This window comes from Maricaulis sp. ABE4_448, from assembly GCF_056160825.1.
On sequence record NZ_JBSWXX010000001.1, the window covers coordinates 497,119 to 612,461 of the forward strand.

Annotated in this window: 87 protein-coding genes (2 of these 87 only partly in view); 38 read left to right on the forward strand and 49 right to left on the reverse strand. The window is 65.3% G+C overall.

The window, feature by feature from the left end:
* From ACXAJV_RS02485 to ACXAJV_RS02505, 5 genes are all read left to right on the forward strand, one after another.
* Window positions 1-266, forward strand: the final stretch of a protein-coding gene (locus ACXAJV_RS02485; protein ID WP_475081533.1) for a PP2C family protein-serine/threonine phosphatase. Its footprint begins 919 nt before the window's first position; only the last 266 of its 1,185 coding nucleotides appear in the window; the start codon falls outside the window, past its left edge; the stop codon is at window positions 264-266.
* A complete protein-coding gene (locus ACXAJV_RS02490) occupies window positions 263-1,111 on the forward strand; it encodes an ATP-binding protein (RefSeq protein ID WP_475081535.1) in 849 nt (282 codons plus the stop codon). The genes ACXAJV_RS02485 and ACXAJV_RS02490 overlap by 4 nt, the downstream gene beginning before the upstream one ends.
* Before the next feature lie 188 nt (window positions 1,112-1,299).
* Entirely contained in the window at window positions 1,300-2,796 is a 1,497-nt protein-coding gene (locus tag ACXAJV_RS02495; protein WP_475081537.1) for an alkaline phosphatase, read from the forward strand.
* A 109-nt stretch (window positions 2,797-2,905) separates the two neighbouring features.
* The gene (locus tag ACXAJV_RS02500; protein ID WP_475081538.1) at window positions 2,906-3,817 is read left to right on the forward strand and encodes a cupin domain-containing protein; all 912 of its coding nucleotides are present in this window, start codon (window positions 2,906-2,908) and stop codon (window positions 3,815-3,817) included.
* Between the two features lie 133 nt (window positions 3,818-3,950).
* The gene (locus ACXAJV_RS02505; RefSeq protein ID WP_475081541.1) at window positions 3,951-5,114 is read left to right on the forward strand and encodes a dipeptidase; all 1,164 of its coding nucleotides are present in this window, start codon (window positions 3,951-3,953) and stop codon (window positions 5,112-5,114) included.
* 172 nt (window positions 5,115-5,286) lie between these two features.
* Here the strand turns inward: ACXAJV_RS02505 and leuB are convergent, their stop codons facing one another.
* Genes leuB through ilvD form a run of 9 tightly spaced genes read right to left on the reverse strand, consistent with a single transcriptional unit; the run spans window position 5,287 to window position 15,667 of the window.
* Complete coding sequence (leuB, locus tag ACXAJV_RS02510; RefSeq protein ID WP_475081543.1) at window positions 5,287-6,345, reverse strand: 3-isopropylmalate dehydrogenase; 1,059 nt, start codon at window positions 6,343-6,345, stop codon at window positions 5,287-5,289.
* On the reverse strand, window positions 6,342-6,920 hold the full coding sequence (leuD, locus tag ACXAJV_RS02515) for a 3-isopropylmalate dehydratase small subunit (protein ID WP_475081546.1): 579 nt from the start codon (window positions 6,918-6,920) through the stop codon (window positions 6,342-6,344). Before leuD ends, leuB begins: the two co-directional genes overlap by 4 nt.
* Complete coding sequence (leuC, locus tag ACXAJV_RS02520) at window positions 6,913-8,343, reverse strand: 3-isopropylmalate dehydratase large subunit (protein ID WP_475081549.1); 1,431 nt, start codon at window positions 8,341-8,343, stop codon at window positions 6,913-6,915. Before leuC ends, leuD begins: the two co-directional genes overlap by 8 nt.
* Window positions 8,333-9,289 carry a branched-chain amino acid transaminase gene (locus ACXAJV_RS02525; RefSeq protein WP_475081551.1) on the reverse strand — a complete coding sequence of 319 codons (957 nt, stop codon included), beginning with the start codon at window positions 9,287-9,289 and terminating at the stop codon, window positions 8,333-8,335. Before ACXAJV_RS02525 ends, leuC begins: the two co-directional genes overlap by 11 nt.
* Before the next feature lie 16 nt (window positions 9,290-9,305).
* The gene (locus tag ACXAJV_RS02530; RefSeq protein WP_475081553.1) at window positions 9,306-10,895 is read right to left on the reverse strand and encodes a 2-isopropylmalate synthase; all 1,590 of its coding nucleotides are present in this window, start codon (window positions 10,893-10,895) and stop codon (window positions 9,306-9,308) included.
* Window positions 10,877-11,176, reverse strand: coding sequence for an ACT domain-containing protein (locus ACXAJV_RS02535; RefSeq protein ID WP_475081556.1), 300 nt, complete (start codon window positions 11,174-11,176; stop codon window positions 10,877-10,879). The genes ACXAJV_RS02530 and ACXAJV_RS02535 overlap by 19 nt, the downstream gene beginning before the upstream one ends.
* 2 nt (window positions 11,177-11,178) lie before the next feature.
* Window positions 11,179-12,897, reverse strand: coding sequence for an acetolactate synthase 2 catalytic subunit (ilvG, locus tag ACXAJV_RS02540; protein ID WP_475081558.1), 1,719 nt, complete (start codon window positions 12,895-12,897; stop codon window positions 11,179-11,181).
* An 11-nt stretch (window positions 12,898-12,908) separates the two neighbouring features.
* Window positions 12,909-13,937 (reverse strand): ketol-acid reductoisomerase, encoded by a 1,029-nt coding sequence (ilvC, locus tag ACXAJV_RS02545; RefSeq protein WP_475081560.1) that lies wholly within the window; start codon window positions 13,935-13,937, stop codon window positions 12,909-12,911.
* Window positions 13,934-15,667, reverse strand: a complete 1,734-nt coding sequence (gene ilvD, locus ACXAJV_RS02550) for a dihydroxy-acid dehydratase (RefSeq protein ID WP_475081563.1) — start codon at window positions 15,665-15,667, stop codon at window positions 13,934-13,936. The genes ilvC and ilvD overlap by 4 nt, the downstream gene beginning before the upstream one ends.
* Window positions 15,668-16,096: 429 nt before the next feature.
* Between ilvD and ACXAJV_RS02555 the strand changes: the two genes are divergently transcribed.
* The 3 genes from ACXAJV_RS02555 (at window position 16,097) to ACXAJV_RS02565 (ending at window position 19,285) form a co-directional block, all read left to right on the forward strand.
* On the forward strand, window positions 16,097-16,471 hold the full coding sequence (locus ACXAJV_RS02555; RefSeq protein WP_475081566.1) for a YbaN family protein: 375 nt from the start codon (window positions 16,097-16,099) through the stop codon (window positions 16,469-16,471).
* A gap of 562 nt (window positions 16,472-17,033) precedes the next feature.
* Window positions 17,034-18,386 carry an ammonium transporter family protein gene (locus ACXAJV_RS02560; protein WP_475081568.1) on the forward strand — a complete coding sequence of 451 codons (1,353 nt, stop codon included), beginning with the start codon at window positions 17,034-17,036 and terminating at the stop codon, window positions 18,384-18,386.
* 233 nt (window positions 18,387-18,619) lie between these two features.
* Window positions 18,620-19,285: a TorF family putative porin gene (locus ACXAJV_RS02565; protein WP_475081571.1), complete on the forward strand. Its 666-nt coding sequence runs from the start codon at window positions 18,620-18,622 to the stop codon at window positions 19,283-19,285.
* Between the two features lie 48 nt (window positions 19,286-19,333).
* Here the strand turns inward: ACXAJV_RS02565 and ACXAJV_RS02570 are convergent, their stop codons facing one another.
* The 6 genes from ACXAJV_RS02570 to moaA all read right to left on the reverse strand — a co-directional run bounded on the left by ACXAJV_RS02570 (window position 19,334) and on the right by moaA (window position 25,243).
* Window positions 19,334-20,398: a WD40/YVTN/BNR-like repeat-containing protein gene (locus tag ACXAJV_RS02570; protein WP_475081573.1), complete on the reverse strand. Its 1,065-nt coding sequence runs from the start codon at window positions 20,396-20,398 to the stop codon at window positions 19,334-19,336.
* Window positions 20,395-22,884 carry a zinc-dependent metalloprotease gene (locus tag ACXAJV_RS02575; RefSeq protein ID WP_475081575.1) on the reverse strand — a complete coding sequence of 830 codons (2,490 nt, stop codon included), beginning with the start codon at window positions 22,882-22,884 and terminating at the stop codon, window positions 20,395-20,397. Before ACXAJV_RS02575 ends, ACXAJV_RS02570 begins: the two co-directional genes overlap by 4 nt.
* Window positions 22,885-22,976: 92 nt before the next feature.
* Window positions 22,977-23,462: a cyclic pyranopterin monophosphate synthase MoaC gene (gene moaC / locus ACXAJV_RS02580; RefSeq protein WP_475081578.1), complete on the reverse strand. Its 486-nt coding sequence runs from the start codon at window positions 23,460-23,462 to the stop codon at window positions 22,977-22,979.
* A gap of 13 nt (window positions 23,463-23,475) precedes the next feature.
* Window positions 23,476-23,964: a molybdenum cofactor biosynthesis protein MoaE gene (locus ACXAJV_RS02585; RefSeq protein WP_475081580.1), complete on the reverse strand. Its 489-nt coding sequence runs from the start codon at window positions 23,962-23,964 to the stop codon at window positions 23,476-23,478.
* A 1-nt stretch (window position 23,965) separates the two neighbouring features.
* Window positions 23,966-24,217, reverse strand: a complete 252-nt coding sequence (locus tag ACXAJV_RS02590; RefSeq protein ID WP_475081583.1) for a MoaD/ThiS family protein — start codon at window positions 24,215-24,217, stop codon at window positions 23,966-23,968.
* A 6-nt stretch (window positions 24,218-24,223) separates the two neighbouring features.
* Window positions 24,224-25,243 (reverse strand): GTP 3',8-cyclase MoaA, encoded by a 1,020-nt coding sequence (gene moaA / locus ACXAJV_RS02595; protein WP_475081586.1) that lies wholly within the window; start codon window positions 25,241-25,243, stop codon window positions 24,224-24,226.
* A 408-nt stretch (window positions 25,244-25,651) separates the two neighbouring features.
* On the opposite strand from moaA, the gene ACXAJV_RS02600 reads away from it, so the two are divergent.
* The 3 genes from ACXAJV_RS02600 to ppa all read left to right on the forward strand — a co-directional run bounded on the left by ACXAJV_RS02600 (window position 25,652) and on the right by ppa (window position 32,278).
* Complete coding sequence (locus ACXAJV_RS02600) at window positions 25,652-27,073, forward strand: NAD(P)-dependent oxidoreductase (protein WP_475081588.1); 1,422 nt, start codon at window positions 25,652-25,654, stop codon at window positions 27,071-27,073.
* Window positions 27,070-31,599, forward strand: a complete 4,530-nt coding sequence (gene gltB / locus ACXAJV_RS02605; RefSeq protein WP_475081591.1) for a glutamate synthase large subunit — start codon at window positions 27,070-27,072, stop codon at window positions 31,597-31,599. The genes ACXAJV_RS02600 and gltB overlap by 4 nt, the downstream gene beginning before the upstream one ends.
* 145 nt (window positions 31,600-31,744) lie before the next feature.
* On the forward strand, window positions 31,745-32,278 hold the full coding sequence (gene ppa / locus ACXAJV_RS02610; protein ID WP_475081594.1) for an inorganic diphosphatase: 534 nt from the start codon (window positions 31,745-31,747) through the stop codon (window positions 32,276-32,278).
* Window positions 32,279-32,515: 237 nt separating this feature from the next.
* Here the strand turns inward: ppa and ACXAJV_RS02615 are convergent, their stop codons facing one another.
* From ACXAJV_RS02615 to ACXAJV_RS02640, 6 genes are read right to left on the reverse strand one after another with little or no spacing between them, the layout of a single operon-like run.
* Window positions 32,516-34,147, reverse strand: a complete 1,632-nt coding sequence (locus ACXAJV_RS02615; protein ID WP_475081597.1) for a phytoene desaturase family protein — start codon at window positions 34,145-34,147, stop codon at window positions 32,516-32,518.
* Between the two features lie 57 nt (window positions 34,148-34,204).
* Window positions 34,205-34,579 (reverse strand): hotdog family protein, encoded by a 375-nt coding sequence (locus tag ACXAJV_RS02620; protein ID WP_475081600.1) that lies wholly within the window; start codon window positions 34,577-34,579, stop codon window positions 34,205-34,207.
* On the reverse strand, window positions 34,570-34,947 hold the full coding sequence (locus tag ACXAJV_RS02625) for a MaoC/PaaZ C-terminal domain-containing protein (RefSeq protein ID WP_475081603.1): 378 nt from the start codon (window positions 34,945-34,947) through the stop codon (window positions 34,570-34,572). Before ACXAJV_RS02625 ends, ACXAJV_RS02620 begins: the two co-directional genes overlap by 10 nt.
* Window positions 34,944-36,446, reverse strand: a complete 1,503-nt coding sequence (locus ACXAJV_RS02630) for an AMP-binding protein (RefSeq protein WP_475081605.1) — start codon at window positions 36,444-36,446, stop codon at window positions 34,944-34,946. Before ACXAJV_RS02630 ends, ACXAJV_RS02625 begins: the two co-directional genes overlap by 4 nt.
* Before the next feature lie 23 nt (window positions 36,447-36,469).
* Window positions 36,470-37,261, reverse strand: coding sequence for an enoyl-CoA hydratase/isomerase family protein (locus tag ACXAJV_RS02635; RefSeq protein ID WP_475081606.1), 792 nt, complete (start codon window positions 37,259-37,261; stop codon window positions 36,470-36,472).
* Window positions 37,258-37,866 carry a TetR/AcrR family transcriptional regulator gene (locus ACXAJV_RS02640; protein ID WP_475081609.1) on the reverse strand — a complete coding sequence of 203 codons (609 nt, stop codon included), beginning with the start codon at window positions 37,864-37,866 and terminating at the stop codon, window positions 37,258-37,260. The genes ACXAJV_RS02635 and ACXAJV_RS02640 overlap by 4 nt, the downstream gene beginning before the upstream one ends.
* An 83-nt stretch (window positions 37,867-37,949) precedes the next feature.
* On the opposite strand from ACXAJV_RS02640, the gene ACXAJV_RS02645 reads away from it, so the two are divergent.
* From ACXAJV_RS02645 to ACXAJV_RS02655, 3 genes are all read left to right on the forward strand, one after another.
* Window positions 37,950-38,864: an alpha/beta fold hydrolase gene (locus ACXAJV_RS02645; RefSeq protein WP_475081611.1), complete on the forward strand. Its 915-nt coding sequence runs from the start codon at window positions 37,950-37,952 to the stop codon at window positions 38,862-38,864.
* Window positions 38,861-41,164 (forward strand): TonB-dependent receptor, encoded by a 2,304-nt coding sequence (locus ACXAJV_RS02650; RefSeq protein ID WP_475081614.1) that lies wholly within the window; start codon window positions 38,861-38,863, stop codon window positions 41,162-41,164. The genes ACXAJV_RS02645 and ACXAJV_RS02650 overlap by 4 nt, the downstream gene beginning before the upstream one ends.
* Before the next feature lie 113 nt (window positions 41,165-41,277).
* Window positions 41,278-42,213: an alpha/beta fold hydrolase gene (locus ACXAJV_RS02655; RefSeq protein ID WP_475081617.1), complete on the forward strand. Its 936-nt coding sequence runs from the start codon at window positions 41,278-41,280 to the stop codon at window positions 42,211-42,213.
* Between the two features lie 96 nt (window positions 42,214-42,309).
* On the opposite strand, the gene ACXAJV_RS02660 is transcribed toward ACXAJV_RS02655, so the two are convergent.
* Entirely contained in the window at window positions 42,310-42,681 is a 372-nt protein-coding gene (locus tag ACXAJV_RS02660; RefSeq protein WP_475081620.1) for a BlaI/MecI/CopY family transcriptional regulator, read from the reverse strand.
* 152 nt (window positions 42,682-42,833) lie between these two features.
* On the opposite strand from ACXAJV_RS02660, the gene ACXAJV_RS02665 reads away from it, so the two are divergent.
* On the forward strand, window positions 42,834-43,178 hold the full coding sequence (locus tag ACXAJV_RS02665; protein WP_475081621.1) for an ArsR/SmtB family transcription factor: 345 nt from the start codon (window positions 42,834-42,836) through the stop codon (window positions 43,176-43,178).
* Between the two features lie 25 nt (window positions 43,179-43,203).
* Entirely contained in the window at window positions 43,204-43,707 is a 504-nt protein-coding gene (locus ACXAJV_RS02670; protein WP_475081624.1) for an SRPBCC domain-containing protein, read from the forward strand.
* Here ACXAJV_RS02670 and ACXAJV_RS02675 read toward each other — a convergent pair.
* A complete protein-coding gene (locus ACXAJV_RS02675; RefSeq protein WP_475081627.1) occupies window positions 43,704-45,668 on the reverse strand; it encodes a methyl-accepting chemotaxis protein in 1,965 nt (654 codons plus the stop codon). The genes ACXAJV_RS02670 and ACXAJV_RS02675 overlap by 4 nt on opposite strands.
* A 214-nt stretch (window positions 45,669-45,882) precedes the next feature.
* Entirely contained in the window at window positions 45,883-46,311 is a 429-nt protein-coding gene (locus ACXAJV_RS02680) for a hypothetical protein (RefSeq protein ID WP_475081628.1), read from the reverse strand.
* A gap of 157 nt (window positions 46,312-46,468) precedes the next feature.
* Between ACXAJV_RS02680 and ACXAJV_RS02685 the strand changes: the two genes are divergently transcribed.
* Window positions 46,469-47,692 (forward strand): DUF2254 domain-containing protein, encoded by a 1,224-nt coding sequence (locus ACXAJV_RS02685; protein ID WP_475081631.1) that lies wholly within the window; start codon window positions 46,469-46,471, stop codon window positions 47,690-47,692.
* A gap of 66 nt (window positions 47,693-47,758) precedes the next feature.
* On the opposite strand, the gene ACXAJV_RS02690 is transcribed toward ACXAJV_RS02685, so the two are convergent.
* Together ACXAJV_RS02690 and hppD are read right to left on the reverse strand one after the other, a co-directional pair.
* Entirely contained in the window at window positions 47,759-48,292 is a 534-nt protein-coding gene (locus ACXAJV_RS02690; protein WP_475081633.1) for a VOC family protein, read from the reverse strand.
* 125 nt (window positions 48,293-48,417) lie between these two features.
* Window positions 48,418-49,509, reverse strand: a complete 1,092-nt coding sequence (hppD, locus tag ACXAJV_RS02695) for a 4-hydroxyphenylpyruvate dioxygenase (protein WP_475081635.1) — start codon at window positions 49,507-49,509, stop codon at window positions 48,418-48,420.
* 125 nt (window positions 49,510-49,634) lie between these two features.
* Here hppD and ACXAJV_RS02700 point away from each other — a divergent pair, with 125 nt between their 5' ends.
* The 3 genes from ACXAJV_RS02700 (at window position 49,635) to typA (ending at window position 53,298) form a co-directional block, all read left to right on the forward strand.
* A complete protein-coding gene (locus ACXAJV_RS02700) occupies window positions 49,635-50,120 on the forward strand; it encodes a MarR family winged helix-turn-helix transcriptional regulator (RefSeq protein WP_475081638.1) in 486 nt (161 codons plus the stop codon).
* Between the two features lie 69 nt (window positions 50,121-50,189).
* Entirely contained in the window at window positions 50,190-51,407 is a 1,218-nt protein-coding gene (locus tag ACXAJV_RS02705) for a hypothetical protein (RefSeq protein ID WP_475081640.1), read from the forward strand.
* Window positions 51,408-51,474: 67 nt separating this feature from the next.
* Window positions 51,475-53,298, forward strand: a complete 1,824-nt coding sequence (typA, locus tag ACXAJV_RS02710) for a translational GTPase TypA (RefSeq protein ID WP_475081642.1) — start codon at window positions 51,475-51,477, stop codon at window positions 53,296-53,298.
* Between the two features lie 78 nt (window positions 53,299-53,376).
* Here the strand turns inward: typA and ACXAJV_RS02715 are convergent, their stop codons facing one another.
* The gene (locus tag ACXAJV_RS02715) at window positions 53,377-54,549 is read right to left on the reverse strand and encodes an acetyl-CoA C-acyltransferase (protein ID WP_475081643.1); all 1,173 of its coding nucleotides are present in this window, start codon (window positions 54,547-54,549) and stop codon (window positions 53,377-53,379) included.
* 228 nt (window positions 54,550-54,777) lie between these two features.
* Window positions 54,778-56,031, reverse strand: coding sequence for a TetR/AcrR family transcriptional regulator (locus tag ACXAJV_RS02720; protein WP_475081646.1), 1,254 nt, complete (start codon window positions 56,029-56,031; stop codon window positions 54,778-54,780).
* A 270-nt stretch (window positions 56,032-56,301) separates the two neighbouring features.
* Here ACXAJV_RS02720 and ACXAJV_RS02725 point away from each other — a divergent pair, with 270 nt between their 5' ends.
* The 3 genes from ACXAJV_RS02725 to ACXAJV_RS02735 all read left to right on the forward strand — a co-directional run bounded on the left by ACXAJV_RS02725 (window position 56,302) and on the right by ACXAJV_RS02735 (window position 59,644).
* Window positions 56,302-57,078, forward strand: a complete 777-nt coding sequence (locus ACXAJV_RS02725) for a thioesterase family protein (RefSeq protein WP_475081647.1) — start codon at window positions 56,302-56,304, stop codon at window positions 57,076-57,078.
* 176 nt (window positions 57,079-57,254) lie between these two features.
* The gene (locus tag ACXAJV_RS02730) at window positions 57,255-59,312 is read left to right on the forward strand and encodes a 3-hydroxyacyl-CoA dehydrogenase NAD-binding domain-containing protein (protein WP_475081649.1); all 2,058 of its coding nucleotides are present in this window, start codon (window positions 57,255-57,257) and stop codon (window positions 59,310-59,312) included.
* A gap of 134 nt (window positions 59,313-59,446) precedes the next feature.
* Complete coding sequence (locus tag ACXAJV_RS02735; RefSeq protein ID WP_475081652.1) at window positions 59,447-59,644, forward strand: CsbD family protein; 198 nt, start codon at window positions 59,447-59,449, stop codon at window positions 59,642-59,644.
* Window positions 59,645-59,718: 74 nt separating this feature from the next.
* Here ACXAJV_RS02735 and ACXAJV_RS02740 read toward each other — a convergent pair whose 3' ends face one another.
* On the reverse strand, window positions 59,719-60,882 hold the full coding sequence (locus ACXAJV_RS02740; RefSeq protein WP_475081655.1) for a CaiB/BaiF CoA transferase family protein: 1,164 nt from the start codon (window positions 60,880-60,882) through the stop codon (window positions 59,719-59,721).
* Window positions 60,879-61,349, reverse strand: a complete 471-nt coding sequence (locus tag ACXAJV_RS02745; RefSeq protein ID WP_475081658.1) for a MarR family winged helix-turn-helix transcriptional regulator — start codon at window positions 61,347-61,349, stop codon at window positions 60,879-60,881. The genes ACXAJV_RS02740 and ACXAJV_RS02745 overlap by 4 nt, the downstream gene beginning before the upstream one ends.
* A gap of 347 nt (window positions 61,350-61,696) precedes the next feature.
* Between ACXAJV_RS02745 and ACXAJV_RS02750 the strand changes: the two genes are divergently transcribed.
* From ACXAJV_RS02750 to ACXAJV_RS02760, 3 genes are all read left to right on the forward strand, one after another.
* The gene (locus ACXAJV_RS02750) at window positions 61,697-64,228 is read left to right on the forward strand and encodes a TonB-dependent receptor (protein ID WP_475081661.1); all 2,532 of its coding nucleotides are present in this window, start codon (window positions 61,697-61,699) and stop codon (window positions 64,226-64,228) included.
* Window positions 64,229-64,315: 87 nt separating this feature from the next.
* Window positions 64,316-66,319: a tetratricopeptide repeat-containing sulfotransferase family protein gene (locus ACXAJV_RS02755; protein ID WP_475081664.1), complete on the forward strand. Its 2,004-nt coding sequence runs from the start codon at window positions 64,316-64,318 to the stop codon at window positions 66,317-66,319.
* Between the two features lie 29 nt (window positions 66,320-66,348).
* Window positions 66,349-68,331 (forward strand): BCCT family transporter, encoded by a 1,983-nt coding sequence (locus ACXAJV_RS02760; protein ID WP_475081666.1) that lies wholly within the window; start codon window positions 66,349-66,351, stop codon window positions 68,329-68,331.
* Between the two features lie 9 nt (window positions 68,332-68,340).
* Here ACXAJV_RS02760 and ACXAJV_RS02765 read toward each other — a convergent pair whose 3' ends face one another.
* From ACXAJV_RS02765 to hemN, 5 genes are all read right to left on the reverse strand, one after another.
* Complete coding sequence (locus ACXAJV_RS02765; protein ID WP_475081669.1) at window positions 68,341-69,318, reverse strand: zinc transporter ZntB; 978 nt, start codon at window positions 69,316-69,318, stop codon at window positions 68,341-68,343.
* Window positions 69,311-70,333, reverse strand: a complete 1,023-nt coding sequence (locus ACXAJV_RS02770; RefSeq protein ID WP_475081671.1) for a mechanosensitive ion channel family protein — start codon at window positions 70,331-70,333, stop codon at window positions 69,311-69,313. Before ACXAJV_RS02770 ends, ACXAJV_RS02765 begins: the two co-directional genes overlap by 8 nt.
* Before the next feature lie 102 nt (window positions 70,334-70,435).
* Window positions 70,436-74,497, reverse strand: coding sequence for a translocation/assembly module TamB domain-containing protein (locus ACXAJV_RS02775; protein WP_475081673.1), 4,062 nt, complete (start codon window positions 74,495-74,497; stop codon window positions 70,436-70,438).
* A gap of 3 nt (window positions 74,498-74,500) precedes the next feature.
* Window positions 74,501-76,210 (reverse strand): autotransporter assembly complex protein TamA, encoded by a 1,710-nt coding sequence (locus ACXAJV_RS02780; RefSeq protein WP_475081675.1) that lies wholly within the window; start codon window positions 76,208-76,210, stop codon window positions 74,501-74,503.
* An 82-nt stretch (window positions 76,211-76,292) separates the two neighbouring features.
* A complete protein-coding gene (gene hemN, locus ACXAJV_RS02785) occupies window positions 76,293-77,621 on the reverse strand; it encodes an oxygen-independent coproporphyrinogen III oxidase (RefSeq protein WP_475081677.1) in 1,329 nt (442 codons plus the stop codon).
* Between the two features lie 179 nt (window positions 77,622-77,800).
* On the opposite strand from hemN, the gene zwf reads away from it, so the two are divergent.
* The 6 genes from zwf to ACXAJV_RS02815 all read left to right on the forward strand — a co-directional run bounded on the left by zwf (window position 77,801) and on the right by ACXAJV_RS02815 (window position 86,843).
* Window positions 77,801-79,276 (forward strand): glucose-6-phosphate dehydrogenase, encoded by a 1,476-nt coding sequence (gene zwf, locus ACXAJV_RS02790; protein WP_475081680.1) that lies wholly within the window; start codon window positions 77,801-77,803, stop codon window positions 79,274-79,276.
* A complete protein-coding gene (gene pgl / locus ACXAJV_RS02795; protein WP_475081683.1) occupies window positions 79,260-79,988 on the forward strand; it encodes a 6-phosphogluconolactonase in 729 nt (242 codons plus the stop codon). Before zwf ends, pgl begins: the two co-directional genes overlap by 17 nt.
* A 29-nt stretch (window positions 79,989-80,017) precedes the next feature.
* Window positions 80,018-81,871 (forward strand): phosphogluconate dehydratase, encoded by a 1,854-nt coding sequence (edd, locus tag ACXAJV_RS02800; protein WP_475081686.1) that lies wholly within the window; start codon window positions 80,018-80,020, stop codon window positions 81,869-81,871.
* Between the two features lie 343 nt (window positions 81,872-82,214).
* Window positions 82,215-84,257 (forward strand): TIR domain-containing protein, encoded by a 2,043-nt coding sequence (locus ACXAJV_RS02805; RefSeq protein WP_475081688.1) that lies wholly within the window; start codon window positions 82,215-82,217, stop codon window positions 84,255-84,257.
* Window positions 84,258-84,333: 76 nt separating this feature from the next.
* On the forward strand, window positions 84,334-84,936 hold the full coding sequence (locus ACXAJV_RS02810) for a hypothetical protein (RefSeq protein ID WP_475081691.1): 603 nt from the start codon (window positions 84,334-84,336) through the stop codon (window positions 84,934-84,936).
* 41 nt (window positions 84,937-84,977) lie between these two features.
* Complete coding sequence (locus tag ACXAJV_RS02815; protein ID WP_475081694.1) at window positions 84,978-86,843, forward strand: adenylate/guanylate cyclase domain-containing protein; 1,866 nt, start codon at window positions 84,978-84,980, stop codon at window positions 86,841-86,843.
* Here ACXAJV_RS02815 and ACXAJV_RS02820 read toward each other — a convergent pair.
* Window positions 86,790-87,476, reverse strand: coding sequence for a Crp/Fnr family transcriptional regulator (locus tag ACXAJV_RS02820; RefSeq protein ID WP_475081697.1), 687 nt, complete (start codon window positions 87,474-87,476; stop codon window positions 86,790-86,792). The two genes, ACXAJV_RS02815 and ACXAJV_RS02820, sit on opposite strands and share 54 nt — an antisense overlap.
* A 165-nt stretch (window positions 87,477-87,641) precedes the next feature.
* Between ACXAJV_RS02820 and ACXAJV_RS02825 the strand changes: the two genes are divergently transcribed.
* A complete protein-coding gene (locus tag ACXAJV_RS02825) occupies window positions 87,642-89,657 on the forward strand; it encodes an alkyl/aryl-sulfatase (protein WP_475081698.1) in 2,016 nt (671 codons plus the stop codon).
* Window positions 89,658-89,714: 57 nt separating this feature from the next.
* The gene (locus ACXAJV_RS02830; protein ID WP_475081701.1) at window positions 89,715-92,378 is read left to right on the forward strand and encodes a M14 family metallopeptidase; all 2,664 of its coding nucleotides are present in this window, start codon (window positions 89,715-89,717) and stop codon (window positions 92,376-92,378) included.
* A gap of 54 nt (window positions 92,379-92,432) precedes the next feature.
* Here the strand turns inward: ACXAJV_RS02830 and ACXAJV_RS02835 are convergent, their stop codons facing one another.
* Window positions 92,433-94,259: an ABC-F family ATP-binding cassette domain-containing protein gene (locus tag ACXAJV_RS02835; RefSeq protein WP_475081704.1), complete on the reverse strand. Its 1,827-nt coding sequence runs from the start codon at window positions 94,257-94,259 to the stop codon at window positions 92,433-92,435.
* A gap of 199 nt (window positions 94,260-94,458) precedes the next feature.
* Between ACXAJV_RS02835 and ACXAJV_RS02840 the strand changes: the two genes are divergently transcribed.
* Window positions 94,459-95,346 carry an ABC transporter ATP-binding protein gene (locus ACXAJV_RS02840; RefSeq protein ID WP_475081705.1) on the forward strand — a complete coding sequence of 296 codons (888 nt, stop codon included), beginning with the start codon at window positions 94,459-94,461 and terminating at the stop codon, window positions 95,344-95,346.
* Window positions 95,347-95,368: 22 nt separating this feature from the next.
* Complete coding sequence (locus tag ACXAJV_RS02845) at window positions 95,369-98,959, forward strand: ABC transporter permease/M1 family aminopeptidase (RefSeq protein WP_475081708.1); 3,591 nt, start codon at window positions 95,369-95,371, stop codon at window positions 98,957-98,959.
* Between the two features lie 73 nt (window positions 98,960-99,032).
* Here ACXAJV_RS02845 and ACXAJV_RS02850 read toward each other — a convergent pair whose 3' ends face one another.
* From ACXAJV_RS02850 to ACXAJV_RS02860, 3 genes are all read right to left on the reverse strand, one after another.
* Window positions 99,033-100,178, reverse strand: coding sequence for a hypothetical protein (locus tag ACXAJV_RS02850; protein ID WP_475081711.1), 1,146 nt, complete (start codon window positions 100,176-100,178; stop codon window positions 99,033-99,035).
* A gap of 143 nt (window positions 100,179-100,321) precedes the next feature.
* On the reverse strand, window positions 100,322-101,524 hold the full coding sequence (locus ACXAJV_RS02855) for a hypothetical protein (protein WP_475081713.1): 1,203 nt from the start codon (window positions 101,522-101,524) through the stop codon (window positions 100,322-100,324).
* An 85-nt stretch (window positions 101,525-101,609) separates the two neighbouring features.
* The gene (locus tag ACXAJV_RS02860; protein ID WP_475081716.1) at window positions 101,610-102,083 is read right to left on the reverse strand and encodes a hypothetical protein; all 474 of its coding nucleotides are present in this window, start codon (window positions 102,081-102,083) and stop codon (window positions 101,610-101,612) included.
* An 82-nt stretch (window positions 102,084-102,165) separates the two neighbouring features.
* Between ACXAJV_RS02860 and ACXAJV_RS02865 the strand changes: the two genes are divergently transcribed.
* Window positions 102,166-103,266 (forward strand): PQQ-dependent sugar dehydrogenase, encoded by a 1,101-nt coding sequence (locus tag ACXAJV_RS02865; RefSeq protein WP_475081718.1) that lies wholly within the window; start codon window positions 102,166-102,168, stop codon window positions 103,264-103,266.
* 6 nt (window positions 103,267-103,272) lie between these two features.
* Here the strand turns inward: ACXAJV_RS02865 and ACXAJV_RS02870 are convergent, their stop codons facing one another.
* Genes ACXAJV_RS02870 through ACXAJV_RS02890 form a run of 5 tightly spaced genes read right to left on the reverse strand, consistent with a single transcriptional unit; the run spans window position 103,273 to window position 109,810 of the window.
* Window positions 103,273-106,476, reverse strand: coding sequence for an efflux RND transporter permease subunit (locus ACXAJV_RS02870; RefSeq protein WP_475081720.1), 3,204 nt, complete (start codon window positions 106,474-106,476; stop codon window positions 103,273-103,275).
* Complete coding sequence (locus tag ACXAJV_RS02875; RefSeq protein ID WP_475081722.1) at window positions 106,473-107,540, reverse strand: efflux RND transporter periplasmic adaptor subunit; 1,068 nt, start codon at window positions 107,538-107,540, stop codon at window positions 106,473-106,475. Before ACXAJV_RS02875 ends, ACXAJV_RS02870 begins: the two co-directional genes overlap by 4 nt.
* Entirely contained in the window at window positions 107,537-107,680 is a 144-nt protein-coding gene (locus ACXAJV_RS02880) for a hypothetical protein (protein ID WP_475081723.1), read from the reverse strand. The genes ACXAJV_RS02875 and ACXAJV_RS02880 overlap by 4 nt, the downstream gene beginning before the upstream one ends.
* Window positions 107,681-108,862, reverse strand: coding sequence for a BaiN/RdsA family NAD(P)/FAD-dependent oxidoreductase (locus tag ACXAJV_RS02885; protein WP_475081726.1), 1,182 nt, complete (start codon window positions 108,860-108,862; stop codon window positions 107,681-107,683).
* A gap of 3 nt (window positions 108,863-108,865) precedes the next feature.
* A complete protein-coding gene (locus tag ACXAJV_RS02890; RefSeq protein WP_475081728.1) occupies window positions 108,866-109,810 on the reverse strand; it encodes an alpha/beta fold hydrolase in 945 nt (314 codons plus the stop codon).
* Window positions 109,811-109,901: 91 nt separating this feature from the next.
* On the opposite strand from ACXAJV_RS02890, the gene glpK reads away from it, so the two are divergent.
* Window positions 109,902-111,392, forward strand: a complete 1,491-nt coding sequence (gene glpK / locus ACXAJV_RS02895; RefSeq protein WP_475081731.1) for a glycerol kinase GlpK — start codon at window positions 109,902-109,904, stop codon at window positions 111,390-111,392.
* Window positions 111,393-111,550: 158 nt separating this feature from the next.
* On the opposite strand, the gene ACXAJV_RS02900 is transcribed toward glpK, so the two are convergent.
* From ACXAJV_RS02900 to ACXAJV_RS02915, 4 genes are all read right to left on the reverse strand, one after another.
* Window positions 111,551-112,693 (reverse strand): trans-sulfuration enzyme family protein, encoded by a 1,143-nt coding sequence (locus ACXAJV_RS02900; protein ID WP_475081733.1) that lies wholly within the window; start codon window positions 112,691-112,693, stop codon window positions 111,551-111,553.
* A gap of 1 nt (window position 112,694) precedes the next feature.
* Window positions 112,695-113,633: a homoserine O-succinyltransferase MetX gene (gene metX / locus ACXAJV_RS02905; protein ID WP_475081736.1), complete on the reverse strand. Its 939-nt coding sequence runs from the start codon at window positions 113,631-113,633 to the stop codon at window positions 112,695-112,697.
* Entirely contained in the window at window positions 113,633-114,625 is a 993-nt protein-coding gene (locus ACXAJV_RS02910) for a homoserine dehydrogenase (RefSeq protein WP_475081738.1), read from the reverse strand. Before ACXAJV_RS02910 ends, metX begins: the two co-directional genes overlap by 1 nt.
* A gap of 413 nt (window positions 114,626-115,038) precedes the next feature.
* A protein-coding gene (locus ACXAJV_RS02915) for a DUF72 domain-containing protein (RefSeq protein ID WP_475081741.1) crosses the window boundary here: on the reverse strand, window positions 115,039-115,343 show its end. It continues 448 nt past the right edge of the window; only the last 305 of its 753 coding nucleotides appear in the window; its start codon lies off the right edge, out of view; the stop codon is at window positions 115,039-115,041.

Sequence of the window (115,343 nt, forward strand, 5' to 3'; positions counted from 1 at the left end):
GTCTGGCGGATGCGGAATATGCGTGCTTTTCCGCGCAGCTGGGACCGCAAGACCGCCTGTTCGCCTATAGCGACGCACTGTACGAGAACTTCGAGAATCCCGAAGCCAGTCTCGGGGCCGGGGATATCGCCAATGCCGTGCGGGCCGAGGCAGCTGCCGGCAGCGATGCCTTCGCGGCCCGGCTGCTGACGCGTCTTTTCGGCCGGCCCGATGCCGAATTCCGCGATGACCTGACCTTCCTGCTGATCGGACCGAATGCCCCATGAAACACCGCGAAGACCTGATCTGGATGATGGTGTCCGACAGCCCGCTGGCGCGCCATCTGGGTGACTATCTTCAAGGCGAGCCGCGCGGTGTACTGGTCAGTGACACCGCGCTTCCGTCGGCGGGCGAGATCGGTGTGGTGATCGCCGACGATGCGCATTTGGGGGCCTTGAAGGCCGCCCGGCTGCGGGCCGGCGAGGCGATGCAGTCCATCTTCCTGACAGAACGCACAGACAGCCCGGTCCAGGCCGATTTCGTGCTGTCGCGCGATACCGATTTCGGGTCCGTGAAATCGGTCTTCGAGGCCGCCTGCGACTATCGCGATCAGGTGCTGGAATTGCAGGCCGATGTGGCGCGCCGCAAGTCGGCCATCGGTACGATTATGAGCGGCCAATTTGTCTTCCGCACGCTCGACGAGGCCCGCAACCTGTCGACCATGCTGGCGCTGGCCTGTCCCAATTCCGACGCCGTTGTGGTCGGTCTCCAGGAATTGCTGGTCAACGCGGTCGAGCACGGCAATCTGGAAATCAGCGGCGCACAGAAGCGCGACCTGCTGATCGCCGGGACCTGGCGCGAGGAAGTCGAGCGGAGGCTGGCAGATCCGGCCTATGCCCAGCGGAGCGTGATCGTCACCTTCCAGCGTGGCGCGCGGATGATCGCCTTCACCATCCAGGACGAGGGCGAGGGGTTCGATCACGAGGCATTCCTGGCGGGGCCGCCGGCCGGTGCAGGCTATCGCGGGCGGGGGATCACGCTGGCGCGCACGCTCTCCTTCTCCTCGGTGACCTATATGGGCTCGGGCAGTGTGGTCGAGGCGGTGATCCTGCTGGACAGGCAGGCGGGCTGAGCGCCGCTGCACCGACTTGAAACTTTCATTGGTCATTCCCCGTCCCGTTCGATAGGCCTGCGCGACTTGGAGCGGGGCCGTTACCTGCAGAAGCGGTTCTGCTCCGGAATCTTGAGTGGTCGCGTGATCGAACCGGTGAACCGGTTGCCATCTCGCGAGATCACGCTCCAGCGGAACGAGGTCACGACGTGCGTATCAAATCCTTCGGCCCGGCGGTTGTCCTGGGCGTCTTCCTGGCCGGTGCCGCGAGCGCCGCAACCCTTCAGGACACCGGCACCGAAAGCGATAACTGGCAGCGCGCCCGCGCCGAGATGGACCGCCGCATGGCGATCGAAGTCCGCCCGCAACAGGCCCGCAATGTGATCCTCTTTATCGCCGACGGGATGAGTATTCCCACCATTGCTGCTGCACGGATCTATAGCGGCGAGCAGGCCGGCGACGGCGAGACGCACACGCTCTCCTTTGACAGTTTCCCGCACGCTGCCCTGGTGCGGACCTACAACACCGATGCCCAGGTGCCCGATTCCGCCAGTACCGCGACGGCGCTGGTGACCGGTCTGAAAACGCGCTCCGGCGCCATCAGCGTGCGCGCCGACCAGTATCTCGATGCCTGTGCCGCCGATGCCGACCTTCCCGTGACCCTGGCCGAGCACGCCGAACGCCGGGGCCTGTCCACAGGTATCGTCACCACGACCCGGCTGACCCACGCTACACCGGCAACGCTCTACGCCCACAGCCTGATCCGCGCCTGGGAAGCGGATAGCGACATCACGCCGAACGGGTTGGAAGCGGGTTGTCAGGACATTGCCGCCCAGCTGCTTTCCTTCAGCGCGGGCGACGGGATCGATATCGCCATGGGCGGCGGCCGCGAGCGCTTCCTGCCGGAAGCCGAGGGCGGGCTGCGTGCCGACGGCCGCAATCTCATCGCCGAATGGGAAGCCGGTCATGGCGTCGCGGTCGGCGATGCTGCGGGCTTCCGCGATCTCGACCCGGCCGATGAGGCGCGCGTGCTGGGCCTGTTCACCGACAGCCACATGGCCTATGAGGCCGATCGCGACGCGGCCGAGGAGCCGTCGCTCGCCGAGATGACGGCCTTTACCATCGACCGCCTGTCGCGCAATGAAAACGGCTATATCCTGATGGTCGAGGCGGGCCGGGTCGACCATGCCCACCACGCCACCAATGCCTATCGCGCGCTGACCGACATGCAGGCCTTCGACGACGCGATTACGGCGGCGCTCGAACGCGTCGATCTGGACGAGACGCTGATCCTGGTCACGGCCGATCACGGCCACACCATGACCTTTGCGGGCTACCCCTCCCTGGGCAATCCCATCCTCGGCCTGGTGCGCCGCGCCAACCCGTACGAGCCGGGCTCGCAGCCGGAGCTGACCCTGGATGAAACCGGCCGCCCCTACACCACGCTGGGCTATCGCAATGGTCCGAATGTGCGCCAGCCCGATGGCGCGGCGCTGGACGACGCAGAAGTGCTGGCGCCGGACTATCAGCAGGAAAGCGCCTTGCCGCTCGGCAGCGAGACCCATTCCGGGGACGATGTTGCGCTCTATGCCACCGGGCCGCGGGCACACTGGTTCGGTGGCTCGATCGAGCAGAACACGGTCTTCCACCTGATCTCGGCCGCACTTGGCTGGGAGCAGGAGGAAGACGAAGCGGCGGGCGAATAAAATTACGCGTTCAGCTGTGGTTCAGTGGCAGGATCGTCTAAACTGGGTCACGCTACCGGATGGGACGGCACGCGGGTGGCCGGGCCGGGGCGTAAAAAGGGGATCCGTCATGCAGTTTCGTTCTCTCGCCGCGGCCGCGGCCATCATGGTCTGCGCCGCGCCGGCCATCGCCCAGGATTTTTCCGCGCCGCCGACCTATGGCAGCACCAATCTGAATGCCGGTTTCACGCCGGACCCCTATACCGTACGGATCACCTCCGGCGGTGCGCGCTCGGCCGCCAATGTGTCCTCCTCCTGCCGCGGCTGGATCGCCAATGCGCCGGACTATTCGGTCTACTACACTGCCGGCAGCGTGTTTGACCTGACCATCGGCGCCACCTCCAGCTCCGACACGACGCTCGTTGTCAACGGGCCCAGCGGCAACTGGTATTGCGACGATGACAGCGGCGAAGGGCTCAATCCGAGCATGACCTTCTCCAACCCGCAGTCCGGCCGCTACGACATCTGGGTCGGCTCCTACAGGGAGGGCGATTATGCCGACGCCGTCCTCGCCATCTCCGAACTCGGCGGTTCCGGCGGCAGCTATAATGGCGGCGGCAACAGCTATGGCGGGATCGACTGGTCCCTGGCGGCCAATTTCGGCAGCGCCAATCTGCGCGCCGGCTTCACGCCCGACCCCTATCGCGTCGACATCGTCTCCGGTGGCGCCTACCGCGCCTCGGACGTGCGCAGCGGCTGTGCCGGCTGGGTCTCCGCCGCGCCGGACTTCGAGCTGCGCTATACGGCGGGCTCCTCCCTGCCGCTGATCCTGTCGGCTGCGTCCAATTCCGACACGACCATCCTGGTCAATGATCCCAGCGGCAACTGGCACTGCAATGATGATGGCGGCAACAGCGGTCTCAACCCGGCCCTGACTTTCCACAATCCGGCCTCCGGCACCTATGACATCTGGATCGGCTCCTACCGCCAGGGCGAGAATGCCAACGCCTCGTTGTCGATCTCGGAACTCTACAGCGAATAGGCCGTCCCGGCTGACACCAGAGCATGAAGGGCCGTCCGGATAATCCGGGCGGCCCTTTTTCTGTCTGCTTCCTTGTCTGGCGCCGGGCTTTCACGCTACAGCTTGTGAACACTGTTCATGGGAGGGACGGGGCATGACACGGATCATTCTGGGCGTGATCGCCATCTTGCTGGCGGTGGCTGCCGGCCTCTTCTTCTACGTCATCCCCGTGCGCATCGATGCCGGACGCAATCTCGTCCTGCCGCACGAACCCTATGCCATCTCAGCCGAGGCGCAGGCCTTGCACGCGACGCTCGATGTCGCCGATCTGCACTCCGACATGCTCCTGTGGATGCGCGATCCGGCACAGCGGCATGATCGCGGCCATACCGACCTGCCGCGCCTGCGCGAGGGGCGGGTGGCCCTGCAGGTCTTCGCCAGCGTCACCAAGACGCCCGCCTCGATGAATTACGAGGAAAACTCGGCCGACAGCGACAATATCACCCCGCTCGCCATCGCCCAGCGCTGGCCGGTGGACACCTGGGGCTCGATCCGCAATCGCGCGCTCTACCATGCCGAACGCCTCAACCGCCTGGCCGAGACTGACGGCGCTTTCACCGTCATCCGCACGCGCGGCGATCTCGACGCCGTCCTCGCCGCCCGGCAGGACGACCCGATGGCGATGGGCGGCCTGCTTGCCACCGAAGGCGCACACCCGCTGGAAGGCGAACTCGCAAACATCGAACCGCTCTGGGAGGCCGGTTACCGGCTGATCGGCCTGCAGCATTTCTTCGACAACGAGCTGGGCGGATCGCTGCACGGCCTCTCCGGCGCCGGCCTCACCGATTTCGGCCGCGAGGCTGTCGCCGCCCTGCTCGCGCGCGGCATGATCATCGATGTTGCTCATTCCTCGCCCGCCGTGGTGGCCGAGGTTCTGGCGATGACCGACCGGCCGCTCGTGGTCTCCCACACCGGCATTCACGGCCATTGCCCGGTCACACGCAACATTCCCGACGGGCTGATGCGCGCCATCGCCGCGGAAGGCGGGCTGATCGGCATCGGTTTCTGGGAGGACGTGACCTGCGACGACAGCCCGTCCGGCGTCGCCGACACCATAATCGCCGCCATAGACCTGGTCGGCCTCGACCATGTCGCCCTCGGCTCCGACTATGACGGCACAGTCACCACCACATTCGACGCCTCCGAATACGCCGTCCTCACCGACCGCCTGCTCGCAGCCGGCCTCAGCGAGGATGAGGTGCGCCAGGTGATGGGCGGCAATGCGATCCGGTTTTTCCGGGAGCAGCTGCCGGAATAGATACTGCGCGCTGACGCGCTCCGCGGCGCTTTGCGCCGCCCCCCTCAGTCCGCTGACGCGGACAGCTCCCCCGCAAGCGGGGCGAGCCCTTTTTCAGGCTTCCCCTGCGTCAGCGGGGGAAGTGGCCGAGCCCGACCTTGCGCCGGGTGAGGTCGAAGGGGGCCGGTAAGCCCTAAGCCGCCACAGCCTCAGCCTCGAGCCGCTCCACCAGCTTCACCCCGGCGCCTGAACACGTCAGGTCTCCGCCGAGATCGCCGGTCCATTCGCCGGCTTCGTGCATGGCGTTGACTGCCTTGCGGATGCGGGCGGTGGCGCCGGTTTCGCCCAAGGATTCCAGGAGCTGGGCGGCCGCTTCGATGGCGCCGAACGGGTTGGCCTTGTCCTGGCCGGCAATGTCGGGGGCCGAGCCGTGGATGGGTTCGAAAATGCCGGGACGGGCCTCGCCCAGCGAGGCGGAGCCCAAAAGGCCGATCGAGCCGGGCAGCATGGAGGCCTCGTCGGACAGGATGTCGCCGAACATGTTCTCGGTGACGATGACGTCGAAACTGGCCGGCGCGCGCAAGAGGTGCATCGCCGCGGCGTCGACATACATGTGGTCGAGCTGGATATCGGGATAGTCGCGCGCGCCCATTTCCGAGACGGTCTCGCGCCACAGGCGGCTGGTTTCCAGTACATTGGCCTTGTCCACCGAGGTGAGACGGCCGCGGCGCAGGCGGGCCTGTTCGAAGGCGACGCGGGCGACGCGGGCGATTTCCGCGCGGCTGTAGGTGCAGGTGTCGGAGGCCTGGCTGTCCGTGCGCTCGCGCCGGCCGAAATAGATGCCGCCGGTCAGCTCGCGCACGATCAAGAGGTCCGTCCCCGCCACGAGGTCGGCTCGCAGCGGGGACTTGTCCGCCAGCGCGGGGTGCACGCTGGCAGGTCTCAGATTGGCGTAGACGCCGAGCGCCTTGCGCAGGGCCAGAAGGCCAGCTTCGGGACGCGAGGGGGCCTGGTCCCATTTGGGTCCGCCCACGGCGCCGAGGAAGACCGCGTCGGCGGCCTGGCAGGCGGCCAGGGTCTCGCCGGTCAGGGGTTCGCCATAGCGGTCGATCGAGGCGCCGCCGAAAGCGTGCTCCTCGAACCGGATCGAGAATCCGGACAGGGCGGCAGCCCGTTCGATGACGGCGCGGGCGACGCGGGTGATTTCCGGGCCGATCCCGTCACCGGGCAGAAGGACGATGCGATAGGTCATGCGGTCTGTGTCTCGTAAGCGGTGATGGCGTCTTCATTGGCGGTGAGGAAGCCGAGCGGGTCGGTGCCTTCCATCAGGCAGTGCCGGGCGAAAGGCTCGATGGTGAAGTCGAAACCGGGCCCGTTGCCCATCTCGACGCGCTGGGCGCCGAGGTCGATGGTGATCTCGACATCGGGATGGGCCAGCAGCCAGTCATGCGCCTCTTTCGGGGCGAGGATGGGCAGGAGGCCGTTCTTGGCCGCATTGGAGCGGAAGATGTCGGCGATCTCCGAGGAGATGACGGCGCGGAAGCCGAAATCGTGCAGCGCCCAGGGCGCATGCTCGCGCGAGGAGCCGCAGCCGAAATTGCGCCCCGCCACGAGGATGCGGTGGGTTTCCGTGTCCAGCGCGTTGAGGGCGACGGTCTCCAGCGGCTTGCCGTCACTGTCATAGCGCCAGTCGTGGAAGGCCTTGTCGCCCAGCCCGTCGCGCGAGGTCGTGGTGAGAAAGCGCGCGGGAATGATCTGGTCGGTGTCGATGTCTTCCTGGTCGATCACGAAGGTGCGGCTGGTCAGCGTGGTGAAGCGTTCAGGCATGGGCGGGCTCCATCAGCGTGGCCGGGTCGATGATATGGCCGGCGATCGCGGCCGCGGCGGCCGTGGCCGGGCTGGCCAGAACGGTGCGCGCGCCGGGACCCTGGCGGCCCTCGAAATTGCGGTTCGAGGTGGAGACGATCAGCTGGCCCGGCTCGCCCCTGTCGCCATTCATGGCGATGCACATGGAACAGCCCGGCTGGCGCCATTCCGCGCCGGCCTCGATGAAGATCCGGTCCAGCCCTTCCGCCTCGGCCTGTTTGCGCACGGCGACCGAGCCGGGCACGACGAGGGCGCGCACGCCCGGCGCCACCCGGCGTCCGCTCATGATCGCAGCGGCGGCGCGCAGATCGGTGATGCGTGAGTTCGTGCAGGAGCCGATAAAGACTTGGTCGACCTTCGCGCCGGAAACCGGCTTGCCCGCCTCGAACTGCATATAGCCCAGCGCGCGGGCATGGGAGGCCGACCGCGCGGCCGGAACCGCCGCGTCGACGGCGATGCCGGTATCCGGTGCCGTGCCCCAGGTGACCATCGGCCGGATCTGTGTCGCGTCGATCACGACCTCATGATCGAAGCGCGCGCCCGGATCGGAGCGGAAATGTGACCAGCGTGTCACCGCCATGTCCCACTTACGGGGGTCTGATGGCACATGTTCGCGACCCTTGAGCCACGCAAATGTCGTCTCGTCGGCGGCAATCATGCCGGCCCGCGCGCCCGCCTCGATCGACATGTTGCAGACCGTCATCCGGCCCTCCATGTCGAGCGCCTCGATCGCTTCGCCGGCATACTCGATCACGCATCCCGTACCACCATCCACACCGATCTCGGCGATCACGGCGAGGATGATATCCTTCGCCGAAACGCCCGGCGCCGTGGGGCCCGCCAGCGTGATCCGCATGGATTTCGGCTTGCGCTGCAACAGGCATTGCGTCGCCAGAACATGGCCGACTTCCGTCGTGCCGATCCCGAAGGCCAGTGCCCCGAACGCACCATGGGTGGCGGTATGGCTGTCACCGCACACAATCGTCATGCCCGGCTGGGTCGCCCCCAGTTCCGGCCCGATCACGTGCACCACACCGCGATGCTCGCTGTCCCAGCCATGCAGGGTAATCCCGTGCGCGGACGCATTCGCCTGCAGGGTCTCGACCTGCTTGCGGGCAGCTTCGGTGGCATAGGGCGGGGTCTCGCCGGGGGCGAAATCCAGCGTCGGCGTCGCGTGGTCGATCGTTGCCAGCGTGCGGTCGGGCCGGCGCACCTTCAGGTCGCGCTCAGCCAAGACCGCAAAGGCCTGGGGCGAGGTGACCTCGTGCACCAGGTGCAGGTCGACATAGAGCATGGCCGGCGTGTCGGCCGTCTCCGCCTTGACCAGGTGGGCGTCCCAGACCTTCTCGAACAGGGACCGCGGACGCCCGCTATCAGGCGACATGCTGGACCTCCATCTGATTGTCCTGCACCGGCTGCAGCCAGCCGTGATGATCCGGGGTCTCGCCGGTGAACAGGCCGAAGAAGCGCTCCTGCATCTTTTCCGCGACCGGGCCACGGCCGCCGCAGCGCACGATATGGCCGTCGACCGAGCGCACGGGCGTGATCTCGGCCGCGGTGCCGGTAAAGAAGATCTCGTCGGCGACATAGAGGCTTTCGCGCGACAGGGTCTGCTCGCGCACGTCATAGCCTTCCGCCTCGGCCAGCTTGATCACGCTGTCGCGGGTCAGGCCGGACAGGATGGAGGCCGAGGTCGGCGGTGTGCGGATGATGCCGTCGGAGACGACGAAGATGTTCTCGCCGGCGCCTTCGGACACCAGGCCGTTGACGTCCAGGCCGATGCCTTCGTCGAAGCCGCGCGAGTGGGCTTCATGGCTGATCAGCACCGAAGACAGGTAATTGCCGCCAGCCTTGGCGCCGGTCGGGATGGTGTTGGGAGCGGCCCGGTTCCAGCTGGAGATGCAGCAATTCACGCCCTTGGACAGGGCTTCCTCGCCCAGATAGGCGCCCCAGGGGAAGGCCGCGATACAGACATCGATACTGGCGTCCTGGCCGGGCAGGACACCGATCCCGCCATAGCCGAAATAGGCGATGGGCCGGATATAGGCGTTCTTGAGATGGTTGGCGCGCACCGCCATGCGGCAGGCCGCCTCGATCTCTTCCTGCATGTAGGGGATCGGCATGTGATAGATGCGCGCGGAATCGAACAGGCGCCGGATGTGGTCGGTGAGCCGGAAGATCACCGGGCCGGACGGCGTGTCGTAACAGCGGATGCCCTCGAACACCGAGGTGCCGTAATGCAGGGCGTGGCTCAGCACATGGGTCTGGGCTTCGTGCCAGTCGATGAGTTCGCCATTGCGCCAGATGAAGTCGGTTTCGGAAATAGCCATGGTCTTGGTGTCCTGATCAGACGGCGTGCGCCGGTGTGGGTTGGTTGGCCTCGGCCCGGTCGTAGGCTTCGCCGCGATCGAGGGTGAACAGAAGAGAATCGATGGCCGCGGTTACGATGTCGGGCCCGCGGGCCCGGCCGGAGAAACGGCGGCCGTCGATTTCGACTTCGATATCGGCCACGAACTCTCGATGCGTACCGTGGGCGCGCATGCGTGTTTCCAGGCTGATAACATCGACATCGGTGCCGGTGATCCGCTGGACGGCCGCGAAGGCAGCCGCGACGGGGCCGTCGCCGGAGGCAATGTCGGAGATGCGGCCCCGCACGGGATGTTCCAGCTCGATACGGGCAAACTGCTTGGGCTTACGGCCGGCCGTGGTGCGCAGCTCGGTGCGCAGAACCGTCCATTGCGAACCGGAGGCTGAGTACCCCTCCATCATCGCGACCAGGTCGGCATCATTGATTTCGCCATATTCATCGGCCGCGGCCTTGAATTGAGCGAAGATGTCGTTCAGGCGCGCTGGATCGGGCTGGTAGCCCAGCTTGGCCAGGCGCTGCGACAGGGCGTGCTTGCCCGAATGCTTGCCCAGCACCAGCGAGGATCCGGGAACACCGACGCTTTCCGGGGTCATGATTTCGTAGGTGCGCCGGTCGGCAATCATGCCGTGCTGGTGAATGCCGGCCTCGTGCGCGAAGGCATTCTTGCCGACAATGGCCTTGTTCGGAGCCACGACTGTTCCGGTCATTCGGGACAGGCGCTGGCTGGCGGCCCAGATCTGCGTCGCATCGGTATGGCTGACGGCAGGGAAGATGTCGGCCCGCACCTGCAGCGCCATGACAATCTCTTCCAGCGAGCAGTTACCCGCGCGCTCGCCGATGCCGTTGATGGCACACTCGACCTGGCGTGCGCCGGCTTTCACGGCAGCCAGCGAGTTGGCGACGGCGAGGCCCAGATCATTGTGGCAGTGGGCCGAGAAGAACACATGGTCCGGCCGTTCCACCTTCGCCACCAGGTCGGCGAAGACGCGATAGATTTCGTCCGGTTCGGAGTACCCCACCGTGTCGGGAACGTTCAGCACGTCCGCGCCATTACTGGCGGCACAGCTGAGCGCTTCGATCAGGAATTCCGGTTCCGTGCGCAGGGCGTCCTCGGCCGAGAACTCGATCTCGTCGAACCGGCCAGCTGCGTGTTTCAGACAGCGCTCGATGGTATGGATCACCTCGCGGCGCGACAGGCGCAACTTGGCTTCGCGGTGGATCGGGCTGGTGGCGATGAAGACGTGCAGGCGGCTGCGCTGCGCTGGTTCCAGCGCATAGGCCGCGGCGTCGATATCCTTCTCCGTTGCCCGGGCCAGCGAGCAGATCGTCGGACCGCGGACCTCGCTGGCGATCAGACGGATCGCCTCGGCATCGCCCGGCGAGGCTGCGGCAAAGCCGGCCTCCATCGTGTCGACCCGCAGGTTGGCCAGGAGATGTGCCATCTCCAGCTTCTCAGGCGCGGTCATGGAGAAACCGGGCGCCTGTTCGCCGTCGCGCAGCGTCGTGTCGAAAATGTGCAGCCGTTCCGGTTGGCTGCTGGGTACGGGGCTCAGTTTCGGGGCGGACATGCCTGTCTCCAGTGATATGAGGCGTGAGCCGCTTCGGCGGCCGCAATTTCAGGGGTGAAGACGGCGCGTACATCCATCAGGCGTCCGATCTGGCGGATCAGCACATCCAGCTGACGCGCCGCATCGCGCGGTGTCACCTGCAGGGTGATGGTGGACTGGCCTTCACGCGCTTCGCGCTTGTCCAGCGTGCCGATCGTGTAGCCACGGCGCTCGACAAGTCCGATGAGACGCATCAGGGCGCCTTCGGCTTCGGCAAGTTCGATGATGAGCGTGTTGAGCATGATCAGTCCTCCATCATGTCGGCATTGGATGCGCCTGGCGGCACCAGCGGCCAGACGTTTTCACGCGGGTCGATCAGCACATGGGCCAGGATCGGGCCGCGCGCGTTCAGCAAACGGTCGATTGCGCCGGGAACCTCGTCCCGGCTGTGAACGGTGAAGGCTTCGATGCCGAAGGCGTGTGCCACCTCGGCGAAATCCGGATTATCGTAGAGATCGATCTCGGAGAAATTCTCGTCGAAGAAGTATTCCTGCCACTGGCGCACCAGGCCCAGCGAGGCATTGTCCAGCAACAGGATGCGGATCGGCACGCTGTAGCGGCGCGCGGTCGCCAGTTCCTGGATATTCATCATGATCGAACCGTCGCCCGAGATCGTGACGACCTTGGCGTCGGGACGCTCCATTGCGGCACCGATACCGGCCGGCAGCCCGTAGCCCATCGCGCCCAGCCCGGCAGAGGTCAGGTGGGATTCCGGACGCGAGAAGCGGCAATGCTGGGCCACCCACATCTGGTGCTGGCCGACATCGCAGGCGGCGATGAAGTCGTCGCCGGCGGCCTCTGACAATTCCTTCAGCATGGCGGGGGCGAAGACGCCATTGCCCGGCGCGTCATAGCGGAAGGCATGGCGCGCCTTGCGTTCGCGGCAGGTCTCGCGCCAGGGGTCGATATCGAGATAGCCCGGATCCATGCGCGCCAGCGCGTCGCCGATATCGCCAGCGATCGCCGCATCGGCGGCGCGCAGCTTGCCGATCTCGGCGATGTCTGCATCCATGTGAATGATGCGGGCGCCCTTGGCGAAACTGTCCAGTCGGCCGGTGGCCCGGTCGTCGAACCGCGCACCGCAGCACACCAGCAGGTCGCATTCATCCACGGCGACATTGGCCGCGCGTCCGCCATGCATGCCCAGCATGCCCAGGAAATTCTCGGCATGGGGATGCGGGCAGCCCAGGCCTTTCAGGGTCGCCACGGCGGGAATGCCGGTGCGGCCCATAAAGTCCCGGACCGCGTCGACGGCGCGGCCCAGGGCGACACCGCCGCCGATATAGAGAACGGGGCGTTTTGATTGAGTCAGCAGGGCCGTCGCCGCAGCCACATCGGCGTCACTGGCACGGGACGGCCCTGCTGCAGGCCGAGGCTCTGGGGGTAAGGTGGGGTACGCCTCGGCTTGTAGGACATCCTTCGGCAGATCGATCAGGACGGGGCCGGGACGCCCGCCTTCCGCGATCTCGAAGGCTTCGGCGATCATCTCCGGTATCCGCATGGGATCGCGGATGATGATCGAGTGTTTCACGACCGGCATCGACATGCCGAACACATCGACTTCCTGGAAAGCATCCGTGCCCATCAGCCCGGACGGGACCTGGCCTGTCAGGATGATCATGGGGACAGAGTCCATGTAGGCATTGGCGATGCCGGTCAGCAGGTTGGTCGCGCCGGGGCCGGACGTGGCCAGGCACACACCGGCCTTGCCGGTGATGCGCGCCTGGGCGTCGGCGGCAAAGGCGGCGGCCTGTTCATGGCGGACCAGGATGTGCTGCAGGCTCGAGCCGGTCAGGGCGTCGTAGACCGGCATGATCGCCCCGCCCGGATAGCCGAATACGCGCTCGACACCCAGGGCTTCCAGCGTGCGTACGACGGCATGCGCGCCGGTCTGCTTGGCTGTTTTGGGTGCCGGAGCGGTTTCTGCTTCGGTCAGGCTGTCATTGGCGGGCAGGGCGGTCATCGGTCTCGCCTTTACTGGGTGTTGGCGCCGGGCTGCAGCCACGGCATGTCGGCGCGCAATTCCGCACCGGTTTTCTCGATCGGGTGTTCCAGATCCTTGCGCAGCAGGGCCTGGTATTGCGGCTTTCCGGCTTGGTTCTCGGTGATCCAGTCCCGGGCGAAGGTGCCGTCCTGGATGTCGCGCAGCACTTCGCGCATGCGGGCCTTGGTCTCGTCATTGATGACGCGCGGGCCGGAGCGCAGATCGCCATAGATGGCGGTTTCCGAGATGAATTCGTGCATCTTCGCCATGCCACCCTCGTAGAGCAGGTCGACGATCAGCTTGAGCTCGTGCAGGCACTCGAAGTATGCGACTTCCGGCTGGTAGCCAGCCTCGACCAGGGTTTCGTAGCCGGCCATGACCAGCTCGGTCGTGCCGCCGCACAGGACGGCCTGTTCACCGAACAGGTCGGTCTCGGTCTCTTCGGCAAAAGTCGTTTCGATCACACCGGCCGTCGCGCCGCCGATGCAGGCGGTGTAGCTTAGTGCGCGGTTGCGGGCTTTGCCGGTGGCGTCCTGGTTGACCGCGAACAGGCAGGGCACGCCGCGGCCGATTTCGAACTCGCGGCGCACCAGATCGCCTGGGCCTTTCGGGGCGACCAGGATGATGTCGGTATCCGGATCCGGATGAACCCGGCCGAAATGCACCGAGAAACCGTGGGCGAACAGGACGGCATCGCCCTTGTCCAGGTTCGGCGCGACCATCTCGCGGTAGACGGCTTCATGCGTCATGTCCGGGGTCAGAATGGCGATGACATGGGCGGCCCTGGTGGCCTCTTCCGGCGTTGCCGTTTTCAGCCCGTCAGCCTTGGCCTTCTTCTCGCCGGCCCCGCCGGGACGCACGCCGACGATCACGTCGCAGCCGGAATCCTTCAGGTTCATGGCGTGAGCGCGTCCCTGGCTGCCATAGCCGATGACCGCGATCGGCCTGGACTTGAACTCGGTGGTGTCGACTTCGAAGGCGGCGCGCCGGGAAGTCGATTTGGAAGCGGACGCGGTCATGCGGTGATCTCCTGCTTGGATGTCGCGTTGTCGGTGGATTGCGGGGCGGCCGGAGCGTCGGGCCCGGCCGGAATGGTGACGGCGCCGCGCGAGGCCGAAGAGACCAGCGCGGCATATTTGGCGAACACGCCGCCGACGGATTTCGGTTGGGGCCGGACCCAGTCCTTGCGGCGCGCGGCCAGATCGGCGTCGATATCGATCCGGCGGGCGCCGACATCGATGCGCACGACGTCGCCATTCTCGATCAGGCCGATCGGGCCACCGGCAGCGGCTTCCGGGCTGACATGGCCGATCACGAAACCTTTCGAGGCGCCGGAGAAACGGCCATCGGTGATCAGGGCGACGTCCTCGGACAGGCCCTGACCCACCAGGGCCGCCGTGACGCCCAGCATTTCACGCATGCCGGGCCCCCCCTTGGGGCCTTCATTGCGGATGATGATGATGTCGCCGGCCTTGACATTGTTGTTCTCGATTTCGGCGAAAGCGGCTTCCTCGCTCTCGAACACGCGCGCCGGGCCTTCCATGGCGGTGCGCGAATGGCCGGAGGTTTTCAGCACGGCACCCTCCGGGGCCAGCTCGCCATAGAGGATGCGGAAACCGCCATCGGGCTTCACAGGGTCCGCGACGGTCTTGATGACGCGCTGGTTTTTCGACTCAACCGCTTCGGCGGCTTCCGTGTGCAGGCTGCGGCCGGTCACCGTCGGCGTGTCGGCCAGCAGACCGGCCTCGGCCAGGCGCTGGGCGAACAGGCGTGTGCCGCCGGCCAGGAACATGTGGTGGGCCAGGAAGCGGCCGCCGGGTTTCAGATCGGTGATCACCGGCGCGATAGCGGAAACCTCGTCGAAAATGTCGATCGAGAAGGGTTCGCCGGCCTCGGCCGCAATCGCGGCCAGGTGCAAAATGGCATTGGTCGAGCCGCCGCTGGCGGAGGCCGCGATGGCGGCATTGCGCAGCGAGGCCTGGCTGAAAAACTGGCGCGGCCGGGTGCCCGATTTGGCCAACTCGACCGCCAGCTTGCCGCAGCGCGCGGCGGCAGCGGGCTTGTCGGGATGCGGCGCCGGGATGTCGTTGACGCCCATCGGCGACAGCCCCATCACCGACAGGATGGTCGCCATCGTGTTGGCCGTGAACTGGCCGCCACAGGCACCGGCACCCGGGCAGGCTGCTTTCTCGACGGATTTCAGGCCCTCATCGTCCAGCGTTCCGGCCGCGTGTGCGCCGATTGCCTCGAACACGTCCTGGACGGACAGGTCCTTCTCGCCCAGCCGGCCCGGCATGATCGTGCCGCCATAGAGGATGCAGCCGGGCACATCCATGCGCGCCAGCGCCATTGCCGCCGCCGGGATCGTCTTGTCGCAGCCGACCAGGATCACCACACCGTCCAGGCAATGCCCGCGCACGGCCAGTTCGATCGAGTCGGCGATGGTCTCACGCGAGATCAGCGAGGCCCGCATGCCTTCCGACCCCATGGAGATGCCGTCGGAGACGACGACCGTGTTGAAGTCGACGGGGTGGCCGCCGGCTTCGCTCACGGCCTCGCGCACCGGAACAGCCAGGTCCGCCAGGTGCATATTGCAGGGCGTCACCGTGGTCCACGTGTTCACGACACCGATCATCGGCTTGTCGAAATCAGCGTCCTGCATGCCGGTCGCGCGCAACATGGCGCGGGCGGCGGCTCGGGCCGGTCCCTTCGTGATCGCGTCTGACGTTTTATTCGAACTCTGTGTCATCGAAGCTTTCCGTGCGGCGAAACACGAAAAACCCCGCTTCCGGGTTCCGGGAGCGGGGTTTTTCGTGTCTGCCTTTGCTCTGGTTTTTACCTAGCTGGCAGGCGCGAACGCCACTCCCGTTATGGGGGTGATAATAAGTACAAGTACGAGAAGGAGGAGGCCGAGCGAACCTGCCCGCGCGCCTTCTAGGGCGGCGGCCGGAAGAACCGGCTGGGCAATGGCGTTCATCGACATGACAGGGGTGTTCCCGTTTCCTATTGCGCTGCAGCGTGACCGCACTCGATAATGATTGCAACCCCTCGATTGGAAAATTTCTGCGTCAAATCGCATATCGGGGTTAGTGTGAGCAAAAAACAGCGAAGGCGAGAGCTCCTGCGCAATGGAATTTCAAGACGCAGAATCGTGCGTTTCGCGGTAGGCTGACGCATTATGGTTCGCTTGTTGTGGCTGGCATTCGGAGGTGTGTGCGTCGGACTGGCAATTGCCGGTGCCGCGCTCCCCCTTTTGCCGACGACACCCTTCCTCCTTCTGGCGGTCTTCGCCTTCGCGCGGAGCTCGCAGCGGCTACATGACTGGCTGGTCGATCACAGGCATTTCGGCCCGATGATCCGGAACTGGCGGGAGCATGGCGGAATTGACCGCCGCTCCAAACTGCTCGCCGTCGCCGCCATGCTGGTGGCCCTTCTGGTCAGCTGGGCTGTTGGTGTCGGCCCCCGCCTGCTGATGATCCAGGCGCTGGTTCTGGGCGCATCCGCGACCTTCATTCTCACCCGTCCGGACGGTCCGCGGCGTCCGGAAAGCTGATACCTTGTTCATTTTGCTCGAAATCCGGGCAGCCTGTCTCAATTCCGGGCAATGGCGGTGGTGCGGTAAAAAATTGCTTGAATCTGGTTGACCGCTGTTGGTGCGGGGGCCGCTGATTTCCCTGCGGCATCCGATCATGTCGCGACTCTGTGGATTGAACTGCTGGCGGCTGCGGCCGCCAGCCCTTTTCCCCGGAACGGGAAAATTTCCCGGAAATACAGAGAAAACACCGGTATTCCCCAAAAATATTTCACTTTCTGGTCGCAGAAGAAAAATGTTGCAGTGCAGCATTCGGTGTCATAGGGTTGTCAAATAAGGAGCCGCCGAAGCGCGGCCGCATCACAGAGCGCGTAGATGGGGTCCGTCACTGCCCGAGGGTGGTGGGGATCAACTTGCCCGGCGAGGCACAGGTTTCGTCATTGCGCGCAATATTCGTGCACAAGTCAGATCCGAGTCGAACAAGCGGACTGTTCAATCAAGAACGGTTTCACCGCATGCGACCGGTGCGCGAGGCTCACCCGCAGGCGGTTCAAGGGATGGTTGCCAGAGCGGGGGGATCCCAATGATTGGCACAACAAAGACACACAAGACATTTCTAGGCGGCGCGCTTGTCGCGCTGGCGGCTGGTGCCCTGGTCTCCGGACCTGCCCAGGCTGAGGTGTCCGAAGAAACCGCATTCGTTTTCAATACGCTGCTTTTCCTGATCGGCGGCTTCCTGGTCATGCTTATGGCGGCAGGGTTCGCGATGCTGGAAGTCGGCTTCGTGCGCACCAAGCACGCCGCCGCGATCTGTCTGAAGAATATCGCGCTCTACTCGATTGCGGGCCTCATGTTCTATCTGGTCGGCTATCAGGTGATGTATGGCGGGGAGACGCCCTGGTTCGGAATGCCGGCGATCTGGGGGCCGTCCGAAATTGCCAGCGATGCCGAGATCTCGCTCGAGACCGGCTATGCTGCAGCGTCTGACTGGTTCTTCCAGATGGTGTTTGTCGCGACCGCGGCCTCGATCGTGTCCGGCACGATCGCGGAACGGGTCAAGCTGGGTCCTTTCTTCATCTTCGTCGTGGTGCTGACCGGCGTGATCTACCCGATCCAGGGCTCCTGGGAATGGGGTGCTGGCTGGCTCGACAGCGACTTCGGCTTCTCCGACTTCGCCGGATCGACGCTGGTTCACTCCACCGGCGGCTGGGCTGCACTCGCGGGCGCGATCCTGCTGGGTGCCCGGACTGGCCGGTTTGGTCCGAATGCGACGCCGATGGTGCCATCCTCCCTGCCGCTTGCCACGCTGGGGACGTTTATCCTCTGGTTCGGCTGGTTCGGCTTCAACGGAGCCTCCCAGCTTGCGATGGGTTCGGCGGTCGACGCGGTCGCGATATCCCAGATCTTTGCCAATACGAATATGGCGGCCGCGGCCGGTGTGGTGACGGCTTATCTCCTCTCCATGCTGCTCGGCGGTGGCAAGGCGAATCTCGCCTACTGCCTCAACGGCGCCCTGGCGGGCCTGGTCTCGATCACGGCGGAACCCCTGACGCCGACCATCCTCGAAGCGATTGCCATCGGCGCGGTGGGTTCTGTGATCGCGACCTTCGGTGCCAAATTCCTGGAGGCCGTGCGCATTGACGACGTGGTGGGCGCCATTCCGGTCCACCTCTTCGCCGGCATCTGGGGAACGATGGCGGTTCCGCTGACCAACCCGGATGCGTCCTTCTTCGGGCAGGCGGTCGGCGTCGGTGCCATCGGTGCCTTCGTCTTCCTGTCCAGCTTCGTGGTCTGGCTGATCCTGAAGATCACGGTAGGCATCCGCCTGTCGCCGGACGCCGAGAATGTCGGCGGCGATCTGTCCGAGCTGGGCCATCCGGCGGGATCGATCTTCGCCGCGATCGACCCGGGAAAGCCGCCGGCCCCGGCCGAGTAGCGGGGATGCCGGCTGGTGAGGTGGCCCTCGCGGTCGCCGAACCGGCCGGTCTGCCCGGGGCCGACCCGACCGAACCCCAAACCCGAAATCCCGCGGACACCTTCCGGTCCCGACCCGGACCGCCGCGGCCCCTGAAATCCGCGCCAGTCCAGCTGCGCGCACCCGCAATGCTGCGCTCGCGTCCGGCCATCGGCCCGCCGAGCAAGGCTTGAACATCAACGAGGAGAAACGAGATGAAAACGAAATTCCTGACGCCCGCCCTGGCCTTGACAGTGCTGACGGGGCCTGTGGTGGCCCAGACCATCGAGGGTAATGTCGCCCTTACCACCAACTATGTTTTCCGCGGTATCTCCCAGACCGACAACGGTCCGGCAATCTCCGGCGGGTTTGACGTGTCAGACGAAAGCGGTCTGTACGCCGGTGTCTGGGGTTCGAGTGTCGACTTCTCCGACGATACGACCATGGAACTGGATCTCTACATCGGACAGAGCTGGGAGGCCGCAGGCTTCGGCTTTGACGTTGGTGGCATCTATTATCTCTATCCTGACAGCCCCGATGGTCAGAACTTTCTCGAGATCTACGGTGGACTGAGCCACGCGCTCGGTCCCCTCGAATGGGATGCCAGCCTGGCGTATTCGCCCGAATTCTACGGTGAGATCGGTCCCGGCTGGTACGTGTCGACTGGTGTCGCTCTGCCGATCAATGACACTGTTTCGATCGATGCGCGCATTGGTGCAAGCCGGTTCGACGACCTGTCCTCGGCGGATTACGAGGACTACCAGCTCGGGATCTCCGGTACGGTGTTCGAGAATATCGGCTGGGATCTGCGCTATTTCAGCGCTTCCGATGGCGGAGATGACGGTATTTTCGCGACCATCTCTCAATCCTTCGGCGGATGAGGCGGATGGCGGGCAGGCCTGTCCTGCCCGCAACCCTCTATAATCGGCTCAGCCAGGATCGGATCCCAATTCGATCCGCGTGATCCGCCCTTCGGGGCCAATCGCCCAGCCGGCCGTGCCGTCTGCCGCAAAGGCAATCGCGTGATGGCCTTCCAGCGCCTCCCAGGACACCCAGATCTCGCCGCTATTGCGGGAAACATCCGTGCCATTGGGGCCGGTCGCGATCAGAACATCGGGATGCCCCGGCACATGCGTGACAGCAGAGCGATAGCCAAGCGGCGCTTCCAGGGCGCCGTCCCAGCTGTTTCCGCCATCGTCGGACCAGGCGAAATTGCCGGTCCGGTCGGCCTCAGCGGAGAAATCTCCGCCGACAATGACGATGCGCTCGCCGGTGGCGTCGATGGAGAAGACGCCGGCACTGGGCTGCCCTGCAGCCAGCGGCGTATCGGTGACACCCCAGCTTTCTCCGAAGTCACAACTGCGCAGCATGCGTGCTGTGGCGCCACCGCCGGTGCCGATAAAGGCGCAGCCGGACGGCGTCAGGGTCATGGCGCTGTCGGATGCGGCAAAGCCGGCTTCGCCGTCCAGGGCTTCCGGCGCGTTCTCGACGGCCCGCCAGGTCTCGCCGCCATCGCCGGTCAACAGGATCAGGAAACGTCCATCGACCGGGTCGGAAAAGGCAATCCCGTAAAGATCGTTCCAGAAGTCCAGCCCGTCGAAAAAGGCTTCACCGGTCGGGTCCTCCCAGACCGTCTCGAAACTCGTGGCGCCGTCTTCGGTCAGATAGAGGCGCGCGGGTTGTCCGGCCGTGAAGAACAGGGCCCGGTCAGCGCTGAAAGCGTGAACCGAGCGCAGGTCCAGCCCTTCGGCACCCGGAATACGGGCCAGCGTCCAGTTCGTACCGCCATCGGTCGTGCGCAGGACCTGCCCGTCGGGGGCGCCGATCCAGGCCGTCTGTGCGTCGACCACTGAAAGGCCGCGCAAGCTGGCGCTGGTCCCGCTGTTCTGGGCAATCACCTGCGCATCCAGACGGGCCGGCGGCGGGCCGCCGGGTGAGCAGCCGCCCGCCGATAAGAGCGCAGTCGCTGCCAGGAATGGGCCGAGCGGTTTCACTCGCTGAGCCCCAGCAGCGTGGCGCTGTCACAATGCCAGCACGTGTCGGCACCGATCGGGCTGCCCGGCGGGATATCGGTGCTGGTCAGGCTGGGCGTTTCACCACGGTCGAACCGGTCAAGGCCGGCCTCGATCGCTCGGGCGAGCCAGAGACGATGTGCCGCGTCGGCGCCGCTATCGCGCCGGCCGGGGGCTTCGGCGGTCAGGGCTTCCAGACGCTGGCGGGCCAGTGCGGCAACGGCCGGCGAGCCCTGGGCGACCAGGTCGAGCAGCTGGTCGGCATACTCGGTCTGGATCGCGAAACGGACCGGCTGCAGGCGGCCGGCTTCCCCGCGCGGGGTCTGCATGAGCTGGGCTTCGATCCGGTCGAACAGGTCTGCCGGCGACATCTGACCGCTGTCGCGCGCGTGTTGATCGGCGAGGCGGGCCATGCGTCCCGGTGCCAGCATGGCGTCGAGGCTGATCCGCGCAGCGGCGCCGGCGGCGGCCGTGCGGCTGAAGGCCGGATATGCCGGGCTGTCGAACAGTTCGCGTGTTGCGGCCGCGTCATAGTCGGAGAAGGGGGACGGGGCCATCAGCGCCAGGGTGCGGTCGGATATGTCCAGCGTTTGCGGGTCGAGCGTCGCCAGAAGTGCATCCACTGCGCGGCGCTGGTCTGCGGCTGCGACCGGGCGCAGCCCGTTCTGGCTACCGCTGTTGAGTTCATAGTCGAACACCACGCCGCCGATTGCCTTTGCGGCCGCTTCGACCTGGTAGCGATGGTAGAGATAGATCGGCGAGAACACGTCGCGCAGCGAGCTGGCGGGCAGGCCTTCGGCGAGCACTTGCGGCCCGAAAGCCTCGAGCGCGGCCGCGCGGACGGCGAGGGTTTCCGTCAGGCTCTCCGCTGCATCGGCGCCATTGTCCCAGAGATTGGCCTGGGGGTGGGCGCTGTCATTGCCGCGGGCATGGCGGTCGGTGATGTAGAGCAGACCGTCGGCGCGGGCCTCGGTGAGGATGCGATCCAGCGCGGCGGCTTCGGTGGCGCCATCGCCGAATTCGCCATAGAGCCAGGTGATCGCCACCTTGTCCCATTCGCCGATGCCGGTGTCGTAAGCGTGTGAGGTGTCGATCTCGCCGGCATTGTCCAGCGTCACGAGCGGGGCCGGGTAATCCATCACCGAGGCCCGGTCCGAAACCGAGGCCGCGAAGTTGTGGGCAAGGCCGATCGTGTGGCCGACCTCGTGGGCGGAGAGCTGGCGGATGCGGGCCAGGGCGAGTTCGAGCGGATCGTCTGCAGCCCCGGAGCCGGTGCCGTCGGCGCCGAGCAGGCCTTCGAAGATCATCCGGTCCTGCCGCACGCGCTGGCTGCCCAGGATGACATGCCCCTTGATGATTTCGCCGGTCCGCGGATCGACGACCGATGCCCCATAGGACCAGCCGCGGGTCTGGCGGTGCACCCACTGGATGATGTTGTAGCGGATATCCAGCGGGTGGGCGCCTTCGGGCAGGAGCTCGACCCGGAAAGCGTCTTCATAGCCGGCAGCCTCGAAGGCCTCGGCCCACCAGGACGCGCCTTCGATGAGGGCGTCGCGGATCAGGGGCGGTGTGCCGCGGTCGAGATAGTAGACGATGGGTTCGACCACAGGGCCGCTTTCGGCGGTCGGGTCGACACGCTCCAGCCGGTGCCGGATCGCGTAGGACCGGCGGACCGGTTCGTCGAGCGGTGCGGCCATGTCGTAGAAGTCGAGCGTGATCGCGCCGGAGCGGTCATCCGCCACGCGGATTTCCTGGCCGGCCTCGGGCAGGGCCGAGAAGGAGTGGTGCACGGTCAGCGTCACCGATCGCGGATCGGGTGTGACGGCGCGGACTTCCGATCCCGGATCGCCGCCGGAGAGGGTCAGGAGGGCGTCGATCTCGACATTCAGCGGAAAGGCCAGCGCCTGGTCGGTCAGCGGCGCGCTGCGGTCATGGTCGATGGAGAAATTGCCCTGGCCGGTATCGGACAGCTGACCGGCCGTGCCGACCGGGTCGCGGGTCAGGAAGCCGGAGAGGTCGATCAGCACGCGCTCGCCATCCTCGGCGACGATATCGGTGCTCCAGATGACCGATCGCGCGAAGGATTGGCGGGTCGCGCGGGCTTCGTCGGGGCCGGCGCCGAGCGTGCGGTAGCCGGTGTTTTCGAACTCGGCGAAGACGCGGTCATTGACGCGGAAGAAGCGCAGGATCTCGGACGAGGTGCCCAGACCGCGGTCGAGACCGACCGGGTTGGAGCCGAGGCCGGATGTCAGGCGGGCGGTGTAGATCATGCGGCCCAGCGAGCCGTCTTCCTGTTCGGAGAACTCCGCCAGGATGCGGCCGTCAGCGGTATCGACATGCAGCGGGAAGAAGCCGTCGCGGCGCTCGAGGCCATCGGTCTCATCCGACCAGTCCTGGGCGAGGGCGGCCGGGGCCATGGCGAAGGCGAGCGCGCATCCGGCGGCGCGCCAAAGGCTAACGGTTTTCATGATCTTGAAGTCTCCTGATCCCCTGTTTGCCGCTCACGCTAGCGACTGGCCGGACACCTGTCACCATGACCGCACGCCGGGTCCGGCACGGATCAGTCTGCGGTGCCGCGGACATAGTCGCCGGACTTGCCGCCGCGCTTTTCCTCGAGCTGGAGGTCGGTGATGCGGATCGCCTTGTCGAGCGCCTTGGCCATGTCATAGAGCGTCAGCGCCGCCACAGAGGCGGCTGTCAGCGCCTCCATCTCGACACCGGTCTTACCGTCGGTCGCGACTTCGGCCCGGACCAGAAAGGCCTGCGCGTCATTGTCCGGTTCGATGGCGACGCGGGCGCGGGTGAGGGGCAGGGGATGGCAGAGCGGGATCAGGTCGGCGGTGCGCTTGGATGCCATGATGCCGGCCAGTTCGGCTGTCCGGATCGCGTCGCCCTTGGGGCCGGCCCCGTCGCGGATCGCCGTGAAGGCTGCCTGGTTCATGAGGACACGGGCCGAGGCGATGGCGAGACGTGCCGAGACGGGCTTGTTGCCGACATCGACCATGCGCACACGTCCGTCCTTGTCCTGATGGGTCAGTCCGCTCATCGCGCCCGTGCTCCTATGCGTCTTCGCTGGCCATCTGGTCGAGCCAGAAATCGGTGGCCCGGCGATCGGTATCTGCCGCATCGATCCAGTGGCTGCCGCTGTCTGTGTGCACGCGTTTCCAGAACGGCGCCTCGGTCTTGAGAAGGTCGATCATATAGCCGACCGCGTCGAGTGCGGCCAGGCGATGGGGGGCGGTGGCGCCGACGAAGACGATCGGCTCGCCCGGTATCATGCGGCCGACACGGTGGTGGATCACGGCCCGGTCCAGCTGCCAGCGCTCTGCGGCGGTCTGCGCGATCCGAGCGAGGGCCTGATCTGTGACGCCGGGATAGTGTTCCAGTTCAAGCGCGGTTAGCCCGTCTTCCTGGCGTACCTGGCCGAGAAAGCTGGCGACACCGCCGGCAGACAAATCCGCACCGGCCAGGCGCGCCAGCTCGGCAGCCGGATCGAGTGCGGTGTCCAATATGCCCGTGTCGATGATGCCTTCGTCGATGCGCGCCATCTCAGCCTCCCGTGAAGGGCGGGCAGAAGGCCAGTACATCACCGTCGGCCAGTGCGGCCGGGCGTGGCACGATGGCGTCGTTCAGGATCAGCCGGACTGAGGGGTGCGCCAGCGCTTCGGCGGCGGTATCGGTTTCGCGCAGGCGGGCGATCACGGCCTCGCTGTCGGCGGCGCCCTCCGGCAGGTCGAGCGTCTCGCCGGGGCGGCCCATCCGGTCGCGCAGGGCGGCGACATATCTGACGGTGATCTGCATGCGCGGTCAGCCTCCTGTGCGGGCCATGTTGCGGGCAACGGCCGGTGTTTTGCCGCGTGCAATCGAGAAATCATGAGCTTCCGGCTTGATCGCCATCGCGGTGTCGATCAGCCGGTCGACCGCATCGGGGCCGCCGGTGCGCAGGGCGCCGCGCAGGTCGAGATCGTCATCATGGCCCAGGCAGGTGTGCAGCGTGCCGGTGCAGGTCATGCGGATCCGGTTGCAGCCGGCACAGAAATTCGAAGTCAGGGGCGTGATGAAGCCGACCCGCCCGCCGGTCTCGGCAACGCGCACATAGCGGGCCGGACCGCCTGTGCTGTCGGGCAGATCGGTCAGCGTCCAGCGGGCTTCCAGACGGTCGCGGATCGCGGTGAGCGGCAGGAATTGGTCGGCGCGGTCCGATCCCACATCCCCGACCGGCATGACCTCGATCAGGGTGAGGTCGAAGCCCTGGTCATGGGCCCATTCGATCATCGCCGGAATTTCGTCCTCGTTTTCGCCCTTGAGGGCGACCGTGTTGATCTTGATGCCGATTCCGGCGCGTCGTGCGGCCTCGATCCCCCTGAGTGTACAGGCGATGTCGCCGCCCCGGGTGAGGCGCGCAAACCTGTCACGATCGCGTGTATCAAGTGATACATTGATGCGACACAGGTGCGACATAGCGAGCGCATTGGCGTGACGTTCCAGCTGCGTTGCGTTCGTTGTCAGGGTGAGTTCGTCGAGCCCGCCGCCGACGTGCTCGCCGAGATTCTCGATCAGCCGGACGACATCGCGCCGGACCAGCGGCTCGCCGCCGGTGATGCGGATTTTCCGGATGCCGCGGCGGATGAAGGTTTCCGCGACAATGGTGAGCTCTTCCAGCGTCAGAAGTTGGGATTTGGGCAGAAAGTCCGGCCGTTCCGCCATGCAGTAGACGCAGCGCAGGTCGCAGCGGTCGGTCACCGACAGACGCAGATACTCGATCCGGCGGCCGAAACGGTCGGTCAGCGTCTCGCTGGCGGGGATAAAGGCGGGGGTGCGGTCCAAATCCTGTGTCTTTCGCTCTGGCTTGAGTGTCCGGTCATGACCCTATCGGGTGCGCCGGCGATTGACGACCGGCCTCATGCCGTCCTCCGGCAAGTGTGATCGCGCCGAAGGATTTTCCGGCGCGCACCGCCATTCTCGCATGATCTGGTGTGACCGGGGATAAGTTTCAACGATTGTTCTTTGTGATCGCGGATTTGCCCAACCCTGTTGTGTTGCGCCGCAGCGTCGCCCGCCGGAGCGGGGAATAAATTTGCAGTTGATGTGCTGTTGCGTTTCTGACAAGGCATAAGCATCCCTTCAAATCGGGATATCGGGCAAAAAGTGCTAAAGGGTCGCGTGGTCGCCATCTTGTGCGGCGGCGGGGTCTGTGCTGCACTAGCGAATTCGTGACCAGATGAGGGGCATCGCTTGCTGAGATTTGTAGACATCGACCAGGCCTATCCGGAGAAGCGTTCCGAGGCGGAAAGACGGCATGATTTCGACGAGATCTACCGTCCGTTCGACCCTGTGAAGGCAAAGGACCAGGCGTCGCGGTGTTCGCAATGCGGCATTCCCTTCTGCCAGTCCGGCTGCCCGCTTCACAACAACATTCCCGACTGGCTGATGCTGGCGGGCGAGGGGCGGCTGGAAGAAGCCTACGAGATCTCCTCGGCGACCTCGACCATGCCGGAGATCTGCGGCCGCATCTGTCCCCAGGACCGCCTGTGCGAAGGCTCCTGCGTGGTGGAGAAGTCCGGCCATGGTGCCGTGACCATCGGCGCGGTCGAGCAATACATCACCGACACGGCCTGGAAAGAAGGCTGGGTGAAGCCGATCCGCCCCGGCGCGCCGCGGGGCGCGAGCGTCGGCATTGTCGGCTCCGGCCCGGCCGGGCTGGCCGCCGCGGAGAAGCTGCGCGAATGCGGCTATGAGGTCACGGTCTACGAACGCTCCGACCGCGCCGGCGGGCTTTTGATGTACGGCATTCCCGGCTTCAAACTGGACAAGGCCGTCGTGCAGCGCCGGCTCGACCGGCTGGCTGAAGCCGGCGTGGATATCCGTACCGGTTTCGAGGTCGGCCGCGATGCGACGCTGGCCGATCTGCGCAATGAGCATCACGCCGTCCTGCTGGCCACCGGCGTCTATGCCGCGCGGCAGCTGACCTGTCCGGGGGCGGGCGATGGTGTCATCGCGGCGCTGGATTATCTCACCCGCTCCAATCGCAATGATCTGGGCGATGCGCCGGACAGCGGCGACCAGCTGTCGGCAAAGGGCAAGCGCGTCGTGGTGATCGGCGGCGGTGACACGGCGATGGACTGCGTGCGCACAGCCGTGCGCCAGGGGGCCGCCTCCGTGACCTGTCTTTACCGCCGCGACCGCGAGAACATGCCGGGCTCGGCCCGCGAGGTGAAACATGCCGAGGAAGAGGGTGTCGTGTTCGAATGGCTGTCCTCGCCGCTGGCCGTGCTGACCAAGGGCGAGGCCATCACCGCGGTGCGCGTACAGGGCATGCGCCTGGGCGCGCCGGACGTGTCCGGCCGCCGTGCACCGGAGCCGGAACCGGGCCGCACCTTCGATGTCGGCGCCGACATGGTGATCTCGGCCCTGGGCTTTTCGCCGGAAGACATTCCGGCGCTGTTCGAGGCGCCGGATCTGGAAACGCACCGGGATGGCCGGATCGATGGCGATATGGCCACCAAGATGACCAGCCTGGACGGTGTTTTCGTCGCCGGCGACCTGCATCGCGGCGCCTCACTGGTCGTCTGGGCGATCCGCGACGGCATGGATGCCGCCCGCTCGATCGAGAGCTATCTGTCGAACCGCCTTCAGGTTCTGGGAGCTGCCGAATGACACACCAAAGCTGGAATGAGGCCCGCACGCGGGCCGGCTTGTCCCTGCTTGAAAGCACGGGTCTGTGGCGTCCGGAAGACGAGCGCGATGCCTGCGGCGTCGGCCTGATCGCCGACATGCAGGGCCGTGCCCGCCGCGACATTGTGGAACTGGCCATCGACGCCCTCAAAGCGGTCTGGCACCGCGGCGCGGTCGATGCCGACGGTCTGACCGGCGACGGGGCCGGTCTGCGTGTCGGCGTGCCCCAGGACTTCTTCAAGGCAGCCGTCGCCCGTACCGGTCACGAGCCGGAGCGCGGCGATGTCATCGTCGGCATGGTCTTCCTGCCGCGCACCGATTTTGCCGCCCGCGAACGCGCCCGCGCGATCATCGAGGCGGAAATCCTGCGCGAGGGGTTTGCCTTCTATGGCTGGCGCCAGCCGCCGGTCGACACCTCCGTGCTGGGCGACAAGGCGCGCGCCACCCTGCCGGAAATCGAACAGGTCCTGTTCCGCGATCCGCGGGGCCGCGACATCGATACGGTCGAGCGCATGCTCTACATCGTGCGCCGGCGCATCGAGCGGCGCGCGCGCGAGGAGAATCTGCGCGACCTCTATGTCTGCTCCCTGTCCTCGCGCGACGTAATCTACAAGGGCCTGTTCCGCGCCCAGGACATTGACGGTTTCTTCCACGATCTGCGGCACCGCGACTTCATCTCGCCCTTCGCCATTTTCCACCAGCGCTATTCCACCAACACCTTCCCGGAATGGCGCCTGGCCCAGCCCTTCCGCATGCTGGCGCACAATGGCGAGATCAACACGATCCGCGGCAATACCAACTGGATGAAGAGCCACGAGATCCACATCGCCGAGACCGCCTTCCCGGGCGAGGAGCGCGATGTGCGGCCGGTGATCCAGCCGGGCGCGTCGGACAGCGCCGCGCTCGACCAGGCCTTCGAGATCCTGGTGCGGGCCGGACGCTCGGCGCCGATGACCAAGACCATCCTCATCCCCGAGGCCTGGTCCAAGCGGGCCGATGTGATGCCGGAAGGCTGGGCGCGCATGTATGAATACTGCAATGCCGTGATGGAGCCCTGGGACGGGCCGGCAGCGATCGCGGCCTTTGACGGGCGCTGGGCCATCGCCGGCATGGACCGCAACGGGCTGCGTCCGATGCGTTATGCGACGACCGAGGACGGTGTGCTGGTGGCCGGGTCGGAGACCGGCATGGCGCCGATCGACCAGTCGAAAGTTGTCGAGCGCGGCTCGATCACGCCGGGCCGGCTGATCGCGCTGGATATCGAGAACGGCCGCTTCTATCGCGAGCAGGAAATCCTCGACGAGCTGAGCGAACAGCATCCCTATTCGCGCTGGCTGGGCGAGATGGAAGACATCGAACCGGTGGTCGGCCCGGGTGCCGAAACACAGGCCTATAGCGATGACGAGCGCACGCGGCGCCAGGCGGCTGCCGGCTTCTCCTTCGAGGGGATCGAGCTGGTGCTGAACGCCATGGCCGAGGACGGCAAGGAAGCCGTTGGCTCGATGGGCGATGATGCGCCGCTGGCCGTGCTGTCGGAAAACTACCGGCCGCTCTCGCATTTCTTCCGGCAGAATTTCTCCCAGGTCACCAACCCGCCGATCGACCCGCTGCGAGAAGGCCGGGTGATGGGGCTGAAGACCCGCTTCCGCAATCTCGGCAATATCCTCGCCCAGGGCGAGGCGCGCGCCAGCGTGCTGGTGCTCGACAGTCCGATCCTGACCAATGGCGCCTATGAGCGTTGGCGCGAGCATATGGGCGGGGCGGTCAAGGAGATCGACTGCCTGCTGCCGGTCGAGGGGGCGACGGGCAATGGCCAGACGCTGCGCAAGGCGCTGGACGGTGTGATCGCCGAAGCGGTCGCCGCTGTGCGCGATGGCGCGGCGCATCTGGTGCTGACCGATCACCGCCAGGACGACAAACGCGCGGCGCTGCCGATGATCCTGGTGGCCGGCGCGGTGCATTCCACGCTGACCCGCGAGGGGCTGCGCAATTTCTGTTCGATCAATGTGCGCTCGGCGGAGTGTTTCGACTCCCATTATGCCGCCGTTCTGGTCGGCCTCGGTGCAACGACGGTGAACCCCTATCTCGCCTTCGACACGGTTACCGCGGGACGTGAGACCGTGGGCGGCGACCCCTGGGCCCAGGGCCGGGCGCGCCGGCTGAAGGATGCGCTGGATGGCGGCCTTCTGAAAATCCTGTCCAAGATGGGTATCTCGATCATCTCCTCTTATCGCGGGGGCTGTAATTTCGAGGTGCTGGGCCTGTCGCGCGCCCTGGTGGAAGCCTATCTGCCGGGCGTGGTCAGCCGGATTTCCGGCATCGGCCTGCCGGGTCTGGAAGTGCGCACGGTCGACCTGCACCGCAAGGCCTGGGCGGGCGCGGCGCGCCTGCCGATCGGCGGCTTCTACCGCCAGCGGGCCTCCGGCGACCGGCACGCCCTGTCGGCGCGCGTGATCACCGAGCTGCAGACCGCCGTGAAGGAAAACGACGTCTCGGCCTGGGGCCGTTATCGCGAAGCGGTTACCGCCCAGGGGCCGATCCATCTGCGCGATCTGATCGACATGCGTCCGCTGGGGCCGGGCATCGGGCTCGACCGGGTGGAATCGATCAATGGCATCCGCCGGCGTTTCGTAACGCCGGGCATGTCGCTGGGCGCCCTTTCGCCGGAAGCGCATGGCGCGCTGAACGTCGCCATGAACCGGATCGGCGCCAAGTCGGTGTCCGGCGAGGGCGGCGAGGACCCGGTCCGCTACAAGCCGATGCCCAATGGCGACAACATGAATTCGGCGGTCAAGCAGATTGCTTCGGGCCGTTTCGGTGTGACCGCGGAATATCTCAACCAGTGCCGCGAGTTCGAGATCAAGGTCGCCCAGGGCGCCAAGCCCGGCGAGGGCGGGCAATTGCCCGGCTTCAAGGTGACCGAATTTATCGCCCGTATGCGGCACGCGACGCCGGGCGTCAGCCTGATCTCGCCGCCGCCGCACCATGATATCTATTCCATCGAGGACCTGGCGCAGCTGATCTATGATCTCAAGCAGATCAATCCGAAGGCGCGCGTCGGTGTGAAACTGGTGGCGGCCGCCGGTGTCGGCGCCGTCGCGGCGGGTGTCGCCAAGGCGAATGCCGATATCATCAACATCTCCGGCTCGGTCGGCGGGACCGGCGCTGCAGCGCTGACCTCGATCAAGTTTGCCGGCGGACCGCTGGAACTGGGTCTCGCCGAGGCCCACCAGATGCTGTCGCTGAACGGGCTGCGCGAACGCGTCACCCTGCGCGCCGATGGCGGGATCCGCACCGGCCGCGATGTGGTGATCGCTGCCATGCTCGGCGCCGAGGAATTCGGCATCGGCACGGCCTCGCTGCTGGCGCTGGGCTGTCTGATGGTGCGCCAGTGCCATTCCAATACCTGCCCGGTCGGGGTGTGCACCCAGGACGAGGATCTGCGCGCCCGCTTCGGCGGCTTCCCGGATCATGTGGTCAATCTGATGACCTTCCTGGCGCAGGATGTGCGCGAGACCCTGTCGGGTCTCGGCGCGGCCTCGCTGGAAGACGTGATCGGACGCTCGGACCTGCTCGCCCAGGTCTCGCGCGGCTCGGAATCGCTGGACGATCTCGACCTGTCGCTGATCATGTCGCGCGCCGACGCGGTGGAGCGGCCTGCCCGCTCGACCCGCAGCCAGCGCAATGAAGTCACGCCCAGCCTGGACGAGCAGATCATCACCGATGCCGCCCCGGCCTTCGACCGCGGCGAGAAGATGCAGCTGGATTACGGGGTGAAAAACACCGACCGCACGGTGGGTACGCGCACCTCCTCGGAGATTGTCACGCGCTTCGGTCCGGACGGGCTGGGCGAGGACCATCTCACCCTGCGCCTGCGCGGTTCGGCCGGCCAGTCGCTGGGGGCGTTCGCAGCCCGCGGCTTGCGCATCGAGCTCGACGGCGATGCCAATGACTATGTCGGCAAGGGCCTGTCCGGCGCGACCCTGATCGTGCGGCCCTATGGCGGATCCAGCCCGGCCAACGAGGCCCACGCCATCATCGGCAATACCTGTCTTTACGGTGCCACCTCCGGCCGCCTGTTCGCGGCGGGCCGGGCCGGTCAGCGCTTTGCCGTGCGCAATTCCGGCGCCGAGACTGTGGTCGAGGGCTGCGGCACAAACGGCTGCGAATACATGACCGGCGGCACGGCTGTGATCCTCGGTCCGGTGGGCGATAATTTCGCGGCCGGCATGACCGGCGGCGATGCTTTCGTCTATGATCCCGACCGGCGGCTCGATGCCCGGCTCAACCCGGAAACCGTGCTGGCCTTCGATCTGGAGGGCGAGGCCGAGCAGCGCTGCCTTGCGCTGATCGAGACCCATGCCAAGGCCACCGGATCGGTCGTGGCGGCGCGTCTGCTGGCCGCCTGGCAGGCCGAGCGCGGCTATTTCGTGCACCTGCGCGGCGAGGAAGTGGTCAAGCGGGAACGTGTCCGCCTGACCCCGGCCAATGAGAGCCGCTCGGCCTGACGAAAAACCTGTATTGCGGTGCAGCGAAGGCATTGGTTCCCGCCCGGGAACAGCGTAAGAGGTCGCCAGTTTTTCTCGTGGCCTCGCGCTCCGGCTTGCCGGCGTGCCCGTCTGGCCCCGATCGACCGGCCGTAAGGAGCATGCGATGCGGATCGACAAAATCTCTGCAGGTGAAAACCCGCCCGAGGACATCAACGTCATCATCGAAGTCCCGGTGGGCGGCCAGCCCGTCAAATACGAGATGGACAAGGACGCCGGTACGCTCTTCGTCGACCGCTACCTGCACACGCCGATGAGCTATCCGTGCAATTATGGCTTCATGCCGCACACCCTGTCCGAAGACGGCGACCCGATCGACGTGATGATCATCGGTCACACCACGCTGGTGCCGGGCTGCGTCGTGCGCGCCCGTCCGATCGGCGTCCTGATGATGGAAGACGAGAGCGGTCTGGACGAGAAGATCCTGTGCGTGCCGCACCACAAGCTGTCGCCGCTCTATGACGACATCAAGGAATACGGTGATGTCGCCCAGCCGCAGTTGATGCGCATCAAGCACTTCTTCGAGCACTACAAGGATCTCGAGCCCAACAAGTGGGTGAAGGTCACCGGCTGGGGCGACGCCGCCAAGGCCCGCCAGCTGATCCTCGAGTCGATCGAACGCGCCGGTCCGGACGCCTAGGTAAAACTCGATACTGACAGTCAAAAGCCCCGGTCGATTGGCCGGGGCTTTTTTGTTTCCTCCCCATTTCATGGGGAGGGGGACCCGCGAAGCGGGGGAGGGGCCGCCGCGGTACGCGGCGGAATGTTCGTTCGCGCCAGGCGCCTCTATTTTCCGGCGCTTCGCGCCGCCCCTTCGACCCCTCCTTCGCCAAGGCTACGGAGGGCCCACTTCCCCACTGACGTGGGGAAGAAAACCTCACAGCCGCCGCCGGAAATCCCGCAAAACCTCCCGCGCGGCGTTGTGGCCGGGGGCGCCGGTGACGCCGCCGCCGGGGTGGGTGCCGGAGCCGCACTGGTAGAGGCCCTTCACCGGGCTGCGATGGTCGGCATGACCCAGCACGGGACGGGCGGAGAAGAGCTGGTCGAGGCTCAGCGCGCCGTGGAAGATGTCGCCGCCGACCAGGCCGAATGTGCGCTCCAGATCCTTCGGTGACAGGACTTGCCGGCCTATGACGAGATCGGAAAAGCCCGGCGCCCAGCGCTCGACCGTGGCGATCATGTGATCGGCGACCGCGTCGCGGCAATCGTCCCAGTCGCGCCCGCCGGGCAGGACGGGGGCGACGTGTTGGCAGAACAGGCTGGCGACATGCTGTCCCGGCGGGGCGAGCGTGTCGTCGAGCGTCGAGGGGATCAGCATCTCGATCACCGGTTCGCGCGACCAGCCCTCGCGCCGGGCATCGCTCCAGGCGCGGTCCATATAGTCCAGGCTGGGGGCGATGATGATGCCGGCGGTGAGATGATCGCCCGGTTCGGGCCGGGCGGTGAAACGCGGCAGGTCCTTCAGCGCGAGATTCATCCGGAAGGTGCCGGACCCGCAGCGATAATGGGCGATGCGCTCGCGGAAATCGGCGGGCAGCTGGGCCGCGTCGACCATGGTGCCGCCGAACAGGAGTTTCGGGTTGAGATTGGAAACGACGGCGCGGGCGCGGATCGTCTCGCCGCTGTCCAGCACCACGCCTTGCGCCCGGCCCTTTTCGGCGATCACTTCGCGCACGGCGGCGCCGGTGCGCAGTACGACACCGCACTCGCGGCAGCAGGCGGCCATGGCCTGGGTGATGGCGCCCATACCGCCGATCGCATGGCCCCAGGCGCCCTTCTTGCCATTCACCTCGCCGAACAGATGATGCAGCAGCACATAGGCGCTGCCCGGCGTGTAGGGGCTGGCGAAATTGCCGACAATGCCGTCAAAGCCGAACAATGCCTTGATCGGTGCGCTCTCGAACCAGCCGTCCAGCCAGTCGCCGGCGGATTTGGAAAAAAGGTCCAGCAGGTCGCGCTTGGCGGTCATCGACAGCCCGCCCAGCCGGCCGCCCAGTCCCAGCGCCTTGAACAGGTCGGGCAGGGCGCCGGTCAGGCTGCCCTCGCGCAGATTGGGCGGGGTTTCCAGCACGAGCTGGCGCAGCGTGTCGGCGATGGTCTCCAGACGCGCTTCATATTCGCCAAGGCGGGCCGCGTCGCGGGCGGAGAATTTGGCGACCTCGTCATGCGTCAGGCCCGGCCCGGCGAGGAGATAGCCGTCTTCCAGCGGCAGGAAATTGCCGACCTTGCGCTCGACGATCCTGAGGCCGTGCCGGTGCAGGTCGAGATCGGCGATCACTTTCGGATTGAGCAGGGAGACGGTGTAGGCGGCGACGGAATTGCGGAAACCGGGATGGAATTCCTCGGTGACCGCAGCCCCGCCCAGCACGTCGCGCCGTTCCAGCACTGTCACTTTCAGACCGGCCGCAGCCAGATAGGCGGCGCAGACGAGGCCGTTATGGCCGCCGCCGATCATCACGATATCGGTGTCCGGCGTGGTCCGGGCGGCGGGCTTTGGCTGGGTATTCATGGGCGGCGAGTTTCCACGCTGCCGCGAAAAGCGCAATCCCGCGCGAAGGTTGTGGCGTCAGGCAAAGGCGCCGGCGACATCGCGCGCCAGCACGAGGGCGCGGCCGCGGGCGACCAGAGTGCCGTCCTGCGTGCGGCAGGTGGTTGCGAGGTCGACGAGGTGCTTGTCCGGCCGCAGGCGGGTGATCTCGATCATTGCGGTCACGGGCGCGTCCAGCGGCGCATCGGCAAGGAATTCGGTTTCCTGCTTGAGATAGTTCGTGCCCTGGCCGGGCAGGTCGACGCCCAGCAGATAGGAGAACATCCCGTTGATCAGCGCTTCGGGCACGCTCTCACCGCTGTCGGGCGCGCCCGTGAGACGCTGCAGGGCATCGATATCGGCGCGGGTGAAGAAGCGGGTGGTCTGTGCGCTCTGGCCTTCGCTCAGCGGCATGGGGCCACCTCCGTTTCGCCGCGGCAGGTCACTTCGCCATCGGCCAGCCGGGTCACGGTGAGGGCGAGCGTGATCCGGTCCGCGGTCTCGGCTGTCGTCTCGGCTTCAAAGCGCAGGGCTTCACCGGCGGGCGAGGGGGAGGGATACATGGTCGCCTGGCGGATCTGCCGCCCGCCCGGCACGATCTCCTCGACCAGGCCGCGCAGCACCGAACACAGGAGCGCGCCATGCGCGACGGTGCGGCCGAACCGGGTGCGGGCGGAGAAGTCCGGGTCGACATGGATCGGATTATCGTCGCCGGAGAGGGCGGCGAAAGCGTCGAAATCGGCCTGGGTGAAGGTCTTCTCAAGCGTCGCGCGGCAGCTCATGTGAGGGCCTCGGGCACGGGCAGGAGATGTTTCTGGACCTTGCCGGCAGCGGTGCGGGGCAGATCGTCGGTGAAGCGGAAATGACGCGGCACCTTGTAGGCGGCCAGCCGTTCGCGGCACCAGTCCGACAGGGCTTTGGCGTCGGCGCTCTGGCCTTGGCGCAGGATGATATGGGCACAGCCGACCTCGCCCCACTTCTCGTCCGGCGCGCCGGCGACGGCGGCTTCCTGGACGGCCGGGTGGAGGCAGAGCACGTTCTCGACCTCGGCCGGATACACATTCTCGCCGCCGGAGATGTACATCTCCTTGATCCGGCCGGCGACATAGCAATAGCCCTCATCGTCGAAACGGCCGAGATCGCCGCTCTTCAGCCAGCCATCGGGCGTGAACAGGGCGGCGGTTTCCTCCGGGCGCTGCCAGTAGCCCGGGGTGAGGCCGGGGCCGAAGAACTGGATCTCGCCGGTCTCGCCGGGCGGCAGGGCGCGGCCGTCCGGTCCGGCGATGCGGGCCTCGACCAGCACCTGGGCCTTGCCGACCGAGCCGATCTTGCGCAGGGCGTTGGCCTCGTCGGAGAGAAAGGCGGTGGGCCCGGTCTCGGTCATGCCGAACCCGTTGCACACCAGCGCCCCCTTGCGCGCCATCGTCTCGACCAGCACGTCCGGTAAAGGCGCGCCGCCGCAGGACCAGTGGCGCAGCCGCGTCAGCTCGGTGGTCTCGAAGTCGGGATGCAGGGTCAGTTCGCGATAGACCGCCGGCACACCGATGAAGACATCCAGCTCGCCGGCATCGATCAGGGTCAGCGTTGCGGCCGGGTCGAAGCCGGGCAGGATGTGCACCTTGCCGCCGTTTATCAGCACCGGGAGGGTGTGAAGATTGATGCCGGCGGTGTGAAAGAGCGGCAGGAAGTTCAGTGTTGCATCGCCCGGACGCAGGCCGATCGCCTGGCCGATATTGATCGCGTTCACCAGGGCCATGCGATAGGTCTGGATCACGCCCTTGGGCCGGCCCGTCGTGCCGGACGTGTAGATCAGATACCAAGGCTGCTCGCCCGGCCAGGCCGTGCGGCCGGCATGGGGCTCCAGCGCATCGCGGCGCCCGGCATAAGCGGTTTCCAGATCGAGGCTGGCGAGGCTGTGCGTGCGGGCCAGGGCGGCGGCGGTCTCGCGATCCTCGGCGCCGGTGATGATGAGTTTGGGCGTGCAATCCTCGACCAGCCCGTCCAGCTCGCTGGCCGGCATGCGCCAGTTCAGCGGCACCAGGATGGCACCCAGCTTGGCGCAGGCGAACAGCAACTCGAAAAACTCGACCCGGTTGCGGCACAGGATGGCGACCCGGTCGCCCGCATCGATCCCTTCTGCGGCCAGCAGGCTGGCGGCACAGGCGCTGCGCCGCTCCAGGTCCGCATAGCTGAGCGTCTCGCCGGTTTCCACGATGTGGAAGGCGGTCGCGTCAGGGGCCAGCGCGGCGCGGCGCGCCGTGATATCGGTCAGTATGTCCATGCCAGTCCTCCCGAATGGGCATGTTATTTCGCGCCGGCGAGGAAAGCGTTCATGCGCGCTCTTGTGTCCTCGCGGGCAATGCGGTCTAGAAATTCGTGCTTTTCGTGGTCGAGACGTCCGGCCAGGTCCGGTCCGGCGATCTGCGCGTCGAGCAGGCGCCGGGATGTCAGGGCCAGGCCAGGATCCAGCGGTTCGAGTGTAGCGAGCAGCCGGTCGGTCTCCGCATCCATGCCGCCCGTTTCCACCACCCGGTCGACAAGACCGATCGCCAGCGCTTCGCGGGCACTCAGCCGTTCGTCGAAGGCGAGCCAGCGTGCGGTGCGGGCGCAGCCGATACGCTCCGGCATCAGGGCCGTCCAGCCGCCATCCGGTGCAAACCCCATGCGGGCATAATAGGGCTGGATGAAAGCGGACGCGTCCATGAGGACCATGTCGGCGGCGAGCATCAGGCCCACCGATCCGCCTGTCACCGGTCCGTTGACGGCGGCGATGACCGGGCAGGGCATGGCACGCAGGCGCAGGATCACCCGGTTCAGCGTGCCGACCACGCGCTCCGAATAGGCCAGCAGCGCCTCGCGGTCGTCCGCGCGCGCACGGAACTCCCCGACATCGCCGCCGGAGGAGAAGGCGCGCCCGGCGCCCGTCAGCACGACAGCGCGGACATCGCCGGCGGTGTCCAGCGCTTCGAGACAGGCGTCCAGCAGGTCCGGGACGAGCGCATTGCCCCGGTGCGGCCGGTCGAGGACCAGCCGCAGAACGCCACCGCGCACCTCTGTCCGGACCGTGCCGGTCGATGTCGCGGCGGCCGCGCTCACGCTTCCAGACCCCGGCGGATCAGGTCGGCGGCCTTCCGCGCGACGTCCTCGGCGCTGCTGTCTGTGTCCCAGATGCCATAGCGCAGGCCGAGAAACACGCTCATCCCGATCAGCGCCCAGGCGCGCACCGTCTCGTCGCCCTCGCGGATCTCGCCGCGCTCGGCGGCCTCGGACAGATTGCGGCAATAGCGTTCTGCAAACCGGTCATAGTGGGCCTTGTAGGCGTCCGGTGCGACGAACTGGGCTTCCTCGATGATGCGGTAGAGATTGGGGTGGGCGCGGGCGAATTCGATATAGGCGACCAGGCCGAGATGCTCGGCCTCCATCCGGTCCTTTGCCCCCTTCACCCGTTCGGCAATCCAGCCGCGCACCATCTCGCCCATATGGGCGACGAGGGCGCGGAAAATCTCGTCCTTGGAATCGAAATAGACGTAGAACGTGCCCAGAGCCACCGATGCCCGGCGTGTGATGTCGCCGATCGATGTGGTGTGGAATCCGCCTTCCCCGAAAGCCCCTTCAGCCGCATCCAGCAGCTTCGCCCGGGTGCGCTGGCCGCGCGCGGTCTTCGGCTTTTTCGCCGTCGTCGTCGTGTTCAAAGTTGACATATGATTCAGTTTTCACAAAATTGCACCTGACGCAATATGGCATGAAAGCCAGGCCGGGGGAGGATCCAGGAGTTGTCGGAACCGTGCTGAATATCCGCTCGGACAATCCGGCCGGCCGTGACGGGGTGCTGAAAAGCCTCGCACTGCCGGATGGGACGGACATGGCCTACCGGGATACCGGGCAGGGGCCGGTCCTGCTGCTCGTGCATGGCTGGGCGGCCTCCGGACGGTTTTTCGATCCCGTCGTCGACCTCCTGAAACACGATTTCCGCGTCATTGTTCCGGACCTGCGGGCCCACGGACAGACACCGGCCGGTCCCGGCCGGCCCGATATCGATGCGCTGGCTGACGACCTCGTCGTGCTGTTGGACGCGCTGGATGTGACCGGTGTTGTCGCGCTGGGCTGGTCGATGGGGGCCCAAGTGCTCTGGAGCCTGATTGCACGGTACGGATCGGCCCGACTGGCCGGCCTCGTCGTCGAGGATATGAGCCCGCGCATTCTTAACACGCACGACTGGTCGCTGGGCATGTCCAGCGGCATGGATACGGCCGGCAGCCAGCGCGCGCTCGAGGCGATGCGCTCGAACTGGCCGGCCTATGCGGCCGCCTTTGTGCGCCACATCTTCTCCCGTGATCGCGCCAGCCGCGATCCGGATCTCATTCAGCGCGTACTGGTGGAACTGCGCCAGTGCGACGCCGAAGCCATGGCGGCCCTCTGGGAATCCATGGCCGGACAGGATTTCCGTCTGGCCCTGCCCGCCATGTCTCTGCCGGTTCTCGTGACCTGGGGAGAGGCCAGCCAGGCCTACAAGCCCGCCACGAGCCGGTATCTCGTCGACACCTTGCCGAACGCGCAGGGCAAGGCCTTCGCCCAATCCGGGCACGCACCGCATCTCGAGCAACCCGAAGAGTTCGCCGAAGCGGTCCAGCAATTCGCCAGCCAGGTCCAGGCCGGCGACACCCACCCAAAAAGTATCGAGGGGAGTTTCTCGTCATGAAGAAAACAATCACCAAAGCCGTCCTCCTTGCGAGCACGGTCGCCTCGGCCGCGCTGATCTCGGCGCCGGTCCTGGCCCAGAGCGATGCCGGCGCGGCTGAAACCCGCGACGTCATCACCGTCACCGCCCGCCGCCGCGAGGAAACGCTGCAGGACGTGCCGCTTTCGGTCTCCGCGCTGACCGGCGCCGAGCTCGAGCGCACGGGGGCCATCGACATCACCGCCGTGGCGGAAGTCACACCGAACGTCACGCTGGAAGTCTCCCGCGGCACCAACTCGACCCTGAGTGCCTTCATCCGCGGCATCGGCCAGCAGGATCCGGTCGCCGGCTTCGAGGCCGGTGTCGGCATCTATGTCGATGACGTCTATCTCAACCGTCCGCAATCGGCCGTTCTTGACATCTATGATGTCGAGCGGATCGAAGTGCTGCGCGGCCCGCAGGGCACGCTGTACGGCCGCAACACGGTCGGCGGTGCCGTCAAATACGTCACCAGCCGTCTCGATCCGGATGCGCCGTCCCTGGAAGCGCGCGTCAATGTCGGTTCCTACAACCAGCTTGACCAGATCGTGTCCGGCAGCGTGCCGCTGACCGACACTTTCCGCGTCGGCGCCGCTGTAGCCAACCTGCAGCGCGACGGTTTCGGCGACAATCTCTATACCGGCCAGGACAATTACAACAAGGACGTGCTGGGTTATCGCGTCAGTGCGGAATGGGAACCGACGCCGGATCTCTTCTTCCGTCTCGCCTATGACCATGTGGAAGACCAATCCAATCCGCGCGGCGGCCACCGTCTGATCCCCAGTGCGCCGGGCTATGCGACGAGCTATCCCGTGCTCGATGACGTGTTCGATACGCGCGCCGGTCTCGACGTGGTGGCACAGAATGTGGAAGCGGAAGGCATTTCGCTGACCGCCGAGTGGGAGATCAACGAGCACTTCACGGTCCGCAACATCCTGTCTCGCCGCGAAGATGCCTCGGTGACGCCGATCGACTTCGACAGCCTTCCGGAAGGCGATTTCGATGTGCCGGCGATCTACGAGAACGAACAGTTCTCCGAAGAACTCCAGCTGCTCTATTCCAGCGAGCGCCTGAACGGTGTGATCGGCTACTACTATCTCGACGCCAATGCCTACACGGTGTTCGACGTGCTGCTCGACACCACGCTGGCGGGCCTCAATGCCCAGACCTTCGGCGATGTGGATACCAAGACCTGGTCGCTGTTCGCCAACTTCACCTATGACCTGACCGACGAGCTGAGCCTCACGGTCGGTGGCCGCTACACCGAAGACGAGCGCACCTCGCGCGTTCTGCGCCGCACCTATCTGGGCGGTTTCTCGGAGTATTTCGGTGGCGCCGGTTTCTCGATCGCGACGACGTCGGATTTCCAGGGCACCAATTCCTGGGATGATTTCAGCCCGTCGATCTCGCTGGCCTGGCAGCCGGATGCGCAGAATAATTTCTACGCAACCTTCAGCCGCGGCTTCAAGGGCGGCGGTTTCGACCCGCGGGCCCAGACCAGCGGCGCACCGGACTTTGACCAGAACGGCACTGTCACCGAAGCGGAAATCTACGAGTTCATGAGCTTCGATCCGGAGACCGTGAACAGCTACGAGATCGGCTGGAAGTATGAAAACGGCCGCTATCGTCACGCCCTGGCCTATTTCTACATGGACTATACCGACGTCCAGGTGCCCGGTTCGGTGGGTATCGATACCGACAATGACGGCGTCAACGACACCTTCACGGGCGTCACGACGAATGCTGGTGCCGCCACCATCCAGGGCATCGAATACGAAGGCATGCTGGACATTGCCGACGATCTCTTCACGCCGGGCGACAATCTGAATCTGGGTTGGGCTGTCGGCATTCTGGACGGTGAGTACGACCAGTTCATCAACGCTTTCGGTGTCGACATTTCCAATGATGTGGAAATCCAGAACACGCCGGACATGACGGCCAGCGCCACGCTGACCTACATGACGCCGTTCGCGGGCGGTGACCTGGTCATGCTGGGCACGGTGAGCCATCGCGGCGACTCCACCCAGTTCGAAGTGCCCTTCGAGGCGCTCGACCAGGAAGCCTACACGCTGTTCAACGCCTCTGTGGTGTGGGACAGCGCCGACGATCGCTGGCAGCTGGGCATTCATGGCCGCAACCTGACGGACGAGGAATACATCGTCGCCGGCTATGACTTCGTCAACAACACGACCTTCGCACCGGAGCTGGGTCAGGCGGGTACGCTGACCGCCTACTACGGCAATCCGATGACGATCACCGGAACCATCGCGTTCCGCTACTAGGCACGGCCAGGGCGGGCTGGTCCCTCCCCGGCTCGCCCGAAAGCTGCCAGACTGGGCCGGCGCTGCGATCCGCAGTGCCGGCCATTCCCTTTCTCCCGTCCGGAGTTCCCGTCATGATGCGCACGCTTGGTCTCATTCTTCTCCTGCTGGCCGTGGTCGCCGGCATTGCCTGGTTCGTCTTCGGACGCGGCGGCTCCGAGCCGGCCCCGGAAGCGGCCATCGACTCGCCCTGGTGGGATGCCCAGGACCGGCTGGTCGATGTCGACGGTGTCACGGCGCGGGTGCGCGTCCAGGGACCGGAGGACGCACCGGTCCTCGTGATGATCCACGGCTTCTCCTTCTCGCTGGAAAGCTGGGATGACTGGGCAGATGCGCTGTCCGCTGACTATCGCGTCGTACGCATGGATCTGCCGGGCCACGGCCTGACCGGCCCGGACCCGCAGGCGCGCTACTCCGTGCCGCAAACGGTCGCATTCCTGGGCGGTCTGATGGACGCCATGGATATCGAGCGCGCGACGCTGGCGGGCAATTCACTCGGCGGTCTGGTCGCCTGGCGCTATGCCGCCGATCATGGCGACCGGGTCGAGAAACTCGTGCTCGTCGCGCCGGGCGGTTTCTCGATCAATGGCGTTACCGAGGACCCGGTCGATGTGCCGGTCGGCGTGCGCTTCTATCTCACCCAGGGCCCGCAGCCGGTCGTCGCCGGCGCGACGGCGGCGCTGTTCGGCGATCCGGCGCGCATGGATCCGGACCTGCCGGGCCGCGTGCAAGGGCTGATGCAGGGCGAGGGCGTTGGTGAGGCCATGGTGCAGCGGCTGGAAGTCTTCACCCTGCCGGCACCGGAAGCGGATCTGGCGCGGGTGACGGTGCCGGCGCTGATCCTGTGGGGCGGCCGCGACGCGATGGTGCCGGTCGATCACGCCGCCCGTTTCGAGGCGGCGATGCCGGATGCACAGCTTGTCGTCTATGACGATCTCGGCCACATCCCGCACGAGGAAGCACCCGAGCGGACGCTGGAGGATGTGCGGGCGTTTCTGAGCGAAAATTAGCGCCATTTCATCGCCACTGCGGTCGATGAAATTGCGCTGGCTTTTTAAGTGGCCGCATTTTCGGACCGCAAAACCGGTTCCCACTTTTGCTGAAAATCAGCGGCGGGCAGCAGCCTTCTCGGCGATCTCGGCCTGCAGGTCGGCCCAGTCCTGCGGGTCGACATCGCATTCACGCAGCACGACCACGCCCAGCCCGGTATCATTCGCCGGCGCTTCGGCCGTCAGAAGACGGCCCAGCGCGTGGGTGCGGGCGGTCTCGCGATTGAGACAGGGACGGTAGACGATCTCGCGCGCGGTGCGGTGCCGGTCGACGGCGCCCTTGCGGCGCAGGCGCTGCAGCATGGCGAGGGTCTCGCCGGCCGGACGGCGGGTCGCAACCGACAACTCGCCCACAGACGCGCCGCCGCGGTCCCACAGGATGCGCATCGTCTTGTGCTCGTCTTCGGTGAGGGCCTGTTCGTTCGCCATCTTTGTCATCCCCTTAGCCTTCTACGCCGCGGCCCGAATTGCAACACGCGCGGCCGTTAAGGTTTTGTTTGCAATTTCGGGGCCGGGCCGGATTGACGGATGAAGACTGCTCGTGTATTTCACCAATCAGCTATATAACTAATTGGTGAAATATGTCGGATCTCGACGTGACTTTTACGGCTCTGGCCGATCCCACCCGCCGGGCCATTCTCGCCCGGCTCGCCGCCGGGGAAGCGACGGTAATGGAGTTGTCCGAGCCCTTCACGCTCAGCCAGCCGGCGATCTCCAAACACCTCAAGGTCCTCGAAAAGGCCGGGCTGATCACGCGTAGCCGCGACGGAACGCGGCGGCCCTGCCGGATACAGGCCGAAACCTTGGCGCAGGCAACGCATTGGCTGGAAGACTTCCGACAGCTCTGGGATGCCCGCTTCCGGGCCCTGGACGATCTGCTCGACGACATGAAGGCCGGTCACGAGCCCGGCCCCCACGACCACTGATCACTCATTTTCCGGAGGAAATCCCATGTATCGACACACACTCGAGGTCGCGCCGAAAGGTGAACGCGAACTGGTCATGACGCGGCATTTCGATGCGCCAAGGGACCTGGTCTTCCGTGCCTTCACCGAACCGAAACTGGTCAGGCGCTGGATGTTGGGGCCGGATGACGGTTGGGTCCTGTCGGTCTGCGAGATCGATCTGCAGGTGGGCGGCGCCTACCGCTATGTCTGGACCCATGCCGGGCGCGGCGAAGAGATGGGAATGGGCGGCCGCTATCTGGAAATCGAGCGGCCGCACCGCATCGTGCATACCGAACAGTTCGATATGAGCTGGTACCCCGGCTCGGCCATCGTCACGACGCGCTTCGGCGAAGCGGATGGTGTGACGGCGTTCCAGATCACCATCACGTATGAAAGCCGCGAAGCGCGCGACATCGTGGCCGCCAGCCCGATGCGGGAAGGCGCCGGGGCCAGCTATGACCGTCTGGACGGCGTGCTGGCGGAGATTGCAGCCGGGCCGGAAGGCTAGGCAGAGCGCAGCTGATCCATGAAGCGGGCAACCTCGCTTTCCAGGCTGCGCGCCTGTCCGGCCATTTCACTCGACGCGTCGTGCACGCGGGTTGCCGTACTGCCGGTCTGCGAGAGGGTGGCGGACAAGTCCGAGACGGCGTGGGAGACCGTGCCGGCGCCGGCTGCTGCCTCGCTGATATGATTGGCGATCTCGCGCGTTGCGGCGCCCTGCTGGGCCATCGCCCGCCCGACTTCCGACGAGGCGTGTGACAACTCGCCGATCGTCGTGCTGACGCGGCCGATCGACCTGACAGCCTCGCCGGTACGCTCGCGGATCGCGTCAATGCGTGCGCGGATGGTCTGGGTGGCACGACCCGTCTGGCTGGCCAGCGCCTTCACTTCGGACGCTACGACGGCAAAACCCTTGCCGGCCTCACCGGCCCGCGCTGCCTCGATCGTCGCGTTGAGTGCCAGCAGGTTCGTTTGTTCCGCGACATCGTGGATCAGGGCGACGACTTCGCCGATCTCGTCGACGGCTTCCGCCAGCCCGTTGATGGTTTCGCGGGCGGTGCCGGACTCGGTCTCGGCGGTGTCCGCAGACCGGGCCGAGGCCTCGATCTGCCTCAGAATCTCGCTCGCCGAGGAGGACAATTCTTCGGTGGCGGTCGCGACGGCCTGGGCATTCTGGGATGTTTCCTGCGCCGCCATTGCGACCTTGTCCGTGTGACTGCCGGCCGCGCCGGTCGAGGCTTCCAGCGTGCGGGCGAGTTCCGCAAGCCCATCGGCTGCGGCGGCCTGGCGGGTGATGATCTCGCCGACCGCGCGGTCGAAGGCGTCGGCCATGGCCGCGCGCTGTTGCTGACGCTCAATGCGGGCCTCGGCTTCGGCGCTGGCCTGGCGATCACGCAATTCCTCCGCCGTACGCATTTCCCGCTGGAAAACATCGAGCGTGCGCGCCATGGCGCCGATCTCGTCGAGGCGGCCCTGACCGGTGACGGTGACCGGCTTGCCCGCCGCGAGATCCGACATGAGTTGCGTGATCTCGTTGACCGGCGATGTGATCGACCGGCCAATCGCCCAGCTGAGCAAGGCGACCAGCGCACCGGTGAGGCCGATCGCCGTAAGCATCAGCCTCTGTGCCGAGACGGAGGTTTCGGCCTGCCGGTCGGCGGCCAGGGTCCGGCCGGCATCGGCGTGCCCGGTCAGCGCCGCGAAACGCGGGTGGAGGGCGTCATAGGCCGCATCCAGTTCAGCCATCGCCGCATCGAGTTCGAGCCGGGTTTCGGCCCAGGCGTGGAAGCCCAGCTGGTAGTCATCCATCAACCCGTAAACATCGCGCGTGACCGTATCGGGATAGCCGCGGGTCTCCCAGATCTGCCGGAATTCCGCCACGCGGGCGTCGAGCCGTCCGATATAGGTCTCGCGGACGCGCATCATGAAGTCCTTTTCATGGCGCCGCATCATGAGCATTTTCACGGTCAGTTCCGCGTCCTCATAGGTCTCCAGCCGGGTTTCGACCGCATGGACAGCCTCGCGCAACGTGCCCTCCAGACCCTGGTCGGCCGACAGGCCGAGCCGTGTCATGATGGCCACGACGCGCTGGAAGGCGCCGGTGTAGCCGTCTGCCAGGGCATCGGCCGCGCTCAGTTCCTCGCCCAGGCCAGCAGCCTGGGGAAGCGCGCGGATCGCGTCGATCTCGCCCCTCAGGGCCTGCGCCTCGGCATTGAACGCCGCAACGATTTCGCTGTCGCGATGGAGCAGGAAGTCCTTTTCCAGGCGCCGCAATTCCAGGGCCGAGATTTCCAGCTGCCGGACCTGGCTGGCGACGCGGGCGAAGCCCCGCTCGTTCGCAGCAATCGTCTCGACGGTCGTCGCGTTCCAGAAGAACAGGCCGGCCAGGCCGGTGATCGAGACAAGCGCCAGACAACCCAGCGCGGCGATGCGTGTGGAGATACGAAAACGGTTCAGAAGTCGGAACATGAGGCGGGACTCTGCTGAGGTAGCCGGGAGACGGCGCGACGGCCGGAATACGCGTGAGCAGGTGCCGCCAAGGCGCTTAACAGCGTCTGAAGACAGGCATCCGCTGGCGCCGGTTTCACAAACATTTCACCGCCCTGTCACAGGCGGAGCGACTTCTCGATGGCGACGGCGAACCCGTTCTGTTCGCGCACCGCGCGACTGATGCGCGCGAGGATCATTCGGACGCATCCGCGCTGTCCGGCCGTTCCATGCGCCTGCGGCGAACGATGAAGAAGAAGCCCAGAGAGCCCAGATAGGCGAAGGCCAGCAGGACGCTGATCATCACCGGCATCGCGGCCATGCCCGCGCCGCCAGGGCCTGCGGGCCCCAGCCAGGCCAGATCCTCTGACCCGGCCGCTGTTTCATGGATATGCACGCCCAGGGCGGCAAAGTCGGAAAAGGCGAACAGGACCCCTGAACCGGTCATGACGACACCAATTGTGTAGAGCACGAGAAAAATGATCGCGACCCACAGCTCCATTCGGCGTGCCAGGAAGAAGGAGGCCGTCAGCATGGCGAAGACCAGCGCCATGTAATTGGAAAAAATGAAGTTGGCCGTGTTCAGGTATTCCGAGAACAGCAGCGCGAGTTCAAAATCCGTCATTCAGACCGTCTCCCCAGCCGGTTGAGTGGCACTGTTCAACATAACCGCCAGGGTTGGAAGGGGCATAGCGGGCGGCGGCGTCCCCCGCAGCGGAACCGTCTCGCGCTGACAGGCGGGAACCCGCGGCGGGCGGCTGCGTTACATGGGAGTGGGGAGCATGCTGACATTCTACCTTCGCCGCATCTGGCAATCGATCTGGTTCCTGCCGGCCATCTATGCCCTGTTGGCCGTTCTGGCGGTCGGCGTGGCGCCGGTCATCGGCGGTTATTTGCCGGAGAGCTGGGTCGCAGTGGTCGAAATCGATGCGCTGGCCGCGACCCTGAATATCCTGGCATCCAGCATGCTGGCCGTGGCCATTTTCTCGATGGCGACCATGTTCTCCGCCTTCCAGGCCGCCGCCAATTCGGCAACGCCCCGCGCGCGTCCGCTGCTGACGCAGGACCGCACCGCCCAAACCGCGATCTCGACCTTTGTCGGCGCCTTCCTGTTCAGCCTGCTGGGCCTGATCGGCGTCAATTCCGGCCTGTATGGCGAAGCGGCGGTTGTCGTTTTGCTCGCGCTGACCCTTCTGCTCGTGGTGCATGTCGTGGTGATGCTGATCCGCTGGATCGACCGGCTGTCCGGTTTCGGCGGGGTGGAGGAAGCCATCGCCGTGATCGAGGCCGCAACGCAAAAGGCGATCGACCGGGCGCAGGGCTGTCCCAATCTCGGCGCCAGCCGGCTTGATGAAATCCCCGGCGGCGCGCGGGCGCTGTGTCCGGCCCGGGCCGGGCATGTGCAGACCATCGATGTGGCCGCCCTGCAGGCGATTGCAGAGACGGCGGACGCACGCATCTACATCCTGTCACCGCCGGGCAGCTATGTCGGGCCGGGTGAACCGGCCGCCCATGTCACGGGCGGCGACGGGATCGGCGACGCAGTGCTGGAGCAGATCATCACGGCCCCGCGCCGCACGCTGGAGGAAGACCCCGCCTTCGGCCTGGTCATGCTGGCGGAAATCGCGTCGCGCGCGCTATCGGACGCCGTCAATGACAGTGGCTCGGCCCTGTCGGCGATCACGGCCATGACCCGTCTTCTGACCGGGATGTGCGGCCTGTTCGATGCGCGCGCAGACGATCCCGCCGATCGTGTCTTCATGGCGCCGCCGGACCCGGCCGTGCTGGTCACCAACGCCTTCCGTCCGGTCGCCCGTGACGGTGCGGACCGGGTGGAAGTCGGGATCAGCCTGCAAAGGGCGCTCGGCGTTCTCGCCGCGGTCGATCGGACGGCCTTCGGCGAACCGGCGCGTGTCATGAGCCGCGAGGCGCTGGCCCGGGCCGAAGCCGCCATGCAATACGCCCCCGATGTCGATGTGTTGACGGCAGCGGCGCCGTTCGAGTGATCCTGCGAACGAAAAACGCCCCGGCCGAAGAGCCGGGGCGTTCCTGGTCAAGGGCTGGAGAGACCCTTAATCCTGTTCGTGCAGCCAGGCGGCGTGTTTGGGCGCTCGCTTGGTCTGGCTCCATTCCTCGATCATCGGACGGGCGACGCGCTTGAGCTCGGCCATTTGTTCCTCGGTGCCGGTATTGGCTGCGAGTTCCAGGCGGTGGCCGTTCGGATCGAAGAAGTAGATCGACTTGAAGATGCCGTGATTGACCGGGCCGAGAACCTCCAGCCCTTCCGCCTCGATGTGCGCCTTGGCGGCCAGGAGGGCGTCCATGTCCTCGACCTCGAAGGCGATGTGCTGGACCCATTCCGGCGTATTGCCGTCGCGGCCCATTTCCGGCGAGTTGGGCAGTTCGAAAAAGGCCAGGACATTGCCCATGCCGGCGTCCAGGAAGACGTGCATGTAGGGGTCCGGCGCCTTGGTCGAGGGGACCTCGTTCTCGGCGATGGCGAGTTTGAAATCCATGCCCATGACGCGTTGGTAGAACTCGACGGTCTCCTTGGCGTCCTTGCAGCGATAGGCAACGTGGTGGATGCGCTTGAGATTGACGCTCATGTCTGCCTCCTCATGAGGGAGATGTACCTTGGGTACGTGTCCCGGGAAATTTCATCCTTCCCCTTGATGGGGAAGGGCGCCGGTTTGGGGACATGTACCCAAGGCACATGTCCCCAAAAGCCCGCCTACGCGTTTTCCGTTTCCTTCGGCTTCAGCACGCCGCGATTGATCTGGTCGCGTTCGATCGACTCGAAGAGCGCCTTGAAATTGCCCTCGCCGAAGCCCTCGTCTTCCTTGCGCTGGATGAATTCGAAGAAGATCGGGCCGATCGCCTTCTCGCCGAAAATCTGCAGCAGCAGGCGGGGCTGGCCGCCCTCGGTCGTGCCGTCGAGCAGGATGCCGCGCTTCTGGAATTCCGCGACCGGTTCGCCATGGCCGGGAAGACGCTCGTCCAGCATGTCGTAATAGGTGTCCGGCGGCGGGGTCATGAAGGCAACGCCGCACGCTTTCAGCTTGTCCCAGCATTCCAGGAGATTGTCGCAGGAGAAGGCGATGTGCTGGATGCCTTCGCCCTTGTATTCGCGCAGATATTCCTCGATCTGGCCGACGCCGTCCGACTTCTCCTCGTTCAGCGGGATGCGGATCAGACCGTCCGGGGCCGTCATGGCGCGCGACAGGAGGCCGGTATACTCGCCCTTGATGTCGAAATAGCGGATCTCGCGGAAGTTGAAGAGGTCCTCGTAATACTTCGCCCAGTAGTCCATCCGGCCCTTGTAGACATTGTGGGTGAGGTGATCGATCACGTTGAAGCCGCAGCCCTTCGGATGACGGTCGACGCCCTCGATGTATTCGAAATCGATGTCATAGATCGATTGGCCGTCCTGGAACCGGTCGATCAGGTAGACGGTGGCGCCGCCAATGCCGCGGATCGCCGGCAGGCGCAGCTCGGAGACGCGTGTTTCGGTCTCGACGGGCTGGGCACCCTTTTCCAGGGCCATGGCGTAGGCGCGCTTGGCATTCTTGACGCGAAAGCCCATGCCCGAGGCAGACGGGCCGTGCTCGGCGGCGAAAAAGGCGGCGGGTGTGCCGGGCTCGTAATTGATCAGGAAGTTGATATCGCCCTGGCGCCACAGCTCGATGTCCTTGGAGCGGTGATTGGCGATGTGGGTAAAGCCCATCGTCTTGAAGACGGGTTCGATGAGGCCGCGTTCCGGCGCCGTGAACTCGACGAATTCGAAGCCGCAAAGGTCCATCGGGTTTTCGAACAGGTCTGCCATGTTTCGTCTCCAGAGTCGGGGTTCCGCGCCGAAGGCCAGACAGGCCGTCACGACGCCCATTGGAGCGGGACAATACGCGTTTGGTTGCTATTGCGTCAAGTTGTGATCGCAACTAAAATGCCGGCATGAGTGAACCGCGATCCCTGTCTGCCGACACGCCGGGCGATGCCATCCAGCTGGACAGCTACTGGCCCTACCAGGTCACGGTGCTGGCCGACCTGATTTCACGGCGCACGGCCGAGATCGTGCGACGCGAGGGCGATCTCAACCTGTCGCAATGGCGGGTTCTTGCCGCTATTGCCGAACGGCCGGGCCGGACCGCCGTCGAGGTCGTTGCGATGACGCCGATGGATAAGGGGATCGTCAGCCGCGCCACCAAGGCGCTGCTGCTGGCGGGCCTCCTGGTCCGGGAAGCCTCGCAGGTGGATGGCCGGGTCAGCCATCTCTACCTCACGGACAAGGGCGATGCGCTCTATCAGCGTCTGCGTCCGCACGTGGAGGCAGTGGCCCAGGCGGCAAACGCGGTGCTGGCGCCGTCCGATCAGACCGATTTCTGTGCCCTTGTCAGGCAGCTCGCGGACGCCATGCCCGTCACGCCCGAAAGCCGCTAAAAAACGCGCTCATCAAATATCACGCACGGGCCGCTTTGCTTTGTGTATAGACGATATCCGGAGGCGCCGGTGCTGGTCAGAAACCTCGTCATCGCTTTGATGCATATTGTCATCGCAACGGCTCTTGCCGCTGTGGCGGCGACGTGCGCGCGGGGCATACTCGGCGAGGCACTGCACGAGGCGCGCGCGGAAACCCTGCAGACCTACATCCGCATGCGCGGCGATCGCGAGCAGGCCGTGTTCGACCGGGCCGAGGCTTTCATCCACGCGGCAGAGGCGGCTTTTGTGCGCCGGCTTGGAACGCTGAGCGATGAGGAAGTCGAGAGCGGGTTCGACCGCTTCTTTCCGCCTCATGGCGATGGTACCCGCCGCAGCGCACCGGACCTGTTCGACGGGGCCGATCTGGATGGCGGCGATCACACCTACGGTGTCGGTGCATTTCTCGGCGATGGCGAAGCCATGACGCTGGAGGAAAAGCGGCGTTATCTGGCGGGGCTGCATGTCGTGCGGACGGTCGGCGAGGCTTGGCTGCAGCAGTTTTCCAGCCTCTACTATTTCACGCCTGACCGGCGGATGGTGATGTTTGCGCCCGAACGTGAGGATCGGCTGGCATTCTACCGGTTCGAGGCACCGGCCGATTTCCCGCTGCAGGCGGACGAGGATCCGCGCCTGTTCTCGCGCGAGACCAATCCGGACGGCGTGATGCAGTGCACCCAGCTGTCGCGCTTCGTCTACCGCGATGCCGGCGAGCGCTCGGCGACGGCCTGCCGCAAGCCGGTTCTTGATGGCGATGCCCTTCTGGGCGCGTTCGGGACTTCGATCATGATGAATGACCATCTTGCAAGCGCTCTGGAAGAACCGCCGGCGGGTGGCGTCAATCTCATCCTGGGGCGCGATCAGCAGGTGATTGCGCGCGGGCGTCCGGCTGGTGAGGATGATGATGTCCGTGTCGACCCGGCTGCGCTGGCGGGCTTGCTCGCCGATGACCCGCGGCCGCGCGGCATCGTGCGTGCCGAGGCGCTGGGGCAAATGATCGCCTTCAGCCGGGTTGCCGGTCCGGACTGGTACTTCGTCTCCGTCGTGCCGTTGGCCGATATAGAGGCCACGGTTTCCGGGCGCACGCGCCAGGTCTTCCCGATTGTCTTCTTTGTCGCGCTCGTCATGTCGGGCCTGGCCAGCCTCGTCTGGCACTATCTGCCGGCTCTGCGCCTGCCCGGCCGGGCCGTGACCGGCATGGACGCGCGCCGCTATGACAACGGGCACCGGATAAGCCCTGCCACAGAATAAGCACTGGCCAGCCCGCGTCTCACAGCGTATGAGGGCGCGCCCTTTCACCACAGGAAAAGTAGAGCCCATGAGCGCGTCCCTCGACAAGCTGCGCAACATCGCCATCGTGGCGCACGTCGACCACGGCAAGACCACGCTGGTCGACCAATTGCTGCAACAGTCCGGTACGCTGGGCGAACGGGCCAATGTGTCCGAACGGATGATGGATTCCAACGACCTGGAAAAGGAACGTGGAATCACCATCCTGGCCAAGAATACCGCAGTGACCTGGGGTGACTGGTCGATCAATATCGTCGACACGCCCGGCCACGCCGATTTCGGCGGCGAGGTTGAGCGCGTGCTGTCCATGGTCGATGGCGTGCTGCTGCTCGTCGATGCGGTCGACGGTCCGATGCCGCAGACCTCTTTCGTGACCAAGAAGGCGCTGGCCCGCGGCCTGAAGCCGATCGTCGTGGTCAACAAGGCCGACCGCCCCTCCGCCCGTCCGGACTGGGTTGTCGACCAGACCTTCGACCTGTTCGACCGCCTGGGCGCGAATGAGGACCAGCTCGACTTCCCGGTCGTCTATGCCTCGGCCCTGCAGGGCTGGGCGTCGAATGAGGCCGGCGAGACCGGCACCGACATGAAGCCGCTGTTCGAGATGATCACGGCGCACACGCCGAAGCCGGATGTCGATCCGGACGGCCCGCTGCAGCTGCAGGTCTCGGCGCTGGACTATTCCTCCTTTACCGGCGTGATCGGTATCGGCCGCGTTGCGCGCGGCCGGGTGAAGAAGAACCAGCTCGTCACCGTTGCCAAGGCCGATGGCCGCCAGGTGAAGGGCAAGATCCTGCAGATCTTCGGCTTCCACGGTCTCGACAAGGTCGAGCGCGACAGCGCCCAGGCCGGTGATATCATCACCTTCACCGGCATTGAGGACCTGAAGATCTCCGACACGGTGTGCGATCCGGACCATGTCGAGGCGCTGCCGCTCCTTTCGGTCGACGAGCCAACCCTGTCGATGACCTTCCAGGTCAATGACAGCCCGTTTGCCGGCCGCGAAGGCAAGTTCGTCACCTCGCGCAATATCAAGGACCGGCTCGATCGCGAGCTGATCCACAATGTGGCGCTGAAAGTCGTGCAGCAGGACGATGCCGACAAATTCACCGTCTCCGGCCGTGGCGAACTGCACCTGTCGATCCTGATCGAGACCATGCGCCGCGAGGGTTTCGAGCTGGCCGTGGGCCGGCCGCGCGTGGTCCTCAAGGAAGAAAACGGCGAGACGCTGGAGCCGTTCGAGAGCCTCACCGTCGATGTCGAGGAAGAGAACCAGGGCGCCGTCATGGAACGCCTCGGCCAGCGCAAGGCCGAGATGAAGAACATGGTGCCGGATGGCAATGGCCGGGTGCGGATCGACTATATCGTCCCGACCCGCGGCCTGATCGGCTTCCGCTCGGAATTCCTGACCCTGACCTCCGGCTCCGGCCTGATGTTCCACACCTTCGACCATTACGGATCGCGCAGCCAGGGCGAGCTTGGTCAGCGTCACAATGGTGCGATCGTCTCGATGATCGACGGCAAGGCGCTGGGCTTTGCCCTGTTCAACCTGCAGGAACGCGGCAAGCTGTTCATCGGCCATGGCGTGGAAGTCTATGAAGGCATGATCATCGGCGTGAATGCCCGTGAAGAGGACATGATCGCCAACCCGACCAAGGGCAAGAAGCTGACCAATATGCGCGCCTCGGGCACCGACGAGAACATCGTCCTCACCCCGCCGGTCCGCCTGACGCTGGAATACGCGCTGGAATTCATCAATGACGACGAACTCGTCGAGGTGACCCCCCAGTCGATCCGCATCCGCAAGGTCTGGCTGAAAGAGCACGAGCGCAAGAAGGCCAGCCGCGCCGGGTAGGGCGCTTCCCGGACCCAAGAACAATAAAGGCGCGCGGGCCGGTCCCGCGCGCCTTCTTCATTTGTGCCGAAGCCGGGCCTAGAGAACCTCGAACAGGCCCGCTGCGCCCATACCGCCGCCAACGCACATGGTGACGACGACGTATTTGGCGCCCTGGCGCTTGCCCTCGATGAGGGCGTGGCCGACCATGCGGGCGCCGGACATGCCGTAGGGGTGGCCGATCGAGATCGCGCCGCCATTCACATTCAGCTTGTCGGCCGGAATGCCCAGCTTGTCCTGGCAGTACAGCACCTGGACGGCGAAGGCCTCGTTCAGCTCCCACAGACCGACATCGTCAGCCTTGAGACCGAAGCGCTCGAGCAGTTTCGGAACGGCGAAGACCGGACCGATACCCATCTCGTCCGGCTCGGTGCCGGCCACGGCCATGCCCATATAGCGGCCCAGCGGCGCCAGGCCGCGCTTGGCTGCCAGTTCCGCTTCCATCACCACGCAGGACGACGCGCCGTCGGAAAGCTGCGAGGCATTGCCGGCGGTGATCGTGCCGCCTTCGACCACAGGGTTCAGGCCTTGCAGGCCTTCCAGATTGGTCTCGGGGCGATTGCCCTCATCCTTTTCAAGGAAGACCTCCTGTTGAGAGGTTTCGCCGGTGGCCTTGTCGACCACGATCTTGGTCGACTTCATCGGCACGATCTCATCGTCGAACTTGCCGGCGGCCTGGGCAGCGGCGGTGCGCTGCTGCGACTGCAAGCCGTACTCGTCCATGCGGTCACGCGAGATGCCGTAGCGCTTGGCAACGACTTCGGCGGTCTGCAGCATCGGCATGTAGATGTCCTTGTGCATCGCGACGAGTTCCGGATCCGGCGCGACCCGCATCTCCTTGGTCTGCACCATGGAGATCGACTCGACGCCGCCGGCGACGACGACATCCATGCGGTCGACGATGACCTGTTTGGCGGCCGTCGCGATCGTCATCAGGCCCGAGGAACACTGGCGGTCCATCGACATGCCCGCCACGGTGACCGGCAGGCCGGCGCGCAGGGCTGCCGTGCGGCCGATCGTGTGCTGCACGCCCTGCTGCAAGGCGGCACCGTAGATCACATCCTGGACTTCGGCCGGATCGATCTTTGCGCGTTCGACAGCCGCGGCGATGGTGTGACCGGCCAGGGTCGGCGAAGGCGTGGCATTGAAAGCGCCGCGATAGGCCTTGCCGATCGGGGTGCGGGCGGTGGAGACGATGACGGCATCACGCATGGAGATTCTCTCGTTCTTTGTTGACCGGCAGGGTGTCCGGCGTTGATCCGGTGGCCCGCCGGGGCACGGCGGCAGGCAGTATTGCGCCTTTTATGTGTCATCCGCGCTCGAGGCAGGCAAGAGCAAGCCGGACCCATTTTTCAAATTCATGCACATAGCCACCGTCGGGCATCGTTTCTGTTATCGTACCCTGAGCACGAAAAACGATGGCGAGCTTGCGTCAGCCAGTCAGCGCGTGCGCAGCGGGCGATCGGAAAACAGGCCGTAGGCAAGTGTCGAGGCGTAGTAGGCAAAGGCCCGTTCTGCCGGCACGGGCTGGATCCAGCTGCGCAGGTCATAGGCCGAGTTCAGTGAGCCCATGACCGCCTGGCTCGCGATCAAGGGATCGATTGCCTTGATCGAGCCCTCGGTGATGCCGTCAATCATCATGCCTGCGAAACGGCGTGCCATGCGATTGGACTGGGCGATCACGTCATTGCGCAGCTCGTTCGGCAGGGCCTGCAGGGCAGTGGTGCGAACCAGCGGAAATTCCGAGTAGAGCTGGATGTCCAGAAGGGTCGCGATCGAAGAGGCAAGTTGCTCCCAATGGCTTCCTCCGGTGCGGACCGCTGCGCGCTGGACCAGGGAGACGCGGCCATAGCTGCGCCGGAAACATTCCAGCACGAGCTCATCCTTGGCTTCCAGGTGGTGATAGAAGCTGCCCTTGGTGACATTCAGCTCGGAGGCGATCTGTTCAACCGAGGCGCCACGATAGCCGCGCTCATTGATGAGGAAGGTGGCGGCGCGGGCAAAATTTCCCGGCATGCCCTCGATCCCGACTTTGAGGGAGGCTTCGTCGATTTTCAGCAGCCGGGGCTGCCAATGCGCGTCCTTCGGGGCGAGTCCGGTCTCGAAAAGCTCGATCATGCGCTTGCAGACACGGTCGTAATCGCCTGCAGAGTACTGCGATATCCAGGCCGGCAGCCAGAACATGTTCTGCACCAGAACATGGGCGCGAATTGTGCGGAGAATCTTCTCTTCTTCATTGCGTGGCGGAGCGAAGAAGTCTCGGAGTTTCCGGAAGACCTGCACATAGCGCGCTGTCAGGTCGGAATTATAGGGCTCGTTCAGGGCGCGGATGTCGGAGAGCACCGCTATCGGACGCTCCTCGTTCGCGATGATGGCGGTCTGTAGCTCGAAATGGCGCTGGATATATCGGGCAATCCGTTCCTGCGGGGTGCGGCCTTGCGCCGCGTCCTCGATCAGGGCTTCCATGCGCTCGAGTGAACGTTCCAGCACTGCCGCTGCCAGCAATTCCTTGCGCTTGAAATAGTAGGTGATGCTGGTTGTGTTCAACTCGACCAGCTGCGCAACATCGACGAAAGTCATGCCGCGCACGCCGTGCTGGTTGATCAGGATCGCCGCCGCATCAAGGATGCGCTCGCGTTTTTCTTGGAAGCGGCGGGTCTTCGCGCTGTCCATGGTTTCAGAGGTCGCATTCATTTCATCGGATTAGCAGAGTTCTCGGCCACCGTCACGCGCGGGAGGGGGCGTGCAGCCTCAGCAATGCGCAGCGTGTCTCCGGGAAGCGGTATGGAGACCGGGAGCCCGGTCGATGAGGGCCGAGGGCTTTCCGAGTGTGTGATTCACAAACGCATGCGCGCAATGCGGCAATGCTGATTATTCGACAGAATGATGGGTATGGTATAGCGGCGATCAGGTGCCGGTGGGCGGGCAAGTGTCTGCGTCTCAACCGGAAAAGGAGAGCCGAGCGTGAAACTGATCGATATCCTGACTGCCGCCGAACTGCGCGATAACGTTCTGTCGGCGGTGCTTCCGGAAAGCTGGATGCAGGGCCGGACGGCGTATGGGGGGCTCTCCAGTGCGGTCGCCCTGGAGGCGGCCCGGCGCTCGCAACCGGATCTGCCGCCCCTGCGCTCGGCGCAGATCGCGTTTGTCGGCCCGCTGGCCGGCCCCGTCGAGGTGGAGACCAAGCTCCTGCGCCGTGGACGTACGGCGGCCTATATCGAGGCGGAGGTGTCTGCCGGGGGGCGCCTGGGTCTGAAAGCGCTTTTCGTTTTCATGACTTCGCTGGATTCGAAAGTCGATTTCGCCGATGAGACGGCCCCCGAAGTGCCCCTTCCGGAAGATGCTGTCCCGGCCATGGCGCATGCGCAGGCGCCCGGTTTCACCCATCAACTGGAATATCGTCATGCCCTGCCGATCGAACAGCGGCACACTCCGGATCTTCTGCGCTGGGTGCGCCTGAAAGAATGTGCGGGGCTCGATCCAATGGTCGAGCTGATGGCGATCGGCGATGCCCTGCCGCCCGCGGCGATGGCGCTGTTCCCGCAGCCGGGCCCGGTGAGCTCGATGACCTGGATGCTGAATATACTGACACCGGAACCGGTTACGCGGGACGGGTGGTGGCTTTCCCGCTCGACGGCAGATATCGCGCGTGGCGGGTCCTCCAGCCAGGTCATGCAGTTGTGGGATGCTGACGGCAGGCCGGTTGTGAAGGGCATGCAAAGCGTGGCGCTTTTCGTTTGAGTGTGCGGTGTTTCCCGAAGTGGGTATGGGTGGCGCCGGGAGGATCCGCACTCTTCGGTCAGAAAGTTTTCTCCCGGGGGCGCTGTGCTGTCTATTGCTTGTGCGTCGGCACCTTGCCTGTTTCGCTGACAGAAGAAAGGGTATGCTGCGCTCGGAGTTTGTCAGGAGGAAAAGACATGCCGGTCATCACCACCCGCAAATCGGGTGACGTTCTCGTCATCTCGTCGAACAACCCGCCGGTCAACGCGCTGGGCCAGGCCGTGCGCGCGGGTCTGGCAGATGCCATGGTCGAGGCCGCCGGCGACGACACCATCCAGGCGGTCGTGATCTGCTGTGAGGGGCGGACCTTCTTTGCCGGTGCCGATATCACCGAGTTCGGCAAGCCGCCGGTCGGCCCGTCCCTGCCCGACGTTATCGACGCCATCGAAGCGAGCTCGAAGCCTGTCGTCGCAGCCATTCATGGCACCGCGCTGGGCGGGGGGCTGGAAGTCGCGCTGGGGTGTCATTACCGGATCGCCGTCGCCTCTGCCAAGCTCGGGCTGCCCGAGGTCAAGCTTGGCATCCTCCCCGGTGCCGGCGGGACCCAGCGCCTGCCGCGCGTGGTCGGCGTGGCAGACGCTCTTCCCATGATCGTTACCGGCAATCCGATCCCGGCGGCGCGCGCCGAGAAGATCGGCCTGGTGGACAAGCTGGTGGCCGAAGACGGTCTGGCTGAATCGGGCGTGGCCTTTGCCCGCAGTGTGATCGGCCAGGCGGATCACCCGGTTTCCTCGAAGCGGACCGACAAAGTCGGCGAGATCGCCTCGAACTCGGGTTTCTTCGACGAATTCCGCAAGACCCAGATGCGCCGCCTGAAAGGGTTCGAGGCGCCGGAGGCCTGTATCGAAGCGGTGAAAGCAGCGATCGACCTGCCTTACGAGGAGGGGGTGAAAAAGGAGCGCGCGCTCTTCACCCGCCTGGTGTCCGGCACCCAGTCGAAAGCCCTGCGCCACGTCTTCTTCGCCGAACGCGCCGCCGCCAAGATCGACGATATCCCCGTCGACACGCCGATCCTGCCGGTGAAGACGGTGGGCATTCTCGGCGCCGGCACGATGGGCGGCGGGATCGCGATGAATTTCCTCACCGCCGGCTATGCCGTCACCATTCTGGAGCGCGAGCAGGAGGCGCTGGATCGTGGCGTCTCCATCATCCGCAAGAATTACGAGCGCTCGGCTGCCAAGGGCCGTTTCACGGCCGAGCAGGTTGGACGGGCGATGGGTCTGCTCACGCCCACACTCGACATGAATGATCTGGCCGATTGCGATCTGGTGATCGAGGCCGTGTTCGAGAATATGGATGTGAAGAAGGACGTGTTCCGCAAGCTCGACGGCATCGTCAAGCCCGGCGCCATCCTGGCGTCGAACACCTCCTATCTGAATGTCGACGAGATGGCGGCCGAGACGAAGCGCCCCGGTTCGGTGCTGGGCCTGCACTTCTTCTCGCCGGCCAATGTCATGCGCCTGCTGGAGATCGTCCGTGCGGCGAAGACCGAGCCGGCCGTGCTCAAGACGGCGATGGATCTGGCCAAGAAGATCGGCAAGGTGGCCGTCGTCTCCGGCGTGTGCTTCGGCTTTATCGGCAATCGCATGCTGTCGCCGCGCCAGCGGGCCGCCCAGGCCATGTTGTTGCAGGGCGCCAAGCCCTGGGATGTCGACAAGGCGTTGACTGATGTCGGCATGCCGATGGGACCGTTCCAGATGTCGGACCTGGCCGGTCTCGATCTGGGCTGGGACAAGGCGAATTCGAAGAGCGAGACCATTCGCGATGTGCTGTGCGAGCGCGACCGCCGCGGTCAGAAGACCGGCAAGGGCTTCTACGATTACGACGAGAACCGCCGGCCGTCTCCGTCCAGGGAGGTCGAGGCGATCATCGACGAATTCGCGGCCAAATCCGGTCTGGAGCAGCGCGTCTTTTCGCAGGATGAAATCCGCGAGCGCCTGCTCTTCCCGATGATCAATGAGGGCGCGAAAATCCTCGAGGAAGGCATGGCTCAGCGCGCCTCCGACATCGATACGGTGTGGATCAATGGCTATGGCTGGCCGGCCTATACCGGCGGGCCGATGTTCTGGGCCGACACGATCGGGCTGGACACGGTGGTCGCCGGGCTGAAGGCGCATGCCGCCGCAGCGGGCGCCGAACCGGACATCTGCAAATTGCTCGAAGACAAGGCGGCCAAGGGCGAAACCTTCAACTAGGTCAGCCGTCCCTGGACGCAAAGGAGCGGGTCCCGAAACTCCCCGGGGCCCGTCCTTTCTTTGTTTGCGGGGCCGCCCCGGAACGCCTCCCGTCTATGGGCGTTGCTTTGGCGACGCTGAAAAGGAGAGGTCCGATGAATGCCACGCAATTGAAGGGCAAATGGGAACAATTCACCGGTGATGCCAAGCGCCAGTGGGGCAAGCTGACCGACGACGACATGGCGGTCGTCGAAGGCGATGCGGACAAGCTCGCCGGCAAGATCCGCGAACGCTACGGCAAGGACAAGGAAGAGGCCGAGCGCGAGGTGAAGGACTGGATCGACAGTCTCTGAGCGCCGCGACCAAGCGCCCGTGACGAAGGCCGGGTTTGCCGACAGGCGGGCCCGGCCTTGTCGTGTCCGGAAGCCTAATCGTCCCTGTCTAAGCCGAGTTCGCGGCGGACATCTTGTGTGTGTTCGCCATGGCCGGGTGAGCGGCCGGTCTCGCCGACCGGGGCGCCGGACATGTGGATCGGGCTGCGGATGCCGGGAATGCCGTCGCGTTCGATGCGGATGCCGCGATGGGCGGCCTGCGGGTCGTCCAGGGCTTCGGCAACGGTATTGATCGGCCCGGCCGGAATGCCGGCCTGCTCCAGCGCGTCGAGCCAATAGCCGCGCGAATTGTGCTGCATGATGTTGGCGATGTGCGTCGTCAGCTGCTCGCGATTGGCGACACGCTGGGCATTGGTGCGGTTTTCCGACAGCGTCTCCTGGCCCAGATCAAGCAGGCCGGCGAGGCGTTCGAACTGGCCGTCATTGCCGCAGGCAATGATGATATGTCCGTCCGAGCACGGAAACTCCTGATAGGGCACGATGGAGGGATGGGCATTGCCGATCCGCTTGGGCGAGTTACCGGTGGCCAGATAATTCATCGCCTGGTTGCCCAGCACACCCATCATCGAGTCCAGCAGTCCCATATCGATATGCTGGCCCTTGCCCGTGCGCTCTCGCCGGAGGAGCGCGGCCTCGATGGCGATCGTGCCGTAAAGGCCGGTGAAGATGTCGGCAAAGGCGACGCCGAGGCGCTGGGGCGGACGGTCCGGCTCACCGGTCAGGTCCATGACGCCGCTCATCGCCTGGATGGCCAGGTCATAGCCGGCGCGATGGGCGTAGGGGCCGGTCTGGCCGAAACCGGTCACCGAGCAGTAGACGAGGCGCGGATGGTCGGCTTTCAGGCTGTCATGATCGAGCCCGAACTTGGTCAGTCCGCCCACCTTGAAATTCTCCACCACGACGTCGGCGGTGGCGATCAGCGCCTTCACCATCGCCAGATCGTCGGCATTGCGGAAATCGGCGATCACCGACCGTTTGCCGCGATTGCACGCGTGGTAATAGGCGGCCGCCCGGCCGGAGGCATGGTCGATCCAGGGCGGGCCCCAGGTGCGGGTATCGTCACCGGCCGGGCTTTCCACCTTGATCACATCGGCGCCGAGATCGGCAAGCGTCTGGCCGATCCAGGGGCCTGCGAGAATGCGGGCCAGTTCGACGACGCGCAGACCTTCGAGCGCGCCGGCCCGCGGCGGCGGGCTCATCGGCCGATCTCGCCGGTGTCGAGGAAGGGCGATGCGTCCAGATCCTCGGCGTCCATCAATTCCGCGATGCGCTGAAGCGAAGCGATCAGCATGTTCTGTTCCCAAGGCTGCAGGGTGCGGAAGGATCGCAGGAAGCCGGCCTGAAGCAATTCGGGCGAATTGTCGCTGGCCTCGCGGCCCTTTTCGGTCAGCTTTGCCAGCACGACGCGCTTGTCCTTGTCGCTGCGCACGCGTTCGACCAGTCCGGCCTGGGTCAACCGGTCGAGGATGGAGGTGATGGTGGCCTGGCTCAGCGAGACGGCCCGGGCGATGGCGCTCGGAGACAGCTCGCCGCCCTTGCGCAAGGTGTCGATCACGACGAGCTGCGGTGCGGTCAGCCCTGTTGCCTTCACCAGGCGTTTCGACTGCAGGTCAATGGCGCGGGTGATGCGCCTCAGGGCGATGAGAATTTCGTCGTGATCGCTCATTCGTTCAACCGTTCCAGAGAGATGGAGGCGGTGTTCCGCCCCCTCGCCCTGTTTCAAATGGCAAAACCCCGGGGCGGGCGCAATCTCTTTCGCGAGCCTGAAATCCCCCGATGTTCTTTTCGCACTCGTAGAATCGTGAATTGCAACGGAACTGTCGCATCTATGCAACGGGGCTGAAAAATACCATTTATATCAGTGAATAATAGGTTCTGTGGGTGGCGGATCCAAGGCATGGCACGCCGTCGGGATTATTTTCAACTCAAAGCAAGTATGGTCATGGCCGGGGCAACGCCCTAAACCCTCCTGCAATCTTTCCGCACACACAATCGAGGGGCATCCAACGCGTCATGCTGAAGCAACGTGCACTCACAACCACCATTCTGTCCGCCGCCGCGCTCTCCATCGCCGGTACCGCCCACGCCCAGGTCGATGTCATCACCGTGACCGCGACCAAGCGGGAAAGCTCCACCCAGGACATCCCGCTCGCGGTCAATGCGATGAACGAGGAGACGCTTGACGAATTGGGTGTCGATGTCTTCACGGATTACCTGCAGCAACTGCCCGGCGTGACGGCGGGCGGCAGCGGTCCGGGCCAGGCGACGATCTATATCCGCGGCCTTGCCTCGACGACGCCGAACCTGACGACGGCCGGCGTTGCCGGACTGGCGCCGAACGTGGCGCTTTACCTGGACGAGCAACCGGTCTCCCAGCCGGGCCGGAATCTCGACGTCTACGCGGCCGACCTCCAGCGGGTCGAAGTGCTGCCGGGACCGCAGGGCACGCTCTACGGCGCCAGCTCCCAGGCCGGTACGGTTCGCCTGATCACCAACAAGCCGGACCCGAGCGCGTTCTTCGCCTCGTCCAACTTCTCGGTCTCCTTCACCGAGAATGGCGAGATGAGCAATAGCGTCGAAGCCGTGGTCAACATGCCCTTGGCCGACAATTTCGCTGTCCGCGGTGTCGCCTATGTCGACAATCAGGGCGGCTATATCGACAATGTGCCGGGCACGCGTGACGCGTCCGCATCCGCGCGCTTCCGTCCGGAAGGCACGATGCGCGCCAATGGTGTGCCGGTCAGCGCCCAGCGCGCGGGTTTCCAGTCGACGGCCGATCTGTCGGGCGTCAACTTCCTTGAAGCCAACAATTCCGACCTTCTGGAAAAGGACTTCAACGACACCACATATTCCGGCTTCCGCGTCAGCGCGCTGTATGACTTCAACGCCGACTGGTCTTTGACCGTCATGCACATGCAGCAGCAGCTGGATTCCGAAGGCGTGTTCTTCATGGATCCGGAGCTGGACGACCTGGAGATCCAGCGCTTCGAGGAAGACGAGCTGGACGACTATTTCCACAATACCAGCTGGACGGTCGAAGGCCGGCTCGGCGCGCTGGAAATGGTCTATACCGGTGCCTATACGGACCGTGAGACGGATCAGCGCGTGGACTATTCCGACTATCTCTTCGTTGGTCAGTACCTGCCCTATTACATCTGCGACGCATCGGTGAGCTATCCCGGTGCCGCCGACCCGTCGGGCACCTGCCAGCCGCCCAACCTGTTCGTGGACTCCAGCACCAACACCCAGGTCTTCACCCAGGAGCTGCGTTTCAACACGCCGGCAGACCGCCGTATCCGCGCGACCTTCGGCGGCTTCTATTCCGACATGGAAGTGGCCGAGCTCAACGACTTCACCTATCCCGGCTCGGTCAATGCGATCGCCTTTAACGGCACGACGGGGTTCGCGCCCAACTATCCGTTGACCAATATCGGGGCCACCGGTCCGGTCGGCGATGCGACGGACGGCTACTACTCCGATCCGGGTCCTTTCCCGGCCGGGGTGATCTTCCGAAACGACGTGCTGCGCACGGATGAGCAATATGGCATCTTCGGCGAGACCACGTTCGACATCACCGAGCAGTTCTCGCTGACCCTGGGTGCGCGCTATTACGATATCGAGGTCGATCTGAAGGGCAGCGCCAACGGCTCCTTCTACAATTTCGGCCAGACCACGGATGCTCAGGTCTTCGGCACCAATATCTCGGCGATCTATGCCGAGGATAACCCCTACGGAAACCCGGATGTCGCCGCGACCGATGGCTTCATCTTCAAAGGGACGCTGGAATGGCGGCCCACCGACACGACGCTGTTCTATGCCACCGTGTCCGAGGGCTTCCGTCCGGGTCTGCTCAACCGTCCGGGCGGCGCGGCCGGTCCCGGTGGCTACACCGTGCCCTACGCGCTCGATACGGACGATGTGACCAATTACGAGCTGGGTTGGAAAACCGACCTGTTCGACAATCAGGTCCGCTTCAACGGTAATGCCTTCTTTGTTGAAATCGAGAATATGCAGACGACGATCTTCGATCCGTCGATCACCAATCTGTTCTTCTCGGACAATGCGGCAAATGCGGAAATCCGCGGCATCGAGGGCGAGTTCACGTGGGCGCCGCGGGATATCGAGGGCCTGACCGTGGTCGGCGCCTTCTCTCTGCTCGACACAGAGATCACCGAAGTGTTGACCCCGACCAACGATGTCGTCGCGGGTAGTGAGTTGGCCTTCGCGCCGAGCTACCAGGCCAATATCCGGGCGCGTTACGAGTGGGCGCTCGAGAATGGTCTGATGGCGCACGTCATGCCGCAGCTCACGCTGACGGACGACAGCTATTCGGACGTCATCGAGATCAACAAGATCGAGGTGGAAGGCTATGCCTCGCTCAACTTCGCGACCGGCCTGACGGGCGATACCTGGTCGGTGGAATTGTTCGCCAACAATCTCACCGACGAGCGCGGGGAGATATCGAACAATTTCGTCTACGATCGCGAACGCGTGACGGTGATCCGTCCGCGCACGATCGGCGTGCGCGTCGGGGTGCAGTACTAGCCCTGTCCCTGCAGGGGACGATGCCCCATTATCGAAAGCGTCCCCTCCGGGGGACGCTTTCTTGCGTTCACCAAGGCGGAGCCTAGCGTGCCAAAGGATGCCGAGGGTCATGCCGGGAGCCTGAAAACGGCCCAGGCCCAGATGTATGAGGGGCGGTTCGAGGCCGCGCTTGCGACACTGGTGCCGGTGCTCGATGCCGATCCCGGCCTGACCGATGCGCTCTATATGAGTGCGGTCTGTGCACGGTATCTAGACCGCAAGGACGCCGCGCGGGACTTCCTCGACCGCATCAAGCGGCAGGCGCCGGAATTCGGCCGGGCGCACCAGGAAGAGGGGCATTTGCTGCGTGCGGCGGGCGAAGCAGAGCGGGCGCTGTCCGCCTATCAGCGCGCCTGCCAGTTCAATCCCGCCCTGCAGGCCAGCTGGCGGGCGCAGGCCGAAATTCTCGCCGAGCTGGGCCGTCACGACGAAGCCGCCCAGGCTGCCGCCCAGGCCGAACGGATCGCCGCCCTCCCGCAGGAGCTGGCCGCGGTCACCCACCTGCTCCATGAAGGCAAGCTGGTAAAGGCCGAACAGCTGTGCCGGGCCTTCCTCCAGAAGACGCCGCACCATGTCGAGGCGATGCGGCTGCTGGCCGAGATCGGCTCGCGGTTCGGCGTGCTGGAAGATGCCGAATTCCTGCTGGAAAGCGCCATCGAGTTTGAGCCGGACAATATCCAGCTGCGGCTGGACCATATCCAGATCCTGCGCAAGCGGCAGAAATTCGAGGCGGCTCTGGCCCAAGCCCGCCATCTCTACGACCGCGATCCGCTCAACCCGCTCTTCCAGTCGCACTACGCCATCGAATGCATGCAGACGGGCGATTACGATCGCGCGCTCGACCTTTTTGAAACCATTCTCCAGAAATTGCCCGACGATCCTGCAACGCTGACCTCGCGTGGCCACGCGCTGAAAACGCTAGGCCGGCACGACGATGCGGTGGCTTCGTATCGCCGGGCCTGCGTCGTACGCCCCGCCCATGGCGACGCCTATTACGCGCTCGCCAATCTTAAAACCTACCGCTTCACCGACGAAGAGATGAATGCGATGCAGGAACAGGAGGCAAGCAATGATCTGTCCTTCCAGAACCGCATCCATCTGTGTTTCGCGCTAGGTAAGGCGTTCGAGGACCGTAGCGAGTACGACCGATCCTTCGAATACTACGAGCGTGGCAATGATTTGAAACGGGTACAGACCCGCTATACGTCCGAACAGATGGCCGAGGAACTTGAGGCCCAGGCGCGTGTGTGTACGCCGGACCTGTTCGAGAAACAGGGCGGCAACGGCTGCCCCGCGCCCGATCCCATCTTCATTCTCGGCCTGCCGCGCGCCGGCTCCACCTTGTTGGAGCAGATCCTCGCCTCGCACAGCCTGGTCGACGGCACGCTGGAACTGCCGAACATCTTGTCGCTGTCCCACCGATTGCGCGGCCGCAAGCGTCTGACAGACAAGACCCGTTATCCGCGCATTCTGCACGAACTCGATGCCGGCCAGCTGCGCGAGCTGGGCGAGGCCTATATCGAAAACACCCGCATCCACCGCCAGGGCGCGCCTTTCTTCACTGACAAGATGCCGAACAATTTCCGGCATATCGGCTTGATCAAGCTGATCCTGCCGAACGCGAAGATCATTGATGCGCGCCGCGCGCCGATGGCGTGCTGTTTCTCCGGCTTCAAGCAACTCTTCGCCGAGGGGCAGGAGTTCACCTACGGGCTCGATGCGGTCGGCCGCTATTATCGCGGCTATGTCGACCTGATGGACCATTGGGACCGGGTGCTGCCCGGCCAGATCCTGCGCGTGCAGTACGAGGATGTCGTAGCCGATCTGGAGAGCCAGGTCCGGCGCATCCTCGACTTCTGCGGCCTGCCCTTCGAACAGGCCTGCCTGGATTTCCACACCACCGAGCGCGCCGTGCGGACCGCGAGTTCCGAACAGGTGCGACAACCCATCTATGACAGCGGCGTCGAGCAGTGGCGTCATTTCGAACGCCATCTCGACCCGCTGAAGTCGGCTCTGGGGTCTGCCCTCACGAGCTATCGTTCCAGAGCCTGACAACCGCCGCGAAAGCGAGGACTGACCCCATGAGAAAGATCGAACCTGCCGTCTTCTTTCCCGCCGCTGCCCTGGTCTTTGCCGGTGTTGGCTATGCGGTGCTGGCTGGCGATTCCGCCGAGGCCGCCTTCACAGGTCTGCGCAATGCGATCACCGAAACCACCGGCTGGCTCTACTCTGTCGGCGTGGGCTTCTTCCTGATCGCACTGATCGTTGTCGCCTTCTCCGACTGGGGACGGATCAAGCTGGGGCCGGATGACAGCGAGCCTGAATACGGATTTGCGCCCTGGTTCGCGATGCTGTTCTCCGCGGGCATGGGGATCGGCCTGATGTTCTTCGGCGTCGCCGAACCGCTGACCCATTATCTCACCCCGCCGGACGGCGATCCTGAAACACTGGAATCGGCGCGTCAGGCGATCGTGCTGACCTTCTTCCATTGGGGCGTCCATGCATGGGGCATCTATGTCGTGGTTGGGCTGAGCCTGGCCTATTTCACCTATCGCCACGGCCTGCCGCTCACCATCCGCTCCGCCCTCTACCCGCTGATCGGCGACCGGATCTACGGACCGATCGGGCATATCGTCGATACCATCGCCGTGCTGGGCACCCTGTTCGGCGTGGCGACCTCGCTGGGCTTCGGCGTGACCCAGATCAATGCCGGGCTCAACTCCCTGTTTGACGTGCCGATCGCGCCGGAAGTCCAGCTGGCCCTGATCGCCGGCATCACCGCCCTGGCGACGCTGTCCGTCGTGGCGGGCCTGGATGCGGGGATCAAGCGGCTCAGCGAGCTCAACCTCTATCTCGCCATTGCCCTGATCGCCTTCGTCCTCCTGGCCGGGCCGACCCTCTTCCTGATCAGCGCCTTCGTGCAGAATATCGGCGATTATCTCGACCAGCTCGCCACACTCACCTTCAATGTCGACGCCTATGGCGACGGCGTGTGGGTCAATGACTGGACGCTCTTCTACTGGGGCTGGTGGATTTCCTGGTCGCCCTTTGTCGGCATGTTCATCGCCCGGATCTCGCGCGGCCGCACGGTGCGCGAATTCATCTTCGGCGTGCTCCTGGGGCCGACGCTGTTCACCTTCTTCTGGATGACGGTCTATGGCGACAGCGCGCTGCGTCTCGCCCTGTCCGGCATGGCCGAACCCATGGTCGATGCCATCCGCAACGGCCAGAGCGAGCTGGCGCTGTTCGCCTTCCTGGAGAACCTGCCGCTCACGGAAGTGACCTCCTTCCTCGCCATCATCCTGGTGGCGACCTTCTTCGTGACCTCCTCGGATTCAGGCTCGCTGGTGAAGTCGACCCTGGCCTCGGGCGGTTCGCTCAACCCGCCGGTCTCCCAGCGCTTTTTCTGGGCGGTCCTGGAAGGCGTGGTGGCGGCCGTGCTGCTGATGGTCGGCGGGCTGGGGGCGTTGCAATCGGCGACGATCGCCGCGGCGCTGCCCTTCACCCTGGTCATCATGCTGGCCTTCATCGGCCTGCTGCGTGCCTGGTCGATCGAAACCGCGCGCCGCGCCGGCCGCAAGACGGCCACGCAATTGCCGGTGGAAGGCGCCGCGGTTCCGTGGAAGGCCCGCCTGCGGATGATGTTCTCGCGCCCCACCGGCCGCGAGGTCGATGTCTATATCGAGGAGACGGTCGTCCCGGCGCTCGCGGCGGTGGCCGAGGAGCTGAAGACCTATGGCTATGAGACCGAGCTGGATGCCACGCGCGGCTGCGCCTCGATGCGGGTGCGGGACGAGGACCGGCCGGAATTCGTCTTCCGGGTCGAACGCCGGCTTTATGACGAGCCCTATTTTGCCACGCCGGACGAGGCCGAGGGCGGCGATGTCGCCCCGCAGGCCGATGCCGACAGCGAGAATGAATACGCCCGCGCCGAGGTCGCGCTCAGCGATGGCGGCCAGCATTACTGCGTCTACGGCTTTTCCAAGGTCCAGATCATCCGCGAGGTGCTGCGCAATTTCGAGCGGCACCTGCAATGGCTCTACCATATCGCCCACACGCGCTGAGGCGCGGCGTCAGAGCCAGCGCATCCAGCGGAAAAGCAGGACCTGGGCGACGCCCACCCCGGTGAGAATGCCGGTGAAGATCCAGAAGGCGCCGGTGGCGTCGGTGCCCGGTATGCCGCCGACATTGATGCCCAGAAGGCCGGTCAGGAAGCCGAGCGGCAGGAAGATCGCCGCTATCAGAGACAGGACGTAGAGATTGCGGTTCATCCGGTCGGCGAGGGCGTTTGACAGCTCGTCCTTGACGATCTGGGCGCGCTCGCGGATCGCGTCGAGGTCTTCGAGATAGCGGGTGATCCGGTCGAGATTTTCCTGCAGCCGGCGTTTGGCGGGCACATCGACCCAGGCGAAATCAAGCGCGCGCAGTTGCGCGACCACATCGCGCTGGGGGGCGAAGTATCGCCGGAAGATGATCGCCTGGCGGCGCAGGGTAACGATGGTCTGGCGTTCCTCGACCGACGGGCTGTCCATCACCTCTTCCTCGACATCGTCGAGGGCGACGTGAAGGTCGGTCATTACCGGTTCCATCCGTTCGAACAGACGCGCCGACAGGCTGGCGACGAAGTCACCGGAGTGTTTCGGACCGGTGCCGGCATCGAGCCGGTCCTGGATGTCGCGCACGGCCTTGAGCGTGCGCAATTGCACCGAGACAATGCGATGGGCATCGACCCACAGCCGGATCGACACCATGTCCTCCGGCTGGGCGTCCTGGTTGAGATTGACGCCGCGCAGGATCAGCAGCGCGCCGCGCTCGAACTCGACAAGGCGTGGTCGTGTTTCCTCGGCCAGCAGGGCATCGATGGCCAGCGGATCGAGATAATCCAGCTCGGTTTCGATCCAGTGGCGTGTATCGGGATGGCGCCCGTCGAGATGCACCCAGGCGAGCCCGTCGTCGCGAGCATGGCTTGCTGCCTCGTCCTGCGACAACCGCGTGCCGGACCCGTCGCCATTGATCGTGGCGGCGTACAGAATTGCGCTGACGTCAGACATTGTTGCCCTCAACAGATCCGGCAGGTGCTGCGGATGCGTCCTCGGGCGTGGTCAATTGTTCAGGCAGGCCAGACCGGATGTGCAGGTCGCGCTGCGGGAAAGGTATTTCAATCCCGGCTTCGCCGAATTTCCGCCAAATCGCAAACATCACCTCGCTCTGCGGCGCCATCCGCCCATCGACGACATCGCTTATCCAGAAATAGAGCAGGAAGTTGATTGAACTGTCGCCGAATGTGCGCAGGAAGCAGACCGGTTCCGGGTCGTCCAGGCAGCGCGGGTGCTCGCGCGCGGCTTCGAGCATCAGGGCATGGACCTTTGCCAGATCCGAGCCATAGGCCACACCAACAGGCACCTCCACGCGGGCCTTGGAGTTGGACAGGGTCCAGTTTGTGACCCGGTTGGTGATGAAATCCTCGTTCGGGACCAGAACCTCCTTGCCATCGAATGTCTCGATCAGGGTGAAGCGGGCGCTCGACCGCCGGACAAATCCGCTGGTGCCGTCGGGCAGTTCGATAAGATCGTCTTCTTCCACCGAGCGTTCGAACAGCAGGATCAGCCCGCTTACAAAGTTCGAGGCGACTTTCTGCAAGCCGAAGCCCAGGCCGATGCCCAGTGCTCCGCCGAAGACGGTGAGCGTGGTCAGGTCGAGCCCGATCAGGTCCAGCGCGACGAGGCCGGAGACGATGTAGAGAGCGATCTGGAACACTTTGGTGACCAGGACGCGCGTTGTCTTGCGCATCCGGCTGAGATGGGCGAGGCGTTTCTCGATCAGGTCGGACAGGATGGCGGCGGTCCAGAATACCAGCGCCAGAACCAGTATGCCCCGCAATACGGTGTAGGCGCTGATCCGGACGTCGCCGACCTGATAGGTCAGTGTTTCGGTGTCGAGATACTGGCGCAGCATTTCGAAATGGCCGGTCAGGCCTGCGGCCACGATTCCGGCCAGTGTCGCAAAGACCAGTATCCGGGCCCAGAGCCCACTCGGCTTTATGATCGAAAGAAGGAAGCTCTTCATGCGTTTGGCAGTAATCCAGATGACTGGCGCTGTCTCCTGCCTACCTCCGGCCGGGCGGACAGGCAAGGACCGGGCGAGATGCTGGCGGCGGGTTCGAGCGCGCTAGTAGTCGCGCCGCCAGCGGATCGCGACCGAGGCGTCGGTATCGGCAGACAGCCGCGATAGCACGCTGAGATCCGGGGTCAGCTGCCATTCGACCAGCGCCTGGCCAAGCGCCGATGTGCCGCCGGTCCCCAGTTCCACATAGACATTGTCGCCCAGCCGGACGCCGCCGGTCACGGCGATATTGCCATCGGAGTCGGTCGAGACCGACAGCCGGTCGATCCCGGCCAGATCGCGAAGCTGGCCGACAATGTTCAACAGGCTCTGCCCCGAAAGCTGCGCTGCCAGCTGGGCTGCCTCGAAGGCACCCAGCTCGCTCACCGATTCATCAAACAGCAGGCGAGACAGGATTTCGTCTTCCGGCAGGACGGGGTCGCTGCTCAGCGTGACGCCCGGGCTGCGCACTGGTCCCTCGATCCGAGCCGTTGCGGAGAAGCCCGTGCGTTCGTGGGTCGCGGTCAGATCGACGCGGGCATCTTCCGGAGCGCCGTCGAAACGGACCTCGCCGGCTTCCAGACGGAAGCGGCGGTTGAAGACAAAGGCGGTGCCGTCGAGCAGTATGGCCTGGCCGCGCAGTTCCGGCTTGCCGACGGCGCCGCTGGCGTTGAGGTCGAGTCCCCACTCGGACGAGAAGGTTGAGGCAGTGATGTAGATGTTCCGGTCAGCCTCGACGGAATAATCGAGCCGCATCGGCAGCACATTGCGCGAATAGCTCTGCCGGCCCTTGGGCAGGTTGATCTCCTGCACGTCGATTTCCGGGATCGAGGCCGCACCGTTTATCGAGGGGCGGATACGGGCGCGGTCGACATTGGTGGCACCGGAGATAAGCAGGCCGCGGGCGTCGAGCGAAAGATTGGCATTACCGGTCGCCTGGATCGTCATGTCGTCGCGGCGCGCCGCCTGGAAGCGGTCGAATTCGAGTTCGGCTTCGCCCCGGGGGCCCTCGGTCGGCAGACGCAGGACGCCGGAACCCGTCAGCCGCCCGCTCTCGCCGTCGCTGGCCGACAGTTCGGTCAGTTCCAGACCGCTGCCATCGAAGGTGGCGGCGAGTTCCAGGTCGCGGATCGTGGCGCCGGTCGCGGTGGCTGTTACCTGACCGCCGGAGAGCTGTAGCCGGCCCGCAAGCTCCGGCGCGCCGCGGACACCGGCGAGGTCGACCTCGGCCACCAGCTCGCCTCCATCGATACGCGCGTCCGGCGGCACGAGGAGAGCGGCGAGGTCGGCGATATCGCCGCGAAGGCGCAACCGGCCGGAGATCGGGCTGCCATCTTCGCCGGCCAGCATGGCCAGACGGGGTGTGGGACCCTCGCGCACGAGTGCGGCATTGCCGGACAGATCGTCTCCGGTCAACGTCATCTCGATACGGGCATCCTCGGCGACGTCGAGGACGAGATCTGCGTCGACGGGTTGTGCGCTGTCGGCCGCGAGGGCTGCAAGATCGTCAATGCCCAGCTCGGCGCCGCCTTGCCAGAGGCCGTCGATGCGTTCCAGCCGGACCTCGCCGGACAACATACCCGCCGCCGGCGGGAAGGCCGTGATATCGGCGATGACGGCCACGGGCAGTCCGGCAATTCCGGCATCCAGTTCTGCCTGGCCGCCGGTGCGGGCATAGCGCCAGGATAGCGTTCCGTCGCCGATCGTGGTGGCACCGCCGGCGCGGTAATCGCCATTGGCGTAGTCGAGCGTGACCGGCTCGGCCGTGCGGATGCGGTGAATGCTCCAGCGGCCTGACGGGCTGAGGCTCAGCGACACGGTGCCGTCCTCGCCGATGCCCAGACGTCCGGCTGCATTGAGGGTCAGCGGGCTGCGCAGGCGTCCGGTTGCCGTCGTCCGCACCGCCATGTCCGACAAGGGACCGTCCAACCGGAGCGTCGCCTCGGCGAGGTGGCCGCCGGAGAACGAGTGGCCGGATACGATGAGTTCGGCATCCAGAACACCGTCGCGCAGCGCCTCCGGTGAGGCGGAATAGCGAATGCTGGACCGCGCCCGATCGCCCAGCTCCATGTCAAAAGCGGCATAGAGCCGCTGCGTCGTCTGCTCGGCCGAGGCCGAGATCCGGAAGGGGCCGATCAGGCTTTCATCGATATGCGCCGACCAGGTGTCGCCGGCATGAGTGACGGCACCGGTCATGCGCACCGGCTTATCGTTGCGCGTCGCTTCCAGGATCCAGTCGGCCGACAGCGCGCCGTCCTGCCAGACGGTCTCGATTGCGAGATTGGGTTCGTTGACCGTGAGCTGGCCGGCGGTAATGGCATTGCTGCGCGTTGCCGTACGGATCTCGATACGTCCGTTTTCGGCAGCGTTGACGCGGAAGGCTGTGGCCAGGGCACCGTCGATCTCAGCGGCCTCGACCGGCAGCTGGCCGGACAGGGCAAGATCGCCTTCTGCTGCCCAGCCCTCGCCGCGTGTCTGTCCCCGGCCGGAAAGGTCCACACCGCTGGCGCGGGCACGGATATCGCGCATCTGCCAGCCATCGTCAGTGCGCGCGACGGTGAGTTCACCCTCAAGGCCCCGCAGCAGGTCGGCATAGGCCGGATCCCAGACAACAGACGCTGCGTCGATGGTCAGGTGTGCACTCTGCCAGGATTGTGCGTTCAGGGTTAGACCGGCCGGGCCCGATGCGCGCGAAGTGAGGCGGGCAATGTCGTTGATCGCCAGCGCCGCATCCAGCGAGGGGTCGTCTTCGCCAAGTGGGTAGCGACCGGAGGCGTCGAGGTGCACATGGTCCGTCTCGACGGCCAGGTGATCGATTTCCAGCGCCCGGGCTTGTCCGTCCCAGGTGCCGGCAAAATCCAGCGTCGCCGTGTCACCGATCAGGGGAGCGGCCTGTTCGATGGCCAGATGCGGCGATTGCAGGTCCAGCCGACTCTCGATCATGTAATGTCCATCACGGCGCACCACCGTGACAGGCCCGGAGATGTGTTCCGCCGTGACATAGTCGACGGCCAGCGCTTCTGCGGTGAACTCACCGTCCAGCCGCAATCCACCGCCGGTCTCGACCCGGCCGGACCAGCGTGCAGTACGGGCGGCCACGCGGCCGGAGGTGAGGGCGGCGATCGTGCCGGCGCCGGCCCGGGCGCTGATCGTCCAGGCGTTCTCACCGGCCGGGGCGAGGGTCGCAGTGCCGCTGCTGGTTTCGGCTTCCAGCCGGGTGAAGGTGAAACCGGACTCGCGGCTGCCTTCGGCGACAATGTCGGCGTCTCCTGCCAGGTCGCGATAGCTTTCAGGAACCACGCCCCAGCCCTCGACATCGACCCGGCCTTCAGCGCGCCAGTCGTCTTGCGTCCAGCTGATCCGGATCCGTGCCATCTCCTGATCGCCGGCGCGAAGGACGACATCGCCTTCACCCGCATCACCATCGCCCGCGATCTCGCCTTCGGCGTGGATCGCCCGCCCGGACAGGCGCAGCAGGCTGGCGAGTGGTCCGTCGGCTGCACCGAAGGCCTCCAGCGTGCCAGCGATGCCATTGCCATCGATCCGCAGGTCGGCGGCAAGACGGTCGCCCTCGGCGTCGATGCGTTCGGCGTCCAGATGCAGCCGGGCTCCATCGCCTGCACCGGCCTCGGCCGAGGCATCGATACACAGGCGTGAGGCCGGGCCGGCCACGCCTTCGGCCAGGTCCAGTTCCGACACTGTCAGCTCGCCCAGGATGAGGGCAGGCAGGTCGGGCAGGCCGCCATCGCTGTCCGGCGTGTTCTCGCGCCCGCCCGGCCGCCGCAACACCTCGACCCGGGCGGCGCTGACGCGTTGGATGCGATAGGGCTTGAACAAGAGGCTCGAGGCCTGCCAGTCGAGGCTGATGTCTTCGGCCGTCAGCCAGATGCCATCGGCGTCTGCGAGCGTCAGCCGGTCCAAATGCAGTCGGGACAGCGGATCGCCGGACAGGCCTTCGATCGCGATTGTCTGGCCGCCGATCTCCCGGCCGTCCAGCTGGCTTGTCAGCAGCCAGCGCCCCGGCGCACCGCCTGCCGCCAGGCGCAGTCCGGCCAGCAGCGTGGCCAGGATCACGATCGTGATCGCGCTCCAGCGCAGGACGCGGATTATGACCTGGCGCGCTGTCATGGATCAGAAGGCCTGGCCGAGGCTGAAATAGATCTGAACGGGATCCTCGCCATCACGCCGGTCGAGCGGTGTGGCAATGTCGACCCGCACCGGGGCAAAGTCGAAGTAATAGCGCACGCCCACGCCGACCGCGGCGCGCAGATTGGAAAGGTCAGGCTGGCGGTCGCTGGAGGCCATGGCGGAGTCGACAAAGCCGACCACCCCCCAACGCTCGCGTACACGCCAGCGCAGCTCGGCGCTCGTCTCGACCACGGAAATCCCGCCGAAGGGCGTCCCGTCCGACGCCTGGGGGCTGAGAGACTGATAGTCGAAGCCGCGCGCGGAACCGCCGCCGCCGGCATAGAAGCGCTGGTCGGCCGGCATGGCCGTTGCCGATGCGCCGAAAACGGATCCGACCCGCATGCGCAAGGCCGCCACGGTGGTGTCGCTGAGGCGATAGTAGGTACTGGCACGCCCTTCCAGACGCACATACTGGCAGTTGCAATCGCCGAGCGTCGTCGCGGGTGTGACCTGGACCATGCCATAGATGCCGCTGTCCGGATCGAGCGGGTCCGGACGGGAATCATAGCCGGCGACCAGATCGACGGCGGCCGTGATGACGTCGCGTTCGCCGACGGCGTCGGTGACACGCGACCAATCGATATGGGGCCCGATCCCGTAGGTCCGCCGGCCATCGCGCCGCGTAACTTCCACACCGATCTCGGCTTCTTCCTGCTGGTAGGCGTCGGTGTCCTCGCTGACGAGACCGGCATGCAGGCGCAGTGTCTGGTCGAACCGGCGCCAATGCGGACGCGACACGCTGGCCAGCAGAGACTGGTTCAACGTGGCGATTCCCGCCGACAGGGTCAGGGTTTCGTCATTGCCGCGCAGATTGCGCCGTATCCAGCTGACATTGCCGCCGCCGCCCTCGCTGGTGGAATAGCTCAGCCCGGTTTCGATGGAATGCCGGGCCGAAGGCGTAAGCTCGACATCGACCGGCCGGTTGCCGTCTTCGCCCACCGGACCCAGCGTGATGTCGGCGGCGCCGACGCTGTCCAGTTCTGTCAGGCGCCTCTGGTATTCCAGTATCTCTTCGCGGTTGGCCGGCTCTCCGGTCGTGAAGGGTGACATGCGCGCGATGAATTGCGGGTTCCACGGGCCGGTATCGCGCTCGATCTCGCCATAGGTCGACCAGGCTCCCGGCGCATAGCGGAAGGTGACCCGGCCCTCTTCGGTGGCGTGGTCGACCACTACGCGCCGCTCCTCGATCCGGGCGTCGGGCCAGCCGGAGTTGTGCAGGGCGACGAGACCCTGCGCTTCGGCGTCGATGACAGACTGGGCTCGCAGGGGCGTTCCGGTTTCGAGGCCGAGCGCGTCCTCGGCTGTCGCGCGGGCGTCCGCATCCTCACCGGTTTCGGCGGCAATCGCTGCGAGGGTAAAAACCGGACCGGGCGCGATCCGGACAAGGGCCTCCTGTTGCGGGCCGATCACCGGTTCCAGCGTGGCGGCGTAATAGCCGCGCGAGCGCAGCAGCCGGCGGGCGCGGTCGGCCGCGGTCCTTGCATCTCTCAGGGCACTCGAAACGCCGCCGGTCTGCGCTTCGCGCTCGCCTATCGCGGTTTCCAGCGCCGCCCGCAGGGACGCATCCGACACACCCTCGATCCGGGCCAGCGGATCGGCGAGGGCCGGACCGGTTACCAGCAATGCCAGGACGGGTACGAGTTTGAAGGTCACGCTATATCACCAAGGGCAATTGCCTTGGTTCTATAGAACCTGCCCGGGGCTGTCGTCCCCATCCTGCGACATTAAAAGCCTGTCAGACGGCACGGCTGTGCGTCTGGCTGGCAGGCTGGAAGCCGGGATCGATGCGTGCCGCGATGTTGCGCACATACGGCAGACCGGCCGGTGTCACCTTGAGGTGGCCGTCTTCCAGACGGGCCAGACCGTCGGCAATGACGCCGTCCAGCGCGTCCGGGTCGAACAGGTCGCCATCCAGCGGAATGCCGAAGGTGCACAGGAGCTGCATGATGCGACCGCCAATCCGGCCTTCGCGCCAGGATCGGGCAACGCCGCGCACGATGGCCGAGCCATCAGACGCCATCGCCTCGGCATAGCGGGCCGGATCGGGGGTGTTCTGGGCATAGCCCTGCGGCGCTTCGGAGATCGAGGAAGCGCCGAAGCCGATCAGGATGTCGTAGGGATCGTCGGTATAGCCTTGGAAATTCCGGCGTAGAGATCCGTCGCGTGCGGCCCGGGCAAGCGGGTCTTCCGGCCGGGCGAAATGGTCGAAACCTATTGCCGAATAGCCGGCGCTGGCGAGTGTCTGAGCGGCGGCGAGCATCTGGTCGAACCGGGCCTGGGCGCCCGGAAGCCGGTCTTCGGGGATGGCACGCTGGTGCTTCTTGAACCAGGGCACGTGGGCATAGCCGAACACAGAGACGCGGTCGGCATCCATTTCCGCTACGGCGCGGGCTGTCGCCTTGACGCGTTCGATCGTCTGGGCGGGCAGGCCGTACATGACGTCCATGTTGATCCGGGAGATGCCCGCGCTGCGCAGTGCCCGCACGGCCGCTTCCACCTGTTCGCGCGGCTGGATGCGGTGGATCAGGGTCTGCACTTCCTCGGACAGGTCCTGCACGCCCAGGCTGGCGCGGGTCACGCCGCTCGCAGCGAGCGCCTCGCACAGACGGCTGTCCAGGCCCCGCGGGTCCAGCTCGACGGCAATTTCCGCGTCAGCCGCGAAATCGTATCGGGCACGCAGGGCATCCATCACGGCGCCAAAGCGGGCCGGCGACAGCATGTCCGGCGAGCCGCCGCCGAAATGCACGTGATGCACCCTGCCGCCCGCGGGTGCCGGACGGGTTGCGATCTCTGTCAGCAGGGCTTCGAGGTAGCGCTCGATCCGGCTGTCGCGATTGGGCACGGTCGTGTTGCAGCCGCAATACCAGCACATCGAGCGGCAGAACGGGATGTGGACATAGAGCGAAAGCACCGGATCGGCAGGCGTTTCCGACATCCATCCCGCCCAGGCGCCGCCGCAGATCCCGTCATTGAACTGGGTTGCCGGCGGATACGACGTGTAGCGCGGCACGGCTTCCAGGGCATAGCCGGGCAGGAAAACGGGGGAAGGGAGGGTGTCGGTCATGGCGGGAACGTAATCATGTGACTATTTTTGCGGACATTACGTCCCGTGCCGCGACCTTGCTATGCGCCCAAAGCGCGCAGGCCGGGGCACCGAAAGTTTTCGCGCAGGCGATTGTGTCAGGGGTAACATTGCTGTTGTGGATACTCCCCGGACGCACACCGCAAACCCCGGAAGGCAGCATGGCCGAACTCGTCCCCGTTGAACCGTTCGATATCGTCGTCTTCGGCACTACGGGCGATCTTGCCCTGCGCAAGCTGATCCCGGCGCTGTTCCATCGCTGGTGCGACGGCCAGATCACGGCGGATTCACGGATCATCGCGGCGTCCCGGGAGCCGATGAGCGATGACGCTTTCCGCGGTGTTGCGGCCCGGCACATTTTCGAGCGTGATCCCACGGATGCGCGCCGCAAGGCCTGGTCGGAGTTTACCGAGCGCATGCGCTATGTTGCCGTTGATGCCAGCGGGCAGGGTGAAGACTGGGCTGACCTGAAAGCGGCACTGGATCCCGACGAGGACAAGATCCGGCTCTACTATCTTGCCCTCCCGCCTTCCACCTACGGCCAGGCCTGTGCGGGGCTTGCCGCCCAGTCGCTGAATACGCCGAATGCCCGGATCGTGCTGGAAAAGCCGATCGGGACAGATTTCCACTCCGCCCGCAGGATTAACGACCAGGTCGGCGAAGTTTTCCGGGAAAACAATATCTTCCGGATCGACCATTATCTGGGCAAGGAAACCGTTCAGAACCTGCTGATCCTGCGCTTCGCCAACTACCTGTTCGAGCCGATCTGGAATGCCAACGGCATCGATCACGTCCAGATCACCGTCGCGGAATCGCTGGGGGCGGGCGAGCGGGCCGGCTATTATGACCGCTCCGGTGCTCTGCGCGACATGGTGCAGAACCATCTGCTCCAGCTGGCATGCCTGGTGGCGATGGAGCCGCCGGCCTCGCTGGATCCGGACGCGGTGCGCACGGAAAAGCTGAAAGTCCTCAAGGCGCTGCATCCCATCACCGCAGCCAATTTGTCGAATGATGTTGTGCGCGGCCAGTATCAGGCCGGCGCTGTGGCCGGTAGCCCGGTTCCCGGCTATGCCGACGAGGTCGGCTCGGACACGGGAACCGAGACGTTTGTGGCGATCCGTGCCCAGCTGAAAAACTGGCGCTGGGCAGGCGTGCCCTTCTACATGCGGACCGGCAAGCGCATGGCGTCCCGGCGGTCGGAGATCATCGTCCAGTTCAAGCCCGTGCCCCACGATGTGGTGGGTGCTGTCGACGGCGTGTTGCACCCCAACCGCCTGGTGATCCGCCTGCAGCCGGACGAGGGCGTCAAGCTGATGCTGATGACCAAGGATCCCGGCCCCGGCGGTCTGCGCCTGCGTTATGTGCCACTGAACCTGTCCTATGCCGAGCAGTTCGAGGCCAATTACCCCGACGCCTATGAGCGCCTCCTGATGGCGGTCGTGCGGGGTAATCTCGGCCTGTTCATGCGGCGCGACGAGGTCGAGGCAGCTTGGCGCTGGGTCGACGGGATCATCCGCGCCTGGGACGAGGGCCAGGCCAAGCTGTACGGCTATCAGGCCGGCACGGACGGGCCGACGCAGGCGGCCTTGCTGCTCGCCCGCGAGGATAGGGAGTGGTTCGATGCCATCCGGCACTGACGCACCGCTCCACCCTGTGCAGCGCCATGCCGGGGTCGACGCGATGACCGGCGATCTGGCGGGGCGGGTGGCGGCGGTGCTGGATGCTGCGATCCGGGCGCGCGGATCGGCCGTGCTGGCGGTGTCCGGCGGCTCCACACCGGCGCCGCTCTATCACGCCTTGTCGCAGCTGGACATCGACTGGGCCCGGGTGACTGTGTTGCTGGTTGATGAACGCTGGGTTGAACCGGGCGAAGCGGGATCGAATGAGGGCTTCGTTCGTGAGACACTCCTCACGGGCAGGGCGGCAGACGCTCGCTTCATCGGTCTGAAAACCCCCGACCCGTCGCCCTTCGATGCGGCGGCCGGACTGGCCATGCGGGTGCGGGACGCGGGCAGGATCGATCTGGCTGTGCTGGGCATGGGGAGCGATGGCCATACAGCCTCCTGGTTCCCCCGTGCCCGGGGGCTGGAGGCGGCGCTGTCCACTGAAGGTCCGCCGGTTGCCGCAATCGAGGCCCGGCCCAGCGCCGTGACCGGCGATCACCTGCTGCGTATGACGCTGACCCGTGCGGCGTTGAAGCAGGCGCAGCATCTGATGTTGCTGATACGCGGCAAGGACAAGCTGGCGGCGCTGGAGGCCGCGCGTGCGCCAGGACCGGTGGAAGACATGCCGGTTCGCGCCTTGCTGCGCGATGCGGCCCTGCCGCTGACTATCCACTGGACCGACTGAAACACCACCTACGCTAACGGATGCGACACATGGCTCAACGTCTCAATTCCACGCTCGAAACGGTCACCGACCGTATCCGCCGCCGAAGCGAGCCGAGCCGGTCGGCCTATCTCGAGCAGATGCGCGCGGCGGGCCGGGACGGGCGGCACCGGGCCGTTTTGTCCTGTGGCAATCTTGCCCATGGTTTCGCGGCATGCCCCGGCGGCGACAAACAGGCCCTCAAGGCGGGCGACAGCATCAATGTCGGCATCGTAACGGCCTATAATGACATGCTCTCGGCGCACCAGCCTTTCGAGCGCTTCCCCGGCATCATCAAGGCCGCCCTGAATGAGGTCGGCGCTGTCGGCCAGGTGGCAGGCGGCGTGCCGGCCATGTGTGACGGCGTGACCCAGGGCCAGCCGGGAATGGAGCTGTCGCTGTTCAGCCGCGATGCGATCGCGATGGCGACCGCGATCGCCCTGTCGCACAACATGTTCGACGCGGCGCTGTGTCTGGGTGTGTGCGACAAGATCGTTCCGGGCCTGTTGATCGGCGCACTGCGCTTCGGCCATCTGCCGGTGGTGTTCGTCCCGGCTGGCCCGATGCGCTCCGGCCTTCCCAATCCGGAGAAAGCGCGTGTCCGCCAGCTCTATGCGGAAGGGAAGGTCGGCCGGGATGCGCTGCTGGATGCGGAGAGCAAAAGCTATCATTCGCCGGGCACGTGCACTTTTTACGGCACGGCGAACTCCAACCAGATGCTGATGGAGATCATTGGGCTGCATGTTCCCGGCGCTGCTTTCATCAATCCGGACGATCCGTTGCGCGACCTCATGACGGCGGAGGCCGCGCGCCGGGCGGTGGCTATTGTTCCCGATGGTGCCGAGCCTGCTCCCCTGGCCGAGATCGTCGATGCGCGGGCCATCGCGAACGCTATTGTCGGCTTGCACGCCACAGGCGGCTCGACCAACCACACCATCCATCTGATTGCGATCGCCCGGGCGGCGGGCCTGCTTGTCGACTGGTCGGATTTCCACGACCTTGCCGGGGTGACGCCGCTGCTGTGCCGCGTCTATCCGAACGGGCCGGCAGATGTGAACCATTTTCATGCGGCCGGCGGGCTGGGCTTCGTCATCCGCGAGCTTCTCGATGCCGGACTGCTGCACGAGGACGTGCTGACGGTCAGCGGTCGCGGGCTGCGTCGTTATGCGAGCGAGCCGTTCGAAAGCGAGGCCGGGGCGACCTGGCGTCCGGCTGTGGTACAGAGCGCGAATACAGACGTCGTCCGCCCTGTCGCCGAGCCCTTCTCGGCCGATGGCGGGCTAAGAGTGCTTGACGGGGATCTGGGCCGGGCCGTGATCAAGATCTCGGCCGTGAAGCCGGAGCATCATCTTGTCGAGGCCCCGGCAATCGTCTTCGAGAGCCAGGACGACTTCATCGCCCGGTTCAAGGCCGGTGAGCTCGATCGCGACTTTGTTGCCGTGCTTCGCTTCCAGGGGCCGCGGGCCAATGGCATGCCGGAATTGCACCGGCTGACTCCGGCGCTTGGTGCGCTGCAAGATCGCGGCTTTCACGTCGCTTTGGTGACCGACGGTCGCATGTCCGGCGCGTCGGGCAAGGTGCCGGCTGCGATCCATGTCAGTCCGGAGGCGGCGCTGGGCGGCGCGATTGCACGGGTGCGCGATGGTGACATCGTGCGCGTCGATGCGGTCGCTGGCCGGCTGACGGTCACTGCCGAAGGCTTCGTCACGCGATCGCCGGCCCTTGCTCCGGCCGCTGTGCAGACCGGCATGGGACGCGAACTCTTCACAGGCTTCCGTCAGCTATGCAGTCCGGCCGAAGAGGGCGCGCTTTCCATACCGGGCCTCGCAGAGGCGGCAGGGGAGCGGGCTCCGGGAACGGTGTAGAAAAAACGGTTTTTTGCAGAAGGCGTGATCTCAATCACGTATGTCGCTGACGCGAAGTTGCTATTCGGAACATGCCGCTTGAAAGAGTGGCCCCAAACTCCTCTCCGTCGGAGGTCCACCTGCGCCGGGGATCCGGTGGGGCGCGAATCCTTGCCCGATGCGAAGCCCCAACTTCGCAATTCGCTCCCCACCACCCCCCCGCTCCGCACCCCGGAGAGCCGGCCGAAGGCCGTGCTGGAGGCCCGGACCGGCTTGTTTGGGATGCGGGAAAACCTCTCTCCCCACGGTTGCTTGTCCCCGCCAATCGCCCAATGATGGTGTGTCCGAAAAGGGGAGCAGGGGCATGTCCGGAGACAACCGCTATCGGGCGTTTATCAGCTACAGCCATGCCGATCAGGCCTGGGCGCGTCGGCTTCACCGCGCGCTCGAAACCTATCGCGTTCCAACCCGTCTTGTCGGACAGGAAACGCGCAAGGGCGATGTGCCGCGGCGTCTGTCGCCGATTTTCCGCGATCGCGACGATCTGTCTGCCTCGGGCGACCTGTCTGCCTCCGTGCGTGACGCTCTGGCGCGATCCGATACGCTGATCGTCATCTGCTCGCCGACCGCGGCAGGCTCGCGCTGGGTCAATGAGGAGATCCGGGTCTTCCGCGAACTCAATCCCGCGGGGGATGTACTCGCCGCGATCCTGTCAGGCGAGCCGGATGCGATTGCCGCGGGCCGGCCGGCCGACCAGGAGTGTTTCCCGCCGAACATGAGGGCGCCGGACGGTCTGGTGGCCGAACCGGTCGCCGCCGACTTCCGCCGGTCCGGCGATGGCTGGCGCATGGCGCTACTGAAACTTGTGGCGGGGCTGATCGATGTCCGGCTCGATCAGCTGATCCAGCGGGACCTGCAACGCCGCCAGCGCCGCGTGACGGTGATCACAGGCGCGGCCATTGCTTTGTCTCTTACCATGTCGACGCTGACTTTTTTCGCGATCTCGGCCCGATCCGAAGCCGAACGTCGCAAGGCGGAGGCAGAGGATTTGATTGAATTCATGCTGAGCGATCTGCGCGCCAAACTCGAACCGGTCGGGCGCCTCGACGTGCTTGATGCCGTCGGTGAGAAGGTGATCGCGTATTATGACGAGCGCGACCCGCGTCAGATGTCGTCCGACGAGCTGGGCCGGCGCGCCCGGGCCTTCCACCTCTTGGGCGAGATCGATTCCGACGAGGGCGATCTTGAGAGCGCGTACCGTCATTTTAATACAGCCTACGAAGCAACCAGCCGCATCCTTGCGGTCGACCCGTCTTCGCCGGCGCGCATATATGAACATGCACAGAGTGCCTTCTGGGCCGGGTATTTTGCATGGCGGCGCAGCGATCTGGATACGGCGGAGGCCCGTTTCATCGAGTATCGCGACCTGTCGCGCCAGCTGCTCGCGGACGAGCCGGAAAATCTGGAATGGCAGGCCGAGGCGGCCTACGCTCATTCGAATCTCGGCACGGTCTATATCGGTCATGAACGTCTGCGCGACGCCCAGAGCGAATTCCGCCAGGCGCTGGAGCTGTTCCGGTCGATCGCGGACGAGGCGCCGGATTCCGAGGCAGCCCTGATCGACCTGGCCGATGCCTGGGGCTGGATGGCCTATGTCGCTGAACCGCTTGACGGCCGGGACGCCGCCATGGAGGCGCTGCGTGAACAGATCCGCATCTATGACGAGCAGCTGGGCGGTGGCGCCGATAACTGGACGATCCGCCGCGACACGATGACCGCTGAATATGCGCTCGCGCGCCTGCACGTCGCTGAAGGGCGCGCGGCAAGCCGGTCGGATATCGAAGCCGCGCTCGAGATCCTCATTCCGGCATCGCATGAGGCCGATGCGCTTGTCGCGCACGACCCGGCAAACCTGCAATGGCGGCTGGTCGTCATTCGTCAGCGGCTGTGGCTGTCCGATGCGCAATTGCTGGCCGGCGATCTCGATGCGGCCCGTGAGGCCTATCTCGATGCATCGGCCTATATGACGCATCCCTCCTGGATTTCCGCCGAAGGGGATGTGTTTGACGACACGCGTCTGCATGCATCGCTTATGGAGGCGCGCATTCTGGCGGGGCTGGGTGATGTCGATGCAGCCAGCCTGGCGCTGCAGCACCTTCTGTCGGAGCTGGAGCAGATCGATGACTGGCAGAACCGGCTGAGCAAGGGGACCTACCTCTATGCCGCTGTTTCCAACACGCTGGCCGAGCTCCTCGATCAGCGGGGGGAAGACGGTGAAGCGGCGCGTGTGCGCGAAGCGATGGTGAACCGGCTCACGCCGGTGATTACGCGGGTTCCCGCCGACACGCGGGCAGAATACGACAGGGCTCGAGCTATTCTGCGACGAGAGCGCATCAGTGCCGAATGATTGGTGACATTAGAGCGGAGACATGCGCTCTGGTGGGGAGATGTGACCACCCGAAACGGGCAAGCAAGGGGAAATCATGAGCACGATCGACGCAAACTGGCTGGACGGCAGCCAGACGCAATCCGGTTTGACCGACGCATGCGCCATGGCTGTGGGCGTGACCCAGATCAGCCTGATCGCCAAGGCAACTGACGGATTTCTCGTTGTGCAGGGCAGCGATGCCGGGCGCGAGAATTTCGACGACGCCGATATCTCGGCGATCTTTGTCACCTTTGCCGATACAGTCGCCCAGTTCCCGCTGGCCGACACGACGACGATTCGCACCGCTGTGCTCTCGGCGCTGGCCGGGCAATGGACAGCGAGCGCGACCATGGGCACCAGCCCCTTCGACGAAACGGTTGAAGCCCCCGCGCGTCTCATCTTCCATGTGCAGATACCGGGATGGGGTTTCGAGCCTGCCCGTATCAAGTTCAAGTCTGAAGTGCCGGCCGGCGAATTCTGCGGCCTCGCATGGCTGATGCTCAACGGCGCGACGTGCGAACCCTACAGTTTCGAGTTCTTTGCCAGCTGTGCTCAGGCCGGGGAGTATGACTACTCCCTCTTCATCAAGGCCTCGCAGGACGCGGGCAACCAGTCGACACGCGTGATTATCGACCCCAAGATCAAGGTCATTCCCTGAGTGAAACCGCCCGGCCGCCGGGCCGGGACGGGCAAGACCGAATGACGCGACGCGACGACATTGCCGACCGGTTCAAGCAGGGCGACCTGGCACGGGCGTATGATCTGTGCCTGGACGCCCTGCGTCACCGGCCTGACGATCTTTGGTTGCGCCACCGGGCTGTCCTTTGCCTCATTCGCTCCGGTGCCCTGGAGCGTGCCGAGCGGGACTTTTATCGTTTCCGCCTCGCCGAAGCGCGCCACAACGAGGACTGTCTGGCTCTCGGTGCACGCCTTCTCAAGGCCATGGCCTTCGAGGCCAGCGCGGACGACTTTCCAAAACTTGCGCGATCAGCCGCCGATCGATACGCCGCGGTCTTCGGCCAGACCGGCGGTCACTATCCCGGTATCAATGCAGCCACCATGGCTTTGCTGGCCGGCGAGCGCGAGCGTTCGGTCGATCTTGCGCGCCGCGTTCTGGAAAGTTGCCGCTCCGGTCTGCCGCTGGATCCGGAAGCCGCCTATTACCAGAAAGCCTCCGAGGCCGAAGCCCATCTGCTGCTCGCCCAGCCCGGCGCGGCCAATATGGCGCTGCGGTCGGCAATTGCGTGCGATCGCGAAAACTATCTCGCTCACGCCACGACCCTGCGCCAGCTGCGTCTGATCGTTGCGGCGCTGGATATGCCCGATGCCTGGCTCGATGCGCTCGAGCCCCCGCGCCCGGCGCATTATGCTGGTCACCTCTTCCGTTCGGGAGCGGGGGAAGGGCGTGTCTCGCCCGATCGCGAAGTGCGGCTCAAGACCAGCATCGCCACCTTGCTGGAGCGCGAAAATATCGGTCCCCTGCACGGGGCGCTTGCGGCAGGTTCCGACATCCTGGTTGCCGAGGCGGGACTGGCGGCTGGATGTGCTCTGACCGTGGTGTTGCCGGTACCGATTGCCGTTTTCATCGACGCATCCGTACGCCCCTATGGGCAGGCCTGGGTGCGCCGGTGCGAGGTGTGTCTGGAAGCGGCTGCAGATATCGTGGAAGTGACGACCGATCGCCGGATCCTGTCCGAGTTCAATCTCAACCATGCGAGTGCGGTTGCCATGGGCATGGCGCGGATGCGGGCATCGGTGCTGGCCAGCACACCCGTTCAGTTGCTTGTCTTCGATGGCGAATCCGGTCGGACCGAATCCGGCACGGCTCGAGATGCCGCGGTCTGGCGGCAGTCCGGACTGCCGCAGCATATTCTTCGCTTCGAGCGTAGCGTGCGGCCGGCCTCGCTGCCGGTCATTGCCGAGGATGCCGCGAGTGGCGGTTTCGACCTCGTTATTCGGGCCATGCTCTTCCTCGACATTCGCGGATCCACCTCAGTCCCTGACGATCGCATACCCGCCTTTGTACAGAAGGTTCTTGGCCGGCTTGCGGAAGTTTGCGAGAGCGGACCTGACCGCCCGCTCTACACCGACAGCTGGGGGGATGGCCTTTTCCTCGTCTTCGGCAGCGTCGCGGAAGCGGCACGTGCGGCCGTCGGTCTGCGCCGCGCGTTTGATGCCATCGATCTGGATGCGCTGGACCTGCCGCCCGGTCTCGGACTGCGGATTGGCGGCCATTGCGGGCCGGTTCAGGAGGGTATGGACCCGGTACAGAAACGGACCGCCCCATTTGGCGGCCAGGTGGCCGTTGCCTCACGGATTGAGTCGGTGACGGTGCCCGGATCGATCTTCGTCAGCGAAGCCTTCGCCGCACTTCTGTCGATGTCGCGGCCGGCCGAGTTTCGGTGTGAATATGTCGGACGCACCGAGATCGATCCGCTATTGCCGATGACCCGCCTCTACGCGCTGCGCAGCGTCGCGCCCGGCTCTCCGGCATCGGGCGAAATCCGGACGTCAGCTCGAACCGAGCATGCGGCTCAGCAAATCGGGATCGAGCAGTTCGAATGACCGGTTGTTACGTTTAAGCAGGCCGCGACGTTCCAGGTCGTTCACGGTGCGGGATGTGGTTTCGCGTGTGGTGTTAACGCGGCGGGCCAGTTCGGTCATGGAGGGGGCGACCTGGATGGTGCGGCTGTTCCCGGCCTTGTCCGACGGCTCGGACATGCGCAGCAATTCCGCATAGATGCGGCCCGGCGCTGACAGTGAAGACAACTCGAACATGCGCTGTGTGGTGTGATGGATACGAGTCGCGAGGATGCGGCACAGGGCCAGACCGATACTGCCATGCCTGCGCAACAGGTCGAAGAATTGCGCACCTGTCAGCGCCGCGATGCGGCACGGTGTCTCGGCCACGATTTCCGAGGTTCGCGGTTTGCCGGTAAGCGCCGCGAGTTCACCGAAGATGGCGCCGGGACCGAACCAGTCCAGCCAGATCTCCTGACCGTTCTCGGACAGCAATACCACACGGACAGATCCCTCCAGCAGGATGAAGACGTGATCCTCGTCCTCTTCCTGGGCGATAATCGTGGTGCCAACCTCGACATGACGGATTTCGGATACCGCGATCAATGCCTCGCGGGCCCCCGGCTCGGGAATGTCGAGCGAGTCCAGGGCTATGGTCCAAGCCTCGTCCTGCTCCATCCGCATTTCTCCGAATCGATCCCGCACGTCTGAAAAGGATAGTCGGTACTTGCCCCGAAAACCAAGGCTCGGCGCGGGAGAAAGTACCGAACAAACGGGATTTGTCGCCAAGCGTGTGCTGAAGCGGTAGCGTTGGGTAAACAGTGTTCAGGGGGAGGTTCGAGCATGGTGTGCAAACGGGCGATGATGATGGTCATGGCCGCTCTTCTTGTCGTGACGGCGTGCTCCGGGCCATCGCCACAGCAAGCAGTGGAGATTCCAGCAGACGAGGCTGACGCGGACGGGGCCTTCCCGGCAACCGATGCGACCGGCCGTCTGAACGCAGAGAACGCGAGCGATCCCGCCCTGACAGACGATGAAGACTGGGCGCTGGTCCGGCGCGGTTTCGTTGCGCGCGACGACGATCTGGACATCCGCGACGCTGACGGGCGCTCGATCTGGCGGCCTGCTGATTATGATTTTCTCGACGCGGACGACACGCCGGATACGGTTCATCCCAGCCTCTGGCGGCAGGCCCGCCTGAACGCCGAGCACGGGCTTTATGAGGTCGTTCCGGGCATCTACCAGGTCCGGGGCTATGACCTGGCCAATATGTCCATTGTCGAGGGCGAGACCGGACGGATCATCATCGATCCGCTGACAACGGTCGAGACGGCGCAGGCGGCGCTGGCGCTCGTCGAGCGCGAGCTCGGTGCGCGGCCTGTATCCGCTGTCATCCTGACGCACAGCCATATCGACCATTTCGGCGGCGTCGAGGCGATCGAAGGCGCGCAGGGAGAAGGGGGCGTCCCCGTCATCGCACCAGCCGGCTTTCTGGAAGAGGCCGTGAGCGAGAATGTCATGGCGGGTGTCGTAATGGCCCGGCGTGCAGGTTACATGTATGGCACGCATCTGCCGCGTACAGCGCGCGGACATGTCGGTTCGGGCCTTGGCAAACATCCCGCATTGGGCCGCCATACGATCGCCGAGCCTGATATCATCATCGACCAGACCGGCCAGACGCTGGAGATCGACGGGGTGCGAATGGAATTCCAGTACGCACCGGACACCGAAGCCCCGGCCGAGCTGACGGTGTTCTTCCCGGACTTCCAGGCGTGGTGCGGTGCCGAACTCGTCTCGCGCAACCTGCACAATCTCTACACATTGCGGGGTGCCCAAGTGCGCGACGCACTGGCCTGGTCGGCAGGGATAGAGGACGCCCGCCGCATCTTCGGCGGACGGGCGGACGTGGTCTTCAACAGCCATCACTGGCCCGTCTGGGGCGCAGAGCAAGTCGATGACTTCCTCATCGCCCAGCGCGATATCTACAAATACATCCACGACCAGACCCTGCGGCTGGCCGCTCGCGGCCTCGGTCCGGACGAGATCGCCGAGACGATTGTCTTGCCGGACACGCTCGCCGACCGGTTCGCCGTGCGCGGATATTATGGCACGCTGCGGCACAATTCGCGCGCTGTCTATCAACGCTATTTCGGCTGGTATGACGGCGTTCCGGCCAATCTCGATCCTCTGCCCAGAAGGCAGGCAGCCCGGCGATATGTTGACCTGCTGGGAGGCGCTGAGGCTGTCGTGGTGGCGGCGGAGGCCGCGTTTTCTGACGGTGATTATCGCTGGTCCGCCGAACTTGCCCAGCATGCGGTCTATGCGTATCCGGGCAATGAAGCGGCGGCGGTCATCCTGGCGCGTAGCTATGAGCAGCTGGGCTATCGCGCAGAATCGGCGCCCTGGCGGGATGTCTATCTGTCAGCAGCCCGTGAACTGCGGCACGGCATTCCGCAGACAGACGCGGTGCGGGCATCGGAAGGTATTCTGGACGCGATCCCGCTCGACATGTTTTTCGCGGCGATGGCTACGCGGATCGACGGGCCGCGCGCTGCCCGCAATGATCGCGTGTTCAACTTCGTCTTCACGGACGTTGACGAGACACACGTCATCGAATTGTCCAACGGGGTCATGCTCCATCATCGCGGGGATGTCCGGCCGGATGCGGATGCGACGGTCGAGCTGACCCGCACCTTCTGGATGCGCCTGCTGCAACAGGAGGCTGGCTTGCTCGACATGCTCGCCTCGCAGGAGTTTGCCATTCGTGGCGACCGGCGCGCGCTTCTGGGCTTCTTTGCCTTGCTGGAACAGCCCGATCCGGATTTTCCGATCGTTACCGGGCGGCCCGATGCGCGTTGAAGCTTTTGCGTTGCGACGAAAACCTGATTAATTGCCGGGACAAAGGACATGAGGGGTATGGCGATGCGTGCACTGGCGGCAGCAATTCTGGCGGCGCTTTTCGGAACCATCGGGGCGGGGGCGCAAACGGCGCCGCTGACGGTCCAGTATGATGATGGCATTCCCAGCATCATGTCCGAATATGGCTATGAATTCGGGGCCGAGATCACGCCGCCGGCCGAGGCCGTCGACTATCTCTACACACTCGCCGAAGCGTCGCCCGACCGGATGCGCGTTGTCGAGTATGCCCGCAGCTGGGAAGGCCGCCCGCTCGTCTATGCCGTGATTGCGCGTCCCGAGACGATGGAGCGGCTCGATGCGATCCAGTCCGGCCTGCAACAGCTTGCGGATCCGGCAGGCCTGAACGCGGCGGACCGGGATCGTCTGATCGCCGACCTGCCGGCTGTCGTCTGGTTATCCTATGGCGTGCATGGCGACGAAATCTCGCCGACCGATGCTGGTCTGCGCATGGCCTATCACCTGCTTGCGGCGCGCGGCGACGACGTGGTCGACACAATCCTCGACAATACGATCGTCATCATCGATCCGACCCAGAACCCGGACGGCCGCAACCGTTTCGTCCAGTCCTTCCGCGCAGCGCGGGGACTGTCGCCCAGCGAAGACCGGTTCACAGCCGAGCATGATCAGCCCTGGCCCGGCGGCCGGTTCAATCACTATCTCTTCGATCTCAACCGCGACTGGTTTGCCCGTACCCAGCCGGAAACGCGCGGACGGGTCGATGCCATCCTGGACTGGCGGCCCGTCGTGGTGGTGGACGCCCACGAGATGGGGGGCGACAGCAGCTATTTCTTCGCGCCATCGGCCGAACCCTTCAATCCAAACATTGTCGATAGCCAGCGCGTCGCCCAAGAGCTGATCGGCCGCAATCATGGCGAATGGTTCGATCGTCTGGGCTATGACTACTATACCCGGGAAGTCTTCGACGCTTTCTATCCCGGCTATGGCGACATGTGGCCGACCCTGCAGGGCGCCATCGCGATGACCTATGAACAGGCCTCGGCCCGTGGCCTGGAGTGGCGCCGCAGGGACGGTTCGCTCCTGACTTATGCCGACGGCGTCGACCGTAACTTCATCGCCAGCCTGTCGACAGCCCAGGTCGTGGCCGTGAACCGCGAGCGTTTCCTGCGCGATTTCATGGCGTTCCGGGACAGTGCTTCAACGAGCGCTGACGCGCCGCAAGCTGTGCTTCTGGATATCGCCTCCAATCGCTGGGGCGCCGAGCGCATGGCGCGAAACCTGGCAGCCCAGGATATTGCCGTGTCACGCCTGGCGCCGGGTGCGTCGGCCTGTGGCGCAAGTTTCGAGGCGGGCGCCTTCCTCGTCCGCTTCGACCAGGCCTCAGGCCGTCTCGCCCGCACCCTGATGGAAGCAACCACGGATCTGCCCGCCGATTTCGTGCGTGAGCAGGAGCGCCGCCGCAGCGAAGGTCTGGGGCATGAGCTCTACGACGTGACCGCGTGGTCCCTGCCGCTGATGGGTAATGTGGATGCTGTCGAATGCCGCCGCACACCGGCGGTCGACGCCCAGCCGGTCAACGCCGAAATGCCGATCGAGCGGATCGCCGGCGGCGGTTCGGCCGATTGGGGCTATGTCATCCCCTGGAGCGATGCCGGTCAGGCCTATCTGGTGGCGGCGCTGGCCCAGGAAAGTGTGCCGATGCGTACGACGAATGCTAGCTTCCGCATCGGGGATATCACCTACCCGCGGGGCAGTGTTGTCGTGCCGCGTCATTCCGCGCCGGACGATCTTGACAATCTGATCACGCGGCTCGCCGCAGAGATCGGCGCGCGTTTTCACGGCATGTCCAGCAGCTGGGTGGATGACGGCCCCAATCCCGGTTCGGACAATTTTTATCCGGTGCGCGCGCCACGGGTGGCGATGGTCTGGGGTGACGGCGTCGATCCGACCTCGGCCGGCGCGACCCGCTATGTCCTGGAACGCCGCTTTGGCATTCCGGTTGCGGTCATTCGCACAGGCACGATCAGCCGGGCCAATCTCGACAATTACGATGTCCTGATCCTGCCCGAGCAGCGCTGGGGGCAACTTGGCGCAGAGCTGGGCAATGGCGGCCGGACGGCGATCCAGGGCTTTGCCCGCGGTGGTGGCGTCATTGTTGGCCTGGGCGACGCAACCCGCTGGCTGGCGGACAGCGAGGTGGCGATGATGCCGGCCCAGCGCGAGCGAGCAGCTGATTCTCCGCGTGAGGCGTCGGCCAGCGGCGAGGTGATCGACGGGCGGGTCCTGGCGAACCGGGAAGAATTGCGCGCCAGCGAGACGGCCTCGGGCGCCATGCCTGATTCCTCGCCGGGGGCCTTGGTTCGCGTCGAGGCCAATCCCGATGTGTGGATGTCGGCGGGTTATGACCGCGGGGCAGCAGCGCTTGTGACCGGATCGGACATTTATGCGCCCGTCGAGATGGACGATGCCGATACCGCGCTGCGCTTTGCCGGTCCGGACGAGCTCGTCGCTGGCGGGTATCTGTGGGCCGATTATGCCGAACAGCTGGCCTACAAGCCTTTCGTCCTGTCGCGCAGCTATGGCAGCGGCCAGGTCGTGGTGTTCACGCAGTCACCGACCACCCGGGCTTATCTCGACGGTCTGGACTTGCTGCTGCTCAACGCTGTGATCCTGGGCCCGTCGCGCTCGCGCGCCTTCCGCTGAACCGGTGGTCATGACGTCTCCGGGCTTGCCCGGGGGCGTCATGCTGGTTGGCAGCTAGCCCTCACCTTCGATCTCCTCGCGCAGGGCTTCCAGTTCCAGCCACTGTTCTTCCTTCGCATCGCGTTCGGCGAGGGCGTCGGCCAGCTGCTGGGAAACCTGGGCGAAGCGCGCGCTGTCGGCAAACAGCGCCGGGTCGCTCATCTGCGCTTCGAGCTTGGCGATGGTTTCGCCCAGCGCATCGATCTCGCCGGGCAGGCGTTCCAGCGCATAGCGGTCCTTATTCGCCATGCGCCGCTTTTCCTGTTTGGGAGGCGCTGGTTGCGATTTTGGCGATGTAGCGGATGCCGGCTTGGTGGCGGTTACATTACCTGTGCGGTCGTCCGGCGAGACGCCACGGCCGCGCTGGGTGAGCATGTCGGAATAGCCGCCGGCATATTCGCGCCAGCGCCCGTCGCCCTCCGATACGATCACACTCGTGCAGACCCGGTCGAGAAAGTCGCGATCGTGCGAGACCAGGAAGACGGTTCCGGCATAGTCGTCGATCAGTCCCTGCAGGAGATCGAGCGTTTCCAGGTCGAGATCGTTCGTCGGCTCGTCGAGCACCAGCAGGTTGGAGGGCAGGGCCAGGGCGCGGGCCAGCATCAGCCGCGCCTTCTCGCCGCCCGACAGCACGCGCAGCGGCGTGTTGGCCTGTTCCGGCGGGAAAAGGAAGTCCTTCATATAGGCCATGACGTGCTTGGTCTTGCCGGCCACCTCGACCTGGCTGCCACCGCCCTGGGTCAGCGCTTCAGACACGGTCCAGTCGTCCTTGAGAGCCAGGCGCTTCTGGTCGAGGCTGGCGATTTCCAGCTTGGTGCCCAGGCGCACCTCACCCTCATCGGGTGCTAGCTGTCCGGTGAGGATGTTGAGCAGCGTGGTCTTGCCGGCGCCATTGGGACCGACCAGGCCGATCCGTGCCTTCCGGGCGATCTTGGTGGAGAAGTCCTTCACGATCGACCGGCCGCCAAAACCGATCGAGACATGTTTGGCTTCGGCGACCAGCTTGCCGGAATCCTGGGCCTGGCTGGCTTCCAGCTTGACCTGGCCCTGCGGCCCGCGATGGGTCGCGCGCTGGCGCTTGAGATCCTGCAGGTCGGCGAGACGGCGCACATTGCGCTTGCGGCGCGCCGTGACGCCATAGCGCAGCCAGTCTTCCTCGCGCACGATCTTGCGGTCGAGCTTGTGCAGTTCTTCCTGCTCCTGCTCGAACACCTCGTCGCGCCAGGCCTCAAAGGCGCCGAAGCCTTTTTCCAGCAGGCGCGTCCGGCCGCGGTCGAGCCACAGCGTCTTGCGGGTCAGGGTTTCCAGGAAACGCCGGTCGTGGCTGATCAGCACCAGGGCAGAACGGCAGGCCGCCAGCTCGCCTTCCAGCCATTCAATGACGGGCAGGTCGAGATGGTTGGTCGGCTCGTCGAGCATCAGGATGTCGGGATCCGGCGCGAGCGCTCTGGCCAGTGCCGCACGACGGGCTTCGCCGCCCGAGATTACGTCGGGTTTTTCCTCGCCCGTCAGGCCGAGCTGCTCGAGCAGATAATCGGCGCGATAGTCCATATCGCCCGGGGCCAGCCCGGCCACGACATAGTCCCGCACCGTCGCGAAACCGGTCAGGTCCGGGGCCTGCTCAAGATAGCGAATGGTGGCGCCGGGATGCACGAAGCGGTCACCGCCATCGGCTTCGACCAGTCCGGCGGCGACCTTCATCAGGGTGGACTTGCCCGAACCGTTCCGGCCAACGAGGCAAAGTCTTTCGCCTTCGCCGACCTGCATGTCGGCGCCGTCGAGCAATGGCGTGACGCCAAAGGTGAGATGAATGCCCTGCAGGGTGAGAAGCGGTGGTGCCATGCGCCGACGCATACAATTGCGCGGGCCTGTCGTCACGGGTTTCCGGCACTCAGCGCACCAAGGGGGGACAAGACGAATAACCGTCCCTCTGGTGGGGTTTCTGTACAAAGGCTCATTTGTGCGCGAACCGGGACAAGCTTAGTCTTGCCCCAATTTTGCCATTTTCAGGGGAGGCGGCCCGCAAGGGGCGTGACGGGACATGCTGGAAATCAACAATCTCACCAAGACTTATGCGGGTGGCGTGCGCGCCATGGACGGCGTGACGCTGAACATTCCCAAGGGCATGTTCGGTCTGCTCGGCCCAAATGGCGCCGGCAAGTCGACGCTGATGCGCACGCTGGCGACGCTGCAGGCGCCGGACAGCGGTTCGGCTACGTTTGACGGTATCGATATCGTGCGTGAGCCCAAGGCGCTGCGCTCTGTTCTGGGCTATCTGCCGCAGGATTTCGGCGTCTATCCGCGCATGTCAGCCCGCGCCATGCTGGATCATCTGGCCGTGCTCAAGGGCATTTCCAACGGCAAGGAGCGCAAACAGGTCGTCGAGGCCCTGCTGGAGCAGACCAATCTCACCCAGCACGCCGGCAAGTCGGTGGCCAGCTATTCCGGCGGCATGCGTCAGCGTTTCGGCATTGCCCAGGCGCTGCTCGGTGATCCGAAACTCATCATCGTCGACGAACCGACGGCCGGTCTCGACCCCGAGGAGCGCAACCGTTTCCACAATCTCCTGTCCGAAATCGGCGAGAATGTTGTCGTCATCCTGTCGACCCACATCGTCGAGGATGTCGCCGATCTATGCCCGGCTATGGCGATCATGAATGGCGGCAAGATTGTCGCCCAGGGCGCTCCGGCGGAGCTGATTGCCCAGCTGAACGGCAAGGTCTGGGCGAAGACGGTGGCCAAGGGTGAGCTTCCGGCTGTCCGCTCCCGTCTCAATGTGATTTCCGAACGCCTGACGATGGGCCAGGTTCTGGTACGGGTCCTGTCGGACACCGATCCGGGCGAAGGTTTCGAAGCCGCGACGCCGGATCTCGAGGATGTCTATTTCGCCACCATCACCGACGGCCGCCGGGCCGCCAACGCTGCATAAGCGGCGCGAGGGAGGCTCAGCCATGCTCTGGAAAATTGCCGGATTCGAATTCCGGTTTCAGCTCTTTTCGCCGGCATCCATTGCCATTTTCGCGATTTTCTTCCTGCTCGTATTCGGCGGGGTGACGATCGACCAGATCCAGGTCGGCGGCGGTGGATCCGTCAACATCAACTCGCCCAACGCGCTGACCATCAACATCCTAATTTTCTCGATCTTCGGGGCGATCATACCGACGGTCTTCCTGTCGTCCGGCGTTTTGCGCGACTTCGGGTTCAAGACCTCGGAGCTGTTCTATTCGCGGCCCGTGCGGGAATTCGACTTCGTACTCGGCCGCTTCATCGGCGGCTTCATCATCACGGCCCTGGTGTTCGCGGCGGTGCCGCTGGCCTTCCTTATCGGCAGCGTCATGCCCTGGCTCGATCCGGAGCTTGTCGGACCGACGAAACTGGCCTGGTATCCGTATCTGTTTGCAGTGTTCGGGCTGGTCAATCTCTGGGTGGTCGGCACGATCCTGTTCACCGTTGCCAACTTTAGCCGCTCCACGATCGTGACCTATGCATCCTTCGTGGCACTGCTGGTGCTGTATTTCGTCGGCGTTGGACTGTCCCAGTCCCAACCGGACCTGCGCGACATGCTCGCGCTGATCGATCCCTTCGGTTTCAACACGTTCGGCGAGGTCACGCGTTATTGGACCGTGTTCGACCAGAACGCGCGGGTTGTCCCGTTCGAAGGCGTGATGATGCAGAACCGCCTGCTCTGGATCGGCTTCGGCCTGGTACTGCTGGCGATCAATGTCGCGACCTTCCGCTTCCGTCAGGGCAGTTTCAAGCTGCCGGGCCGCAAGGCCGCGGGCGCCGTTGCTCCGGCCGGCGCAGCCAATGCCATCTCCGAAATCGAGCTGCCGCGCGTGACACCGAAACTCGATGGCAGTGCAGCCTTCCAGCAATTCCTCGCCCGGCTGAGTTTCGAGTTCAAGGGCGTGGTGTTCAATGTCGCCTTCTGGATCCTTCTGGTTCTGGGGCTTCTCAACACCGTTCCCGGCTTTTTCCTCGGCAATGAGTTCTACGGCACCCCGAACTACCCGGTGACGCGGATCATGATCGACGTCATCAACGGGGCCTTCTCCTGGCTGCCCAGCGTTGTGGTGATCTATTACGCAGCGGAAGTGATGTGGCGCGAGCGCCGGGTCGGCTTCTCCTACATTGTGGATGCAACGCCGACCCCGAGCTGGGTGTTCATGGCGACCAAATTCCTCGCGCTTTGCCTGGTTGTTGTCAGCCTGATCGGCCTGGCCCTGGTTGCCGGTGGCGTATCCCAGATGATCCAGGGTTTTGCCCCGGTCGAATGGGATCAATATGCCCTTCGCGGTCTGGTCGGGATGATTCTGCCGACGGCGATTTTCGCGGCCCTGGCAATCTTCGCCCAGGTCCTGATGAATAATCGCTGGCTGGGCATGGCCTTCATGCTGGTCTTCCTGATCGTCTCCATCGTGATGTCGCAGATGGGGCTCGATCATAATCTCTATCAGTACGGCAGTGCGCCGGGTGCGCCCTATTCCGACATGAACGGCTACGGGCATTTCCTCGGCATTTCGCTGTGGTTCTATGCCTACTGGTCGTTCTGGGCGCTGCTGTTGCTCGTCCTGTCCTACCGGCTCTGGAGCCGCGGGTCGCTGTCGCCGATCCTGGCCCGTCTCGGGGCATTCGGCCGCGGCATGACGCCGGCAACGGCGGGTCTGATCGTTGTGGCCCTGGCCGGTATCGCCGGTACAGGCGGCTGGATCTTCTACAACACGAATATCCGCAACGAGTACCTGTCCTCCAACGACTTCCGCGGGCTTCAGGCCGAGTATGAGCGGGAGTATCTCTACCTGCAGGATGTCGATCAGCCGACCATCGTGGAAACGGCCTATGAGGTGGATATCTACCCCTCGGAGCGCCGCTACACCGCGCGCGGTCAATACGTGCTGGAGAACCAGACGGACGCACCGATCGATACGCTGTGGATTTCCTATGGCTACGGTACGACGGTGCTGTCACAGGAGGTGCAGGGCGGCCAGGCCGATACGGAGGATGGGCGCTTCCTGACCTATTCTTTCAGCTTCGACACGCCCATGCAGCCGGGCGAGATGCGCACGTTCGACTTCTCGGTCGAACGGGCCAATCCCGGCTTCCGCAATGCGGGCAATGTCAGTACGGCCAATTATAACGGCACTTTCTTCAACAATGGCGAGTCGATGGCCAATATCGGCTTCAACGTGAACTGGCGTCTGCAGGACCGCCAGCAGCGCCGGCGTGAAGGGCTGGAGCCGATCGACCGGGCCTTCCCGCTGGAAGACGAGAGCCATTGGGACGAGAACGGCCTGACCGGATCCCACTACGTCACCTTCCGCACGATCGTGTCGACCTCGGCCGACCAGATCGCCGTCGCACCGGGTTATCTGGAACGCGAATGGGAGGAGAATGGCCGCCGGTACTTCGAATACGTGATGGACCGGCCGATCCTGAATTTCTACTCGTGGCTCTCTGCCGATTATGAGGTGGCCGAACAGGAGCAGGACGGGATCAACCTGCAGGTCTTCTATCATCCCGATCACGCCTGGAATGTGGACCGGATGCTTGAGGCCTCGGCTGACTCGCTGGCCTATTTCTCGGAGCATTTCAGCCCCTTCCAGTACCGCCAGTTCCGGATCCTGGAATTCCCGGCCTACCAGACCTTCGCCCAGTCCTTCCCCAACACGATTCCGTATTCCGAGGGCATCGGCTTCATTGCCAATCTCTCGGACCCGTCGGATATCGATTACGTCTACTACGTGACCGCGCACGAGGCGGCGCACCAGTGGTGGGCGCACCAGGTGCTGGGGGCGAATGTGCAGGGTTCCACCATGCTGGTGGAAACCTTCGCTCAGTACTCGGCGCTGATGGTGATGCGCGAGGCGTATGGCGAAGACCATATGCGCCGCTTCCTCAAATACGAGCTCGACAGCTATCTGTCGGCTCGCGGCTCCGAGTCGATCGAGGAATTGCCGCTCTACCGGGTCGAGAACCAGGCGTACATCCACTACCGCAAGGGTGCGGTGATCATGTATGCGCTGGCCGATTATCTCGGCGAGGATGCGGTGAACCGCGTCATGCAGCAGCTGATCGCCGAACGGGCCTATTCCACAGACCCGTATGCCACGACGCTCGACTTCCTGCGCATCCTGCGCGCCGAAGCCGGGCCGGAATGGGAAAGCGTGATCCACGATTTCTTCGAGCGGATCGTCGTGTTCGACCTGGAAGCCGTTTCGGCGACCGCGAGCGAACGTGAGGACGGCCGCTGGGACGTGGCTATAGAGATCGAGGCGCATAAGTTCGAGGCCGACGGAGCCGGCGAGCAGACCGAGGAAGATATCGACTACATGATCGATATCGGCCTGTTCTCGGAGAGCCTCGACGATGCCTATGAAGGCAGCGATCACGTGCTTTACATGGACAAACACCGGGTCGACGAGACCACGATGCGTATCGAGCTCATCGTCGACGAGCAGCCGCTCTATGCCGGTATCGATCCCTACAACAAGCTGATCGATCGCGACTCTGACGACAATCTCGTCCGCGTCACCGTCGAATAGCGAAGGCAGAAAACAGAACGGCCGGTCCGCCAAGCGGGCCGGCCGTCTTGATTCCGGGGTGAGCGCCTGACCGTCAGATCGCCGTGCGCACGTCGGTATAGTGGATGTCCTCGGAGGTGCGGGTCAGCGAGCGCAGAAAGCTGGGGAAGATGTCCAGCGCGTCATCCGCCGACAGGCTGCCCTTCTCCCGGTCGGTCCACCAGTAATTCCAGAACGACGTCACGTGGGTGACCGCCGAGAGGTCGCTGCCCAGCTGGCCGAAATAGGCCGGCGCCTTGAGCAGGAAGTCGCGGATCGCCGTCGGATCGCCACCCTTGCAAAAGCGCGTGTACTGGGCGTCGTAATCGTCGATCACCGTGGTCAGGGCGGTCCAGCGATCCTTGGCCATTTTCAGGATGGCGCGACGAATGTCGTTGACTTCCTTGTTCTCTTCCCAGGTCGCACCGCGAACGGTGACATTGTTCAGCTCGACCAGGAATTGCCGCAGCCCGTCGCGGGCTTCCCGGATGCGCCAGCGGTAGTAGAGAATGCCCTTCCAGCCGAAAATGCCCTCTTCATACTGCTCTTCGCTCATGCCGAGGGTCTCGCGCAGGCCAACGAGTTTCTGCTTGTCCTCGCCATCCAGAAGCTGGCGGGCGAACTTGCGGGCGCGGTCATCATTCGGGCTCAGGATCTCGTCGTTGAAGGCCAGGTTGACGATACCGAAGATCTGCCGGGTCACATGGCCCAGCATCGCTTCCTGCTCATCCGGCGAGATGTTGAAATAGAAGCGGCCGACGGGCCGTTCGCCATTGGCATACCGGTCGGCAAGCAGGAAGGGGTCGAAGGAGGGCATTGCGGCGAGTTCCTTCACCCGCTGCAGGTCGGCCTCGAATTTCGGATTGATCGAGCCTGTGCCCAGGAATTCCTTGAGCCGGCGGTCAAAGCCCTTTTCCTCGACAAAGAAGGAATGTCCGCCCATCGCCAGATCGTCGACGGAGACGGGGATGATCAGCTTGGTCGCGACCGGGTTCTCGGTCAGCAGATAGGGGCGGTCATGCGGGCGAACGGTGTGTTTCAGCAGGAAGCTGGCATTCAGCCGCACATTGCGGAAAAAGGGCTTCGCAGCGAATTCCAGGGTCTGGCCATACTTGCGATGGATCGACCACAGGTCGAGGATGCGGGGTGTCGCACCGCCGCGCACGATCCGGCGAAGGCTGCTTCTGTCTGACCCGCTCATCCATTCCGTCCCGATTGCTCCAGGATCGCAACGCTAGCGGGAACAGCTTAATATCGGATGACCTTGCGGTTTTCCCGCTGCATGCGGGGCTGCTGCCTGAACGGTGGGCAGCAGCCCCGGCGGGCGGGACGATGGCGGCGGCCTCAGGCCGCGTCGGTCGTCACGACGACCGGTTGGGGGATGGGTGAGCGCAGGCGCCGGCGGGCGTCCGTGCCGGTATGACTGGCCCCCGGTGAGGTCCGGGTTACGCTGGCGATGAAGTCCGAGAACAGCGTCACCGCCTCGCGGGCGTGCAGGAAGCCCTTGGAATTCTGCTTCGCCCAGTAGCGCCAGTAGCCGGGTACGTGCCCCACCACCGAAAGATCGCTCCCCACATCATAGAAAAGCGAGGGCGCCTTCAGGAGGAAGTTGCGGAAACCATGAGCGTCCTCGCCGCGGCAGAAGCGGCCGAACACGGTCTCGTATTCCTCCATCACCGTCGTAAGGCAGGCCCAGCGATGCCGGGTCTCGTCGATGATCGCGCGGCGCATGTGCTGCAGCTCGGAATATTCGTGCTCGCTGGCGCCGACGATCGAGACCGCCTTGATCTGCTGGATGAAGCCTTTCAGTGCCGAGAGGGCCTCGTTCATGTGATGGCGATAGTAGAGGATGCCCCGCCAGCCGAAGATGCCGGAACGGAACTCCATCTCGGTCATGTCCAGCGAGCGGCGCAGATCACTCAGACGGCCGTCCAGGTCGCAGGCCAGCAGCTGACGCGTGAAGCGCAGGGCGCGTTCCTTGTCCTGCTGGGAATGATCGCCGAAGGCGAGGCTGACCACATCGACGATCTGGCGCGCCGCAGAATCCTCCATGCGTTCCTTCTCGTGATCTGTAATGTTGAAGTAGAGATCATCGATCGGCCGGGCATGATCGCGATAGCGTTCGGCCAGGATGAACGGGTCAAAACTGGGCAGGGCCGCCAGTTCGCGCAGCCGGATCAGGTCGAGATCCATCAGGTGCGGCTCGTCCGGGCGTTCGAACAGGGTGCGTATCTTCTGGGCGAACCCGAGCTCCTCGACGAAGACGGCATGCCCGCCCAGAGACAGATCGCCGTCGGCCAGCGGCACCAGAACCTTGGTCACCACCGGCTGTGATGACATCACATAGGGGCGCTCATGGACGCGCACGGTGTGCTTGATGATGAAGCAGCGGTTCAGGCGCGGATGCAGGAAGAAGGGGTTGGCGCTGTGGCGGTCGTATTCGCCATAGCGCTGGGCGATCGAATACAGGTCCAGGATCCGCGACGTGGCGCCACCCTTGATGATGTTGCGCAGATCCGAGCGCATGGTTTCGCGGACACGTGCCATCGAGGTCCCTCCCAGGCACGTGTCATAGCCCGGCTCGACTTAAGGTGGGGTCTGCCGCGGCTGTCGGAATTGAGTCGAATGCGATCTATCGCCGGGACGCGGCGTGAGCGGGCGGCTTCAGGCTGGCAAAAAGAAAGCCCGCAGCGGCGCCACCCAGGCACAGGGTGAGCAGGCCGGGCAGGTCGCGGGAAGAGGCGACCGGCGTGATCGTCGCGTCGAGCACCTGGCCGTAGAAGGCTGTGATCCCCAGCATGATGGCGGCAATGGCTGCACCGCCGGCAAGGGTGAAGCCCAGCCGCCGCCAGCCACGCCCCAGCAGGCGGCCCAGCAGTCCGGCTATCGGGAAGGCGACGGCAAATCCGGCGAGGATCAGCACGAAGAGTGTCGGCGCGAAACCGGCGAGGTCCTGCTGGATGGCATCGAAGCGGACGCCTGTTGGAACACTCGCGCCGGCGCGCACGAGGGCCTGCAGGACGACATGCGTGTTGGCGATGCTGACCAGCACGGTGCCCGTCACGACGGCGAGCAGGTAGACGGCAATCATGCGGGCCGTGGCCATGGCGTCCCCCGAATTGGGCTCAACAGCGATGGGCCGAGCCTATAGTGTGACGTCATTGGCGACAATTCGCTTGGGGGATGAGATGGCCGGAAAATCGATCATGCTGGGTCTGGCCCTGATGCTGGCCGCCGCGCCGGGACATGCCCAGACCCAGCTGGAGACGCGGGTGGAGGGGCTGGAACACCCCTGGAGCCTCGCCTTCCTGCCCGATGGCCGCATGCTGGTCACCGAGAAGCCCGGCCGCCTGCGCCTTGTGGCGGTGGACGGAACGCTGTCCGATCCGCTCTCCGGCGTGCCGGAGGTTCTCTATTCCGGCCAGGGCGGTTTGCTGGATGTCGTGCTGCACCCGGACTTCGAGACCAATGGCCGGGTCTATCTGACCTGGTCCGAAGGACGCCCGCGGGACAATACGCTGCATCTGGGCCGGGGCCGCCTGGAGGCTGGCGCGCTGAGGGATTTCGAGACCCTGTTCTCGGCTACGCCGCGCCGCCGCACCGACGTGCACTATGGCGGACGGGCTGCCTTCCTGGCGGATGGCAGCCTGTTGCTGGGGATCGGCGAAGGGTTCGATTTTCGCGAACAGGCCCAGAATCCCCAAAACCATTTCGGCAGTTTCGTCCGCCTCGCCGACGACGGAACGCCCTTGAGCTCGGCCTTCGAGGGCGCGGCACCGGGTGTCTTCTCGATCGGCCACCGCAATCCCCAGGCTGTCGTGGCCGATCCGGTCACCGGCACGGTCTATGCCAATGAGCACGGGCCGCAGGGCGGTGACGAGATCAATGTGCTGGCCGAAGGGAATAATTACGGTTGGCCGATTGCCAGCCATGGCATCGACTATACCGGTGCGCTGGTCACGCCGTTCGAGACCTATGCCGGCATGACCGACCCGATCCATGTCTGGGTGCCCTCGATTGCGCCCGCGGGGATGGCGATCTATCGCGGCGACATGTTCGCGGAATGGGATGGCGATCTGCTGGTCGCGGCCCTGATTTCCGGCGATGCAGACGTGCCCTCCGGCCATGTGCGCCGGGTCGATCTGGAGAACGGGACGGTGGCCGGCGAAGAGGTGTTGTTCGGCGAGTTGGAGGCGCGTATCCGCGATGTCCGCGTGGCGCCCGACGGTGCCGTCTGGCTGGTCACGGACGAGGAGAACGGCCGGCTGGTCCGGGTGAGCCGGGAGTAGGCGCGCCTACTCCGCCGGCTGTGTCTCGCTGCGGCTGGCCAGCGGCGTGCCGGACAGCATCTTCCGCCGCCAATTGCCCAGCCGCGTCGGCGCGCCCAGCATGACCGGGGTGAGCACCAGTGTCAGCAGGGTCGAGAAGCCCAGCCCCCAGACCACCGCCGAGGACAGCTGCACCCACCATTCCGAAGCCGGTCCGCCGATCGACAATACGCCATGGGCAAAGTCGGCATTGATCTGGAATACCATCGGCAGCAGGCCGAAAATCGTCGTGATCGTGGTCAGCATGACCGGGCGCAGGCGCTGGGCCGCGGTGCGCACAATGGCCTCGTCGACCGCCATGCCCAGACCGCGCAGGCGCTGGAAGGTGTCGATCAGCACGATATTATTGTTCACCACGATGCCGGCCAGCGTCACCACGCCCGTCCCCAGGAAGAGGATGGAGATGTAGGGGAAGGTCAAAAGCACGCCCAGCAGCACGCCGACAACGGACAGCACGACCGCCTGCAGCGTCAGTAGGACATGCCAGAAATTGTTGAACTGCCAGAGCAGGATCACCGCCATCATGAACAGCGAGGCCAGCATGGCATTGCCGAAGAAGGCGCCGGCTTCGGCATTCTCCTCGTCGGCACCGAGATAGTCGATATCGACGCGGCGATCGATGGCGCCGCTCTCGACCTGCTCATCGATCCAGCCGCGCAGGTCGGCCAGAAGGATATTGCCGGCATGGCCCTCATCGGCATTGGCGCGGATCATCAGCACGCGCTTGCCGTCGCGCCGATTGATGGAGTCGATGCGCTGGTGGGCTTCGCGGGTGACGAAGTTCGAGATCGGAACGGCGCTGGTCTGGGTGTTCACCCGCAGATCGTCGAGCCGTGAAATGTCGCGGTCGGCTTCAGGGAAGCGCACGCGGATATCGACCTCCTCGTCCGCATCGTCGGGGCGGTAGCGCCCGACCAGCGTACCGGTGGTCACCAGCTGCACCGCCGCACCGACCTGGGTGACGTCGGCGCCGAAGCGCCCGGCTTCTTCGCGATCCACGTCGAGGCGCCATTCCACGCCCGGCAGGGGCAGGGTGTCCTCGATATCGGTCGTGCCCTCCATCGTGTCGATATAGGAGCGGATCAGGCGGGCAGCCTGTTCCAGGGCTGCTGGATCGTCCGAACGCAGCTCGACCTGGATGTCCTTGCCCACGGGCGGGCCTTGCTGGAAGGGGCGGACCTCGATGATGACACCGGGAATGCCGGTCATCGCCTCGCGGATGCGGCGTTCGATCAGCCGGCCATTGGGGCGCTGCCCGAAGGGTTCGAACTCCACGAAGATGCGGGCCACGCTGTCCGCCGGGGCGGCGCCGGTGCCGTCGAAGGGCGACTGGCCCGGCGGTTCGCCGGCGACGGTGTAATAGCCCTTGATGCCCTCGATCCCCTCCAGCCGCTGCTCGGCCTCCAGGGCGAGTTCATACTGCTCGGCGGGGGAGAGATTGCCGCGCGCACGGATGAAGACGTAGAGCTGTTCCGGTTCGGCATCGAGGAAGAATTCGGTCCGCATGGTCGAGGCGCGGGCGCCGAAACTCATCACGATCAGCACGACCAGTGCCAGTGCGCCCAGGCCGACGAAGATCGGCCGCTTCACCAGCGCCGAGATCATGCGGGCATAGGCACCGGTGAAGCCCGGCAGGGATTTGGGATCGCCTTCCTCGGTGGCGTTGAGGTGGGCGACGGCGGAGTTTTCGTCCACCACGCCGCCCTTGCGCCCGAAGACCGAGCCCAGTGTGGGCAGGAAGATCAGCGCCATGACCAGCGCCGAGGTCAGCACGAAGATCAGCGTCAGCGGCAGGAAGGCCATGTATTGTCCCGGAATGGAGTTCCAGAACAGGAAGGGCACGAAAGCCGCCAGCGTGGTGCCGGTCGAGGAGACGATCGGCCAGAACATGCGCTTGCCGGCGGCGGCATAGGCGGCCTTGCGGGTTTCGCCCTCGGCAAGTTTCCGGTCGGCGTATTCGACCACCACGATGGCGCCGTCGACCAGCAGACCCACGGCCAGCACCATGGCGAACATCACCATGAAGTTGACGGTCAGCCCGTAGATGCTCAGCAGCAGGAAGGAGAAGAGAAAGCTCGACGGGATCGCGATGCCGACCAGCAGGGCCGAGCGCACACCCAGTGCCGCGACCACCAGTATCAGCACCAGCACGATGGCCAGCATGATGGACGAGGTCAGGCTCTGCAGGCTGTCGCGCACATAGGTGGACAGGTCGAGGCTGAAATCGTGGCGGACGGTTTCCGGCCAGGTTTCCGAGATCTCATTGGTCAGCGCCCGCACGGCGGCGGCGGTGTCCATGATGTTCTCGCCGGACCGCCGCACGACTTGCAGCGTATAGGCCGGCGCGCCGTTATAGCGCGAGAAACTGTCGGCATCCTTGAAGGTGCGGCGTACCGTGGCGACGTCTTCCAGGGTGACGACCGTGTCGCCGGACCGGGTCAGCGGCAGACGCAGCGCATCCTCGGCATCCTCGAACAGGCCGGGCACCTTCACCTGGAAACGGGCTTCGCCGCTGTCCAGCGAACCGGCCGCGATCAGCCGGTTGTTCGACTGCACCGCGTTGAACAGCTCGTTATAGGTGACGCCATAGGTCTCCAGCAGGGCCGGATCGATGACGATTTCCAGCACCTCGTCGCGCAGACCCTGGACGTCCACCTGCAGGATCTGCGGCAGCGCTTCGATCTCGTCTTCCAGGTCGCGGGCAGTGCGGTAGAGCGTGCGCTCGGGCGCCTCGCCATAGACCTGCACGGCGATGGTGGGGGCGAGGGCGGAGTTGAACTCCTGGATCACCGGTTCGCGCACATCCTCGGGATATTCGCGGCGGGCCATGTCGACCGCTTCGCGCACGTCCAGCACGGACTGGTCGGCATCGAAAGGTACGTCGAATTCGGCGATCAGCGTGCCGGCGCCCAGCGCGGCGGTGCCGTTGAGTTCGACCAGGCCCTCGATCGAGCGCATCTCGGTCTCGGTCGGCCGGACGATCAGGCGCTCCGCATCTTCCGGGGAAATGCCGTCCAGCGGCACGACCACGATCACGAAGGGGAAGGGGATGTCCGGATCGGCTTCGCGCGGCAGGCTGACAAAGGACAAAAAACCCGCGGCAAGGGCGCAGACAAAGATCGCCAGCACCATGCGGGCGCGATTGATCGCGAAGTCGACGACGCCGGTCACCGGGCTGCTCCCTCCCGGGAGACATCGACCTCGACCCCGTCGGCCACGAAGTCCTGTCCCAACACGATCACCTCGGCCTGGCGCGGCAATCCGGCGACCCAGACCTGCTCGCCGTCATCGCTGAGCAGCTCCACAGGCACGAAACGGACGCGATTGCCCGCTTCGACGATCCGCACGCCCAGCACGCCTTCGGCATTCAGGGCGAGGATGGAGGCGGGAATGCGATGGGCCGGTTCTTCGGGCAGGCTGAGACGGATTTCCGCCGTGATGCCGGACCGGATTGCGTGATCGGGATTGGGCGCCTCCAGTTCGACGCGGAAGGTGCGGGTGGTCGGGTCGGCCCGGCGTTCGACAAAGCGGATCGTGCCGTCGATCGTCTGGCCGGTGACCAGGCGGGCCGAGCCGGCCATGCCGGGCTCCAGCTCTGCGACATGACGTTCGCCGACTTCCGCGACCACCAGGATCGGGTCCAGCTGCACCACTGTGCCGCAGGCATCGCCGGCGCGCAGGAAATCGCCGACCTCTGCTGTGCGGCCATCGAAAATGCCGTCGAAGGGCGCGGCGATATTGACGTTGGCCAACTCCTCGCGCGCGGCGCTCAGGCGGGCCCGGGCGGCATCGCGAGCGGCTTCGGCGGCCGCAACCTGGTTGGCCGAGCGGTGGCCGCGCTGGTTCAGTTCGGCGGCCGCATCATAGTCCAGTTGGCGTGCCCGCAGGTCGGCTTCGGCCTGTTGGACCGAGGCCGAGCGGGCGTCGACATCGAGCCGGCACAGCACGTCGCCGGCTGCAACGGGTGTTCCCTCCAGCCGGTCGGCGTCGGCGACCCGGCCGCCGGTTTCCGCCCGCACAACAACTTCCCGGAAGGCCTCGGTGCGGCCGCGCAAGGACAGGTTGGCCGGACGCATCTGGGCCTCGACCGAACGCACCACAACCTCGAAACGGTGGCTGGTATCGGCCTGTTCAGCGTCATGGGAGGTGGCTCCGCCATTGAGCAGTGTGCCCACCGTGAACAGCAGGACCACGGCGACGAAAATGGCGAGGGCGGCGATATAGGAACGGTTCATGTCACGACCGGCTTGCCCGCACCAGACCGGCAGGCCTGCTTGCGGAGAACAGTGTTTACTTGCCCCTTTAGATAGCGCTCGATGTGCCACATGACGAGGGTTTTCTCGCGGCGCGAAATATTCGACGGGATCTGGCGCATTCAGGCCACCTGACCGGCGCTCCAGCCGGACGACCAGGCCCACTGGAAGTTGTATCCGCCGAGCCAACCCGTCACGTCAACCACCTCGCCGATGAAGTACAGGCCGGGCACGCTGCGGGCCTGCAGGGTGCGGCTGTCCAGTCCGTCAGTGTCGACCCCGCCCAGTGTGACTTCTGCTGTACGATAACCTTCCGAGCCGGTTGGACGCACCGTCCAAGCCTCCAGCATGGCGCAGGTATTCTGCAATTTCTTGTCGGACTGGTCGGCCATGTTTCCGCTCAGACCGGCCTCGTCCGCCAGCAGCTGGGCGAGGCGTTTTGGCAAGTGTTCCGAGAGCACGCTCTGCAGCGCCTGGCGTGGTGTTTCGGTGCGGGCCGTGCGCAGGGTGCCGAACCAGTCGCGGGCTGGCAGGAAGCGGAGCACGATGTCCTGACCCTCGCGCCAGAAGGAGGATATCTGCAGGATGGCCGGGCCGCTGAGACCGCGATGGGTGAACAGCATCGCTTCCTGGAAGGCCGTGTTGTTGCAGCTGGCCGAGACGTCCGCTGCGACCCCGGACAGGGGTTTGAAGCGTTCCAGCGTGTCCGGATCGAAGGTCAGGGGGACCAGGGCCGGGCGGGTCTCGGTGACGGCCAGCCCGTACTGCCGGGCCGCATCATAGCCGAAACCGGTCGCGCCCATCTTCGGGATTGATTTGCCGCCCGAGGCGATCACCAGCGACTGACAGATGAGGGGGCTGCCGTCCGACAGGTCGAGCCGGAAACCCTCGCCCTCGCGGGTGTGGGATGTCACCGAGACGCCCAGACGCAGGGTCGCGCCGGCGTCGCGCATATCGCCGGTCAGCCCGCCGACGATCTGCCGGGCCGACTGGTCGCAGAAGAGCTGGCCCAGCGTCTTTTCGTGCCAGGCGATGCCGTGGCGGTCGACCCAGTCGATGAAATCCCACTGCGTGTAGCGCTTCAGCGCCGATTTCGCGAAGTGCGGATTGGCCGACAGGAAATTGCCCGGCCCGGTGTGCAGATTGGTGAAATTGCAGCGCCCGCCGCCGGAAATACGGATCTTCTCGCCCGGCGCCTTGCCGTGCTCGATGACGCAGACCGAACGGCCGCGGCGGCCAGCCTCGATCGCGCACATCATGCCGGCAGCCCCGGCGCCGACAATGACGACGTCGTATCGGGTCACGGTCTAGGTTTTCGCCGGGCAGACGCTGTCGAGCCAGTCCGCGAAACCGGCCATGGCGGCGTCGCGTCCGACCTCGTTTATCGTCTCGTGCCTGTAACCTTCGAGCACCTCAAGGGTGACGTTGGTCATCCCCAGGCGCTCCATGCGTGCCCCAAGATGTTGCACGGTCTTGCCGCCCTCGGTCGCGGGATCCAGCGATCCGCCGATCAGGTGGACGGGGAGGTCTTTCGGCAGTTTCTCCAGATTGCCGTCATCCTCGGCGAAAGCGACCCCGCCCAGGAAGTCGTGCCAGAGCGACACGCTGGACGGCCAGCCGCACAGCTCGTCGGCGACATAGGCGTCAACTTCGGCCGGGTCCGAGGACAGCCAATCGGCATCGCTGCGGCCTTCGGGAAAGCGCTTGTTCCAGGCCTTGAAGGTCAGCTTGTCGATCGTGGTGCTGGGCGTGAAGGGGCCGCCCGCCAGCGCCTCGCACCACAGCACGAAACGCATCACGGATTTCAGCCCGCCCAGCGCCATGTTGCCGTTCCAGGCGGCAAGACCGGCGATGCTGTCCGGTTCGCGCAGGGCGTAATTGACTGCGACGACCGATCCCATGGAATGACCGAAGACCACCAGCGGCAGGCCGGGCCAGCGGCGTTTGGCCTCGTCCTCGACCGCTTTGACATCGCCCATCACCTTGGTCCAGCCATCGGTGTCGGCAAAGCGGCGCGGGGCGCCATCGGGTGCGGTGGTCAGGCCGTGGCCGCGATGATCGTGAGCGATGACGTGATAGCCGCGCGCGGCCAGAACGCCGGCGAAACGGGCATAGCGTGCCGCGCGTTCGGCCAGGCCGTGATTGATGTGCACAATGCCGCGTGCCGGACCGTCGGCCTCGCGCGTATAGACACACAGATCGGCACCGGTGGGGCTGGCAAGCCGTTCGGGCTTGAAGGCGTCGTCGGTCATGCATGCTCCCCTTTTCTGATGCCGAACCTAGCCCGTTTCTTCCAGGCGCGTCATGGCTATAGTCACACGAAAACCGGGGAGGGGGACAAGTATGACGCAGCGCAAGACGGCGATCCTCGCGATCGACCAGGGCACGACGAGCTCCCGCGCGGTGGTGTTCACCGACACGTATGAGGTGATTGCTGTTGCCCAGCGTGAGTTCCAGCAGATCTATCCCGAGCCCGGCTGGGTCGAGCACGACCCCGACGTGATCTGGGCGACGGTGCGGGCGACGGCCCGCGAGGCGCTCGCGGCGGCGGACAAGGCGGGCTATGCAGTCGCTGCGATCGGCATCACCAATCAGCGCGAGACCACCCTCGTCTGGGACCGCAAGACCGGCGAGCCGGTGCACAATGCCATCGTCTGGCAGGACCGGCGCACGGCGCAGACCTGTGCCGCGCTGCGCGAGGCCGGTCATGCGGATCGGGTGCGCGAGAAGACCGGCCTGGTGCTGGATCCCTATTTTTCCGCCACCAAGATCGCCTGGATTCTCGACCATGCCGATGGCGCCCGCGCGCGCGCCGAGGCGGGCGAGCTGGTCTTCGGCACGGTGGACACCTGGCTGATCTGGCGTCTCACCGGCGGCGTTGTGCATGCCACCGACGCCACCAATGCCAGCCGTACCGCGCTCTACAATATCCGCACAAATGCCTGGGATGAGGACCTGCTCTCCCTGTTCGGCGTCCCGGCCGCGATGCTGCCGGAGGTGCGCGACAGTGCGGGCGATTTCGGCGTGACGGAGGCGGGCGTGCTGGGCCGGGCCCTGCCGGTCACGGGTGTCGCCGGCGACCAGCAATCCGCCGCCATCGGCCAGGCCTGTCTCATGCCCGGCGAGATGAAATCGACCTATGGCACGGGTGCCTTCCTCCTGATCAATACCGGCCATGAACCCGTGCTGTCGCAGAACCAGCTTCTCACCACGATTGCCTGGCGGATCGGCGGCGAGACCGTCTATGCGCTGGAAGGCTCGATCCTGTCGGCCGGGGCGACGGTGCAATGGCTGCGCGACGGGCTGGGCCTGATCGCCAAGGCCTCGGAGATCGAGGCGCTGGCGGCGTCCGCTGATCCGGACAGCGGCGTCTATCTCGTGCCCGCCTTCACCGGGCTGGGCGCCCCCTATTGGGACCCGGATGCCCGCGGCGCCATTGTCGGGCTGACCCGCGGGTCCGGCCGGGCCGAGATCGCGCGGGCGGCGCTCGACTCCACCGTCCACCAGACCTGCGACCTGCTCGACGCCATCGCCGCCGACGGCGTGGCGGCAACGCGCTTGCGGGTCGATGGCGGGATGACGGCCAATAACGCGCTGATGCAGCGCCTCGCCGATCTCACCGGGATCGAGGTCGTGCGTCCGGTCCAGTCCGAGGCGACCGCCTGGGGCGCGGCCTTCCTGGCCGGTCTGGGGGCGGGGATTTTTGCCAGCCTGGAAGACGGCCGCCGGCTCTGGGCGCAGGACCGGGCCTTTGCGCCCGAGTTGGCCCGCGAAAACCGCCAGGCCGACCGCGCCGGTTGGCATGATGCGGTCGCGCGGGTGCGGACGCGGTGAGATTTCCCGCCAAGGTTCGGTGCCTCCCCCCTCTCCCCAACCCTCTCCCAGGGGAGAGGGAGTTCGGTCTGAGCTTGGCGTCAAGAACCCCTTCTCCTTGGGGAGAAGGGGCCCGGAGGGCGGATGAGGGGGAAAGCTCGGTGCTGGCCCGTGAAGCGCTAACCCAGCGCCTTGTCCAGATCGGCGATCATGTCGGCGGCACCTTCAAGACCCACGGAAAGCCGGATCAGCGTGTCGGGGACGCCGGCCTCCTTGCGGGCTTCCGGTGACATGGAGGCGTGGGTCATCAGGGCGGGGATGCAGACGAGGCTTTCCACGCCGCCCAGGGACTGGGCGAGGGTGAAGAGGTCGAGCCGGGAGACGGCATCGCGGGCGCTGGCGGCATTGTCCGACAGCTGGATCGAGATCAATTGCCCGAACCCGTCCTGCTGGCGGGCGGCGATGTCATGGCCGGGATGGGTGTTGAGGCCGGGATAGTCGACATGGGCGATGCGATCGTCCTGCGCCAGCCAGGTGGCGACCTCCTGTGCGCTCTCGCACTGGGCTTTTGCCCGCAGGGGCAGGGTGCGCAGGCCGCGCAGGGCGAGATAGCTGTCGAAGGCCCCGGCGCCGGTGCCGACGCAATTGGCCCACCAGGCCAGGCGCTCGACGCGTTCCGGATCGGCGCAGCACACCACGCCGCCCACCATGTCGGAATGGCCGTTGATCAGCTTGGTGATCGACTGGACGGAATAGTCCGCCCCCCCGTCGAGCGGCCGCTGCAGGGCGGGCGACATCACGGTATTGTCGATGGCCAGCTCGGTGCCGGCATTGCGGGCGAGTTTGGCCAGGGCGCGGATATCGGTGATGCGCAGGCGCGGATTGGACGGCGTCTCGGCGAGGATCAGGGCTGCGTCCTCGTTGAGGGCGGCGGAGACGGCGTCGAGGTCGGACGTGTCGACATAGACCGGCACCAGGCGTCCGCCCGAGGATCGCGCATCGAGCAGGCGGCGCGTGCCGCCATAGGCGTCGTGCGAGCAGATCACCCGTGCCCCGAAGGGCAGATCGTGCAGCAAAAGGTCGATGGCCGACATGCCAGACCCGGTGACCACGGCCCCGGCGGCGTTTTCCAGCTCGGCGATGGCATCGGCCAGCAGGGAGCGGCCCGGATTGGCGGTGCGGGCATAATCATAGGCCGGCTGCACCGCCGGGTCCTCGCGGCGATAGGCGGTCGACAGCGAGATCGGCGGAATGACGGCGTTCCAGCTGCGGTCGGTGTTGAGACCGGCGCGGATGGCCCGTGTGCGGGGATCCTGGCTCATATCAGCTCCGCAGGAAGTCGGTGATGGCGTCAGCAATGGCCGTCTCTTCCTTCAGGAAGGCGTCATGGCCATAGCGCGAATGCAGGGTTTTCAGCCGCCCGTCCGGCGTGCGGCCGGCGGCTTCGGCGATCTGCGAAGCGGGCACCAGCCGGTCTTCCAGCACGGCCAGATAGGTGACCGGGCAGGCGATGCCGGCCGGGTCCACATCATGCGCGTCCATGGACCAGGACAGGGCGAGAAAGCGCTGCGGCGACACGGTCTGCGCATAGTCGCGGCCGCGGGCTTCCAGATAGCCGGCAATGCCGCCCGCGTCACGGCTGTCCGGATCGGGGGCGTAGAACCGCTCTTCCAGCTCGTCCGGCGTGCGATAAGTGGTCATGGCGAGACGGCGGGCAAGATCGAGCCCGGCGGCGCCGTCGCCCAGGCGCAGGGCCAGTTCCACGGTCTCGCGCTGGATCGAGCGCCAGGCCTGCGCCATGGCGCAGGGGCGATGGGCGCCGGAAATCACCAGCAGCTTGCCGACCCGTGCCGGAGCCAGCGCGGCCAGGGCGAGGCCGATCATGCCGCCATAGGAGGAGCCGATAATGTCGAACCGGTCGATCCCGGCTGCATCGGCGAGGGCGAGGATGGCGCGCGCCTGGTCCTGCGTAGTGGGGAAGGGGGAAAGCTCTTCGCCGATGAAGTCGAAGGAGAGAATGCGGCGGCGGTCGGTGTCGATGGCGCGGGCCGGTCCCGCCTGGGCGGCCCACCAGCCGGGTTCGCTCTCATGATCGGTGACGGCGCGGCCCGAGGAGATACCGCCGAGCACAACGACCGCCGGGGCTTCGTCCGGACCGGTGATGCGGCCGGTGACGCGCACCGGCGAACCATTGCCGGCCAGGGCGATGGTGGTGATGTCACGACATCGGGTGGAGGGGATGCATTCCAGGGTCACGGCCATCATACCTCTCCGGCTTCGACGAGATCGCGAATATCGGCCAGCACGGCGCCGGCCGTGGGGGAACGGCCGGCGCCCTTGCCGTGAAGCACGACCTTCAGGCCGCTTTCACAGACGATCTCGACAGTATTTTCTTCGTTTTCCGGACGGGCGAGCGGGTGGTCTTCCGGCAGGGCGGTCAGGCTGACCCGCGCATCGATCGTGCCGTCTTCCAGACGGGTCAGCTCGGCCAGCTGGCGATAACGCAGCCCGTTTTCGCGGGCGCCGCACACCTGGCCGGGATCGAGCGAGAGCAGGCTGTCGGCCGGAATGCTGGCGGCGTCCGGGGCGAAGGCAAAGGCCTTGCGGGCGATCAGCGCCAGCTTGGCCGCCGCGTCCAGCCCGTCGATATCGGCAGACGGGTCGGCCTCGGCGAAGCCGGCGGCCTGGGCGGCGGCGATGGCTTCGTCAAAACCCGTGCCCTGTTCCAGCAGGCCCAGGACGAAATTGGAGGTGCCGTTGAGAACGCCGCGCACGCTTGCGATACGCTCGCCGGCCGAGGTGAGGCGGATCACGGTTTCCAGTACCGGCACGCCACCGCCGACCGCGGCGGAATAGACAAAGCGTGTGCCCTTGCGGCGGGCGCGCACTTCCAGATCCGGGCGGCGGGCGATCACGGCCTTGTTGGCAGAGACGACATGGATGCCGCGCTCGACGGCGAGTTCCAGCGCTTTTTCGGCGGCCGGACAGTCTGGCAGGCCGTCGATCACCAGGTCTGGCCCGGTGTCGAACGCGTCGCGGATATCGGTCAGCCAGGCGGTGCGGCCATCCTTGCCGGCGCGCGCGCGGCGCGTCACCACGGCAGACACCTCGACGGCTTCGGACATCTCTGCCAGCCCGTCCAGAACACCGGAATTCACCGTGCCGCAACCCAGCAGCACCGCCCGCAGGCGGGTGCGGAGGGGGCGGACATTGTGCGAGGGAAGCTCGAAATCGAGGGCCGCAAGTTGCGTCATGTCGTTTTCCATATGCGCGGAAAAGAACGAACGCCGATTTGCGGAACGAAGGGGGTGGCGACAAGTCGCTTCGATGCCTTCGGTCGCTCCGCTTTAGCCGTACTTATTCCGCGCCCGCAAGCTGAACATCAAATCGGCGCGGCTTCACGTATAAAGATATGTTTATATGTGTCAAGGGGTGTGTGGGGCTGCGGAACAGGGCTCGCCCCGCTTGCGGGGGAGCTGTCGGCGCAGCCGGCTGAGGGGGCGCTGCGTGAGCAGCGCAGAGCGCGAAGCGCGCACTTACCCCCATCGCCTCACTTCGCTCGGCACTTCCCCCGCTTCGCAGGGGAAGCCTGGCGTATCAGATCGCCAAGGCTACGGAGGGCCCACTTCCCCACAGCGTGGGGAAGAAAGGCGGGTAGCGGGCGCGGCTACTTCCCGAGCTTTGCCAAAAGTGCCTGCGCGGCGGCGGGATTGCGCACCTTTGCCCCGGCGATGAAATAGGCGAAGACGTCGCCGTTCCTGGCCCAGGCGCGGGTCTGGCTGGCGATGCCGTCGAGTTCTTCCGCGGAGAGGCCCGTGGGTTCGTCCTCGCGGCTCGACATCAGGCGGGCATATCTGAAGTCCGCCGTGTCCTGGTCGATGCGCGGCCAGCCGGGCGCCTCGTCATCATGGGCATAGACGATGGCGGCGCCGTATTTGCGGGCGAGATCGTAGAACTCCTCGGTGTCGAAGG

Coding starts and splice junctions, on each gene's coding strand:
- ACXAJV_RS02490 (WP_475081535.1), top strand. CDS start 263: ATGAAACACCGCGAAGACCTGATCTGGATGATGGTGTCCGACAGCCCG.
- ACXAJV_RS02500 (WP_475081538.1), top strand. CDS start 2,906: ATGCAGTTTCGTTCTCTCGCCGCGGCCGCGGCCATCATGGTCTGCGCC.
- ACXAJV_RS02505 (WP_475081541.1), top strand. CDS start 3,951: ATGACACGGATCATTCTGGGCGTGATCGCCATCTTGCTGGCGGTGGCT.
- leuB (WP_475081543.1), bottom strand. CDS start 6,345: ATGACCTATCGCATCGTCCTTCTGCCCGGTGACGGGATCGGCCCGGAA.
- leuD (WP_475081546.1), bottom strand. CDS start 6,920: ATGCCTGAACGCTTCACCACGCTGACCAGCCGCACCTTCGTGATCGAC.
- leuC (WP_475081549.1), bottom strand. CDS start 8,343: ATGTCGCCTGATAGCGGGCGTCCGCGGTCCCTGTTCGAGAAGGTCTGG.
- ACXAJV_RS02525 (WP_475081551.1), bottom strand. CDS start 9,289: ATGGCTATTTCCGAAACCGACTTCATCTGGCGCAATGGCGAACTCATC.
- ACXAJV_RS02530 (WP_475081553.1), bottom strand. CDS start 10,895: ATGTCCGCCCCGAAACTGAGCCCCGTACCCAGCAGCCAACCGGAACGG.
- ACXAJV_RS02535 (WP_475081556.1), bottom strand. CDS start 11,176: ATGCTCAACACGCTCATCATCGAACTTGCCGAAGCCGAAGGCGCCCTG.
- ilvG (WP_475081558.1), bottom strand. CDS start 12,897: ATGACCGCCCTGCCCGCCAATGACAGCCTGACCGAAGCAGAAACCGCT.
- ilvC (WP_475081560.1), bottom strand. CDS start 13,937: ATGACCGCGTCCGCTTCCAAATCGACTTCCCGGCGCGCCGCCTTCGAA.
- ilvD (WP_475081563.1), bottom strand. CDS start 15,667: ATGACACAGAGTTCGAATAAAACGTCAGACGCGATCACGAAGGGACCG.
- ACXAJV_RS02555 (WP_475081566.1), top strand. CDS start 16,097: ATGGTTCGCTTGTTGTGGCTGGCATTCGGAGGTGTGTGCGTCGGACTG.
- ACXAJV_RS02560 (WP_475081568.1), top strand. CDS start 17,034: ATGATTGGCACAACAAAGACACACAAGACATTTCTAGGCGGCGCGCTT.
- ACXAJV_RS02565 (WP_475081571.1), top strand. CDS start 18,620: ATGAAAACGAAATTCCTGACGCCCGCCCTGGCCTTGACAGTGCTGACG.
- ACXAJV_RS02575 (WP_475081575.1), bottom strand. CDS start 22,884: ATGAAAACCGTTAGCCTTTGGCGCGCCGCCGGATGCGCGCTCGCCTTC.
- moaC (WP_475081578.1), bottom strand. CDS start 23,462: ATGAGCGGACTGACCCATCAGGACAAGGACGGACGTGTGCGCATGGTC.
- ACXAJV_RS02585 (WP_475081580.1), bottom strand. CDS start 23,964: ATGGCGCGCATCGACGAAGGCATCATCGACACGGGCATATTGGACACC.
- ACXAJV_RS02590 (WP_475081583.1), bottom strand. CDS start 24,217: ATGCAGATCACCGTCAGATATGTCGCCGCCCTGCGCGACCGGATGGGC.
- gltB (WP_475081591.1), top strand. CDS start 27,070: ATGACACACCAAAGCTGGAATGAGGCCCGCACGCGGGCCGGCTTGTCC.
- ppa (WP_475081594.1), top strand. CDS start 31,745: ATGCGGATCGACAAAATCTCTGCAGGTGAAAACCCGCCCGAGGACATC.
- ACXAJV_RS02615 (WP_475081597.1), bottom strand. CDS start 34,147: ATGAATACCCAGCCAAAGCCCGCCGCCCGGACCACGCCGGACACCGAT.
- ACXAJV_RS02620 (WP_475081600.1), bottom strand. CDS start 34,579: ATGCCGCTGAGCGAAGGCCAGAGCGCACAGACCACCCGCTTCTTCACC.
- ACXAJV_RS02625 (WP_475081603.1), bottom strand. CDS start 34,947: ATGAGCTGCCGCGCGACGCTTGAGAAGACCTTCACCCAGGCCGATTTC.
- ACXAJV_RS02630 (WP_475081605.1), bottom strand. CDS start 36,446: ATGGACATACTGACCGATATCACGGCGCGCCGCGCCGCGCTGGCCCCT.
- ACXAJV_RS02640 (WP_475081609.1), bottom strand. CDS start 37,866: ATGTCAACTTTGAACACGACGACGACGGCGAAAAAGCCGAAGACCGCG.
- ACXAJV_RS02650 (WP_475081614.1), top strand. CDS start 38,861: ATGAAGAAAACAATCACCAAAGCCGTCCTCCTTGCGAGCACGGTCGCC.
- ACXAJV_RS02655 (WP_475081617.1), top strand. CDS start 41,278: ATGATGCGCACGCTTGGTCTCATTCTTCTCCTGCTGGCCGTGGTCGCC.
- ACXAJV_RS02660 (WP_475081620.1), bottom strand. CDS start 42,681: ATGGCGAACGAACAGGCCCTCACCGAAGACGAGCACAAGACGATGCGC.
- ACXAJV_RS02665 (WP_475081621.1), top strand. CDS start 42,834: ATGTCGGATCTCGACGTGACTTTTACGGCTCTGGCCGATCCCACCCGC.
- ACXAJV_RS02670 (WP_475081624.1), top strand. CDS start 43,204: ATGTATCGACACACACTCGAGGTCGCGCCGAAAGGTGAACGCGAACTG.
- ACXAJV_RS02675 (WP_475081627.1), bottom strand. CDS start 45,668: ATGTTCCGACTTCTGAACCGTTTTCGTATCTCCACACGCATCGCCGCG.
- ACXAJV_RS02680 (WP_475081628.1), bottom strand. CDS start 46,311: ATGACGGATTTTGAACTCGCGCTGCTGTTCTCGGAATACCTGAACACG.
- ACXAJV_RS02685 (WP_475081631.1), top strand. CDS start 46,469: ATGCTGACATTCTACCTTCGCCGCATCTGGCAATCGATCTGGTTCCTG.
- ACXAJV_RS02690 (WP_475081633.1), bottom strand. CDS start 48,292: ATGAGCGTCAATCTCAAGCGCATCCACCACGTTGCCTATCGCTGCAAG.
- hppD (WP_475081635.1), bottom strand. CDS start 49,509: ATGGCAGACCTGTTCGAAAACCCGATGGACCTTTGCGGCTTCGAATTC.
- ACXAJV_RS02700 (WP_475081638.1), top strand. CDS start 49,635: ATGAGTGAACCGCGATCCCTGTCTGCCGACACGCCGGGCGATGCCATC.
- typA (WP_475081642.1), top strand. CDS start 51,475: ATGAGCGCGTCCCTCGACAAGCTGCGCAACATCGCCATCGTGGCGCAC.
- ACXAJV_RS02715 (WP_475081643.1), bottom strand. CDS start 54,549: ATGCGTGATGCCGTCATCGTCTCCACCGCCCGCACCCCGATCGGCAAG.
- ACXAJV_RS02720 (WP_475081646.1), bottom strand. CDS start 56,031: ATGAATGCGACCTCTGAAACCATGGACAGCGCGAAGACCCGCCGCTTC.
- ACXAJV_RS02730 (WP_475081649.1), top strand. CDS start 57,255: ATGCCGGTCATCACCACCCGCAAATCGGGTGACGTTCTCGTCATCTCG.
- ACXAJV_RS02735 (WP_475081652.1), top strand. CDS start 59,447: ATGAATGCCACGCAATTGAAGGGCAAATGGGAACAATTCACCGGTGAT.
- ACXAJV_RS02740 (WP_475081655.1), bottom strand. CDS start 60,882: ATGAGCCCGCCGCCGCGGGCCGGCGCGCTCGAAGGTCTGCGCGTCGTC.
- ACXAJV_RS02745 (WP_475081658.1), bottom strand. CDS start 61,349: ATGAGCGATCACGACGAAATTCTCATCGCCCTGAGGCGCATCACCCGC.
- ACXAJV_RS02750 (WP_475081661.1), top strand. CDS start 61,697: ATGCTGAAGCAACGTGCACTCACAACCACCATTCTGTCCGCCGCCGCG.
- ACXAJV_RS02760 (WP_475081666.1), top strand. CDS start 66,349: ATGAGAAAGATCGAACCTGCCGTCTTCTTTCCCGCCGCTGCCCTGGTC.
- ACXAJV_RS02765 (WP_475081669.1), bottom strand. CDS start 69,318: ATGTCTGACGTCAGCGCAATTCTGTACGCCGCCACGATCAATGGCGAC.
- ACXAJV_RS02770 (WP_475081671.1), bottom strand. CDS start 70,333: ATGAAGAGCTTCCTTCTTTCGATCATAAAGCCGAGTGGGCTCTGGGCC.
- ACXAJV_RS02775 (WP_475081673.1), bottom strand. CDS start 74,497: ATGACAGCGCGCCAGGTCATAATCCGCGTCCTGCGCTGGAGCGCGATC.
- hemN (WP_475081677.1), bottom strand. CDS start 77,621: ATGACCGACACCCTCCCTTCCCCCGTTTTCCTGCCCGGCTATGCCCTG.
- zwf (WP_475081680.1), top strand. CDS start 77,801: ATGGCCGAACTCGTCCCCGTTGAACCGTTCGATATCGTCGTCTTCGGC.
- pgl (WP_475081683.1), top strand. CDS start 79,260: ATGCCATCCGGCACTGACGCACCGCTCCACCCTGTGCAGCGCCATGCC.
- edd (WP_475081686.1), top strand. CDS start 80,018: ATGGCTCAACGTCTCAATTCCACGCTCGAAACGGTCACCGACCGTATC.
- ACXAJV_RS02805 (WP_475081688.1), top strand. CDS start 82,215: ATGTCCGGAGACAACCGCTATCGGGCGTTTATCAGCTACAGCCATGCC.
- ACXAJV_RS02810 (WP_475081691.1), top strand. CDS start 84,334: ATGAGCACGATCGACGCAAACTGGCTGGACGGCAGCCAGACGCAATCC.
- ACXAJV_RS02815 (WP_475081694.1), top strand. CDS start 84,978: ATGACGCGACGCGACGACATTGCCGACCGGTTCAAGCAGGGCGACCTG.
- ACXAJV_RS02820 (WP_475081697.1), bottom strand. CDS start 87,476: ATGGAGCAGGACGAGGCTTGGACCATAGCCCTGGACTCGCTCGACATT.
- ACXAJV_RS02825 (WP_475081698.1), top strand. CDS start 87,642: ATGGTGTGCAAACGGGCGATGATGATGGTCATGGCCGCTCTTCTTGTC.
- ACXAJV_RS02830 (WP_475081701.1), top strand. CDS start 89,715: ATGGCGATGCGTGCACTGGCGGCAGCAATTCTGGCGGCGCTTTTCGGA.
- ACXAJV_RS02835 (WP_475081704.1), bottom strand. CDS start 94,259: ATGGCACCACCGCTTCTCACCCTGCAGGGCATTCATCTCACCTTTGGC.
- ACXAJV_RS02840 (WP_475081705.1), top strand. CDS start 94,459: ATGCTGGAAATCAACAATCTCACCAAGACTTATGCGGGTGGCGTGCGC.
- ACXAJV_RS02845 (WP_475081708.1), top strand. CDS start 95,369: ATGCTCTGGAAAATTGCCGGATTCGAATTCCGGTTTCAGCTCTTTTCG.
- ACXAJV_RS02850 (WP_475081711.1), bottom strand. CDS start 100,178: ATGAGCGGGTCAGACAGAAGCAGCCTTCGCCGGATCGTGCGCGGCGGT.
- ACXAJV_RS02855 (WP_475081713.1), bottom strand. CDS start 101,524: ATGGCACGTGTCCGCGAAACCATGCGCTCGGATCTGCGCAACATCATC.
- ACXAJV_RS02860 (WP_475081716.1), bottom strand. CDS start 102,083: ATGGCCACGGCCCGCATGATTGCCGTCTACCTGCTCGCCGTCGTGACG.
- ACXAJV_RS02865 (WP_475081718.1), top strand. CDS start 102,166: ATGGCCGGAAAATCGATCATGCTGGGTCTGGCCCTGATGCTGGCCGCC.
- ACXAJV_RS02875 (WP_475081722.1), bottom strand. CDS start 107,540: ATGAACCGTTCCTATATCGCCGCCCTCGCCATTTTCGTCGCCGTGGTC.
- ACXAJV_RS02880 (WP_475081723.1), bottom strand. CDS start 107,680: ATGCGCCAGATCCCGTCGAATATTTCGCGCCGCGAGAAAACCCTCGTC.
- ACXAJV_RS02890 (WP_475081728.1), bottom strand. CDS start 109,810: ATGACCGACGACGCCTTCAAGCCCGAACGGCTTGCCAGCCCCACCGGT.
- glpK (WP_475081731.1), top strand. CDS start 109,902: ATGACGCAGCGCAAGACGGCGATCCTCGCGATCGACCAGGGCACGACG.
- ACXAJV_RS02900 (WP_475081733.1), bottom strand. CDS start 112,693: ATGAGCCAGGATCCCCGCACACGGGCCATCCGCGCCGGTCTCAACACC.
- metX (WP_475081736.1), bottom strand. CDS start 113,633: ATGGCCGTGACCCTGGAATGCATCCCCTCCACCCGATGTCGTGACATC.
- ACXAJV_RS02910 (WP_475081738.1), bottom strand. CDS start 114,625: ATGACGCAACTTGCGGCCCTCGATTTCGAGCTTCCCTCGCACAATGTC.